This window comes from Rhodococcus sp. X156 (assembly GCF_004006015.1).
GTDB lineage: Bacteria > Actinomycetota > Actinomycetes > Mycobacteriales > Mycobacteriaceae > X156.
In genome coordinates, this window is sequence record NZ_CP034766.1 from 1,847,984 (window position 1) to 1,962,598 (window position 114,615).

Sequence of the window (114,615 nt, forward strand, 5' to 3'; positions counted from 1 at the left end):
CCAACGACACCGGCTCCTTCAACGACCACGGCTCCGTCAACGGCACCGGCCACACCAGCGACGGTCCCGACGATGTGCCGGACGCTGGGCTGCTGGACCTCCCCCGGTCACCGGCGGCGCCCAGCGTCGGTGGCGGCGCGGCCACCCGGCGGCGGATGGAGATGCTGGTGCAGCTGCGCGACCTCGGCGTCCCCGTGCTCACCGGCCCCGCCGCCGGCACCGACAACGTCTTCCAGGCGCTGGCCGACATCCTGGACGAGCTGCCTCCACCCCCGCTGCCGCCCCGCGGTGCCGGCGAGCTGCTGGTGCTGGTGGGCGATCTCGCCCCCAGCCTGCGCACCGCGCACGCCGTGGCGGCCACGCTGCGGCTGGACCCCGCCGGCATCCGGGTGGCCGGGCACCCCGGCGACCCGGTGCTGGCCCACCCCGGCACCCCGGTGATGAGCACCCCGGCCGAGGCGACCGCCCTGCGCGCGGAGCTGACCACCGCCACCACCCCCGCCGTGCTGGTGCTGGGCACCGACGGTGGGCCTGAGCACGGCGAGGACCCCTGGGGCCCGGCGATGCTGCAGGCGCTGCACCCGACCGTGGTGTGGGCGGTGGTGGACGCCACCAGCAAGACCGAGGACACCCGCGCCCGGCTGCGCCCGCTCGGCGTCGACGCGCTCTGCGTGCACTCCTCGCGGCGCAGCACCAGCCCCGCCACCGTGTGGGACCTGGACCTGCCCGTGGCGCTGCTGGACGGGCGCCCTGCCGACGCGACCGCCTGGGCGGGGCTGCTGTTCGCCCTGTTGCGCACCGGTGCTCGTCGGGCAAGCACCTGAGCTGGCCCCTGCCCCGGCTCCGCCGCCGCCCGTTCCTGATCGACCGAGAGGTACCCGATGTTTCGTTGGTCCGTCCTGCTGCTCGCCCTGGTGATGAGCGTGCCCGCGCTGTGGTCGGCGTTCGTCGTGGAGTCGATGAGCCCGACCACCGCCGGAGTCCGCTTCCTGGTCGCCGTGCCGGTGGCGGCGCTGATGGTGGCCGCGCTGCGCGCCGTCACTGCACCTCCACAGCCAGCACCGGCCGGCGCCGCGGGGCGCGGACCGGTGGCCCGCTGAACCCGTTCAGCGCGATGACGCCCGGGAGGTCACGGACCAGGCCACCCTTGCGTGGCTGTACGACGTCTACGTCGCTCGCACGAGCCGAGGGAAGGGCTCCATCGAGAAGCGAAAGAAGTGGATGGCGCTCGGCGCCCAGCAGGGGTCGGAGCCGGTGCTGCCCTGGCCGACTCGTCTAGTCGGTCGCGGGGTCCGGCTTGCTGCCGGCTGGATCGAGAGCCGTGCGCAGCGCAGCCAGGGCGTCGTCGCTGGTGGTCACGGCCTGGGCGTTGGCCTGCTGCAGCTCCCGGTAGACCTCCTCGCGGTGCACCTGCACCGCCCGAGGGGCCTCGATGCCCACCCGCACCGCGTCGCCACGGACCTCCGACACCGTGATGACGATGTCGTCCCCGATCATGATGCTCTCGCCGGCACGGCGAGTGAGGATCAGCACGGTGTTGCTCCAGGCGTTGTGGGTGAGCCGGTCTCGGCGACGCCCACGCTATCGTGCGGACGCCAGCAGCGGGACGCGCAGCGACAGCGACGTGTCGCGCAGCACCAGCTGCACCCCGGTGCCCAGGCGGGGGGCGATGACCACCGGTGCGAGCAGGTTGGCGGTGGCGTCGTCCAGCCGGTCGGTGAGGGTGACGATCACCAGCACCGACACCTCCTCGTCGTCGGCCACGCCGAGGCAGCCGAGGTCAGCGGCGCTGATCGCCGGGGAGTAGTCCGGGAAGAACGTGGCCGGGTCGGCGAGGATGAACCGCAGCGACGGGGTGCGCGCCGAGCGCAGCGCGTACAGCACGCCGCCCTCGTCCACCGGGTCCAGGGTGAACTCGTGGTGGTCGGGAAAGCCCGGGATGGGCTCGGCCAGCCGCACCGTGCGGGGCAGTGCGGCGGCGGGGGCGCCGCTGGCCGTCACCGCCGGCCCGTCCAGCGTCGTCGGGCCGTCCAGCACAGTCACCTCAGTCAACACAGTCACCTCAAGTAGTCCAGCAGGGAGATCTGACGGATCTTGGCCGTGGTAGCCAGGGCTGCCTGGTAGGCGGTGTCCGCAGTGGTCAGCGCGATCACGGTGTCCGCCAGGTCGATGTCCTGCAGCTCGGAGAGCTGGGTCTTCAGCTGGGTGGTCTGCACCAGCGTCGCCGTCTGCACCGACTGGACGCTCTGGTAGCGCGACCCGGCCAGCGCCTGCTGGCCGGTGACGGCCTGACGGGCGCTGTCCAACCTGGACAGCTCCGGGCCCAGCGCGGCGGGGTTGCTGCGCAGCTTGGCCGCGATGTCGGTGAGCACGTCGAAGACGGTGTTGCCCGGGCTGCCGAACGCCGCGGTCCCGGAGCCGCTGACGGTGACTTCGTTGTTGGGTCCCACCGTGCGCTGCACCGTGCCGGCGTCGCCGACGTAGGCCCCGCTGCGGTCGAAGGCCATCGGCCCGGCGGTGGTGCCACCGAAGACGGGGCGGCCCTGGTGGGTGGCGTTGGCCAGCGACAGCAGCGCCGTGCGGGCCTGGTCCACCTGCTGGGCGAGCGCCTCGTTGGACGTGGCGTCGGCGCTGCCGGTGTTGAGGCCCTGCAGCACCAGGGTGCGCACCTGCTGCACCTGGTTGCCCACCGCGCTCAGGGTGGAGTCGACCGTGGTCAGCCACCCGAGCGCGTCGGTGGCGCTGCTCTGGTGCTGCTCGGTGCGGCGCAGCTCGGAGCGCAGGTGCAGGGCGGTGGCGGTGCCCGACGGGGAGTCCGACGGCTTGGTGATCTGGCGGCCTGACGACAGCCGCGCCTGCACGTCCTGCAGCCGCGAGGCGGTGGACTGCAGCCCGGCCAGGGTGGCCCGGGCCGAGGACTGCTCGGTGACTCGCATGGTTACAGGCCCACCCTTCCGGTGCGGCTGATGAGCGTGTCCAGCATCTCGTCCACCGTGCTGAGCACGCGGGAGGCGGCCTGGTAGGCCCGCTGGTAGGTGAGCAGGTTGGCGGTCTCCTCGTCCAGGCTGACCCCGGAGGCCGCCTGGGCGAGGTCGTCGACGCTGGTGGTCAGCGCCTGCTGCACCGCGGCCTGGCGGCTGGTGGCCTGCACCTCGGAGCCGAGGGTGCTCACCAGCTGCCGGTAGCGGGCGTCGGCGCCGGAGGGGGCGGTGCCCAGCGCCGCCATCCGCCCGGCCAGGGAGCCGTCGAGGTTGCCGCCGGGGCTGGCCGAGGCAGCCAGGTCGGCCGGGTCGGTCACCGCCACCCGCAGCGTGGCGGCGGTGGTGCCGGTGAACAGGGCGGTGCCGGCCGCGCCGGCCAGGGTGTATCCGCTGGTCTGCACCGCGTTGACGCTCTCCGCCAGCCCGGCGGCCACGGTGTCCAGGCGGGCGGCGTAGCCGGGCAGCACCGTGGCGAGGGCGTCCGACAGGCTGCCGAGCACGCCGCCGACCCGGCCGGCGGGGGCCTCGCCGGCCACGGTGAGCCCACCGCCGGGGCCGGCCGCCACGGTGGCCGCGGTGCCACCGGAGACCAGCGTGCGCCCGCCGAGCACCACGGTGGCGCTGCCGTCGCGCGTGATGGTGGACTGCGCCCCGGTCAGGTCGGCCAGCGTCATCAGCAGGGAGTCGCGCTGGTCAGCCAGCGCGTTGGTGCTGGAGCCGGTCGCCGTGGCCAGGGTGAGGGCTCGGTTCACCTCGGCCAGCGCGGTGGCCGAGGTGTCGACCTTGCCGGCCGCCTCGGCCAGCTGGGTACCGACACCCTCGGTCAGCCGCTGCAGCGCACCGGCGGTGGCGGTGATCGATGCGGCCAGCCCAGCCGCCTTGACCAGCACCACGTTGCGGGCGTCCAAGTTGCCCGGGTGGTTGGCCACCTCGGTCCAGGACTTCCAGAACCCGTTGAGCTCCTCCGACAGCCCGGTGTCGCTGGGCTCGAGGAACAGGCCCTCCACGCTGGACAGCGTGCCGGCACTGGTCTGCAGGTAGCCGTTCTGGCCGTGCTCCACCCGGGCCCTGGCGTCCACCACGGGGTCGTTGAGCCGGCTGGTGCCGGCGATGGTCACTCCGGTCGCGGCGTGCGGAGTCGAGTACATGCTGGGCACGCCCGCGACCGGGCCCACCGACGCCAGGTCCGCCCGCTGGCGGGTGTACCCCGCGACGCCGGCGTTGTTGATGTTCTGCCCCGTCACGTCCAGGGCGTAGCGCTGCGCCGCGAGGCCCGACATCGCTGTGCTGATGCCGGCGAAGGTGCTGCTCATGCCTGCTGGTCCATCAGCACCGGTGCGCGACCGGTGGCTTCGGCACCGCCGCGGTGGTCGTAGGTGTCCAGGCTGCCGGTGAGCTGCTGCAGCGACTCCCGCACCGTGCTCGCGCCGGCGGTGAGCAGCTCACGGTTGGTCCGGGTGGTGGTGTCCACCTCGTCGGTCAGCGCCCGCAGCGCGCTGCGGTGCTCGGTGAGCACGGTGGCCCACGGCTCCGGCGCCTCGGCGGCGAGCTCGGCCAGGGTGGGCAGCTCGTCGACCTCCAGGTCGGCGGCGATCACCTCGCTCTCGATGGCCCGCAGCACCTCGGTGCAGCGCAGCTGGTCCAGCGCGGACTCCAGCTCCTCGGTGGCCGAGTCCAGCATCCGGGTCTGGCCCGACTGCAGGATCAGCTGCTGCTGGACCAGCTTGAACTGCACGTGCTGCAGGGCCTCCCGCTCGCGCCACAGCACCGTCGACACGGCGGAGTAGCCCGCTGCTTCCTTCGTCTGAACCATGATCAACCCAATCCTCCGACTTGCCTGTCTGATCGGCCGTCGGCAGCGGGACCTGAGCCCGTGGACGTCTCTGCCCTCACCCCATCACACCGCCGACGTCCCCGCCCAGGCGTGCCGCGGCGCCGGGGTGACCTCATGTTGTTGGGGCAGCGGCCGATTGGGCTGCTGTCGCGGACGATGGAGGCAGGCAGCGTGGATGAGATGGACGAGATCGTCCAGGAGTTCCTGGTGGAGAGCGGGGAGAACCTCGACCAGCTCGACCGCGACCTCCTCGCCCTCGAGGTCGAGCCGACCTCGCGCGAGGCCCTGGCGAGCGCGTTCCGCACCATCCACACCATCAAGGGGACCAGCGGCTTCCTGGCCTTCAACCGGCTGGAGCAGCTCACCCACACCGGTGAGTCGCTGCTGTCGCGGCTGCGGGACGGTCAGCAGCGCATGAGCACCGCCACGGCGGACGTGCTGCTGGAGATGGTGGACACCGTTCGCGCCCTGCTGGCCACCATCGAGGCCGACGGCAGCGAGGGCGAGGTGGAGACCGAGGCCGTGTCCGCGCGGCTGCGGGCCCTGCTGGCCGACCCGACCAGCCCGCCGACAGTTCGGGAGGTGATCCCGGCACCCGCCGTGGTGGCCGCAGCTCCTGCCCCGGCCCCCGCTCCCCCACCCCCTGCTCTCCCTGCCGTGCCGGCGCCGGTCGGCGAGCTGGCTGCCCCGGCGCGCCGCTCGGCGGCGGAGGGATCGCTGCGGGTGGACGTGGAGGTGCTGGACACCCTGATGCAGCTGGCCGGCGAGCTGGTGCTGGCCCGCAACCAGCTGCTGCGCGGCGTCGGGGCGCTGCACGACCCCGCCCTCACCCGCACCGCCCAGCGGCTCAGCGCCATCACCACCGAGCTGCAGGAGAGCATCATGCAGACCCGGATGCAGCCCATCGACCACCTGTGGTCGAGGCTGCCCCGCGTGGTGCGCGACCTCGGCGCCCAGTGCGGTCGGCAGGTGCGGCTGCTGATGACCGGCCAGGACACCGAGCTCGACCGCGCGCTGCTCGAGGCCATCAAGGACCCGCTCACCCACCTGGTGCGCAACGCCGTCGACCACGGGATCGAACCACCCGAGACCCGGGTGGCGGCCGGCAAGCCCGCGGAGGGCACCGTGCACCTGCGCTCCTACCACCACAGCGGCCAGGTGGTGGTGGAGGTCGCCGACGACGGCGCCGGCATCGATCCCGCCCGGGTGGCCCAGCGTGCCCTCGAGCGGGGACTGCGCAGCGCCGCGCAGCTCGCCGAGATGTCCGACGGCGACGTGCTGCACCTGGTCTTCCACCCCGGGTTCTCCACCGCCACCACGATCACCACCGTCTCCGGCCGCGGGGTCGGCATGGACGTGGTCAAGACCAACATCGAGTCCATCGGCGGCACCATCGAGCTCGAGTCGACGCCCGGCACCGGGACGGTGTGCCGGCTGCGCGTCCCGCTGACCCTGGCCATCGTGCCCGCGCTCACCGTGGCGTGCGCCACCGAGCGCTTCGCCATCCCCCAGAGCAGCCTGCTGGAGCTGGTGGCGGTGGAGGCCGCAGCCATCGAGGACGTGGCCGGCGCCCCGGTCTACCGCCTCCGTGGTGCGCTGCTCCCGCTGGTCGACCTCGCTCGCGAGCTCGGCCTGCGCCACGACCACGCCCGCGGCGCGCAGGTGGTCGTGGTGGTGCAGGCCGGCAGCCGCCGCTTCGGCCTGCTGGTCGACGGGGTGGTCAACACCGAGGAGATCGTGGTCAAGGCCCTGAGCCCGGTGCTGCGCGGCCTGGCGCCGGGCGGCCCGGCGACGGACGGCACCAGCCTCTACTCCGGGGCGACGATCCTCGGCGACGGCCGGGTTGCGCTGATCCTGGACGTGCAGAACCTCGCCCGCCGCGGGCTCCACCCCGACCTGGCCGAGCGCAACCTCCGGGCCCCTGAGCGGACGGGCAGCGTGGCTGAGCGCGAGCCCCAGCGGCTGCTCGTCGCGACCGTGGGCGAGGGGCGCCAGGTGGCCATCGCCATGGCCGTGGTCACCCGGCTGGAGATGATCGCCGCCGCGCGCGTGGAGCAGGTGGGCACCAGCGAGCTGGTGCAGCACCGGGGCGCCATCCTCCCGCTGGTCCGGCTCAGCCGGTACCTGGACGTGCCGTGCGCACCGCACCGCACCGAGCTGCCGGTGGCGGTGTGCTCCCGGGGCGGGCGCAGCGTGGCCGTGGTGGTGGAGGAGATCCTGGACATCGCCGAGCACGACGGCTCCCCCTACCGCGGCACCGACGACCGCCGCTACCTGGGCACCGTGGTGGTGAAGGGCCAGATCGTGGGCGTGGTGGACGTGGAGCGCGCCATCCGCTCGGTGGACCCGGACTTCGGCGCCGCCGTCCCCGAGGCCGCTCTCCCTGGGCCCGCCATCCCCGAGCCCACTGCCCCCGAGCCCACTGCCCCCGAGCTGGCCGGGGCCGGGGCATGAGCAGCACCCAGCTGGCCACCTTCTGGCTGGGCGAGAGCCTCTACGGGGTGGGCGTGGACCGCGTGCGGGAGGTGCTGCGCCACCAAGCCCTCACCCGGGTGCCCGGAGCGCCGGCAGCCATCGCGGGGCTGCTCAACCTGCGGGGGCAGGTGGTCACCGCCGTGGACCTGCGCACCCGGCTGCAGCTGTCCCCGCGTCCGGCCGAGCTGGCACCGATGCTGGTGGTGGTGCTGGTGGCTGGGGAGTGCGTGGCCCTGCTGGTGGACCGTGTCGGCGCGGTCGTCGAGGTGGACGAGAGCAGCTTCGAGCCGCTGCCGGACACCGTGCGGGGCGTGGGACGCGACCTGGTGCTCGGTGCCCACAAGCTCGACGACCACCTGGTGCTCAGCCTCGACGTGGCGGCCGCGGTCACCGGGTGACGGGCATTTCCGCGCCTTCGCTCATGCGGCCCCGCACGGGGTCGATCAACTCACTGACGCTGCTCCACCAGGTTTCCGAGAGGACTTCATGTCTACGCTGACGATGGGCGCGCCGATCGCGGCGGCTGCCGTGGGAGGTGGCCGGCGCACGCGCAACCCGCTGTACCGCTGGTTCGCCAACCGGTCGGTCACCGTCAAGCTGCTCATCGCGGTCGGCTTCATCACCGTGGTCGCGGTGATCTCCTGCGTCGTGGCCAGCACCGCGCTGCACGACGCGGGCAAGGACGTCACCGGCCTGGCGCAGGTGCAGCGGGACGTCGTCGCCCCGCTGAACGAGCTCTACGAGACGGAGCTGGCGGCGGAGCCGCTGGTGCCCTCGCTCGCCGCCGCACCCACGGGTGCGGCCAAGCAGGAGTGGCTCCGCAAGATCGCTGCCAGCGACGCGGCCGTGGACGGCACGATCGCCCGCCTCACCCCCGTGGTCAGCGCCTACCCCACCTGGGACGCCTACGTGAGCGCCTGGCAGCAGTACAAGAGCGTGCGCGACACCACCCTGCTGCCGGCCGCGCTGGCCGGTGACCTCGCCGGCTACCAGAGCGCGTTCACCGCGCAGGGCCAGCCGGCGCTGGACCAGCTCGTCGCCGCCCGCAAGCCGATGCAGGCGCTGGCCAACCAGTACTTTTTGGACTTCGCCGAGGACTCCCAGGACCGCACCGACCGCGCCATCGTGGTCTTCACCAGCGTGCTGAGCGTCGGCCTGCTGCTGGCGCTCTGGCTGAACTACCTCATCGCCGGGATGGTCCGGCGTCCGCTGCGCCGGGTGCAGCGGGCCCTGGAGGCGATGTCTCGCCGCGACCTCACCGTGGGCTCGAACGTGGAGGCCGACGACGAGATCGGCCGGATGGCCAAGGCCCTGGAGCAGGCACAGGTCAACTTCCGCGAGGTCATCGGCAGCGTGGTGGGCTCGGCCGACCAGGTGTCCACCTCCGCCGAGCGGCTCTCCGCCACCTCCAGCCAGATCGCCGCTGCAGCCGAGGAGACCGCCGTGCAGGCGGGCGTCGTCGCCGCGGCCTCCGAGCAGGTGTCGCGCAACGTGCAGACGGTCGCGGCCGGCTCGGAGGAGATGGAGGCCTCCATCCGCGAGATCGCCCAGAACGCCAACGAGGCCGCCCGGGTCGCCTCCCAGGCCGTCGCCGCCGCGGAGACCACCAACGCCACGGTGGCCAAGCTCGGGGTCTCCTCGCAGGAGATCGGCAACGTGGTCAAGGTGATCACCTCGATCGCGGCGCAGACCAACCTGCTGGCGCTGAACGCCACCATCGAGGCCGCCCGGGCCGGGGAGGCCGGCAAGGGGTTCGCGGTGGTGGCCAACGAGGTCAAGGAGCTGGCGCAGGAGACCTCCCGCGCGACCGAGGACATCGTGCGCCGGGTGGAGGCCATCCAGTCCGACACCGCCGGCGCCGTGCACGCCATCGGTGACATCGCCGCGATCATCGCCTCCATCAACGACTTCCAGCTGACCATCGCCTCAGCGGTGGAGCAGCAGAGCGCGACCACCAACGAGATGAGCCGCAACGTGACCGACGCGGCCGCCGGTACCGGCGAGATCGCCGTGAACATCACCGGGGTGGCCTCGGCCGCCTCGTCCACCACCGCCGCGGTCTCCCAGACGCGCACCGACGTCGACGAGCTGGCCCGGATGGCAGCGGACCTCCGCAGCCAGGTCTCCTCGTTCGTCTACTAGGGCCGCCCCGGATGAGCACCCGTCAGCCCGGCGACACGCACCGGGACACGCCCACCACCAGGGCTGTCACCGTCCTGGTGGTGGACGACTCTGCGCTGGTGCGGCGGCTGGTGTCGCGGGTGCTGGAGGAGGCCGAGGGCATCAGCGTGGTGGGCACCGCCGCCAACGGGGAGCTGGCGCTGCGCAAGATCGCCGAGCTGCGCCCGGACCTGGTCACCCTGGATGTGGAGATGCCCGTGATGGACGGGCTCGCCACGCTGCGGGAGATCCGTCGCCGCCACCCCCGGCTGCCGGTGGTCATGGTGTCCACGCTGACCGGCCACGGCGCCGCGGCCACCGTGGAGGCCCTGGCGCAGGGCGCCAGCGACTACGTGTGCAAGCCCAGCAGCGGCGCCAGCCTCGCCGCGTCGCTGGCCGACGTGCGCGACCAGCTCGTGCCGCGGGTGCGGGCGCTGACCGCGCGGGCACTACCGGTGGGGACGCGTGACCGCCGGACCAGCAGCACCGCTGCGGATGGCCCGGGCACGCCGGCCCTGCTCCGGCCGGCCGCCGAGGTCGACCCGGTGCCGCAGGTGCTGGCGGTGGGCAGCTCCACCGGCGGGCCCGAGGCCCTGACCCGCCTGTTCGGCGCGCTGACCGCGGCTCTCCCGGTCCCGGTGGTGGTGGTGCAGCACATGCCCCCGGTGTTCACCCAGATGCTCGCCGGCCGCCTCGACCGCCTGGGCCCGGCCACCGTGGTGGAGGCGCAGCACGGCCAGCTGCTGCAGCCCGGGGTGGTCTACCTGGCCCCGGGTGGGCGGCACCTGGAGGTGCATCGGCGGGCAGGCGCGGTGCGCACCGTGCTGCACGACCGCGCCCCGGAGAGCTACTCCCGGCCGTCGGTGGACGTGCTGTTCGGCTCGGTGGCCGCGGCCTACCCCGGCTCAGCACTGGCCGTGGTGCTCACCGGCATGGGGCAGGACGGCCGGCGTGGCGCCCGGCTGCTGGTGGAGAGCGGCTCGCAGGTGGTGGCGCAGGACGCGGCGTCGTCGGTGGTGTGGGGCATGCCCCGGGCCGTGGTGGAGGCCGGCCTGGCGCGAGAGGTGCTGGGCCTGGACCAGATCGCCCCGTACCTGCTCGGCCGGCTGTCCCGCCCCGCGGCGCGACGGGTGCCCGCCGCGGCGACGGTCGGGACCAGCCGATGAGCATCGGAGCACCCGAGTTCCAGTTCGTCGCCGCGCTGCTGCTGCGCGAGGCGGCCATCGTGCTGCTGCCCGGCAAGGAGTACCTGGTGGAGGCCCGGCTCAGCCCGTTGGTGCGCGGCGAGGGCCTCACCGGGGTGTCCGAGCTGGTGCGTGCCGCCCAGCACCCCGACGCCCGGCAGCAGCGCTGGGCGATCGTGGAGGCGCTCACCACCAACGAGACGTCGTGGTTGCGCGACCCCGGCGTGTTCGCCGGGCTGCGCACCGAGCTGTTGCCGCGGCTGCTGCTGGAGCGGGAGCGCAGCTCGGTGCTGCGGCTGTGGTCGGCGGCGGCGTCCACCGGGCAGGAGGCCTACAGCCTGGCGATGGTGCTGGACGACATGCACCGCAGCGACGAGATGTCCCCGCAGCAGCGCTTCGAGGTGCTCGGCACCGACCTCTCGCACGCGGTGCTGACGCAGGCCCGGGCCGGTCGGTACTCGCAGCTGGAGATGAGCCGCGGGCTGCCGCCGACCTACCGCGACCGCTACTTCACCCAGGACGGACCCACCTGGCAGGTGCGCGACGTGCTGCGCCGGCAGGTGAGCTTCCGCCAGCGCAACCTGGTGGACGCCTTCACGACCCTGCCCACCTTCGACGTCATCTTCCTGCGCAACGTGCTCATCTACCTCGACCCGGCGCACAAGACGTCGATCCTGCGCCGGGCGACCCGGGTGCTCGCCCCGAACGGCTGGATCGTGCTGGGCACCGCGGAGAGCACCCGCGGCCTCACCGACGACCTCGAGCAGGAACGGTTCGCGGGCCTGTCCGCCTACCGGTCCCGCACCTCCGCTGCTGTGCACCTGACCAGGAAGGGATGACCGTGCGTGCCATCGTGATCGATGACTCCTCGGCGATGCGAATGATCCTGCGACGCATCGTGACCAAGTTCGGATTCGAGGTGAGCGAGGCGGTCGACGGCCGCGACGCCCTGGAGCGCCTCGCCGCGGCCGACCCCGTGCCCGACGTGGCCCTGGTGGACTGGAACATGCCCGAGATGAACGGCCTGGAGCTGATCCAGGCGTTGCGGGCGGACCCGCGCTACGCCGCGATGACCCTGCTCATGGTGACGACCGAGAGCGAGCAGAGCCAGGTGGTGCGGGCGCTGGCCGCCGGCGCCCACGAGTACCTGGTCAAGCCGTTCACCCCCGACGCCCTCGCCGAGAAGCTGCAGCTGCTCGGCCTGGTGCCGGCGCGGGCCTGAGGTGCACGCTCCCCTGGCGGTCCCCGCCACCCCCGTGCCGCTGCCCACCCCCGTGCCGCTGCCCACGCCCGTGCCGCTGCCCACGCCCGCGCAGCTGGGCGAGGTGCTGGCTCGGGTGTGGGCGGCCTACCTCGACGGCGAGCTCACCCTGCTCGACCCGCCGAGCGGTCCTGCCGCGACGGCCCGGATGCTCGCTGCGGTGTCGATCAGCGGGGCCTGGGCGGGCCACGTGCAGGTCTCGATGAGCCCGGGTTGCGCCCACCGGCTGGCTGCCGGGCTGTGGGGCGGTGACCTCGTCGACCCGAGCACCACGGTGCTCGCCGACGCACTGGGCGAGGTCGCCAACATGGTGGGCGGCGCGGTGAAGAGCACGCTGGGCACGGACCTGGTGCTGTCGCTGCCCCAGGTGGTGCTCGACGCCGCCACGCTGATCAGCGTGGACGCCGAGCCCCGCGTGCAGGTGGCGGCCCGCTGGCGCCGCCAGGACCCCGGCCGACCCACCGACGAGGTCATCGAGGTGTCGCTGTGGCAGCGCCGCAGCACCCCCCGGGCGCGGGGAGGCCAGGCATGAGGGTGCTGGTGGCCGACGACTCCACCGTGATGCGGCGCATCGTGGTCCGCACCCTGCGCCAGGCGGGCATCGAGTGCACCGAGGTCCTGGAGGCCGCCAACGGGGCTGAGGCCTACGAGGTGGCCCTCGCCGAGGAGCCGGACCTGGTGCTGTCGGACTGGAACATGCCCGGGATGAGTGGGCTGGACGCGCTGCGGGCGCTGCGGGCGGCCGGCTCGCGGGTTCGCTTCGGGTTCGTCACCTCAGAGTCCTCCGACGAGATGCGTGCCGCCGCCACCGCCGCCGGCGCCGCCTTCCTCATCGTCAAGCCGTTCACGCCGGAGAACTTCCGCGACGCGTTGGAGCCCGCCTGATGACCACCCTGCCCCCGGTGAAGCGCGTCAAGGACATCCTCGACGGACTGCTCGGCCGCGACGTCACCACCCGGCCCGGCACCCCGCTGGACGGGGTCGGCGCCATCGGCGGCGTGCTGGCCACCTACGTCAACGACACCGACGAGGTGTGCGCGGTGGCCGGCTGGGACCTGCCCGCCGCCGCCGGCGTGGGAGCCGCGCTGGGGCTGTACCCGGCAGGCACCGTCCGCGAGGCGGTGCACCAGCAGCACCTGCCCCAGGACCTGTTCGACGCCCTCAGCGAGGTGAGCAACGTGCTCGCCTCGGCGTTCCAGCTGCCGGGCAACCCACACCTGCGGCTGGAGCGCACCTACCGGCCGGTGGCCGCGGCACCGCCCCTCGCGACGTCGCTGCTCTACTCCGGCCTGCAACGGCTCGACCTGGACCTCGACGTGCCCGGCTACGGCCCCGGCCGGCTGTCGGTGGCTGCCGCTGCGTAGCCACCGACCTGTTCCCCAGCTCCACCCGCTCTGGCTCACCCCGCGGCCCACACGGCCGGCACGACCGAATGGACACACCATGCACCTCACCCTCGCACCGTCGGGCCCGGGCGACGTCAAGCGCGACCTGGAGGTGCTCGTCACGGACCTGGCCGGCCAGCTGCTGGCGGTGACGTCGATGACCGCGCCCCAGGCCTGCACGGCGGTGCTGCGCGAGCTGGTGGAGCACTTCGACGTGGACGCCTGCTACCTGCGGCGCAACGACACGGTGCTGGACGCGTCGGTGCTGGTGGCCGAGTGGCCACCGCGCGCCGCCCGGGCGGGCCCGGACCCGATGCAGGTCGTGCCCTTCCGCGACGGCGCCACCGTGCTGGGGATCCGGGCGCACCCGCGGGAGGTGGTGTTCGCGCCGGTGCGGGCGGAGACCTACCGGGTGCTCGGGCAGGCGGTCTCGAGCAACGGCCACACCACGGTGGCGGTGCCGCTGCGCACCGGCAGCGCCACCGTGGGCGTGCTCGGCGTGGTGGTCCGCGGCGAGCGGAGCTGGAGCCCCCGGGAGATTCACGCGCTGCAGGCGGTGGCGGCGTTCCTCACCCACCTGCACGCCCGGGTGAGTGCCGAGGAGCGGCTGCGCTTCCTGGCCGACCACGACGAGCTCACCGGCTTGCCGGCCCAGCACGTCCTGCTGACCGAGCTGCGCCGCCGCCTCGCCGCGCCCGAGCAGCACCCCGTCGGGCTGGTGCACGTGGCGGTGGACCGGCTGAAGGTGGTCAACCACTCCCTCGGCCACGCCGCGGGGGACGAGTTTCTCCGGGTGGTGGCCCGGCGGCTGACCGAGGCCTTCGCCGGCGACCTGGTGGTGCGGCTGGGCGGCGACGAGTTCGTCCTGCTGCTGGGCGAGCCGGCCCGGCTCGGCGAGGCGGAGCAGGCCGCGGTGCGGGCCCAGCGGTCGATCGCCGCACCGGTGGCGCTGAAGATGGAGAACGTGGGCCGGACGGCGAGCATCGGGGTGGCCGTCGCGGTGCCCGGCCGCTGCGGCGCCACCGAGCTGCTGAACCGCGTCGCCCAGGCGTCCACGACGTCGAAGGAGCGGGGCGGCAACACCATCACCTGCTACACCGAGCAGATGCACACCGAGGACGCGGTGCGCACCGACATCGAGATGCGGCTGCGCACGGCCGTGCAGGGGCACGGCCTGCTGCTGCACTACCAGCCGGAGATCGACCTGCGCACCCGCGAGGTGGTGGGGGTGGAGGCGCTGGTGCGCTGGCAGCACCCGGTGCGCGGGCTGCTGCAGCCGGACTCGTTCATCGGCATCGCCGAGTCCACCAACCTCGCCGGCGAGCTGGGGCGTTGGGTGCTGCAGGAGGCCTGCCGCCAGCTGGCCGCCTGGCGCCGCGCACGGCCGGGACTGGCGCTGCAGCTGCGGGTGAACGTCTCCCCCGTCCAGCTGATCACCGCCGACTTCGTGGAGACCGTGGCCGCGGTGCTCGACGAGCACGACCTGGCCGGGCCGCTGCTGTGCCTGGAGATCACCGAGCACGCCGTGATCCACGACCTGGCGACCGTGCTGCAGACGCTGCGCGGGCTCAAGCGGCTGGGCGTGCAGGTGGCCATCGACGACTTCGGAACCGGGCGCAGCTCGCTGGACCAGCTCAAGCAGCTGCCGGTGGACACCCTCAAGATCGACCGCGGCTTCGTGCACAACGTGGACGCCGACCCCAACGACCTGGCCATCGTGAAGTCCATCATCGGGCTGGCCCAGGCGTTCGGGCTGGACGTCGTGGCGGAGGGGGTGGAGAACGAGCCGGCGGCGGAGGTGCTGCGAGCACTGGGGTGCCCCACCGCCCAGGGCTACCTGTTCAGCCGGCCGGTGCCACCGGAGGAGCTGGAGCGGCTGCTCGACACCACCTTCGCTGCCGGGCTGGGCGCTGCCGGGCGGGAAGCCTGCTGAGGCTGCGGGACCACCGGCTGCGGCGGCGTCCGGTCGGGCAGCTGCACCAGCAGGTCACCAGGCCGGGCCACCGTGGGTTGGTGGGTCACGCACACCACGGTCCGCCCGCGCAGGGCCAGGCGCAGGTCCTGCACCAGCGCCGCGGCGGTGGGTGGGTCCAGGTGCGCGGTGGGCTCGTCCAGCAGCACCACCTCCCGGTCGGCCAGCAGCGCCCGGGCCACCGCCAGCCGGCGCCGCTCCCCGCCGGAGAGCGCGGTGCCGCCCGAGCCCACCGGGGTGTCCAGGCCCGCGGGCAGGGAGTCGACCAGGCGGTCCAGCCCCACCTGGGTGAGCGCGGCGCGCATGGCCGGCTCGCGCAGCTGCCCGCGCGGGGCCGCCAGCGCCAGGTTGGCCCGCACCGAGGCGGCGAAGACGTGGGCGTCCTGCGGGCACCAGGCGATGGCTGAGCGGACGTCGGCGCTGTGCACGGCGGCGGTGTCCACCTCCTCCAGCTGGTAGCTCCCGGCCCGCGGGCGCAGCGCCGCCATGAGCACGCTGAGCAGGGTGGACTTGCCTGAGCCCGACGGCCCGGCCACCACCACCCAGCCGTCGCCGGCCGACGCCGACAGGCTCAGCCCGCGCAGCACGTCCGGCCCACCCGGCCACCCCGCCCACAGGTCGGCGGTGCGCAGCGACTCCACCGGCCGCGGCAGCGCCACCGGCGCGGGGGGCTCGGCCGCCACCGGCTCGGCCAGCACTGCCGCCACCCGCGTGCGGGCGTCCTGCCACGCCCGCCGCTGGCGCAGCGCCGCACCGAGGTTCACCAGTGGATCGAGCAGCCCCAGTGGCGCCAGGGCCAGCACCGCCAGCGCGGGCACCGAGATCGCTCCCGTGGCCACCGCCGAGCGACCCACCCCCAGGGCGAGCACGGCGGCCCCGCCGCTGGCCAGCACCGCCACTGCGGTGCTCGCCGCCCGTGCCAGCGCCGCCCGCCGCGCGGCCACACCCTGGTGGCGACCACCGCGGTCGAGCTCGGCCACCGTCGCCGCCACCAACCCGTGCGCCCGCAGGTCGGCCGCGCCCTCCAGCGCGGTGGCCGTCTCCTGCAGGGTGACGGTGCGCAGCTCGTCGGCGCGGCGGGCCGGGCCCCGGTCGGCCACCCGGTGCACCGCCACCACCAGCGCCACCGCGGCGGCCAGCACCACCGCCACCGCCAGGCCCGCCGCCGGGTCCAGCACCGCCAGCACCCCCGCGGTGCCGGTGAGCACCAGGCCGGCCACCCACGGTGGGGTCAGCACCCGCACCGACAGCTCCTGCAGCAGGTCGACGTCGCCGACGACGCGGGCCAGCGCGCGTCCCGGGGTGCGGTCGGCGGCCGGGCCCTGCGCCACCAGCGCCCGCCAGAGCTGCACCCTGGTGCGGGCGGCCAGGCGAAGCGCGGCGTCGTGGGCGGCCAGCCGCTCGGCCCAGCGCAGGACGGCCCGCACGAGGGCGAAGAAGCGCACCCCGACGATCGCCACCAGCAGCACGAACACCGGGGGCTGCTCGGCGGCGCGCACGATGAGCCAGCCCGACACCGCGGTGAGCGTGCTCGCGGCTGCGGCCGAGCCCACGCCCGCGGCCACCGCCCGCACCAGCGCCCGGCGCGGCCACCGGGTCTGCCCGGTGAAGGTGGCACTGGTCGCCGCCACCGCTGCCTGCGGCTCCTGGTGGGCGGGCGGGGTGGCGCTGGGCCGGGGGCCGGGACTGCCGGCCGGCGCGGCGGGGACCCGGACCGCGGCGGGAAGGCCGGGCAGGTCCACGACGTGGTCGGCGAGCGCGGCCAGCGTGGGCTCGTGGGTCACCAGCACCGTCCGCACCTGGTGCCGCACCCGGGCCAGCGCCTGCTGCACCACGGCGGTGGCGGCTGGGTCCAGCGACGCGGTGGGCTCGTCGAGCAGCAGCACCGACGCCCCGCGGTGCACCCGCACCAGGGCTCGGGCCAGCGCCACCCTGGCCAGCTCACCGGGCGAGAGGGTGCGGCAGCGCCGCTGCGCCAGGTCAGGGGCCCCGACCTCGGCCAGCAGCGCCGGCACGTCCTGCTCGTGGGCGCCGTGGCGGACCAGCTCGGCGGCCACGGTCGGTGCGGTGGTCCGCGGGAACTGCGGCACCACCGCCACCTCGCCGGGCACCGTCACCGATCCGGTCACCCGGGCACGGGGGCCGTCGCGGAGCGTGCCGGCCAGCACCGCGAGCACGGTGGACTTGCCCGCCCCGCTCGGTCCACGCAGCGCCAGCACCTCCCCCGGTGCCACCGTGAGACTCAGCCCGTCCACCGCCGGTGCCGCGCGCCCGTGTCGCTGCACCCGCAGATCCTGCACGGCCAGGTCGGGGCCGGGCTGCACCACCGGCCGCGCCCGCTCGCCGGTGAGCACCTCCTCGGCCGCGGCCACGGCTGCCGCGGCGTCCTCGCTGGCGTGGTGCGCAGACCCCAGTGCGCGCAGCGGCGCGAACGCCTCGGGGGCCAGCAGCAGGGCGAACAGCCCGGCCTGCAGCGGCATCTCCCCGTGCACCAGGCGCAGGCCGATGGACACCGCCACCAGCGCCATGGACAGCGTGGCGATCACCTCGAGCACCAGGGCGGACAGGAACGCCACCCGCAGCGTGGCCATCGTCCGGACGCGGTGCGCCTGCCCCAGCCTGCTCAGCGCGGCCAGCTGGTCGGCGGCGCGGCCCAGCCCCACCAGCACCGGCAGCCCCCGCACCAGCTCGGCCACGTGCTCGGCGATGCGGTCCAGCGCCAGCGCGGCCGCCGTGGTGCGCTCGCGGGTGTGCCACCCCACCAGCACCATGAACAGCGGCACCAGCGGCAGCGTGCACGCCACGATCACCCCGGACAGCCAGTCGGTGGCCAGCAGCGCCACCAGCACCACCGGGGGCACCACCACCGTCTGGGCCAGGGCGGGCAGCACCGTGACCAGGGCCGGTGCCAGCTCGTGCAGCCGGGTGCCCGCGAGCAGCGCCGCCGGCCCGGTGCCGCCGGCCGCCTGCACCGCCTCGCCCTCCCCGGCCAGCAGCCGGTCCAGCACCCGTCGGCGCAGGGTGTCCTCGCCCCGGCGGGCGTCGCGCTCCACCGCCACGTCGCCGAGGAACCCGCTGAGCGCGCGCACCCCCACGCCGGCCGCGGCAACCGCGAGCATCGCCGCGGGACCGTCGCCGCCGGCCTGGCTGCCGCGGGCCACGTCGGCCAGCGCGGCAGCCAGGCCGGCGGCGAGCAGCACCATGCCCACCACCTGCCCCAGGGCGGCCAGGCCGGCCCGCAGCAGTGCCGCCCGCACACCGGGGACACCGGCCAGCGGTGCCAGCGGTCCCCTGGCGGGGACGCTCACGCGGGAACCGAGTGCGGGCCCTGGTCGTCCGCGGTCAGCCGACGGCGGAACACCCAGTAGCTCCACGCCTCGTACACCAGCACGAACGGCAGCACGAAGGCCGCGACCCAGGTGATGAACACCAGCGTGTAGTGGCTCACCGAGGTGTCGTAGATGGTGAGGTCAAACGCCTCGGTGAGGGTGGAGGGCACCACCACCGGGTACTGCGCGCCAAAGATCGTGCCCACGCACAGCAGCATGAACAGCGACCACACGGTGAAGGCCCAGCCCTCCCGGTCGGCCCGCACCAGCCACCAGGCGAGCACTGCGGCCAGCACCGCCACCACGGCGGCGGTGGCGGTGGCGGCGTTGCCGAACCGCGCCTGCGCCAGCCCCACCCACACCAGCAGCGGCAGCGCGCCCACCGGCAGCCACGTCTTGGTCAGCCGCCAGGCCCGCGCCCGCACCGGCCCATCGGTCTTCAGCGCCAGGAAGATGGCGCCGTGCACCACGGAGAAGGCGAGCACGGCCACTGCACCCAGCAGTGCCGTCCAGCCCAGCCCGGAGAACGCCCCGCCGGTGCGGGTGCCGTCCTCGGCGATGGGCAGGCCCAGCGTGGTCACCGCCAGCGCCGCGCCGATGCCCAGGCAGGCGACGGTGGAGGACACGGTGACGGTGCGCGTCCACCCCTGGTTCCAGGCCTCGGTGTCGTGGGAGTGGCGCCACTCGAAGCCCACGGCGCGTGCGATCAGGGCCAGCAGCACCACCACGAACGGCAGGTACATCGCCGGCAGCCAGCTGGCGTACCAGCCGGGGAACGCGGCGAAGATCGCCCCGGCCGCCGTGATCAGCCACACCTCGTTGCCGTCCCACACCGGGCCGATGGTGCGCAGCATCAGCGTGCGCTCGGCGTCCCCGCGGGCGAGCACGGGCACCAGCATGGCCACCCCGAAGTCGAAGCCCTCCAGCAGCAGGAACCCCATCCACAGCACCACGATGGCGATGAACCACACCGTCTCCAGGTCCACGATGGCTCTCCTGCCGGGTCAGGGGTGCTGCTCAGCCGCACCAGGTCAGTAGGCGTCCGGGGTCAGTAGGCGTCCGGGGTCAGTAGGCGAACGACAGGACCCCGTCCTCCTCGCGGGCGTCGTCGCGGCGCCGCCCGTCGGGGTCCTGCGGGCGGTCCGGCCCCTGCGGCCCACCGCCGTCGCTGGACGGTGGCTCGCTGGAGGAGGTGCCGCCGGCATCGGTGGGCACACCCTTGCGGACGAACTTCACGACGAGCCAGAGCTCGACCACCGCGAGCGCGCCGTAGAGCAGGGTGAGGGAGATCAGCGAGGTCAGCACCTCGGCGCCGCCGACCCCGGGCGAGACAGCCTGGGCGGTGAAGAACCACACCCGCTGGTCCAGCGGCACGTCTGGGTTGGGCGCCACCACGAACGGCTGGCGGCCCATCTCGGTGAAGACCCAGCCGGCGGAGTTGGCCACGAACGGCGCGAAGATCGTGGCCACCGCCAACCACGTTCCCCCGCTGCTCACCAACCGGTTGTCGGGCAGGCGACCCTTCCTGGTCACCCACAGCGCGAGCGCGGAGACGATCGCGGAGACGAAGCCGAGCCCGATCATCAGGCGGAAGCCCCAGTACGTCACCGCCAGCAGCGGCTGGTAGTCGATCGGCTGACCCGCCCGCTCGCCCAGCACGGCCGGATCGTCGGGATAGCTGGTGCCGTAGGCAGCCTGGTACTCCTGCTTGAGCTGGTTCACCCCGGGCACCGGGTCGCTGAAGTTGCCGTGCGCCAGCAGGCTGAGCACTCCGGGAATGGTCACCGAGTGCACGTCGTCGCACTGGTTGCTGTTGGCCTTGCCCACCGCGAACACGGAGAACGCCGCCGGCTGCTCGGTGTTGCACAGCGCCTCCGCCGAGGACATCTTCATCGGCTGCTGCTGGTACATCAGCTTGCCCTGCCAGTCGCCGGTGAGCGTGACCAGCACGAACGCCACCACCGACACCCAGCCGCCCAGGCGCAGCGACTTCATCCACACGCCGTGCTCGAGGTCGTTGGTGGGCAGCTCCTCCTTGCGCCGGCGGTTCAGGTGGTACCAGGCCACCCCGACGAGCAGCGCCCCGGCCACCGCGAGCGCGCCGGAGATGACGTGGCTGAAGGCGGCCAGCAGGGTGTTGTTGGTCAGCACCGCCCACACGTCGTTGAGCACCGGGGTGCCGTCGGCGTCACGGGTGACGCCCACCGGGTGCTGCATCCAGGAGTTGGCGCCCAGGATGAAGTACGCCGAGGCGATCGAGCCGCCCACCGCCAGCCAGATGGACGCCAGGTGCACCTTCTTGGGGATGCGCCCCCAGCCGAAGATCCACACGCCGAGGAACACCGACTCCAGGAAGAACGCCACCAGCGCCTCCAGCGCCAGCAGCGACCCGAACATGTCGCCCACGAACTTGCTGTACTCGCTCCACGCCAGGCCGAACTGGAACTCCTGCACCAGCCCGGTGGCCACGCCGAGGGCGAAGTTGATCAGGTAGATGCGGCCCCAGAACCGGGTCATCCGCAGCCAGGTCGCACTGCCGGTGCGCACCCAGAGGGTGTTCATGGCGACCACCAGGATGCCGAGACCGAGGGTCAGCGGAACCATGATGAAGTGGTAGACGGTGGTGATGCCGAACTGCCACCGGGCGATGTCGAGAACGTCCACAGCCGGACCTCCACCCGGTCGGTGATTGCGTCTCGTTCCAGTTCTACGCCCCGAACGGCGGGGTTACGACACTCCGAGCAGGCACACCAGCACGCGCGGTCAGGGCGGCTCCACCGTGGGCGCGTGGGGCAGCCGCCACCCCAGCACCACCACCGCGACCCCCACGATCCCGAAAACCACTTCCAGCGGCTGGAACCCGAGCCACGCGAGCACGAAGACCTCAAAGATCACCAGTGCGACGCCAGCAGCGATGGACAGCTCGCGAGCCCAGCGTCCCCCGATCCACTGCCAGGTCCCGATGGCGAGGAACCCGACTCCCACCAGCACCGCCAGCAGCATCCCCGGAAGGCGCCAGCTGGTGAAGGGGCTGCCGGCCAGGTCAGGCAGTCCGGCCCCGAGCATCGACCCGTCCGCCCGGGCGACCAGAGCCAGCCCACCGATCACCCCCAGCAGCCCGGTGAACCACTCCAGGCACACCAGCAACCGGCCCGCGAGGCTCGGGCGGCGTCCTGCCAGGTCCTGCTGCGATCCCTCCGCGACTGGTCCCACGAGGCGATCATGCCGCACCGAGCGGCGCGGGTCCTGTTGGCCGGACGCGGCCGGTGCAGCGCCGTTTCGAATCCCCTTTCCGCAGCCCGACTGACACGCCGAATACGCAGTGGGCCAAGCGATTCCCGTTTTCCTGGTGGTGTGCCATGATTTCGCCCTGAGCTCACTGCCTGCAGTGGACACAGCACGCACTGCATTGGTCATCGGCACCCGACCGTGCGCCGTCTCCCGGCGGCCTTTCCCCCGCGACCTTTCCCCCGCGACCCTTGCCCCACAGAACGGTGACCGATGCCCCTTTCCCTCCGCCGGCTCTCCGCCGCCGCGAGTCTCACCTGCTGCCTGGTCCTGGCCCCGACCACGGTGGCGCTGCACCCGGCCCTGGCGGCCACCCCGGTGCCGGCAGCTGCTCCGGCCCCGCCGGACGCGCTGACCTGGCACACCGACGGGCCCGACGTCGCCGAGGCCCCCGTCGCTGCCTCGCAGGGCTCCGGGCCGGAGCTGGCGGTCTCCGGCTCCACCGCCTACCGGCTCAACCTCAACCCGGACAGCACGGTGGTGCGCTGGGACGCCTGCCGCCCCATCCACTACCGGCTGAACCTGGCGGCCCAGCCGGACGCACTGGGCGACGTGCAGACGGCACTCCAGGAGATCACTGCGGCCAGCGGCCTGATCTTCGTCCACGACGGCCCCAGCACCGAGATCCCGCAGGCGCACGGCGCGCAGGCCGAGTCGCCGCTGCTCATCGCGATGGCCACCGCGGAGGGCCCGTTCGCCTCCGAGCTGCTGGCCGAGGCCTCCCCGCACACCCTGGGCATCGCCGGGTGGGGTGCCGCTCGCACCGGCGCGGACGAGGACGCCCAGCACTGGCAGATCACCTCCGCGTACGTGGTGATCAACGCAGCCAGCGAGCTGCGCCCCGGCTCAGGGGCGGGCCTGTCCGCCTCCCGGGTGCGGGTGCTCATGCACGAGGTGGCCCACGCGGTGGGACTCAGCCACGTCAGCGACCGCCACCAGGTGATGTACCCGGTGACCGCCGGACAGGCCGCGGTGTGGGGGCCCGGCGACCTGGCTGGGCTGGCCCGGGTGGGCACGTCCGCCGGCTGCATCGGCCAGCAGCCTCCCGCCGCCACCGTCCCCGTCGATCCGTGGCAGCTGTTCTGGGACTGGCTGCTCAGCCTGCTGCGGGCCTGGCTGGGAATCTAGCTCCGCTCCAGGCCGAAGGCGCGCAGCATCGCGGTGGTGAAGGCGGGGAGGTCGGCCGAGCCCCGGCTGGTGACCAGCACCCAGCCGTCGGCCGGGCACACCTGCACCTCGCCGTCCACCCACTGCGCGCCGGCGTTGACCAGGTCCGTGGCGATGCTGGGCGTGGAGGTCATGGTCTTGCCCCCCGCCACGTGCGCCTCCACCAGCAGCCACGGCGCGTGTCCGACCGCCGCGACGGGCCTGCCCTCGCCGACCCAGTCCCGGACCAGCTCCACGGCGGAGGACTGCAGCCGCAGAGCATCGGCGCCGACCAGCCCACCGGGCAGCACCAGCCCGTCGTAGTCCCCCAGCACGGCCTGCTCGACGCTGACGTCCACCTCCAGCTCCAGGCCGCGCTCAAGGTCGTCCAGGGCGCGCACGCCGGCTCCGGGCTCCAGCGTGGACAGCAGCCTCGGCACCCCGCCGGCGTCGAGCACCGCCTGGGTGCAGGCGAGCACGTCCTCCTGCTCCGCACCTTCCGGTGCCACCAGGAAAGCGATTGTTCGCGGCATGTTCGGTGCTCCCTTCCGCCGAGTCGCGGAACCGCGAACAGCTGACTGTCTTGTCGTCGAAAGGGCCGATTTCCGCCATTTTCCGGCCGTGTCGATCGCGGTTTCCCCCGCAACTCTCCTAGGCTCGCGCTGTCCGCGCTTGGGGGAGCCATGACAGCAGAAAACAAGACTGACCAGCGGATTGACCGAATTGCTGGCCTTGACGGCATTCGCGCGCTCGCCATCATCGCCGTTCTGGTGTTTCACCTTCGACCCGACTCACTGCCCGGGGGGTACCTCGGAGTCGACGTGTTCTTCGTGGTGAGCGGATTCCTCATCACCACGCTGCTGCACCGAGAGTGGCTGGCCCGTGGCCACCTCGACCTGCGGCGCTTCTGGGTGCGTCGGGCGCGTCGGCTGCTGCCCGCCCTGGTGCTCGTGGTGGTGGTCAGCACCGGTCTGGGTTGGCTCGTCGGTGACGACCTGCTGGTGAACATCGATCGGCAGACGCTCGGCGTGCTCACGTTCAGCAACAACTGGGTGGAGATCTCCGCCGGCAGCAGCTACTTCGCCCACACCTCTCCCCTGCTGTTCATGAACTTCTGGTCGCTGGCCGTGGAGGAGCAGTTCTACCTGCTGTGGCCGCTGGTGTTCCTGGCCCTGGTGACGGCGGTGCGCAACCCGCGGTGGCGGGTGTGGCTGGTGCTGGGGGCGGCGGCCGCCTCAGCACTGGCCATGGCCGCGCTCGTCGCCCGTGGCGCCGCCACGACCCGCGTCTACTACGGGACCGACACCCATCTCTTCGGGCTGATGATCGGCGCCGCCCTCGCGCTGGCCCACACCCAGCAGGGCAGCGTGCTGCACTCCCGGGCCTGGCGACGAGTGTGCGTGCCGGTCGGGGCGGCGGCCCTGCTGGGGCTGGTGGCGCTGGCTCTGGTGCTCGCCCAGGACAGCGCCGTCACCTTCCGTGGCGGCATCGTGGCCGCGTCGGCTCTGACCGCACTGGTGATCGCCGGGGTGCTCGGTGGTGAGGGCGTGCTCCGCCAAGGCCTGCGCCTGCCGGTGCTGGAGTGGGTGGGGCAGCGCTCCTACGGCATCTACCTGTGGCACTGGCCGATGATCCTGGTGGTCACCGCCGCGCTGCCGCCGACGCTCGAGGACTCCCCGCTGAGCTGGCTCGGCCGGCTGGTGGCCCTGGTGCTCACCCTGGTGCTGGCGGCACTGTCCTACCGGTGGCTGGAGCTGCCGGTGCGCCAGCGCGGCTTCCGCGGCGCCGGCCGGAGCTTCGCCGCGGCGCTGCGCCGTCCCGCCGACCCGCTGCCCCGCACCAGCGCGGCGGTGGCCGTGGGGCTGGTCGCGGTGAGCGCCTTCGCGGTGGTCACCGCGCCGGACAAGTCGCAGGTGCAGCGGGACATCGAGGCCAACACCGCGCTCGTCGAGGGCTCGCTGGCCGAGCCTGGGCCACCCGCCGCCGCACCCGCCGCGCCCGGCCCGCCGGGGCTGGTCGCCGACGCGCACACCGCCGTCGGTCCCGCGTTCGCCATGCCCACCGGCCCCGAGATCACCGCCTTCGGCGACTCGCTGGTGGTCACCACCGCCCGCGGGCTCATCGACCGCTTCCCCGGCATCATGATCGACGCCAAGTCCAACCGGCAGTGGCCGGCGGGCGAGGAGGCGGTGCAGGCGCGGCTGGCGGAGGGCACGGTGCGCCGGGCGGTGCTGATCGACTTCGGCACCAACGCCGGCGTGCAGGACCCCGAGCTGGTGCGCCGGGTGCTGGCCTCGCTGGGACCGTCCCGGATGATCGTGCTGGTCAACCTCTTCGGCTCGTGGGAGGAGCACAACCCGATCCTCGCCGAGGTGGCCGCGGGCTTCCCCAACGTGGTGGTGGCTGACTGGCACGCGGCGATCTCAGCCCGGCCGGACCTGCTGCAGGCCGACGGGGTGCACCCGGGCATCGTCGGCAGCCGGCTCTACGCCGACGTGGTCAAGGACGCCTTTCACCGCCTGTCCACCCGGTGACGCCCGAGGACGCCCGAGCCACCGCCGCGCCGCACCCCGTCCAGGTCAGTGGTCGGCACAGCACGGCGTGGGGGTGGGCGACTCGAACGGCACCAGCACGCCCCCGGCGGCGTGCTCCACCACCAGCACCAGCTCCCCGCCGCGCCAGGTGGGACGCACGTGCTCCCGCGTGCGCAGCAGCACGTCGTCGGGGCAGGGAGCGCCCAGCACCTCCACCCGATCCACCGCCGTCTGCGCCACCACCCGGGCCAGCGGGACCGTCCCGGTCAGACCCAGCGAGCCGGGGAACTGCACCAGCCGGCCGCTGGTCCGCCCGACGTGCGCGGCCACCCCCTGCGCCGCCGCCAGGACCGACCCACCGCCGCTGGTGGAGCTGGGGCCGGTGGAGCGGGGGCCGCAGCACACCGCAGCCCGCGGCCAGCGCTGCCGCACCGCCGCCACGCCGCCGCGCCACACCGCCTCCGGGTCGGCCCCCGGCAGCGCCACCGACACGGTCAGGTGCGGCACCGGTCCGCACCGGCTGAGGTGGGTGGCCACCACCGCGGTCCCCGGGGCGTGCTCGAGCAGCCGCCGCACGTGGTCGGCGACCTCGTCGACCTCGCGCAGCGTCTCGCTGAGCACGTCCACGCCCACCACCAGGGCGGGCGCGCTCACGCCGGGATCGCCCACATCGGGTTGGTGTAGAACCACAGGTCCTGCCACGGGTCGGCGTCGCCCACCACGTCCTGGGCCGGGCCGGCGGGATCCACGGCCGCACCCAGGAGCCCGGGTGCGAGCCGGTTGCCGTCCGAGCCGCGCAGGCGGACGTAGAACGCCTCGTCCAGCCGGCCCAGCGGGTAGGAGATCCGGATCTCGCCGGTGCGGCCGCGCACGTCGAAGGTCTGGTCCACCCGGGTGCGCGGCGCGGTGAACACGTCCCGGTCGCCCACCGGGCCGGTGACCGCCCCGCGGATGACGTCGATCTTGGCCAGTCGCGGCAGCAGCTCCGACCAGTTCGGGGTGTCGGCGGGAACCACGGTGATGACCAGCTCGACCTGGCTGCCGCGGCGAGCGGTGAGCATCCCGCCCAGGGGTACTTCCCGGTTGCCGGCCCGCAGCCGCACGTCCAGGGACTCCAGCAGCCGCCCGTGGTCCACCCACACCCGTCCGGCGCGCAGGCCGTCCATCACCGCTGCGTAGGAGAAGTCGGTGGCACCCACGTGGGTGCGGCTGTAGTAGCCGGGCCAGAAGTCGCCGCTGCCCAGGTTGGGTCCCGCGGTGCGGTAGGTGGGCTCGCCGTAGCGGCCCGCCGTGGCGAAGGTGTTCTCCCCGCGCACCGAGGTGTCGGCGTAGACGCTGTGCGAGTCGGAGTTGGCGCTGATCCACCACGGCTTGCCCTCGGCGAGCAGGCTGTCCCACAGCCCGCCCACGGTGGAGGTCATCCAGTCGAACCCACCGAAGGTGCGGTAGCTCTCCAGCGGGTAGCCGGGGAAGCTGCCGGGGCCGGGGCTGCCGTCGTAGTAGCCGCGGCCGCCGCCGGGTCCGTAGGCCTTGGGCATGCCAGCAGCCTGGTGTCCGGGGGCACCTTCCATGCCGATGGCGATCCTCGGCTCGGCGTCGCGCCACCCGCGGATCTCGTGCGGGGAGTCGATGCCCTTGCGGGCCGGGTGGTTGGCCAGCATCAGTGCGTCCTGCACCCGGCGCCGGCTCACCGAGCCGGCCAGGAAGTGCAGGCCCTGGATGGCCCGCTGCTCGTTCAGCGCCGCGGTGGCCAGCGGGGAGCCGTCGTAGTCGACCTCGAACTGCTTGAGCACCGCCACCTCGTTGCGGCCGGGGTGCACGAAGACGGTGCCGTGCTCGGCGGCGGGGATGTTCCACTCCAGGCCCTGGAACACCAGAGTGTCCGGGGTGTCTCTGCGTGCGGCGACGATGTCGGGGTTGACCTTCTCCACGCCGATGCGGGCGTGCACCTCGCTGCCGTGATCGGTGATCACCACCCAGTCGAGGCCGTAGGCGTTGGCGTGGCGCACCTGGTCGATCACCCGGTACTGGCCGTCGGAGGAGAACTGGGTGTGGATGTGGTGGTCGCCGGCCAGCCAGGTGTAGCCACCGCGCGGGACGCGGCCGCTGCCACGCCCGCCCAGCGGGGATGCGGCAGCCGAGCCGATGCCCGTGGAGGCCGTCACCCCGAGCACTGCTGCGCCGGCGCCGAGCAGCCCGGCCGAGCGCAGGAAGCGTCGGCGGTCCACGGCGGCCGGCGGCAGCTCGCTGGTGGGGACGGCGGGGTCCAGCGCCGGCGGCAGCGGCTCGCTGTCGGGGTTGTCGTGGCTGTGGCTGTGCGGGTGGCCGTGCCCGTGAGTCTGGCTGTGCCCGTGCGTGTGGCTGTGGCCGTGTGCTGAGCCGTGCTCGTGTCCCATGCCGATCCTTCGCGCAGTGGTGGCTACCAGGCCCCGTCGGCCCCACAGGCAACATAGGAAACAGCTGCGACCAGCAGGCCTCCGTCCGGTGTCCGCAAGGCCAACGCCGAGTGACGATCACGCGCGTCGTGTCCCTGGTCGGGGTGGCTGCTACGGGGCGACGAGCAGACCGGCGAAGTCGGCGGCCGGCACCGGTGGTGCCCACAGGTAGCCCTGGCCGTGGGTGCAGCCGAGCTGCTGGGCCAGCTCGGCCTGCTCGGTGGTTTCCAGCCCGCTGATCACCACGTGCAGGTCCTGGCCGCGAGCGAGGTCGACGAGCCCGCGCACCACGGCGTCGCCCACCCGGGTGCCCAGCTGGGAGCACACCGCCCGGTCGATCTTGATGCCGTCCACGGGCAGTCGCAGCACGTCCTCGCTGCGCAGCTGCGACCTCTCGCCGACCCCGCCGCCGAAGGCGTCGAGCAGCACCCGGAACCCCTGCTCGTGCAGGGCGGCGAAGTAGCTGGTGCCGCCCACGTGCGCTGCCATCAGGGCCGGCTCGGTCATCTCCAGCGTGACGGCCGAGGGCGGTACCCCGACCGAGGCGACCGCGGCGGTGAGCCGGGAGACGCAGTCCGGGTGGTTGAAGTGCTTGGCGGAGATGTTCGCGCTCAGCCTCAGACCGGGGTAACCACCCCGCCACTGCGCCAGCTCCACCGCGGCACGCCCCAGGACGGCGAGGTCGAGGTCGATGACGAGCTCGGTGTCCTCGGCCAGCCCCAGGAAGTGGCCGGGCACGAGCACCCCGCGGGTGGGGTGCACCCACCGGGCCAGGGTCTCCACCGCCTGCGCCTCGCCCGTGCTCAGCTCCACCACCGGCTGGTAGTAGGGCACCACCTGACCCCGGACCACGGCGTTGGCGAGCTCGTGGGCGTCGGTGAGCACGCCAGACGGGCCCAGCCGGGTGCTGGTTCGCAGCCGCTCCAGCTGCCGCTGGACCACCGCCGCCATGCTCACCAGCTCGTCGAGCTGCTGGCCGGTGACAGTGCGCGGGCGGGTGTCCACCAGGCAGAGCGTGCCCACCACCGTGCCGGTGCTGTCCCACAGCGGGGCCGCGACGTAGGCGCGCATCCCGGGCACCCCGGTGCCGGTGTCCACCAGGTGCCCGGCGACCAGCGGGCGGGCCGTCCTGGCCACCTCGTCGGTGAGCGCCGTCCACCCCGGCGCGCTGCCCAGCTGTGCACCCACGGAGGCGATGGTGTGGCGGGTCTCGGAGTCGACGTGCACCACGTCCACCGAGGCCACGGCGATGGTGGGCCCGCGGCGGGCGTCCAGGACGGTCAGCAGCGCCACCGGGAAGGCGAACCGCGCCGCGACCAGGGTGACCAGCTGGTGCAGGTCGGGATCGTGTGGCGCCGTCTCCAGGTAGCGCAGCGACGCCCTGGTGCGGCTCCGGTCCGGGCCACCGCCCATCGCGCACCACCTGACCTCTCGGTCGAGCTGTGCCGGCCTCTCCTCGACGCTAGCAAAGCCGCGCGTGCAACCCGGAAAGCGTTGTGTGGCAGTGCACTTGCTGCGCTCAGCGGTGGACCGGGTGCTGCTGGAGGGCCGTCGCCAGCGCCACCGCGTCGGGCATCCCGGCGCGGGCGCCCACCGCCGTCACCGCGAGCGCGGCCGCGGTGACGGCGGTGTGCACCGCAGTGGCCAGCGGGTCGCCGGCGGCCAGGCGGGTGGCGAGCACGCCGTTGAAGGTGTCCCCCGCGCCGGTGGTGTCACGGACGTCGGCTGGCCGGGCCGGCAGGTGCGTGCCGGCCACGCCGGGCTCGAGCACGAACACGCCCTCCCCACCCAGGGTGACCACGCAGGCAGCCCCCGAGCGGCCCACGATGGCCCCGGCCGCGAGCTCGGCGGCGTGCACGCGTGGTGGCGGCTCCGCCTCCGCGGCGGTGCGCTCCGGTGCCGGGCTGCCCAGCATCGCCGCCAGCTGCGCACCCTCGGTGGTGTTGGGCGTGAGCACCGGGCCCAGCGCGAGCAGCTCCACCACCTCCGCCGTCACCGGTGCGGGGTTGAGCACGCAGCGCACCCCCGCCGCGACGGCCAGCTCGACGGCGTGGGTGAGCACGGCGGGGCTGATCTCGGTGGACACCAGCACGCAGTCGGCCCCGGTCAGCGCCCGGCGCAGCGCGCCGTCCACGTCTCGGGCGGTCATGAACACGTTGGCCCCGGCGCCCACCGCGATCTGGTTCTCCCCCGCCGCGTCCACCACGATCAGCGCGACCCCGGTGGACTGCTCCGGGATCACCACCACGCCGCTCACGTCGACGCCCTCGGCCGCCAGGTCGGCGGTGGCCGCGGTGCCACTGTCGTCGTCGCCCACCGCACCCACCAGCCGCACCACTGCACCCGCGCGGGCCGCCGCCACGGCCGCGTTGGCGCCCTTGCCGCCACCGTGGCGGTGCATGCGCGGACCCACCACGGTCTCCCCCGGCCCGGGCAGCCGATCAGCCCTCACCACCATGTCCACGTTGATGGCGCCGACCACCACCACCACAGGCCGAGCCTGCTCGTCGAGCCTCGTCATCGCTGTCCGTTCCTGTCGCCACGCCCGCCCGTCAGCGGGGCGCACCCGGTCATGCCCCACCGCGCCACCGCGTCCAGGGCCGCAGGGGTGGGGGTTGTGCGCTGTGCCAGTCTCCGCCCGGTCAGCGGGGGGCGTCGACCAGTCCCCCGACACCCCAGGCGGGCACGGGGCCGCCAGTGAGAGCGGGCACCGCCAGCTCGGCCAGCTCGACGAGCGCCGCACGCACCGCGTCCGCCAGCGACCACACGTCCGGCACCGCCTGCGGGCAGGCGGTGAAGCCGAAGTCGACGTGGCCGTCGTAGGACATCACCGTGATGTTCAGTCCACCGCTGACGTCGCTGATCGGCGTGAGCGGGAAGGTGCCGGTCACCCTGGCGCCGCCGGCGTACAGCGCCAGCTGCGGGCCGGGCACGTTGGAGATGAGCAGGTTGAACGGCAGCGCCACCTCGGCGGCGGCCCGGAACAGCGCGCGCGAGGCCACTCCGTGCAGCACCTGCGGAAGCAGCGCGCTCGCGTCCTCCATCAGCGAGGTGGTGGAGCCGCTGAAGCGCTCCTTGGCCGCGGCCAGCGAGGTGTGCAGCAGGCGCACGCGCTCGGCCGGGTCGGGCTCGTGGGTGGGCAGCGCCGCCAGCATGAAGGAGATCCGGTTGCCCGCGGTGCCACGCTGCTCGGGCGTGCGCACCGACACCGGCATCCCCGCCACCAGCGGCGACTCCGGCAGCGCGTCGTGGTCCACCAACCAGCGGCGCAGGGCGGTGGTGCACATGGCCATCACCACGTCGTTGACGGTGAGACCGAGGGCGTTCTTGACCGCCTTCACCTCGTCCAGGGGCACGGAGAGGAACGCGAACGTGCGCTCAGCGGTGATGCGCCGGTTCAGCGGGGTGGACGGCGGGGCGGGTGCCCGCGGGGGCCGAGGCGGGGTGCTGCGCAGGCCGGTGGCCCGGGACAACCGGGACACCGCTGACTCCAGCGCCCGCGCCCCGGGCACGCTGGCCGCCCCGGGCACGTCCAGCACGTGCGGCACCAGGTGTGGCGCGCTCCGCAGCAGCGACACGGGCAGGGTCGCGGCCCGCCAGAAGCCGCGCCCGGCCAGCTCGGCCGGTCCGGGAGCTGAGCCGCTGACGTGCGGTGCGGCCGGGCCAGGGGGTGCGACCGGGCCGGGGCACGGCGTGAGGTCCAGGATCGCGGCCATGATCTCGGCGCCGGAGACGCCGTCGATCACCGAGTGGTGGATCTTGGTGTAGATCGCCTGCAGGCCACCGGCCAGCCCGGACACCAGGTAGCTCTCCCAGAGCGGGCGGTCCCGGTCCAGCGGGGACTCGGCGAGCGAGGCCACCGCCTCGCCCAGCTGCGCGTCGCGGCCGGGGGCAGGCAGCGCCACCTCCCGGACGTGGTGGTCCAGGTCGAGCGTGCTCACCTCCTCCCAGTAGGGCAGGTCCAGGCCCAGCGGGACCTCCCGCAGCCGCCAGCGCAGCGGCGGGGCCAGGTGCAGCCGGGACCGGAACAGCTCGCGCAGCCCCGCCACGGTGAGCACCCCGCCGGAGACCTCGCTGGGGTCGACGATGAGGAGGTTGCCGATGTGGGTGGTGGTGGTGGCGTTCTCGGCGTTGAGGAACTGCACGTCCAGCGGGCTGAGCTGGCGGACCAGCCGGCCCCGGCTGGGCGTGCCCGGCGGTGCCGCGGTGGTCGCCGCGCCGGGGGCGCGCGCAGGCACCGGCCGGGTCGGGGCGGTCACCGCGGCCAGCAGCTCCAGCAGCGCGGGGATGCGGGCCAGCTCACCCTCGGTGAAGGGCGCCCAGCGCCTCCGGACCAGCAGGCGACGGCCATCCGCCAGCCGCACCACCACGGAGTGACCGCCGGCGGGGACGGCGGTGTCGGGGGTGGCGCCGGCGGGCAGGTAGGTGACCGTGTCGGCGGCCAGCACCCGGCGCATCGCCACCTGCTCGCTGCAGCGCCCGGCGAGGAGGTCGGTGGCGGCGCGCAGCACCGTGGTCTCGGTGTCCACCAGCTCCTCCACCGACGCCGGGCTCATCCCGATGAACCGCGCGCCCTGTGCCTGCACCAGCGCCACCAGCTCGGCCTCCTCGAGACCCTGGGGCGTGCGCAGCACCAGCTCGTCGACCACCCGCCCGGCCTGGTCGAGCTCGGTGGGCTCGCCGGCCACCGGCAGCACCGAGACCCCCAGCAGGTTGCACCCCCGCGCCGAGAGCGAGGTCACCAGCGCGGCCAGGGTGCCCGGCCGGTCCACCAGCTGGGCCCGCAGGCGCCACGTCTGACCGGCCGCGTGCAGCTCATCCCATTCCATGCGGCCAGTGTCGGCGGCAGAGGTTGCCCCTGCGTCACCCTGATATTTCGGGCAGGTTAGAGGGCGCGCAGACAGCGACGAGACCAGTGGAGGGAGCCGGCATGGCCGCACCGGAGGAGCGCCCGCCCCGGTCGGGGGTGCAGACCGTGGAGCTGCTCCTCGACGCGGGCCTGGACGACGGGGTGCGCCAGCTCTGGGACCGGCTGATCGCCGCCGGGCAGCACAGCCAGGGGGTGCGCACGGACAGCTCCAACCGCCCGCACGTCACCCTGGCCGTCGCCCGCCACCTCGACTCCGCGCTGGAGCCGGCGATCACCGCGGCAGTGGCCGCCGCGCTGCCGCTGCCGCTGACGCTGGGCGGGCTGCTGGTGTTTCCGGCGGGGCGGGCGACGACCCTGGCGTGTGCGGTGGTGCCCTCGGCGGCGCTGCTGGCCCTGCACGCCGCGGTGAGCGCGGTGGTGGGGGTGCACCTGCCGCACACCGCTCCCGGCGCGTGGTCCCCGCACGTCACGCTGGCTCGGCGGGTGCGCCCCGAGCAGCTGGGGCCAGCGGTGCAGGTGCTCGGCCGGGCCGAGCTGGCTGGTACCGCCGCGGCGGCCCGCCGCTGGGACGGCACCGCGCGCCGCGAGTGGCTGCTGCAGGAGCCGTGCCGCCCGCCCGCCTGAGGCACGAGCGATCAAGGCGCGCGCCAGGCACACTGGGGCCGCATGAGCTGTCGCGGGCGACGCCCCGGCGCGCCGGCGGGTCGGACCGCGAGGTCACGGACGTGCGGCGCGTCCTCCCAGTGCGGTGACCAGCTCGACCAGCAGTGCTCGCAGGGCCTCGTGGTCGGAGACCGCGCCGGCCAGCACGGCGTCGGCGTGCTGCGCGGCCACCACCTGCTCGTGCACGGCACGACCAGCGTCGGTGAGACGCACCAGCTGACGCCGCTCGTCGGCGGGATCGAGGGTGCGGGTGAGCAGCTGGGCGCGCTCGAGGCGCTCCACCGTGCGGCTGATGGTCTGGTCGGTCACCCGGCAGGCCCGCGCCAGCTCGCGCTGGGACAACGGGCCGGAGCGCAGGCTGTGCAGCGCGATCATGCCGGCGTGGGTGAGCCCGTGCCGGGCCAGCTGGGCCTCCCACGAGTGCTCCACCAGCCGGGCCGCGGTGGAGAGCAGCCGCCCGGTGGGCCAGCCCCGCACGTCCTCAGCCACCTCCGCAGGCACGTCGTCCGGCATCGCCGCTCCCCTTCCGATTGCGATGTTCAGCAGGCTGAACAATAATCCCGAACACGACGACACCCGCACGAGGCGCCGCCCGCGACCGACCCTGGGAGCACACATGCACAGCAAGCCGGCCCGCTCGAGGCGGACCCTACGATGGCTGATCCCCGCACTGCTCCTGCTGGTGTGGATCGTGATCGGCGGCATCGGCGGTCCCTTCGCCGGCAAGCTGGGCGAGGTGCAGCAGAACGACAACACGTCGTTCCTGCCCGCCGAGGCCGAGTCCACCCAGGTGGCGGAGGCCCAGCGGGCCTTCAGCGACAACCAGCTGATTCCCGCCGTGGTCATCGCGGAGAACAACGCGGGCATCACCCCCGAGGACACCGCATACCTCACCCGGGTCACCGCCTCCCTGAGTGGCACCGAGGGCATCGTGCAGCCGCCGTCCCCGCCGATCCTCTCCCCCGACGGCAAGGCCGTCGAGGTGATCGTCGGCGTCGACTCCACCAAGGACCCGGCCGAGACGGTCACCTCCATCCGGGACGCCCTGGCCGTGGACACCCCACCCGGGCTGTCGGTGTACGTCACCGGTCCCGCCGGCCAGGCCGCCGACCTCACCGAGGCCTTCAGCGGCATCGACGGCACCCTGCTGATGGTCGCCGGGGCGGTGGTCATCGTGATCCTGCTGGTGGTCTACCGCAGCCCGCTGCTGCCGCTGATCGTGGTGGTCTCCGCGGTGCTCGCCCTCGCCCTGGCCAGCGCGCTGGTGTACCTGCTCGCCAAGAACGACGTCATCACCCTCAACGGCCAGAGCCAGGGCATCTTGTTCATCCTGGTCTTCGGCGCCGCCACCGACTACGCCCTGCTCCTGGTCGCGCGCTACCGCGAGGAGCTGCAGGGCGAGGGCAACCGGTTCGAGGCGATGGGCCGCGCCATGCGCGGGGTGATCGAGCCGATCCTGGCCTCCGGCGGCACCGTGATCCTCGGTGTGCTGTGCCTGCTGTTCTCCGAGCTCAACTCCAACCGCGGGCTGGGCCCGGTGGCCGCCATCGGCATCGCCACCTCGCTGCTGGCCTCGCTGACCTTCCTGCCCGCCGCCCTGGTGCTCGTCGGGCGCAGCGTCTTCTGGCCGGCCCGACCCAAGCAGGGGCCGCGCCAGGAGTCCGGCGCCTGGTGGCGCCTGGCCGACTACGTCAGCGCCCACCGCGTCACCGTCTCGGTGGCCACCGGGCTGCTCCTGCTGGTCTTCGCCGCGTTCCTGCCCCAGCTGAAGTCCAGCGGGGTGGCGCAGTCCGACGTCTTCCTGAACCAGGCGGAGTCGGTGGAGGGCGAGGACGTGCTCAGCGCCCACTTCCCGGCCGGGTCGGGCTCACCCACCATCATCATCGCCAAGGCCGACCGGGCCGCCGCCGTGATCGACGCGGTGCGCACCGTGCCGGGGGTGAGCCAGCAGGTCGCCGAGGTCGGCGAGTCCGGCCAGCCCGGTGGTCCGGCCAAGGTGGTGGACGGCACCGTGCAGATCCAGGTGACCCTGGCCGACGCGCCCGACTCCGAGGCGGCCACCGCGACGGTGGAGCGCATCCGGGCGGCCGTGCACCCGATCCCGGGCGCCGACGCGCTGGTCGGGGGCACCACCGCCACCCAGCTGGACACCCAGACCACCTCCGAGCGCGACCGCACGGTGATCATCCCGATCGTGCTGCTGGTGGTGTTCCTGGTGCTGGCCGTGCTGCTGCGGGCCATCGTGGCGCCGCTGCTGCTCATCGGCACGGTGGTGCTGTCCTTCGCCGCCACCCTGGGTGTCTCGGCCCTGCTGTTCAACCACGTCTTCGACTTCCCCGGCTCCGACCCGGTGGTGCCGCTGTTCGGATTCGTCTTCCTGGTGGCGCTGGGGGTGGACTACAACATCTTCCTGATGACGCGGGTGCGGGAGGAGTCGCTGCGGGTGGGCACCCGGGACGGCATTCGCCGGGGGCTGGCGGTCACCGGCGGCGTGATCACCTCCGCCGGGATCGTGCTGGCGGCCACCTTCGGCTCGCTGGCGGTGCTGCCCATCCTGTTCCTGGCGCAGCTCGCCTTCATCGTGGCCTTCGGCGTGCTGCTGGACACCCTGATCGTCCGCTCGCTGCTGGTTCCCGCGCTGGCGGAGATCATCGGCCCCAAGGTGTGGTGGCCGTCCAAGCTGGCCAGCTCCCAGCCGCCGGCCGAGCCGGAGCCGGCGCTGGCCGAGCGGTCCCGCGGCTGAGCGAACCCGGGAGCGGCCCAGGTCGCCGAGGTGGCCGCAGGTACGGTCTGCGGCGTGCGCAGCAGCGGTTCCCCAGGTCCCGGCTCCCCCGCCGGGTGGTCCCGCGGCGCACTGCTGAGGCTCGCGCTGCTGGCGGTGCTGCTGCTGGTCGCGGTGGTGGTGGCGCTGACCATCTCGCTGCCCACCACCGACCAGGCCCGCCAGTGGGCGCACGACCTGGGCCCGTCGTTCCCGCTGCTGTTCGTGGTGGTCCACGCGCTCGTCACCGTCACCCCGGTTCCGCGCACGGTGTTCACCCTGGCCGCAGGTGTGCTGTTCGGGCCGTTCTCCGGGGTGGTGGTAGCCGTGCTGGCCACCACCGTCAGCGCGGCGCTGGCCCTGGTGCTGGTGCGCCACCTCGGCCGGGAAGCAGTGGCCGAGCGGCTGCGCCACGGCCGGCTGCACGCGGTGGACCAGCGGCTGGAGCAGCGGGGATGGCTGGCGGTGGCGTCGTTGCGGCTGATTCCGGTGGTGCCGTTCTCGGTGCTGAACTACTGCTGCGGGGTCTCCTCGGTGCGGATGCGCCCGTTCCTGCTGGCCACCCTGGTGGGCGTGGTGCCCGGGACCGTGGCGGCGGTGCTGCTCGGCGACGCCATGACCGGGCGCACCTCCCCGGCGCTGCTGGGGATCTCGTTGGCCTGCGGCGCGATCGGGGTGCTGGGGCTGCTGCTGGACCGGCGGACGCCCCTCGCGGCCGCCTCACCGGATTCGACAAGCCCGCATCGTTGATCTAGCTCGTTCCAGGTTGACGGCTTGACCCGCCGGCGTACTCGTCCTGGACGACAAGCCTGGGGACTGGACCTCTCATAATCAAGGCTGTACGCTTGCCCCCTGCGAGAGGGGCATCCATGTTCGTGCTGACCGTCGACCAGCGGCGCAGCCGCCGCGACGTCGACCGTGTGCCGGAGCTGTTGCGCGATCTCTCCGCCGCGCGCGTGGTGCGCCCCTTCGACCGCACCGCCGGCGACGAGGTGCAGGCCGTGCTGGACGACCCGGAGCAGGTGGTGACCCTGGCGCTGGACCTGGTGCGCCGCGAGCACTGGAGCGTGGGCATCGGCACCGGACCTGTCGAGCTGCCCCTGCCGGCCGTCACCCGCGCTGGCCGTGGGCCCGCCTTCGAGCACGCGCGCACCGCGGTGGAGCGGGCGAAGTCCGCCGTCACCCACCTTGCCGTGGACGGACCGGACGCGTCCGCCGCGGAGGCCGCCGCCACCGTCCTCGACCTGGTGGCCCTGCTGGTGCAGCGCCGCTCCCCCGAGGGCTGGGCCGCCGTGGAGCTGATCAGCACCGGCCACACCCAGAGCAGCGCCGCGGCGGTGCTCGGCGTGAGCAAGCAGGCCGTGTCGCAGCGCCTGCGGGCCACCGCCTGGCAGCAGGAGGAGGCCGGTCGCACCCTGGCGGCGTCGCTGCTGGCCGAGGCCGACCGATGAGCGTGGCGGTGCTCGTCCTGCTCGGCGTGCTGGCGCTGCTGCCCACCGCCGTGACACGGATGCCCGACCAGAGCTGGCTCCCACCGGCGCTGCAGCTGGCCGCGCTGACCGCCGCGGGCGTGCTGGCCCCCCTGGGCAGCACCCTCACCGGTGCGCCCCGTGCCTGCGCGCTGGTGCTGGGAGTCGCTGCCGCCGCGGGCGGCGCGAGCCCGGTGGTGCGCGCCGCCTTCCGCGTCGCCGGTCGGACGAACGAGGTCCCCGCACCTGACCCCAACCCGGCACCCGATCCCAACCCGGCACCGGTGCCGCAGCCCGACCCGGAGCCGGCGCCCACCCACGTGCTCCGCGGTGGCGGCATGATCGGCGTCCTGGAGCGCACCAGCGTGGCCGCCGCGGTGCTCACCGGCTGGCCCGCAGGCATCCCCATCGTGCTGGCGGTCAAGGGACTGGCCCGCTACCCCGAGCTGCGCGACCCCCGCGCCTCCGAGCTGTTCATCATCGGGACGTTCACCAGCGTGCTGTGGGCACTGGCGTGCAGCGGCGTGACGCACCTCTTGGTCACCTGACCGCTACTCCGGCGAACGAGGTCCCGGGGCAACCGGTTCCCCCGCCCTCCGGACAACCTCTAGCATTTGAGCCATGGCTGAAGACACGAAGCACGATGTAGTGATTGTCGGAGCGGGCTTCGCTGGGATCGCGGCCGCCGAGCGCCTCTCCCGCGCCGGGGTGCGGGTGCTGCTGCTCGACAAGAACAACTACCACCAGTTCCAGCCGCTGCTGTACCAGGTGGCGACGGCCCAGATCTCCGTCGCCGACGTGGCCCGACCGCTGCGCGGGATCTTCCGGGGCAACAAGCTGGTCGACGTCAAGACCGCCGAGGTCGCCAGCGTCAACCCCACCGACCGCAGCGTCACCACCGTCGACGGGATGACCTACCGCGGCACCATCCTCGTGCTCGCCGCCGGTGCGGAGGCCAACTTCTTCAACACTCCTGGCGCCAAGGAGCACACCTTCCCGCTGTACTCCGTGGACGACGCCGCTCGGCTGGCGTCCCGGATGCTCGGTGCCCTCGACAGCGCCGACAGCCTGCCCCACATGGTCGACGAGGGCGGCCTCAACGTGGTGGTCGTCGGCGGCGGACCCACCGGGGTGGAGACCGCCGGAGCCATCGCCGAGAGCATCAAGTACGTGGTGTCGGAGTACTTCACCCCGGAGTTCGCCGACATCTGCTCCGTCTACCTGGTGGACATGATCCCCACGGTGCTCGCCCCGTTCACCGACAAGTCGCAGAAGTACACCAAGAAGAAGCTGGCCGAGATCGGCGTGAAGCTCCGGCTGGGCGTGGGGGTGGCCGAGGTGGCCCCCGACCGCGTCACCCTCGCCGACGGCACCGTCATCCCCTGCCGAGTGGTGGTGTGGGCCGGCGGGCTCAAGGCCGGCGAGCTGCTGACCAGCTCCGGGCTGCCGCAGGGCAAGGGCGGGCGCATCGACGTCAACCCCGACCTCACCGCGCCTGGGTTCGACGGTGTCTACGTGCTCGGCGACGCCGCGAACATCACCGACGCCAAGGGCAACCACCTCCCCCAGCTCGGGTCGGTGGCACAGCAGGCCGGCAAGTGGGCCGCCAAGAACATCCTCGCCGACCTCGCCGGCCGTCCGCGCGAGCCGTTCCACTACCTGGACAAGGGCATCATGGCGATGGTCGGCCGGGGCGCGGCCGTGGCCGAGGTCGGGGTCAAGCGGCGCCAGCTGCAGGGCCCCATCGCCTTCGCCGCCTGGCTCGGGGTGCACGCGGTGCTGCTCTCCGGCGCCCGCGAGCGGCTCGGCGCCTTCCTCTCCTGGGGCTGGGACTACTTCACCCACAGCCGCCCGCAGATCGTCGTCTACCGCCCGGACGCCTACGCCAGTGGCTGGAACGAGACCGTGCAGCGCCCTGCGCCGCGCGGTCCCGGCGGCGGCGACGCCGCCACCACCGACGCCCCGTCCGGGGACACCCCCAGCAAGGCCGCGGCCAGCGGCGGGGACAGCCGCAGCGCCCAGGCCTAGCGGCCGCGGCCTGGTGCGCTACTGCACCGGGCCGCCAGGCAGCGGGCGTGGCTCGTCAGGGTCGTCCTCGCCGGCAGCGCCCAGCGAGGCCTGCTCCTGCCGGGTGGCGCGGTGCAGCCCCTCGGCGGCCTTCTCCGCCGCTGCGGCGCCGGTGCGTCGGGCCACCTCGTGCGGCGGCTCCACGTCGGTGCGCGCCACTGCCTCGGCCGCAGCCACGGCAGCCGCGATCTTGGGGTCGGTGGAGGTGTCGAACCAGTCCTTGACCTCCTCGGAGTCATCCTCCGGGCGGGTGCTCACCTCGTCGGCTGGGGCGGGCTCGTAGCGCAGCACCCCCTCGGCGTCGGGAGCACCCAGCATCTTGGCGAAGCCCTGCAGGGAAGAACCGAACTCGCTGGGCACCAACCACACCTTGTTGGCGTCGCCCTGGGCCATCTCCGGCAGCGTCTGCAGGTACTGGTAAGCCAACAGTTCGGGGGTGGGACGCCCGGCCTTGATGGCGGCGAACTCCTTCTCGATGGCCTTCGCCTTGCCCTGGGCGCGCAGGTACTGCGCCGCCCGCTCACCCTGGGCGCGCAGGATGCTGGACTGTCGCTCCGCCTCGGCGGAGAGGATGGCGGACTGCTTGGCACCCTCGGCCATGAGGATCTGGCTCTGCTTCTGGCCCTCGGCGGTCTTGATGGCCGACTCCCGCTGGCCCTCCGCGGTGAGGATGGTCGCCCGCTTCTCCCGGTCGGCCTTCATCTGCTTCTCCATCGACTCCTGGATGGACGGCGGCGGGTCGATGCTCTTGAGCTCCACCCGGGCCACCCGCAGGCCCCAGCGGCCGGTGGCGTCGTCCAGCACGCCCCGCAGCTGACCGTTGATGGAGTCCCGGGAGGTCAGCGTCTCCTCCAGCGTCATGCCGCCGACCACGTTGCGCAGGGTGGTGGTGGTCAGCTGCTCCACGCCGACGATGTAGTTGTTGATCTCGTACACCGCGGCCTGCGGGTTGGTGACCTGGAAGTACACGACCGTGTCGATGGAGACCGTGAGGTTGTCCTGGGTGATCACCGGCTGCGGCGGGAAGCTGACCACCCGCTCGCGCAGGTCGACCTTGGCGCGCACCCGGTCGACGAAGGGCACCAGGAAGGCCAGCTCCCCGCTGATGGTCTTGTGGTAGCGGCCCAGCCGCTCGACCACCGCCGCCTCGGCCTGCGGAACCAGCGCGATCGCCTTGGCGACCACGACCACCACCAGCACCACGATCACGGCGAGGACGATCAGTACTGCGTTCATCCTGTGCTCCTCCTGTGCGACCGAGGGCCGGCCACTCCTAGCTGCTTGCGAGACGGCTCTGGCAGTGCTGCGCCGGGACGACGCCGCGCGGGTCCGCGGAGCCGACGGGCTCGACGCTGGTCACCTCCGCCTGGTTGACGTGCAGGCCCCACCGGCAGGCGGTCTGGCCGAGCACCACGCGCAGCTGACCGTTGATGGAGTCGCGGGACGTCAGCGCCTCCTCCAGGGTGAGCCGACCAATCACGCTGCGCAGCGCGGTGATCAGGACGTGCTGCACGGAGGCCCGGTAGTCCGGGGTCTCGTAGACGGCGGCCTGGGGGTTGGCGACCTGCAGGTGCACCACCACGACCACCTCGACCACCGCGTCGTCCCGGGTGGTCACCGGCTGGGGCGCGGTGGTGACGACCTCCTCGTCCAGCCCCACCACCCCGCGCAGGCGGTCCACGCCCGGCACCAGCAGCGTCCACCGGTCGCGCACCGTGCGGTGGTGCTGACCGAGCCGCTGCACCACCGCGGCCTGGCGGGGCCCCACGTGCACCAGCGACCGGACCGCCAGCACCGCCACGAGTGCCACCAGCACCGACACCACCACAACCATGCTCATCAGGGTTCCTCCGCCACCACAGCCGTCGCTCCGTCAATCTCCAGCACCAGCACCGTCTGGCCCGGCTCCAGCACCTGGGAGCCGTCGGAGGTGCGCGCCGTCCAGGTGTCACCCGCCAGCTTGACCAACCCGCCGTGGGGGTCCACGCGCTCGAGCACCGTAGCGCGACTGCCCACCAGCGCATCCACGTTGGTGGTCAGCGCGGGCCCGCGGCGCACCCGGCGCAGCAGGGAGGGTCGCACCCCGGCCACCAGGCCGACCGACACCACGGCGAAGACGATGCCGTCCACCCACAGCGGGGCGTCGGTGACGGCCGTGACACCCGCCGCGGCCAAGGCGCCGCCGGCGAGCATGAGCAGGAAGAAGTCGCCCGTCGCCACCTCCGCGGCGGCGAGCGCGATCCCGGCGATCAACCAGATCACTGCTGCCACAGAACCATCGTCTCAGACATCGGTTTCGCTCGGTGTGAGGCGGGCCGCGCTCGCGGTCGGGCCGCTCAGCCCTGGGGGGCCTCGGTGACGAAGTCGACCAGGCGCTCCACCGCGCCGATCATCGGGGCCTCCAGGTCCCGGAAGGTGGAGACGGCGGCGTACACCCGCTGCCACCCCTCCCGTGGCGTTCCCCACCCCAGCCGCTCGCAGATGCCCGTCTTCCAGTCCTCGCCGCGCGGGATGGTGGGCCAGGCGGCGATCCCCACCGACGCGGGCTTCACCGCCTCCCACACGTCGATGTAGGGGTGACCGGTGACCAGCACGTGCGGGCCCAGCGAGCTGGTCAGCCGCGACTCCTTGGACCCGGTGACGAGGTGGTCCACCAGCACGCCGACGCGGCGGCCAGGCCCGGGCTGGAACTCCTGCAGCCGGTCGGCCAGGTTGTCGAGCCCCTCGAGGTGCTCCACGACCACCCCTTCCACCCGCAGGTCGTGGCCCCACACCCGCTCCACCAGGGCTGCGTCGTGCACACCCTCCACCCAGATCCGGCTGGGCAGCGCCGTCCTGGCGCGCAGGCCGGTCACCTCGGTGGAGCCGGACGCGCTGCGCCGGGGCTTGGCTGCGGCGGCCACCGGGCGCACCAGCGTGACCGGGCTGCCGTCGACGAGGAAGGCCGCCGGCCGCAGGCCGAACAGCCGGGTACGGCCCTTGGCGTCCTCCAGCCGGACGAAGTCGCCGTCGTAGGTCTTCTCGATGCCCACCACGGCGCCACAGAAGCCGGTGCCGGCGTCCTCCACCACCAGTCCCCGGTCGGCGGCGAGCTGGGGCACGGCGGGCTTGTGGCGGCGCTGGTGGCCGGCGTAGATGTCCCCGGCGTAGGGGTCGCGAGCGTGGGGTTCGCGCGGGCCGGCGGCACGAGAGGATCGGGTCACGGGCCATCAGGCTAGGTGGTCGTGGGTCGGCGGCGCCCGGCGCCACGCCGACCTATGCTGGGCGACTGTGTCGAACGCAAGTGCCACCCTCACCGTCTGGGCCTCTGCCTGGCTGGCGGGCGCTGCCGCCCCGGACGACGCCCTCGACGCGCTGACCGCGTGGGCACCCGTGCAGCGCGTGCACGCCGCCGATCCGGAGACCGCCGCGCAGACCGGGCTGCCCGGGCCGGGCGCCGGAACCGTGGGCGCTGCAGCGCTGTTCACCACCCTGCGGCGCAGCACCGCAGGCGGCCGGGCGGGGTCCGGCGCCGAGGTGCGGCTGGTGCTGCCGGTGGCCGGGGACGTGCGCGGCCTGCCTGCCGGGACCAGCTTCGCCCGCGCCGCGCTGGCCGCTGGGGAGGGGGTGCTGGTGCCCGACGCCGGGCTCGGCCTGGTGCCGGCCGCGGAGGGCGAGGAGGCGCTGCGCTGGGTGGTGCACTCCCTGCCCGTGGACGTCCCCCCGGCCGAGCACGTCGGGCTGGCCGAGGCCGAGCACGCGCTGCGCAGCGCGGTCCGCGACAGCGCGCGGGCCCTGGACGAGCTGCAGGTCGCCCGGGAGGACGCCACCGTGCGCCAGCGCATCGCCGCAGCGCTGCGCGCGACCCCCCAGCCGGAGTGGCCCCGTGGCGTCCCGCCCCGAGCGCTGCGGGTGCTCGACCAGGCTCAGCACGTGGGCGCGATCCTCGAGGCGGCTGCGCAGGACACGCCCGGCGGCGCGTGGTCGGCCGCGGCCGCCGACGCCCGCGAGCAGCTGTTGCGTCCACTGTGGACCGACGTGCGCACCGCCCAGCTGGCTGCCGTGGCCGAGTCGGTGCGGGTGCTGGCCGCCCACCCCTCCCAGCGCTAGCCGTCCTGGGGGCGCTGGCTCTCGGCGCGCTGGCTGGCCACCCGCTTGGCCGGTTCACAGCACCGCACCGCACATGGTGCGCCGTTGCGGGTGCAGCCGGCCGCACCCACGTCGCTGAGCCGCTGCGGGGACACCCCGTCGGTGTGCTCGCGCACCAGCTCCACCACCATCCGCGCGAAGCGAAGGTCCTCGCCCACGGTGGCCGCCCGCTCCAGCGCCATGCCCAGCTCGGCAGCCAGGTCCACCGCCTCGGTGTCCAGGTCCCAGACCACCTCCAGGTGGTCGGCGACGAAGCCGATGGGGCTGACCACCACCGCGGGCACCCCACGGGTGTGCAGGTCACGCAGGTGGTCGAGGATGTCGGGCTCCAGCCACGGCACCTGGGGCGGGCCGGACCGGGACTGCCACACCACGTCGTGCTCGGCCACCCCGGCCTCGGCCGCAGCCAGCCGAGCCGCCTCGACCACCTGGCGGGAGTAGCGGCGGCCACCCTCCTCGGGCGGGCCCGAGGCCAGGTCGGCCGAGTCGGGCACCGAGTGCGCGGTGAAGACCACGCGAGCCTGCGCGCGGTGCTCGGCGGGCAGTCGCTGCACGGCCGCGCGCACCGCGTCGGCCTCGGCGGCGACGAACAGCGGGTGGTCGAAGAACTGCCGGAGCCGGGTGAGCTGGGGGGCGCCGGCGCCCACCGCGTCGCGGGCGCGGGCGATGTCCTCCTGGTACTGGCGGCACCCGGAGTACCCGCCCCAGGCCGAGGTGGCGAGCACCAGCGCGTTGCGCACCCCGGCGGCTGCCATCTCCGCGACGGTGTCCTCGGCCATGGGGTGCCAGTTGCGGTTGCCGAAGTACACCGGCAGGTTCAGGCCCTGCTCGGCCAGCTCGGCCTCCACCTCACCGATCAGCTTGCGGTTGAGCGCGTTGATGGGCGAGACCCCGCCGAAGTGCCGGTAGTGCTCGGCCACCTCCGCCAGCCGCTCCGGCGGGATCCCCCTGCCCCGAGTGACGTTCTCCAGGAACGGGATGACGTCCTCGGGGCCCTCCGGACCGCCGAAGGACAGCACCAACAGCGCGTCGTAGCTCTGGGATTCGCTCACGCTGCCATTGTGGCCGCCCGGTGCGGAGCGCGCTCAGACACCCATCGCGTGGAAGCCGCCGTCGGCCATGATCATCGAGCCGGTGGTGGTGGGGAACCAGTCCGAGAGCACGCCGCACACGGTCTTGGCCACCGGGAGCACGTCGTTCTTGTCCCATCCCAGCGGGGCGCGCTCCTCCCACGGCTGCTGGAACTGCTCGAAGCCGGGGATGGAGCGAGCCGCCATCGTGGCCAGCGGACCGGCCGCCACCAGGTTCACCCGGATGCCCTTGGGGCCGAGCTCGCGGGCCAGGTAGCGGCTGGTGGACTCCAGCGCCGCCTTGGCCACACCCATCCAGTCGTAGCCGGGCCAGGCCTGCCGGGCGTCGAAGTCCATGCCCACCACGGAGCCACCCGGGCCCATCAGCGGCAGGCAGGCCACCGCCAGGGACTTCAGCGAGTAGGCGGAGATCTGCACGGCGGTGGCCACGTCCTCCCACGGCGCGTCCAGGAACCCCCCGCCCAGGCAGGACGGCGGTGCGAAGCCCACCGAGTGCACCACGCCGTCCAGGCCGTCCACGTGCTCCCCGACGCGGGCAGCCAGGGAGTCCAGCTGCTCGGTGTTGGCCACGTCCAGCTCCACCACCGGCGCCGGCTCGGGCAGGCGCTTGGCGATGCGCTCCACCAGGCTCATCCGGCCGAACCCGGTGAGCACCACGGTCGCGCCCTGCTCCTGCGCCACCCGGGCGGTGTGGAACGCGATGGAGGCATCGGTGATCACTCCGGTGATCAGCAGCCGCTTGCCCTCGAGCAGTCCGCTCACGTCGGTTTCCTCCTGTGCTTGGTGAACTTGGGGTGTCTGGGGAAGTGCTCTAGTGGCCCATGCCGATGCCGCCGTCGACCGGGATGACCGCGCCGGTGACGTAGCCGGCCTCGTCGGAGGCGAGCCACCGCACGGCGCTGGCCACCTCCTCGGGGCGGGCCTGCCGGCCCAGCGGGATGGCGTCGGTGATGGCCTTGCGGCGTGCCTCGGTGAGGTCAGCGGTCATGTCGGTGTCCACGTAGCCCGGTGCCACCACGTTGGCGGTGATCGACCGGGAGCCCAGCTCGCGGGCGATGGACCGGGACAGGCCCACCAGGCCGGACTTGGAGGCGGCGTAGTTCACCTGGCCGGGGGCACCGGACAGCCCCACCACCGAGGAGATGAAGATCATCCGGCCCCAGCGCGCCTTGAGCATGCCCCGCGCGGCCCGCTTGGCCACCCGGTAGGCAGCGGTGAGGTTGGCGTCCACCACGGAGGTGAACTGGTCCTCGGTCATCCGCAGCAGCAGCGTGTCCTCGGTGATGCCGGCGTTGGAGACCAGCACCTCGACCGGACCCTGGGCGGCCTCCACCTCGGCGAAGGCTGCGTCCACCGCCTCGGCGTCGGTGACGTCGCAGCGCACGCCCAGCAGCCCCTCGGGAGCGCCGGAGCCGCGGTGGGTGACGGCCACGCGGTGGCCCTCGGCGGCCAGGGTGCGGGCGATGGCGAGGCCGATGCCCCGGTTGCCGCCGGTGACGAGCACGGAGCGGGAGGGGGTCGGGGAGTCCGGTGCGGGCATGCCGGGAATCTATCGGCTACTCACGGGTAGACCGGCATTCCGCAGGGTGTGGCGGCTCCCGACCGGTCAGGCCAGCGCGAGCAGGCCCACCGCGAACGCCCCGTAGAAGGCCGCGGCACCGGCCAGCCGCCCGGCGGTGAGCCGACCGGTGCGGGTGAGCACCAGCAGGTAGCCCACCGACGCCATGGTGCACACCCCGGCCAGGACGAGCGGGGCGTCGAGCTGCCAGGAGGTGAACAGCAGACCCAGCCCGGACGGGACGGTCACCTGGATCATCATCGAGCCGGACAGGTTGGCCAGCGCCAGCTGGGGCTTGCCCTGGCGGCACCAGACGACCGCGTTCATGATCTCGGGCAGCTCGGTGGCCAGGGGCGCCAGCAGCAGGGCGCTGACGGTGGCCGGCACACCCAGGGCGGGCCCGGCCCACTCCAGCTCGTGCACGAAGAGCTGGGAGGCACCGAAGACCAGGGCCAGCGTCACCACCGTCTGGGTGAGCACGGCGGCCGTGCTCGGGCTGGCCCGGCGCGGCTGCAGCTTGAGCGGGGCGAGGCCGGTGGTGCTGGCCGCGGCGCCCCGGCTGCTGCGCACCTCGCGGGAGACGTACACCGCGTAGGCGGCGAAGAACAGCAGGCCCAGCCAGGGCTTGTAGGCGAAGACCACCAGCCCCAGCCCCAGCTTGACCGCGTAGATGGCCAGGAACCAGCCCTGGTCGCGGGCCAGGCGCGGAGTGGTGGCGGCCAGGTCGGTAGCGGGAGCCCGGTCGTCACGCGCTGCCAGCCGGGCCGGCCCGGGTCCGGCGCCCACCAGCACCGGCAGGTGGGCACCGCGGGCCCGGGCCAGCAGCACCACCCCGGCGACTGCGTAGGCCACGGTGCCCACCACCAGGGGCCCGCCGATGGCCGCCCCCATCCCGATGTCGGCGCCGTGCTCGTCGCTGCCCAGCAGCACCGCCACCAGCGTGACCACGCTCTCCGGAAGGGCGGTGCCCACGGCCGCCAGCACGGTGCCGACGGCGAGCCCACCCATCCGCAGGCGCGCGCCGAGCCACTCCACGGCGTTCACGAACCACTCGGAGGCGAGGTAGATCACCAGGATGCAGCCCACCAGCGACAGCACGTGCGTCATCGCTGTCCCTTCGCCGCCGGTGGGAGCGCGGCCGTCAGCGGCCGTCGTCCCGGTTACCGCAGCGAAGTTAGCCGTGTTCGGGCCCAGGAAAAACGCGACCACGAGAACAACCGAGTGGGGCGCGGCCAAGTCCGGAGTAAGGCGCGCCTAACTCTGCTGGCCGGAGCCGGAGACGGAGTGCTCGGCACGAATGGTGTCCAGGTGCTGGCAGCCGACGTAGGGGCACCCGGCGCCGGGCTCCTCCGCACCGGTGGGGTGCGGTCGGTGCTGGGCCACGCACAGCGCCAGCACCGCCTGGATCCCCAGCTCCACCCGCCGCGGCTCACCGCCGGTGTGCACCGCCACCACCAGCGGTCCGCCGAAGGGCTTCTGCTCGACCACCTCGACCTCGGTGTCCAGGCCGACGCCCAGCCCGGCGAACCACCGCAGCAGCTCCGGGTCGTGGTCGATGAACCGCGCCACGAAGCCGCGGGAGCCCGGGGACAGCGTCGCCACCGGGCTGGTGGGCGGCTGGTGCAGCACACCGTCGGGGGTGGGGATGGGATCGCCGTGCGGGTCCCGCCACGGTCGGCCCAGCGCGTGGTCCATCCGCTCCACCATCCGGGGCGACACCGCGTGCTCGAGCACCTCGGCCTCGTCGTGCACCTCGTCCCAGGAGTAGCCCAGCCGCTCCACCAGGTAGGTCTCCACCAGCCGGTGCCTGCGCACCATCTCCACCGCACGGGTGCGCCCGGCCGCGGTGAGCTCGATGCCGCCGTAGGGCTCGTGGCTGACCAGGCCCTGCGCGGTGAGCTTGCGGATCATCTCCGACACCGACGACGTGGAGACGCCCAGCCGGGCCGCGAGGTTGGCGTTGGAGCGCTCGTCGGGGTCCCACTCCCCCAGGTTGAACAGAACCTTGAGGTAGTCCTCGATCACCGTTCGGCTCCGGGAGTCCACCACGCGTCCGAGGATACCGGGCCGCGGCTAGGGCAGCCGCTGGGTGAGCACCAGGCCCGTGCCCGCCGAGAGCAGCGCCAGCACCGTGCCCAGGATCAGCCACGGCCGGCTGGCGTCACCCAGCAGCGTCTCGTAGCCGATCTGCTTCTCCAGGGTGTCGTAGACGGCGTTGAGGTCGGCCAGGCTGGAGGCGGTGTAGAAGTCCCCGCCAGCCAGCCGGGCGATCTGGCGCATCGAGGCGTCGTCCACCGGCACCGGCTGGCGGCGACCCTCGATGTCCACGGTGCCGTAGCGGGTGCCGAAGGAGATGGTGGACACCGGGATCTTCTTCTTCGCCGCCTCCCCCGCCGCGGTGAACGAGCCACGGGGATCGTCGGTGAACTCCGGGACGGTCTGCGCGCCGTCGGAGAGCAGCACGATGCGGGCCGGGGGCGGCTCGGCGCCCGGAACCACCGCAGCCATGGTGTCGATGGCCTGCAACGAGGTGAAGATCGCCTCGCCGGTGGCGGTCCGCTCGGCCAGCTTCAGGTTGTCGATGGCCGCCTTGGGCGCCGACCGGTCGACGGTGGGCGAGACCAGCACGGTGGCGGTGCCGGCGAACGCGACCACACCCAGGTTCACCCCAGGGGTGAGGCCGTCCACGAACTGCTTGGCCGCGGTCTGCGCCGCCTTCAGCCGGGAGGGCTCGACGTCGGTGGACTCCATGGACAGCGACACGTCCACGGCCAGGATGACGGTGGCCCGGTTGCGGGGCACCTTCTGCTCGGAGGTGGGCCCGGCCAGGGCGATGGTGAGGCAGGTCAGCGCCACCAGGAACAGGGCCGTGGGGACGTGCCTGGCCAGGCCCTGCCGACGGGGCGCCACCTTCTCCAGCAGGGCCAGGTTGGTGAAGCGCATGGTGTTGCGCCGCCGCATCCGCTGCACCACCAGGTAGCCGGCGAGCAGCACCACCACCGCGAGCAGCAGCAGGAACCACAGCGGGGAGGTGAAGCCGGTGAGGCTCATCGCAGCCCACCCGACCAGCCGCGCTTGCGTCCGATGACGAAGCGCACGATGTCGGCGATCCAGTCGGAGTCGGTGCGCAGCGTCAGCCGCGGTGCGCCACACCGACGCAGCGCGCGCGCCACCTCCTGGCGGTGGGCCTCGGCGGCGGCGGCGAAGTCCGTGCGCAGCCGGGGCGTGGTGCTCACCTCGCGCACCCGGCCGGACTCCGGGTCGCTGAGCACCACCCGGCCCACGTCGGGCAGCTCCAGGTCGCGGGGATCGAGCACCTCCACGGCCAGCAGGTCGTGCCGGGCGGCCAGCCCGCGCAGCGAGCGCTCCCAGGTGACGTCACCGAGGAAGTCGCTGACCACCACCGCCAGGCCGCGGCGCTTGGGTGGGCGGCGCAGCAGCTCCAGCGCCGCCCCCAGGTCGCCGCGGGTGCCGTCCGGGGCGCGCGGGGTGGTGGCGAGGGAGCGCAGCATGCTCTGCGCCGCGACCGAGCCACCGCGGGGCGGGATGCGGGTGGTGTGTGCACCGGTGGCCACGATCGCCCCGATGCGGTTGCCGCCACCGCTGGTGAGGTGGGCGATCGCGGACACCGCCGCCACCGCCAGGTCGCGCTTCTCGCAGGCGGCGGTGCCGAAGTCCAGGCTGGGCGACAGGTCGCACACCACCCAGGTCTCCAGCTCGCGGTCGGCCACGGTCTGGCGGATGTGCGGCTCGGTGGTGCGGGCGGTCACCGACCAGTCCATCCGCCGCACGTCGTCGCCAGGCTGGTAGGTGCGGGCCTCGCCGGGCTCGCTGCCGGGACCGGGCACCAGCCCCAGGTGGTTGCCCTGCAGCAGCCCGTCCAGCCGGTGGCGCACCGTCAGCTCCAGGGTGCGCAGCGCCGCCGCCAGCTTGGGGTCCTCCAGGTGGCCGGACTCCAGCGAGGGTGGTGCCCAGGCAGGCCGGTCGGCGGGGCGGGGGGCCACCGGGGCAGCAGCGCCGTCCCCGGACAGGGACGCTGCGCGGCGCAGGACGCTCACCGCTGCTGGGGGCCGATCGGCTGGAAGGGCTGCGGCACCGGTCCCTGCGGGCCACCAGGGGGCGGGCCGCCCGGCGTGACCAGCGGCACCGGCTGCGAGCTCACCTGCGGCAGGCTCACCGACTGCAGCACCCGGTTGATGACGTGCTCCACCGGGATCTCGTCCGCCAGCGCGTCGTAGGACAGCACCAGGCGGTGGCGGAGCACGTCGGGCAGCACGTCCACCACGTCCTGGGGCAGCACGTAGTCGCGGCCGCGCACCAGGGCCAGCGCACGGGCAGCCGCGATGGCACCCAGGGTGGCGCGGGGTGATGCGCCGTAGCCGATCCAGCCCGCGACGTCGGTCAGCCCGAGGTCGGCCGGGGTGCGTGTGGCGGCCACGACGCGGACCACGTAGTCGACCAGGGCGTGGTGCACGAACACCTGGGCAGCGACGTCCTGCAGCCGCACCAGCTCGTCCGGGGTGAGCACCTGCTGCGGCTCGGGGGCGCGCACGCCCATCCGGTAGACGACCTCGCGCTCCTCCTCGATGGAGGGGTACTCCACCAGGATCTTGAACAGGAACCGGTCGCGCTGGGCCTCCGGGAGCGGGTAGACACCCTCGTTCTCGATCGGGTTCTGGGTGGCCAGCACCAGGAAGGGCTTGGGCATGGGGAAGGTCTTGCCGCCGATGGTGACCTGGTGCTCGGCCATCACCTCCAGCAGTGCCGACTGCACCTTGGCGGGGGCCCGGTTGATCTCGTCGGCGAGCACGAAGTTGGCCACCACCGGCCCGGGCTCCACGTCGAACTCCTCGCGGCCCTGCCGGTAGATGCGCGTGCCGATGAGGTCGGCGGGCACCAGGTCGGGGGTGAACTGGATGCGGGAGAAGTGGCCGCCCACCACCGTGCAGAGGGTCTCCACCGCGAGGGTCTTGGCCACCCCGGGCACACCCTCCAGCAGCAGGTGGCCCTTGGCGAGCAGGCCCACCAGCATCCGCTCGACCATCCGGTCCTGGCCGACGATGACTCGCTTGACCTCGAAGACGGTGCGCTCCAGCAGCTGGGCGTCACGCTGCATGCTGCTCGCCGTCGGCACGCCGCCCTGCGGCACCGCACCGCGGGGCCCGGCGTTGCCTGCCGGGGCTTGCTGTCCGTGATCCTGAGCCCCTGAGCTCACCGCTGCTCCTCCGTCTTCGGCGCACACCTGTGTGGTGCACAGCAAACAGTCTGCACCGTGTGGGGACTGTGAGCACCCGACCCGCCCGTGCATCCGGGCCGCCCGTTCATCCGAACGGCTCAGAGCATCCGAACCGCGTAGGGCATGATGCCGCCGTAGCGCACCGGGGAGATCTTCACGTACGACCCGGACTGCGGGGCCTCGATCATCTTGCCGTCGCCCAGGTACAGCGCGACGTGGTGGATGTCGTAGGGGCCCCAGAAGATCATGTCGCCCGGCCGCATCTGCGAGATCGGGACCTTGGTGCCTGACTCGTACTGGTAGCCGGTGTAGTGCCGCAGCGAGATGCCCACCCCGGCGAAGGCGTAGACCATCAGGCCGGAGCAGTCGAAGCCCACCTTGGCGTAGTCGCCGAAGCTGTCGGCGACGCCGCCGTCCCGGATGCCGACCGTGGCGCCGTAGGCGTTGCCACCCCCCCAGGAGTAGGGCACGCCCAGCTGCGACATCGCCCGGTTGATCACCGTCTGCACCGATCCGGTGCTGGAGCCACCGTTGCCGCGCGGCGGCGTGCGCACGGGCGCCGGCGCCGGCTTGGGCGGCGCCACGTAGACGGGTGCGGCCACCGGTGCCGGCGCGACGTACACCGGAGCGGCGACCGGCGCTGGAGCGGGCACGGCCTGCGGGGTGCTGGGGCGGGGGGCGCTGGGACGGGGGGCGGCGGCCTGGACGGTGGCCGTCTGGGCTGCGGCTGTCTGGGCTGCGGCCGCCTGGGCTGCTGCCCGCTGCCGGGCCGCAGAGGCGTCCGCCGCCTGCTGCGCGTTCACGGCGTCGGCGGCGGCCTGGGCCTGCGCGGCGGCCTCGGCGGCGGCCCGCTGGCGCGCGGCCTCCTCGGCCGCACGCTGGGCGGCGGCGGCCTCCTCGGCGCGGCGCTGGGTGTCCCACTGCTCGAAGGCCTGGCGCTGGCCCTGCAGGCCGGACACCGCGGTGCGGGCCTGGTCCAGCGCGTACTGGGCCTGGTCGCGGTTGGCCTGCAGCTGGGCGGTCTGCGCGGCTTGGGCCTGCTGCGCGCTCATCGCGTTCTGGGTGGCCTGGTCGGCCGCGCCCTTGGCCGCGTCGGCCTGGGCCCGGGCGCTGTCCGCCTGGGTCTTGGCGGCGCGGGCCGCCGACTCGGCGTTGGCGCTCTGCGCTCGAGCGCGCTGCAGGGTCTCCATGACGCCGAGCTGGCTGGTGGTCACGGCGTTGAGCAGCTGTGCCCTGGCCAGCACGTCCTCCGGGCTCTCCGAGCCCAGGTAGGCGCTGAAGGAGCCGACCGTGCTGCCCTGCTGGTAGCTGCCGGCGGCGAGCTGGTCGACCTGGCGGCGTGCGCTCTCGATGGAGTCCTGGGAGAGCAGCACCTGGTGCTGGGCGTTGACCACCGCCTGGTCGGCGGCGTCGGCGCCGGCGCGGGCCTCCTCGAGGTCCACCCTCGCCTTGTTCGCCAGCTCGCGCTGGACCCCCACGTTGACGGCGAGCTGGTCCAGCTCGGCCTGTGCGGTGGTCAGGTTCTTGATCAGCTGGCCGACCTGGGCGGCCTGGCCGTCGGCGGCACTGGTGGCCTCGGTGAGCTGGGTGTCGCTGGGGTTGGGTGGGGGCGGTGGCACGGCCATCGCGGCCGGCGGGAGCGAGGCCGTCAGCACGGTGACCACGGCGGCGCCGAGCACCACCCGGATCATGCGTCTCGGCGCGGGTCCCCGCGCGTGACTGTCTAGGCCAGACACCAAACTTCTCCCTCATGCCACACATGCGCACTGCTGAGCACCCTGGACGCCCGACCGCTGCCGTCGCCGATCAAAATCACTGCGCGTCACAGAATTCAGTGAACATGTGACAAGTCGTCACACTGTGACACTTTTTCCCCAGCAGCGCCAGGGGTTACTCAGTTCACATCCTCAACAATCGTCACACCAACCACAGACCTGAGCCACTCAAGCCCACACGCACGGCTGCGCCGCCCCCGGAGAGGGGCGGCGCAGCTGTGCGTGCGTCGGGCGGGCCAGCGCGGGCTAGTTCACCTGGCGATCACCGTCGGCCCAGAACTGCTTGCGCAGCTTGAACTTCTGGATCTTGCCGGTGGCGGTGCGCGGGATCTCCTCGCGGAACTCGATCGAGGTGGGCGCCTTGTAGCCGGCCAGCTTGGACTTGCAGTGCGCGATGAGGTCGGCCTCGGTGACCTGCGCTCCGTCGACGAGCACCACCAGGGCCTTGATGGTCTCGCCCCACTTCTCGCTGGGCACCCCGATGACCGCGGCCTCGGCCACTGACGGGTGGCTGAACAGCGTGTCCTCCACCTCGATGGAGGACACGTTCTCCCCGCCGGTGATGATCACGTCCTTCTTGCGGTCGGAGATGATCACCTCGCCGCCGTCCGGGTCGATCGTCCCGCCGTCTCCGGTGTGGAACCACCCGTCGGCCAGTGCCTTGGCCGACTCCTCCGGGTTCTCCCAGTACCCGGCCAGCACCGTGTTGGAGCGCACCAGCACCTCGCCGGAGTCGGAGATGCTGAACCGGGTGCCCAGCGTCGGCGAGCCGGCTCGGCTGAGCCGCTTGGCCCGGTCGGCCACCAGCAGGTGCAGGTCCTCCGGCCGGGTGCGGTTGAAGGTGGTCAGCGGCGAGGTCTCGGTGAGGCCGTAGATCTGCAGGAACTCCCAGCCCAGCTCGTCGATGATCCGCTCGATGGTGCGGCTGGGCGGCGGGGCGCCGGCGCAGACCACGCGGACGCGGTCGCGACCGGGGATCTCGCCGTCCCAGTCCGCCGCGGCGTCGAGCACCGCGCTGTAGACGGCGGGGGCGGCGCACATCAGGGTGACGCCGTGCTCCTGCACGCGGCGCAGGATCTCCCCGCCGTCGATCTTGCGGATCACCACCTGCGGCACTCCCATGCCGGCCATGGTGAAGGGCATCCCCCAGCCGTTGCAGTGGAACATCGGCAGCGTGTGCAGGAAGGTGTCGCGCTCCCAGGTGCGGGTGTGCAGGCCGAACGTCGTGGAGTTCACCCAGATGTTGCGGTGGGTGATCTGCACGCCCTTGGGGCGCGCCGTGGTGCCGGAGGTGTAGTTGATGGTGGCGGTGGCGTCCTCGTCGGGAGCCGACCACGGCCGCGGCTGCACGTCGAAGCGCATCAGCTCGTCCTCGGTCTGCGCGCCCAGGACGAAGGTGTGGCGCACCGGCAGGTCCATCAGCGGCTCGGCGATCTCCGGGTCCAGCAGCAGCACGTCCGCCCCGCTGTTGTCCACGATGTAGGCGATCTCGTCGCGGCTGAGCCGAAAGTTGATGGGCACGCAGACGCGGCCACTGGCGGTGACGGCGTACAGCAGCTCGAGCAGGCGGGCGGAGTTGTGGCTCACCACCGCCACCCGGTCGCCCTCGGCCACGCCGAGGGCGTCCAGTCCGGCCTGCCAGGCGCGGACCCGCCGAGCCAGCTCGCCGTAGGTGGTGGTGGGCACCGGGTCGGCCGGCTGGTTGGGCTCGTCGATGACGGCCGTGCGGTTGGCCCAGACCACCTCGGCGCGCTCGAGAAAGTCCTGTGTGGTCAAGGGAACGCGCATGGGGGCGACCTCCAGGTCGGGGAATGAGGAACCGGCCTCATCGTAGTGACCTGCACCACCGGGGACCGCTCGGTCCCCACCGCGCTGACGGCACGTTGGCGAGGCCGTTGCCGGTAACCCGGGCCGACCAGGCACGATCACCTCCCATGAGCAGATTGCGACGTCGGGTGCTGGGCACCGCCAGCCAGCTGGCCACCGCGGACCACGCCCTGATCGGTCGCAGCGCCCGGCTGCGTCCCTCGCCGATGGACCGCACCCTGCTCGGGCTGAGCCGCTCGGCCAACCACAGCGTGCTGTGGTGCGGCCTTGCCGCGGGCATGCTCGTCGCCGGCGGTCGCCCCCGCCGCGGGGCGGTGCGGGGGCTGCTGGCGGTGGCCGGCGCCAGCGCCGTGGCCAACGGGATGCTCAAGCCGGTGTTCCCCCGCCGGCGACCGCCCGCCCAGACCGTGCCCGCGCTGCGTCGGTTGGTGCACCCCCCGACGTCCTCGTCGTTCCCCTCCGGCCACTCCGCCTCCGCCGCAGCCTTCGTCACCGCGGTGGCCCTGGAGTCGCCGGCGTCCGGTGCGCTGCTGGCGCCGCTGGCCGGTGCGGTCGCCTACTCCCGGGTGCACGTCGGTGTGCACTGGCCCTCGGACGTGCTGGTGGGTGCTGGCGTCGGTGCAGCGGTGGCGCTGGCGACCCGACGCTGGTGGGCGGTGCGGCCGGAGGAGCCGGCGGTGCTGGGCGCCCGGGTGCAGGCCCCCGCCCTGGCCGACGGCGAGGGGCTGCTGGTGCTGACCAACCCCGCCTCCGGCAACGGCGACGACCCGGCCACCGAGCTGGTCGAGCTGCTCCCCCGGGTGCGGCTGCTGGAGACCGACCCCGACCGCGACGCCGGTGAGCAGCTGCAGGAGGCGGTGGACGCCGGCGGGGTGCGCGCGCTGGCGGTCTCCGGCGGGGACGGCACCGTGCAGGCGGTGGCCGGCGTGGCGGTGGCCAACGGCCTGCCCATGGCGGTGCTGCCCGGTGGCACCCTCAACCACTTCGCTCGCGACGTCGACGCGGTGGACGTGGCGGCGACGGCCTCGGCGATCGCTGCGGGCCGCGCGGAGCGGGTGGACAGCGCCGAGGTGTGCGTGGACGCCGGCCCCGGTCGGCTCTTCGTGAACACCGCCAGCATCGGCGGCTACCCGGACGCGGTGCAGCTGCGCGAGCAGCTCGAGCACCGGATCGGCAAGTGGCCCGCCGCGGCAGTGGCCATGGTGCGGGTGCTGCAGCGGGCCGCGCCGCTGGAGGTGGAGCTGGACGGGCGGCGTGCCGCGCTGTGGATGCTCTTCGTGGGCAACGGCCGCTACGCCCCCACCGACCAGGTGCCCATGTCGCGGCCCACCCTCAGCTCCGCCACCCTGGACGTGCGCTACCTGCGGGCCGACACCTACGCCTCCCGGACCCGGCTGCTGCTGGCGGCGGCCACCGGGACGCTGGCGGGCAGCCCCACCTACGTCCACAGCAACGTCGAGCAGCTCCGCGTCCAGGTGCTGGGCCCGCCGACGTCGCTGGCCACCGACGGCGAGGTGGCCGGGCACGGACGCACGTTCACCTTCCGCAGCCGGCCGCAGTCGCTGGTGCTCTACCGCGCCTGAGCGGGCTCGCCCGGGTGCAGCCCGGCGCGCAGTGCGGCCAGGCACTCGTCCACGGCGGCGGTGGTGGACGGGGTGACACCGTCCAGCGACGCGAAGCCGTGCACCAGCGGCTCGAAGCGCCGCACCGTCACCGGCACTCCGTCGCGACGCAGCAGCTCGCCGTAGGCCTCGCCGTCGTCGCGCAACGGGTCGTGCCCGGCGGTGGCCACGAAGGCCGGCGGCAGCCCGGCGAAGCTCTCCGCGGTGGCCGGCGCCGAGCGCACCGAGACCTCGCCCGCCGCCCCGGCGTACTGGGCGGCGAAGTACGCGATGGCCTTGCGGTTGAGCAGCGGCGCCTCGGCGTTCTCGATCATGCTGGGCCAGTCCTGGTGCCCGCTGGTGACCGGGTAGAGCAGCAGCTGGAACGCCAGCGCGGGCCCGCCGCTGTCACGGGCCAGGTGGGTGAGCACCGCCGCCAGGTTGCCGCCGGCGCTGTCCCCGGCCACGGCCAGCCGCTCGGGGTCCCCGCCGAGCTCGGCGGCGTGCGCGGCCGCCCACTGCAGGGCCGTCCAGCAGTCCTCCACCGCAGCGGGGAAGGGGTGCTCAGGGGCCAGGCGGTAGTCCACCGACACCACCACGGCCCCGCAGTCGCGCACGATCCGGCGGGCCAGCGCGTCGTGGGTGCGCACGCTGCCCAGCACGAAGCCCCCGCCGTGCAGGAACAGCACCACCGGCAGCGGGTGCTCCGACGCTGGCCGGTAGACCCGCACCGGCACGCCGTCGGCGTCGGCGTCCTCGACGTGGTCCACCTCGATGCTCACCGGCACCATGGCGCTGACCTGCTCCATCATCTCCCGCAGGCGCCTCGGGTCGGCGCCGTCGCCACCGATCTCGGGCAGGGTCAGGGCGGCGAAGATCTCGGCCAGCTGGGGGTCCATCGACATGCCGGGCGACGTTACCCCGCAACAAACAGGACGCGCGTACTGTGAAGGTTGACGCCGGGCGGAAGGGCGCCAAGTAGGCCAGAATCCGGGTGGGCAACAATCAGGGCAGGACTGTCGCGGCGCAGATCGACGCGCCCAGCGGCAGCGAGGAAGAACTCATCGACGAGTGGAGCAGAACGTGAGCAGCAGCAAGGACTCCTTTGGGGCGCGAGGAACACTGGAGGTCGGTGACGACTCCTACGAGATCTACCGGCTCTCCGCGGTGCCCGGCACGGAGAAGCTGCCCTACAGCCTGAAGATCCTGGCCGAGAACCTCCTGCGCACGGAGGACGGCAGCAACATCACCGAGGACCACGTCACGGCGCTCGCCGAGTGGGACCCGTCGGCGGAGCCGAACACCGAGATCCAGTTCACCCCGGCCCGCGTGATCATGCAGGACTTCACCGGCGTGCCGTGCATCGTCGACCTGGCCACCATGCGCGAGGCCTTCACCGACCTGGGCGGCGACCCGGACAAGGTGAACCCGCTGGCGCCGGCCGAGCTGGTCATCGACCACTCCGTCATCACCGACGTCTTCGGCACCCCCGACGCCTTCGAGCGCAACGTGGACTTCGAGTACCAGCGCAACGGCGAGCGCTACCAGTTCCTGCGCTGGGGCCAGGGTGCGTTCAACGACTTCAAGGTGGTCCCCCCGGGCACCGGCATCGTGCACCAGGTCAACATCGAGCACCTCGCCCGCGTGGTGTTCGACCGTGACGGCGTCGCCTACCCCGACACCTGCGTGGGCACCGACTCCCACACCACCATGGTCAACGGCCTCGGCGTGCTCGGCTGGGGCGTCGGCGGCATCGAGGCCGAGGCGGCCATGCTCGGCCAGCCCGTCTCCATGCTCATCCCCCGCGTCGTCGGCTTCAAGCTCACCGGCGAGATCCCGGCCGGCGCCACCGCCACCGACGTGGTGCTCACCATCACCCAGCAGCTGCGCAAGCACGGCGTGGTCGGCAAGTTCGTGGAGTTCTACGGCGAGGGTGTCGGCGCGGTGCCGCTGGCCAACCGCGCCACCATCGGCAACATGAGCCCGGAGTTCGGCTCCACCGCCGCGATCTTCCCGATCGACGACGAGACCATCCGCTACCTCAAGCTCACCGGCCGCAGCGCCAAGCAGCTGGCCCTGGTGGAGGCCTACGCCAAGGAGCAGGGCCTCTGGCACGACCCGTCCCGCGAGCCGACCTTCTCCGAGTACCTCGAGCTGGACCTGTCCACCGTGGTGCCCTCCATCGCCGGCCCGAAGCGTCCGCAGGACCGCATCGCGCTGTCGGAGAGCAAGGAGAGCTTCCGCGGCACCATCACCGACTACGTCGTCCCGGACAACTGCGAGGACGAGCTGGAGTCCTTCCCGGGCAGCGACGCCCCCGGCTCGCGCGTCGGCGACGCCCAGCCCAACGGCCAGGAGCCGGTCGACGCCCCGGAGTCTGACGAGCGTCCGCACAAGCGGGTGCCGGTCACCATGTCCAACGGCACCGAGACCGAGCTGGACCACGGCGCCGTGGTGATCGCCTCGATCACCTCCTGCACCAACACCTCCAACCCCTCGGTGATGCTGGGCGCGGCGCTGCTGGCCCGCAACGCGGTGGACAAGGGCCTGCGCACCAAGCCGTGGGTCAAGACCTCCATGGCCCCCGGTTCCAAGGTCGTCACCGACTACTACGAGAAGGCCGAGCTCTGGCCCTACCTCAACGAGCTGGGCTACAACCTGGTCGGCTACGGCTGCACCACCTGCATCGGCAACTCGGGCCCGCTGCCCGAGGAGGTCTCCAAGGCGGTCAACGACCACGACCTCTCCGTGGTGAGCGTGCTGTCGGGCAACCGCAACTTCGAGGGTCGCATCAACCCCGACGTGAAGATGAACTACCTGGCCTCCCCGCCGCTGGTCATCGCCTACGCCCTGGCCGGCACCATGGACTTCGACTTCGACGCCGAGCCGCTGGGCCAGGACAGCCAGGGCAACGACGTCTTCCTCAAGGACATCTGGCCCTCCTCGCAGGAGATCCAGGAGGTCATGGACGCCTCCATCACCGAGGAGATGTTCACCAAGGACTACGCCGACGTCTTCGCCGGTGACCACCGCTGGACGTCGCTGCCCACCCCGGAGGGCCAGACCTTCGAGTGGGACGCCGAGTCCACCTACGTCCGCAAGCCCCCATACTTCGACGGCATGCAGATGGACCCGGAGCCGGTCAGCGACATCACCGGCGCGCGCGTGCTGGCCCTGCTGGGCGACTCGGTCACCACCGACCACATCTCCCCCGCCGGTGCCATCAAGCCGGGCACCCCGGCGGCGCAGTACCTGGACGAGCACGGCATCGAGCGCAAGGACTACAACTCCTTCGGCTCCCGCCGCGGCAACCACGAGGTGATGATTCGCGGCACCTTCGCCAACATCCGGCTGCGCAACCAGCTGCTGGACGACGTCAGCGGCGGCTACACCCGCGACTTCACCGCCGACGGCGAGCAGGCGTTCATCTACGACGCCGCGCAGCACTACGCCGAGCAGGGCACTCCCCTGGTGGTGCTGGCGGGCAAGGAGTACGGCTCCGGCTCCTCCCGCGACTGGGCGGCCAAGGGCACCGCGCTGCTGGGCGTCAAGGCCGTCATCGTGGAGAGCTTCGAGCGCATCCACCGCTCTAACCTGATTGGCATGGGCGTCGTCCCGCTGCAGTTCCCCGAGGGCGAGAACGCCGAGTCGCTGGGCCTGGACGGCACGGAGACCTTCGACATCAGCGGCATCACTGAGCTGAACGAGGGTCGCACCCCGCGCACCGTCAAGGTGACCGCCACCAAGACCGACGGCGGCACCGTGGAGTTCGACGCGGTCGTGCGCATCGACACCCCGGGCGAGGCCGAGTACTACCGCAACGGCGGCATCCTGCAGTACGTGCTGCGGTCCATGGCCCGCAGCTGAGCACCACCCGGGCTGCCACCAGCTGAGCCCGACCCCCGCACCACCAGCACCGCCCGCCGGGTCCACGCCCGGCGGGCGGTGCTGTGCGTCGGGGGGGCTGCCGCCCCGGCGGACTCCGCACCCTGGCCTACGCTTTCCGTTGTCCGCCAAGCAGTTGCGTGCGGGCACCCGTCTGTCTTCCGTACTCGAAGGAGCGCCCGTGACCTACCCCCAGCAGCACGCACCCCAGCCCGGTGGCACGCCCTACCCCGCCCCCGGGACGCCCCAGGCGCCCCGTCGGCGCACCGGCCTGCTCGCGGGCATCGCTGCGGCAGTGGTGGTGGTGATCGCGCTGGTGGTCGTGCTGGTGGTCACCCTCGGTGGCGACGACGAGAGCTCCGCCAGCGCGGCTGCCGCACCGAGCGCCACGGCGAGCCCCTCCGCGAGCCCCCGTGCCGTCGGCGACGCCTTCATGGACGGGGTGGCCACCCAGGACATCCCCAAGGTCCGCAGCGTGGCGTGCGAGAAGAACCGCGACGAGCTGGCCGGCGAGCAGGGCGCCAAGCTGCCCGCCGAGTACAAGATCGACAAGTTCGCGACCAGCTTCGTCAGCGAGAAGGAGACCAGCGCGACCGAGCACGAGCTGAGCTACACGGCGGAGATCGCGCTGACCTACCAGGGTGAGCAGCGCTCCAGCACCGTGCCCTTCACGCTCTCCGTGGTCAAGGAAGCCGACGCCTGGAAGGTGTGCGCCCTGAAGTCCTGACCCCGGGGCTCACAGGACGCGCCCAGGCACCTGCCCTAGCCTGGCTGCGGACGTGCCGCCCCCGGCCGTCCGTTCGCCCACCAGGAGAGGACTCCATGAGCCACCCACAGGACCGCGGAGACAGCGGCCCCGGAGCAGTTCCCCACCAGGCCCCGCCGGGGCCCGCCGGTCCGCGCAAGGGGGTGGTGGCCGGGATCCTCGGCGGCGTCGTGGTGCTCATCGCGGTGGCTGCGCTGCTGTTCGTCACCCTCACCAGCTCCGACGGAGCCGAGGCCTCACCGCGGGAGGTGGCCGACACCTTCATGCGGGGCGTGCAGACGCAGAACCTCGACCTGGTTCGGGACATGTCCTGCGCGGAGAACGCCGACACCCTCGCCGGTGAGGACGGCGCCAAGCTGCCCGAGGACTACACGCTAGGCAAGTTCGACGCGAAGTTCGTCGACGACGTGGAGAAGAGCGACACCGAGCGCGAGATCGGCTACTCCGCCGACGTGTCGATGAGCCACCAGGGCGAGCAGCGGTCGGACACCATGACCTTCTCGCTCACCGTGGTCAAGCAGGGCGACGCCTGGAAGGTCTGCGGCCTGCAGTCCTGACCCCCTGTTTCCTGGCAGCGGCCGGTGCACCCGCCACGGGTGCACCGGCCGTGTCGGTCTCCTGGTCGCGCCGGTTGCCAGGTCGCGCCGGGTCTCAGCTCACGCCGGTTCTCAGGTCGCGCGGGCCAGGAGCAGGGCGAAGCGCTGGTCGGGGTCGGTCCACGTGCCCGCCACCTCCAGACCCACCGCCGCCAGCTCGGCCTGGACGCCCTCGAGGCGGAACTTGGCCGAGACCTCGGTGCGCAGCTGCTCCCCCGCGGCGAAGCTCACGTCCAGGTCCAGCTCGGCCACGTGCACCCGCATGGCGCGGGTGGCCTGCAGCCGCATCTCGATCCACTCCTGCTCGGCGTCCCACACCGCCACGTGCTCGAAGGCGTCCACGTCGAAGTTCGCACCGAGCTCGCGGTTGAGCACGTGCAGCACGTTGCGGTTGAACTCTGCCGTCACCCCCGCCGCGTCGTCGTAGGCCGGCACCAGCACCTGGGGGTCGGTCACCAGCCCCACCCCGAGCAGCAGGTGCTCCCCGTCGACCAGGGCGGCACGCACCGCGGCCAGGAAGGCGGTGCGCTCGGCCGGCACCAGGTTGCCCAGCGTCCCGCCGAGGAAGGCGATCATCCGCCGGTTGCCGCGCGGCAGCGCCTCCAGGTCGGCGGTGAAGTCCCCCACCACCCCCTGCACCTGCACGCCGGGGTACTCCGCGGCCACCTCGGCCGTCGCGGCCGCCAGCGCCGAGCGGGAGACGTCCTGGGGCACGTAGCGGCGCAGCGTGCCCTGCTCCTGCATGGCGTCCAGCAGCAGCCGGGTCTTCTCCGACGAGCCCGACCCCAGCTCCACCAGCGTGTCGGCCCCGGTGGCGGCAGCGACCGCCCCGGCGTGCTCGGCGAGCAGGGCGCGCTCGGTGCGGGTGGGGTAGTACTCCGGCAGCGCGGTGATCTCCTCGAACAGCTCGCTGCCGCGGTCGTCGTAGAACCACTTGGGCGGCAGCCACTTGGGCTCCGCGGTGAGCCCCACGAGGGCGTCGCGGCGCAGGGCCTGCTCCGCGGCATCGGGTGAGAGGTGCACGTCCAGGTGCGGAGCCGTCATGGGTCCTCCAGGGTGGTCACGTTGCGGGCATCAGGGGTGTCACGGTGACCGAGCCGGCCTTGGCACGCACCAGGGAGCGGTCCGGAACCGACTGCCACGCCGGGTCGTCGTCCCAGGGCTCGGAGGCCAGCACCACGGCGTCGTCGGCCACCCGGTAGGACAGCGCGTGCTCCCAGGTGGTGGCCACCAGCTGCTCGCCGTCACCCAGCAGCAGGTTCAGCCGGGAGCCCGGCGCTGCCGCGGCCACCTCCAGCACCAGCCCGGCCACCGCGTCGGCGGCGTCGGCGTGCGCCAGCCGGTGGCGCAGCGCCGCCCACAGCAGCGCCGAGTCGGTGGGGGCGTCCAGGGTGAGCAGGTCGGTGATCGGCAGCGTCTGCGCCAGCGGGGCCACGCTGTGCGGCCAGCCCCGCACCACGCCGTTGTGGCTGAACGCCCAGTGCCCGTCGGTGAACGGGGCGGCCGCGGTGGCCACCACCGGCATGCCCACGGTGGCGGAGCGGACGGCGGCGAGCACCGCCGTGGAGCGCACGGCGGACAGCGTCTGCACGCCGGCCCTGTCGGTCCACATCGGGGCGGCGCTGCGGTAGCGGGCCGCACCTGCCTCTGCCCACCAGGCGGCGCCGTAGCCGTCGGCGTTGAGGGTGCCGCCGCCGCGCATGTCCCGCGGGGCGAAGGACTGCGTCTGCAGGGAGTGCGGTCCGTGGGTGAGCAGCTCTCCCACCGCGCAGGCCGGTCCCAGGTACCCGAGGTGTCGGCACATCGCCGGGGTCAGCCGAGCTCGTCGGCGGTGAGGTCGCGCGCGCAGCGGAAGCCGGCGAAGATCTGCCGGCGGATCGGGTGGTCCCAGTTGCGGAACGTGCTGCGGGCCACCACCTCGTCGGTCCCGAAGGAGCCACCGCGCAGGATGCGGTAGTCACCGCCGAAGAACACCTGCGAGTACTCGGCGTAGGGGAACACGGCGAAGCCCGGGTAGGGGTCGAAGCCGGAGCTGCACCACTCCCACACGTCGCCGATGAGCTGCTGCACGCCCAGCGGGGAGGCGCCCGCCGGGTAGGCGCCGACCGGGGCCGGCTGCAGGTGCCGCTGACCGAGGTTGGCGTGCTCGGCGGTGGGCGCGGCGTCGCCCCAGGGGTAGCGGCGGGTGCGCCCGGTGGCCGGGTCGAAGCGGGCCGCCTTCTCCCACTCCGCCTCCGTGGGCAGCCGCTTGCCCGCCCAGCTGGCGTAGGCCTGTGCCTCGAAGAAGCACACGTGCACCACCGGCTCCTGGGCCGGGACCGGCTCGTGCACGCCGAAGCGCCGGCGCCACCAGCTGCCGTCGGCACCGCGCTCCCAGAACTGCGGGGCGGTGAGCCCGGCCTGCACCCGGTGCTCCCAGCCGCGTGCGCTCCACAGCTCGGGGCGGTCGTAGCCGCCGTCGGCGAGGAACTGCTGGTACTGGCCGTTGGTGACCGGGGTGGTGTCGATGGCGAAGGCGGGCAGGTGCACCGGGTGCGGGGTGCGCTCGTTGTCCAGCGCCCACGGCTCGGTGGCAGTGCCCATGGTGAAGGTGCCGGCGGGCACCACCGCCTCCCCGGGGGGCAGGGCAGCGGCGGCAGCAGGCGGAGGTGGGGCGCTGAGCACCGGGGCACCCAGGCGCAGCTGGTGGGTGGCCAGCATGGTCTCGGCGTGCTGCTGCTCGTGCTGGGCGACCATCCCGAAGGCGAAGCCGCCCTCGCGCAGCGGGTGCCCGCCGAACGTGGTGCGGTCGAGCACGTCGAGCACCTTGGCGCGCACAGTGCCCACGTAGCCGCGGGCCTCGGCCGGGGTGAGCAGCGGCAGCGACGGGCGGCTGGCCCGGGAGTGCTTGAACGCGTCGTAGAGCTCGTCGATGTCCTGGCGCACCGGCTCGCGCCCACCGACGTCACGCACCAGCCAGAGCTCCTCCTGGTTGCCGATGTGCGCCAGGTCCCACACCAGCGGGCTCATCAGCGGGGAGTGCTGGGCGGTGAGGTCGCCCTCGTCCCCCGCCGTGAGGCCGGTTGTGCGGTCACGGCTGCGCTGCAGGGTGCTGGCCACGTGGGCACGCAGCGCCTCGTCGGACAAGGCGCCCGTGGGGTGTGCGGTGGTCATCGTCGGACCTGCTCCAGACAGTCGGCGGGTGCTCGCTCGGCCGCCGCGGCGACCTGGCGGGCCAGGGACGGGTCGGAGACGTGCTGTGCGCCCAGCTCCAGCAGCGCGGTCGCCGCCCGGCGCAGCTCGGTGTCGGACCGGCCGTGCTGGGCCGCGTCGCGCCAGCGGCCGGCGGTTGCCGCGGCCAGGTCGCGCGCGGTGTCCACGGTGGCGGCGTCGCCGAGCAGACCGTCGATCAGCGCCACCGGAACCTGCCAGGCGTCACCCGGCTGCGCGTCGAGGTAGCGCACCTCGAAGTGGCCCTTGGCCCGCACCGGGGGAAACAGCGTGCTCAGGTGCAGGTCGAGGTCGACGGTGGTGGGCACCCGCCCGATGCTGGTCCGCCCGTCCACCCAGTCGGCGAAGGTGACCCCCGGCGGCGCTGTCCAGCGCTGCTGGGTCGCGTCCTGCACGCACAGCAGCGGCACGTCCAGGGCCCACCGGGCGTAGGCCGTCACCGGGTCGGTGGTGTCGGTGGGCGGACCCACCGTGCGCTGGGGGTCCAGCTCCAGCCAGGTGCGCATCCGCTGAGAGGCCCAGTCGCCGTCCGGGGCCCCGCACAGCCGGGGCGAGCAGGCGAACGCGGCCACCAGGGCTGGGCCCACCTCGTGCAGCATGGCCCAGCGCGCGGCCATCTCCGCGCCCTCGCCGGCGTCCACGCTGACCTGCACCGCCGCGGTGCTGCACATCATCAGCCGCCCGAACGGCCCGACGCGGTCGAAGAGCTCCTCCATGGCGCAGTAGCGCGGGGAGAACAGCTGGCGCTCCGGGAGGCGGTGCTCCTGCGCTGCGCCGGGCTGCAGCACGATCGCTGCCGAGCCGAGCAGGCCGCGGAGGTGCTCGACGTCGGAGCGGAGGGCTGAGCAGAGGGACCGAGCGTCGGGGTAGGGAGCTGAGGAGAGCTCGACCTGTCCCCCGGGCTCGACGGTGACGATGCTGCCGCCGGGCAGTGGCCGGGCGGGTGAACCGGGGCGGAGGCTGCTCGGCGCGTGGTCACCGAGCGCAGTGGCGACGGTGGCGACCGCGGGGGCCGCCTCCGGATGGTCGGCGTGGGCGAGCAGCCACTCGAGCTCGGCGCCGAGCAACGTGGGCGGGCCCTGCTTGAAGCAGACCACGCCGACGTGCGCCTCAGCGTCGGTGCGTCCGCGCAGCACGGGCGCGGACTCGGTCGCCACCTCAGTCACGAGCACACCTCCTGCGTCGGTACCGACGCACACCGACGCTACACAGCCCGTCCGACAGTCGCGAGGCTGTGTGCCCCTGGCGGGGCCGTGCAACGAGCAGTACGTACGGCTTGGGTGCCTATGCTCAGTGTCGTGCCCAAGGTCAGCTCCGATCACCTCCAGGCCCGCCGGCGCCAGATCCTGGACGGCGCGCGGCTGTGCTTCGCCCGCTACGGCTACGAGGGAGCGACCGTGCGGCGGATGGAGGACGCGACGGGGCTTTCCCGCGGCGCGATCTTCCACCACTTCCGCGACAAGGACGCGCTCTTCCTGGCCCTGGCGCTGGAGGAGGCCGAGCGGATGGCCGACGTGGTGGCCGAGCAGGGCCTGGTGCAGGTGATGCGGGACCTGCTGGCCCACCCCGAGCAGCGGGACTGGCTGGGCACCCGGCTGGAGGTGGCCCGCCGGATGCGCACCGACGCGGAGTTCCGCGCGGGGTGGGCCGAGCGCTCGGCGGAGATCACCGCCGCCACCCGGGCCCGCCTGGACCGCCAGCGAGCCACCGGCAAGGTGCGCGGCGACGTGGACTCCACGGTGCTGGTGGCCTACCTCGAGCTGGTGCTGGACGGGTTGGTGGCGCACCTGGCCATGGGCCTGCCCGCGGAGAACCTGGAGCCGGTGCTGGACCTGGTCGAGGAGTCGGTGCGCCGGGCGCAGTGAGCTACCCGCCGATCTCGGTGCCGCTGGTGGTGGAGAACTTTCCCTCGTACAGCGCGGCGTAGCGCCCGCCCCTCGCCAGCAGCACCTCGTGGCTGCCGTGCTCCACGATCCGCCCGTCCTCCACCACCGCGATGGTGTCGGCGTTGCGGATGGTGCTCAGCCGGTGGGCGATGACGATGGCGGTGCGCCCGTGCAGCGCCTCGGTGAGAGCCGCCTGCACGGCGTGCTCGGACTCGGAGTCCAGGTGTGCGGTGGCCTCGTCCAGCACCACCACCCGCGGCTGGGCCAGCAGCAGCCGGGCGATGGTCAGCCGCTGGCGCTCGCCGCCGGAGAACCGGTACCCGCGCTCGCCCACCACGGTGCCCAGCCCGTCGGGCAGCGCCCGCACCAGCGGCTCCAGCCGGGCCCGGCGCACGGCGTGCCACAGCTGCTCGTCGGTGGCCTCGGGGTCGGCGTAGCGCAGGTTGGCGGCCAGCGTGTCGTGGAACAGGTGGCCGTCCTGGGTGACCACGCCGATGGCGCCGCGCAGGGAGGCGAAGGTGGTGTCGCGGACGTCCTGGTCGCCGATGAGCACCGCGCCGGAGTCCACGTCGTAGAGCCGGGCGATGAGCGAGGCAATGGTGGACTTGCCGGCACCGGAGGAGCCCACCAGGGCCACCAGCTGCCCGGCCTCGGCGCGGAGGGAGATGCCGTGCAGCACCTCCTGGCCCCCGCGGGCGTCGAGCACCGCCACGTCCTCCAGCGAGGCCAGCGACACCGCGCTGGCCGGGGGGTAGGAGAAGCGCACGTCGCGCAGCTCCACCGACAGCGGTCCGCTGGGCAGCGCGCGGGCGTTCGGCGACTCGGTGATGGTCAGCGGCAGGTCCAGCACCTCGAAGACCCGCTCGAAGCTGACCAGCGCCGACATCACGTCCACCTGGGCGTTGGCCAGCGCGGTCAGCGGCCCGTAGAGGCGGGTGAGCAGCAGGGCCAGGCTGACCACCGCACCGGCGTTGATCGCGCCGGTGTAGGCCAGGTAGCCGCCGAGGCCGTAGACCAGCGCCTGCGCCAGCGCGGAGACCAGCGTGAGCGAGGTGAGGAAGACCCGGCTGACCATGGCCGTGCGCACCCCGATGTCGCGCACGCGCGCGGCCCGGTCGCCGAACTCGGCGGCCTCGCGGTCCGGGCGGCCGAAGAGCTTGACCAACGTGGCGCCGGGAGCGGAGAAGCGCTCCGTCATCTGGTTGGTCATGCCGGCGTTGAGGTCGGCTGCCTCCCGCTGCAGCCCAGCCATCTTCGACCCCATCCGCCGGGCGGGGACGACGAACACCGGCAGCAGCAGCAGGGCCAGCAGCGTCACCTGCCAGGACAAGGTGAGCATGACGGCCACCGTGAGCACCAGTTGCACCACGTTGGTGACCAGGCCGGACAGGGTGGAGGTGAAGGCCCGCTGGGCGCCGATCACGTCGTTGTTCAGCCGGGAGACCAGCGCCCCGGTGCGAGTGCGGGTGAAGAACGCCACCGGCATCCGCTGCACGTGGGTGAACACCGCTCGGCGCAGGTCCAGGATGAGGCCCTCACCGATGCGGGAGGCCTGCCAGCGCTCGGCCAGGCTCAGCCCCGCGTCGACCACGGCCAGCACCGCGATCACGATGGCGATCACCACGATGGTGGTCAGGCCCTCGCGCCCGACGATGACGTTGACCACCCGCCCGGCCAGCAGCGGCGTGAGCACGGCGATGATTGCCGAGGCCACCGTCACCACCAGCAGCCAGGACATGGCCCGCCGGTGCGGCTTGGCGAAGTCCCACACCCGCCGGACCGTGGCCCGCTCCACCTTCTTGCGGGGTTCGGCGGCCTGCATCGCGCCGCGCATCAAGCTCCAGCTGTTCTCCACAACCAGCCAGTGTGCCCGCTCGGCCCGACAGGTCTCCTCGCGCCTGTGCGGGCCGTGCCCGCCGGTCTCAGGTGGTCACGCGGCGCGCGGCGCGCCCTCGCCCGCGCAGTGCGACCTCAGCCTCGTTGAGCACCTGGTGCACAAAGCCGTAGGAGCGGCCCGAGCTCTCCGCGATGGTGCGGATGCTGGCGCCCTCCTCGTAGCGGCTCTTGAAGTCGCTCGCCAGCTGAGCCCGGTGCTCGCCCGCGATCCGCACACCCTTGGCCATCTCCATCACGTGCCTCCGTCTGGTGCTGTGTCACCTCTGTGTGGGCCGCTGTCGGCGGCTCTGGAGGTTGTTCGCACCACATCCCGGCACCGGTTCGATCTTCTTCCCGGCGGGACAAGTTCGAGCCGCGGCAGCGCAAGCAGGCCAGAGTCGTGCCCGACGGGCCGCGCAGGCCGAGGCGCGCGTCAGGCGAGCTGCACGAGCTCCAGGTACTCCTGTGACCAGTGGTCCTCGGAGCCGTCCGGCAGCAGGATGACCCGCTCCGGCTCCAGCGCCTCCACGGCACCAGGGTCGTGGGTGACCAGCACCACGGCACCGGTGTAGCTGCGCAGGGCGTCGAGCACCTGCTCGCGGGAGACCGGGTCGAGGTTGTTGGTGGGCTCGTCCAGCAGCAGCACGTTGGCCGCCGAGGACACCAGCCCGGCCAGCGCCAGGCGGGTCTTCTCACCACCGGAGAGCGTGCCGGCCGGCTGCTCCAGCTGGTCGCCGCTGAACAGGAAGGCGCCGAGCAGGCTGCGCAGCGAGGTCGCGTCGGTGTCCGGCGCGGCGTGGCGGATGTTCTCCCACACCGTGGCGTCGTGGTCGAGCGTCTCGTGCTCCTGGGCGAAGTAGCCCAGCTTGAGGCCGTGGCCCGGCTCGATCTCGCCGGCGTCGGGAGTCTCCGTGCCGGCCAGCATGCGCAGCAGGGTGGTCTTGCCGGCGCCGTTGAAGCCCAGCACCACCACTCGGCTGCCCTTGTCGATGGCCAGGTCCACGCCGGTGAAGATCTCCAGCGAGCCGTAGACCTTGGTCAGGTTCTTGGCCATCAGGGGCGTCTTGCCGCACGGGGCGGGCTCGGGGAAGCGGATCTTGGCCACCTTGTCGCTCACCCGCACGTCGTCCAGACCCGCGAGGAGCTTGTCGGCGCGCTTGGCCATGTTCTGCGCGGCGACGGCCTTGGTGGCCTTGGCCCCCATCTTGGCGGCCTGCACGCGCAGCGCGCCGGCCTTCTTCTCGGCGTTGGCCCGCTCGCGGCGGCGGCGCTGCTCGTCGGTGGCGCGCGCGTCGAGGTAGCGCTTCCACGTCATGTTGTAGATGTCGACCTCGCTGCGCACCGCGTCCAGGAACCAGACCCGGTTGACGACGTCGGCGAGCAGCTCCACGTCGTGGCTGATCACCACGAGCCCACCCTCGTGCTGCTGCAGGAAGCCGCGCAGCCAGGTGATGGAGTCGGCGTCGAGGTGGTTGGTGGGCTCGTCCAGCAGCAGTGTGGTGCCCGAGCGCCCGCCGCTGCCGTCGGAGGCGGCGAAGAGGATGCGGGCCAGCTCGACCCGGCGGCGCTGACCACCGGAGAGGGTGCTCAGCGGCTGGACGAGGATGCGGTCGGCCAGTCCGAGGTTGGCGCAGATCCGCGCGGCCTCGCTCTCCGCGGCATAGCCCCCGCGGGAGGAGAAGCTGTCCTCCAGCACGCCGTAGCGACGCACGGCAGCGTCGAGCTGCTTGCCGTCCACCAGCTCGGCCATGGTGGCCTGCTGCTTCTCCAGGTCGCGCAGCAGCTGGTCCAGCCCGCGGGCGGAGAGCACCCGGTCCTTGGCGGTGATCGACAGGTCACCCTCGCGGGGGTCCTGGGGCAGGTAGCCCATCTCCCCGGACCGGACCACGGTGCCCGCGTAGGGCTCGCCCTCGCCGGCCAGCACTCGCATGGTGGTGGTCTTGCCCGCACCGTTGCGGCCGACCAGGCCGATGCGGTCGCCGGGCTGGATGCGCAACCCCGAACCAGGCACGGACAGCAGTGTCCGCGCACCAGCGCGAATCTCAAGATCGGTTGCGGTGATCAACTAAGGCTCCCAGTGAACAGACGACAGCCTTCAAGTCTACGGGCGCGACGGCTCCTCCCCCGCCTACGCGGCGTCGTTGTGGTGGTTCCCACTGCAATCGGTAGCGTCAGGCAGCATGACCACTGCCTCTCTCCCGCCCCAGGACCTCGCCGGGCGCACCGCGCTCATCACCGGGGCCAGCCGGGGCATCGGCCTCGGCATCGCCGCCGAGCTGCTCTCCCGTGGCGCCAACGTCACCATCACCGCGCGCAAGGCCGACCAGCTCGAGGTGGCCGGCAAGCAGCTGGTGGAGGGCGGCAGCCCCGCGGTGGACCTGGGCCCGCGCGTGCTCACCGTGGCCGGCAACGCCGGCAGCGCCGACTCCCGGGCGGAGGCGGTGGCCCGCACCGTGGAGACCTTCGGGTCGCTGGACATCCTGGTGAACAACACTGGCATCAACCCCGTGTTCGGCGCGCTGATGGACGCCGACCTCGACGGCGTCCGCAAGATCTTCGACGTCAACGTGGTGGCCGCGCTCGGCTTCGTGCAGGAGGCGTACAAGGCGTGGATGGGTGAGCACGGCGGCAACGTGGTCAACATCGCCAGCGTCGCCGGTATTCGCTCCTCCGGGGTGATCTCCGCCTACGGCGCCTCCAAGGCGGCCCTGATCCGCCTCACCGAGGAGCTGGCCTGGCAGCTGGGCCCGTCCATCCGCGTCAACGCCGTCGCCCCGGCCGTGGTCAAGACCAAGTTCGCCGAGGCGCTCTACGCCGCCGGCGAGGAGGAAGCAGCGTCCGGCTACCCGATGAAGCGACTGGGTGAGCCCGAGGACGTGGCCAAGCTGGTCGGCTTCCTGGTCTCCGACGCTGCGTCCTGGATCACCGGCGACACCATCCGCGTGGACGGCGGCTCGCTGGCCACCGGCTGATCGTGACGCCCCCCACCGAGGCCGGCACCGCGGCGATCAGTGCTGACGTGCTGGTGCTCGGCCTCGGTCCGGCGGGGCGGGCGGTGGCCAGCGCGTGTGCCGCGGCCGGCCTGGACGTCGCCGCGGTGGACCCGCACCCGGACGCACCCTGGTCGAGCACCTACGGCGCGTGGGCCGACGAGCTGGTCTCCCCGGTGCCCCGGGTGGCGACCATCGCCCGGCCCACCGCGTGGAGCACCCGGGCGCACCACCTGCACCGGGCGTACACGGTGCTCGACAGCCCCGGCCTGCAGCAGTCGTTGCACCTGACCGGCGTCCGGGTGCACCAGGGAGCCGCACGCCCGGACGCGCGGGCGCTCACCGACGGCACCGCCCTGCACGCCCGGGTGGTGCTGGACGCCCGTGGCGCTCCGGCAGCCGGACGCACGCAGCAGACCGCCTACGGGGTGGTGGTGGACGCCGCCCTCGCCGAGGCCGCCACCGGCGGGCTGGACGCGCTGTTCATGGACTGGCGCACCGACCACGGCGCGGACCTCGGCACGCACCCCACCTTCCTGTACGCGGTGCCAGTCGGCGGCGGGCGGGTGCTGCTGGAGGAGACCTCGCTGGCGGCGCGGCCCGGCCTGGGCATGGACGAGCTGGCCCGGCGGCTGCGGGCGCGGCTGGCCGCCCGCGGGGTGCGGCTCACCGGCGCCGAGCCGGTGGAGCGGGTGCGGTTCGCGCTGGACACCCCGCTGCCCGTCCGCGAGTGGGCCGGGCGTCCGCCGGGCGTGGTGCGCCTGGGTGCCGCCGCTCCCCTGGTGCACCCGGCCAGCGGCTACAGCGTGGCTGCCGCGCTGCGGCTGGGCCCGGTGCTGGCCCAGGCCCTGGCCGCGGGGGCAGAGGCACCCCAGCTGCAGCAGCTGGTGTGGCCGGCGCGGGCCCGGGCCGTGCACGCGCTGCGGCTGCGGGGGCTGCGCACGCTGCTGTCGCTGGCACCGCCGCAGGTGCCGGAGTTCTTCGCGGCCTTCCTGGACCTGCCGCCTCACCACCAGCAGGCGTACCTGTCGGGGCGAGAGGACCTGGCGGGCACCGCCGCCGCCATGCGGGCCACCCTTGCTGCCCTGTCCCCGCCCATGCGCAAGGCCCTGCTGCGCGGGGCGCTCCTCGGATGAGGGCGCCCCGCAGCGACAGGGCCTTGCCGTGAGACGGTGCCGAGGCTGCTAGACGGTGAAGCCCAGGGCGCGCAGCTGCTCCCGGCCGTCCTCGTTGATCTTGTCCGGGCCCCACGGCGGCATCCAGACCCAGTTGATCTTCAGGTCGGAGCACATGCCGCCCTCGGTGAGCGCGGTGCGGGCCTGCGCCTCGATCACGTCGGTCAGCGGGCAGGCCGCCGAGGTCAGCGTCATGTCCACGGTGGCCACCCGGTCGGCGTCGACACGAATGTCGTACACCAGCCCGAGGTCCACCACGTTGATGCCGAGCTCGGGGTCGACCACGTCGCGCATGGCCTCCTCCAGGTCCTCCAGGGAGGGCAGGTCGGCACTGGGCTCGGCCGCACTGGAATCCGCTGCGGCCGGAGCGGCCGCAGCATCCAGGTCGGCCGCGGTGCGGCCGGCCCGGGGGTCGGTCGCGCCGGCCGCCTCGGCCACGGTGCCGGCCTCAGAAACGGTGTTGGTCTGCACCGCGGTGTCGGTCTCGCTCATCGGGTCACTCCTTCGTTCGAGCTCGCGTCCTCGGGCGCGGACTTGGCGTCCACCACCTGGGACACGGCGTCCTTGAAAGCCATCCAGCCCAGCAGCGCGCACTTCACCCGCGCCGGGTACTTCGACACTCCGGCGAAGGCCACGCCGTCGCCCAGCACGTCCTCGTCACCCGCCACGGTGCCACGGCTGCCCACCATCTCGCTGAACGCGCGGAGGGTGGACATGGCCTCGTCCACCCGCGTGCCGGTCACCAGGTCGGTGAGCACGGAGGTGGAGGCCTGGCTGATGGAGCAGCCCTCGCCGTCGTAGGAGATGTCCGCCACCACCTGCCCGTCCTCCGACAACGCCACCCGCAGGGTGATCTCGTCCCCGCAGGTGGGGTTCACGTGGTGAACCTCGGCGCCGTAGGGCTCCCGCAGACCGCGGCCGTGCGGGTGCTTGTAGTGGTCCAGGATGACCTGCTGGTACATCTGCTCCATCTGCACCGGGCTCAGCTCCCCACGCCGAAGAACGACTGCGCGCGGCGCACGGCGGCCACCAGCGCGTCCACCTCGGCCTCGGTGTTGTACAGCGCGAACGACGCCCGCACGGTGGCGGTGACGCCGAGGTGCTTGTGCAGCGGCCACGCGCAGTGGTGTCCCACCCGCACGGCGACGCCCTCGTCGTCCAGGATCTGGCCGACGTCGTGGGCGTGCACGCCGTCCACCACGAACGACACCGCCCCGCCCCGCTGGTCGGTGGTGGTGGGCCCGACGACGCGGACTCCCGCCAGCTCACCCAGCCCAGCCAGCGCCGCCTCGGTGAGCCGGCGCTCGTGGGCAGCCACGGCGTCCATGCCCAGGGCGCTGAGGTAGTCCACCGCGGCACCCAGCCCGATGGCCTGCGAGGTCATCGGCACCCCGGCCTCGAACCGCTGCGGGGCAGGCGCGTAGGTGGAGCCGGTCATCTCCACGGTCTCGATCATCGATCCCCCGGTGATGAACGGGGGCATCTGCTCCAGCAGCGACGCCCGGCCGTAGAGCACGCCGACGCCGGAGGGGCCGAGCATCTTGTGGCCGGAGAACGCGGCGTAGTCCACGTCCAGGGCGTGCAGGTCGACCGGGCCGTGCGGCACCGACTGGCAGGCGTCGAGCACGGTGAGCGCACCCACCGCGCGAGCGCGGGCGACCAGCTCGGCCACCGGCGGCACCGTGCCCAGCACGTTGGACTGGTGGGTGAAGGCGACGACCTTGGTGCGCTCGGTGAGCTGCAGCGAGTCCAGGTCCAGGCGGCCCTCCGGCGTCACCTCGTACCAGCGCAGGGTGGCGCCGGTGCGTCGGCACAGCTCCTGCCAGGGCACCAGGTTGGCGTGGTGCTCCATCCGGGTGACGACCACCTCGTCGCCCGGACCCACGGTGCGACCGGTGAACCGGTCGTCGCCGAGGGTGTGGGCGACCAGGTTGAGCGACTCGGTGGCGTTCTTGGTGAACACCAGCTCGCCCGGGCGCGCCCCGACGAAGTCGGCAAGGCGGGCCCGGGCGGACTCGTAGGCGTCAGTGGCCTCCTCGGCCAGCTGGTGCGCACCGCGGTGCACCGCCGAGTTGCAGGTGAGCAGGAACTCCCGCTCGGCGTCGAGCACCTGCAGCGGGCGGTGCGCGGTGGCCCCGGAGTCCAGGTACACCAGCGGCTTACCGTCCCGGACGGTGCGGGCCAGGATCGGGAAGTCCTCCCGGATCCGGGCCACGTCGAGCGCGGGCGCGGCGTCGTTGCCGTGCGCCGCGACCGCCGTCATGCTCAGACCGTCACATCCTGCTGGTTCGCCGTCAGCACCGCAGCCGCCTCGGCCTTGTCGGCGTTGGTGAACCGCACGTAGCCGTTGGTCTCCAGCTCGTCGGCCAGCTCGGGACCGCCGGACTCCACCACGCGGCCACCGGAGAACACGTGCACGTAGTCGGGCGTGATGTGCTTGAGGATGCGGGTGTAGTGCGTGATGAGCAGCACGCCGCCGTCGTTGTCGGCCTTGTAGCGGTTGACGCCGTCGCTGACGATGCGCAGCGCGTCCACGTCAAGGCCGGAGTCGGTCTCGTCCAGGATCGCGATCTTCGGCTTGAGCAGCGCCAGCTGCAGGATCTCGTGGCGCTTCTTCTCACCACCGGAGAAGCCCTCGTTGACGGAGCGCTCGGCGAACTCGGGCTGGATGTCCAGGTCGGCCATCGCGCTCTTGACCTCCTTGACCCAGTGGCGCAGCTTGGGGGCCTCGCCGCGGGTGGAGGTGACCGAGGTGCGCAGGAAGTTGGACATGGACACGCCGGGCACCTCGACGGGGTACTGCATGGCCAGGAACAGCCCGGCGCGGGCGCGCTCGTCCACGCTCATCGCCAGCACGTCCTCACCGTCGAGGGTGATGGAGCCGGAGGTCACCTCGTACTTGGGGTGGCCGGCGATGGCGTAGGACAGGGTCGACTTGCCGGAGCCGTTGGGCCCCATGATGGCGTGCGTCTCGCCGGAGCGGACGGTGAGGTTGACCCCGCGCAGGATCTGCTTGGTCGGCTCTGCGGCGTCACCGGTGTTCACGCTGACGTGCAGGTCGCGGATCTCCAGGGTGGACATCAGGTTGTGGTCTCCAGTTCAGGAAGGTCGGTGCGAGTGGGAGGGACGGACGCGCCGCCGGGGGCTGAGCGGGAGGCTCAGATGCCCACGGCGGAGAGCTCCGTCTCGATGGCGGCCTCGAGGCGCTCGCGCACCTCGGCGACGGTGATCTTGGCCAGCACCTCGTGGAAGAACCCACGAACCACGAGCCGACGCGCCTGCTCCTCGGTGATGCCCCGCGAGCGCAGGTAGAACAGCTGCTCGTCGTCGAAGCGGCCGGTGGCGCTGGCGTGCCCGGCGCTGACGATCTCGCCGGTCTCGATCTCCAGGTTGGGCACCGAGTCGGCGCGCGCGCCGTCGGTGAGCAGCAGGTTGCGGTTGAGCTCGAAGGTCTCGGTGCCCTCGGCAGCGGCGCGGATGAGCACGTCGCCGATCCAGACGGTGTGCGCGTCGCCGGCACCGCCGCTGTCCACGCCCTGCAGCGCGCCCTTGTACATCACGTCGGAGCGGCAGTGCGGCTGCGAGTGGTCCACGAAGAGCCGCTGCTCCAGGTGCTGGCCGGCGTCGGCGAAGTACACGCCGAGCATCTGCGCGTCACCGCCGGGCGCGGAGTACAGCACCGTGGGGGTGAGCCGGACCACGGAGCCGCCCAGGCTGATGGCGGTGTGCCGCAGCACCGAGTCGCGACCGAGCTTGGCGTGGTGCGACGCCACGTGCACGGCGTCGTCGGCCCAGTCCTGGACGGTGACCACGGTCAGGTGGGCGGAGTCGCCGACCACCAGCTCGAGGTTCTCCGCCAGGGTGCCGGAGCCGCGCTGGTCGACGACCACCACGGCGCGGGCGAAAGGCTCCAGCCGGATCTGGGTGTGCTCGTAGGCCACCTGGTCGACGCCGGGGCCGGTCACGGTGACCATGACGGGCTCGGCGACCTCGGTCTCCTTGGCCACGGTGACGACGGTGGCCTCGGTGAAGGAGCTCCACGCCTGGGCCGCGACACGGTCGGCGGGAGTGCCGGCCGCACCGATGCGCGGGTCGCTGCGGTCGGCCTTCTCCACGGTCACACCGTCCGGGGCGGTGATCTCCACGGTGGTGCGACCGGTGGCCGGGGCCGACCCGTCGTGCAGTCCGCGGAGGCGCTTGAGCGGGGTGAACCGCCACGCCTCGTCGCGGTGGGTGGGGACCTCGAAGGCCTCGACGTCGTAGGACGTGAAGGCGGCGCCACGGCTGACCGCCGGGACGACCGGGGTCTGGGTGGGACGCTCTGGTGCTGTGTTGGGCGCGCTCATGCTCAGCCCACGGCCCCTTCCATCTGTAGCTCGATCAGTCGGTTCAGCTCGAGGGCGTACTCCATGGGCAGCTCCCGGGCGATCGGCTCGACGAAGCCACGCACGATCATCGCCATCGCCTCGTCCTCCGTGAGCCCACGGCTCATCAGGTAGAAGAGCTGGTCGTCGCTGACCTTGGAGACGGTGGCCTCGTGGCCCATGGACACGTCGTCCTCGCGGATGTCCACGTACGGGTAGGTGTCGCTGCGGCTGATCTGGTCGACCAGCAGCGCGTCACACTTCACCGTGGACTTGGAGCCGTGCGCTCCCTTGTTGATCTGCACCAGCCCGCGGTAGGAGCTGCGGCCACCGCCCCGGGCCACCGACTTGCTGACGATGGTGGAGGTGGTGTTGGGCGCCAGGTGCAGCATCTTGGCCCCGGCGTCGGTGTGCTGGCCCTCGCCGGCGAACGCCACGGAGAGCACCTCACCGTGAGCGTGCTCGCCCATCATCCACACGGCCGGGTACTTCATGGTGACCTTGGAGCCGATGTTGCCGTCAATCCACTCCATGGTGGCGCCGGCCTCGGCCTTGGCGCGCTTGGTCACCAGGTTGTAGACGTTGTTCGACCAGTTCTGGATGGTCGTGTAGCGGCAGCGGCCGCCCTTCTTCACGATGATCTCCACGACCGCGGAGTGCAGGGAGTCCGAGCTGTAGATCGGCGCGGTGCAGCCCTCGACGTAATGCACGTAGGCGTCCTCGTCGACGATGATCAGCGTCCGCTCGAACTGGCCCATGTTCTCGGTGTTGATCCGGAAGTAGGCCTGCAGCGGGATCTCCACGTGCACGCCCTTGGGCACGTAGATGAACGACCCGCCGGACCACACCGCGGCGTTCAGCGCGGAGAACTTGTTGTCCCCGGCCGGGATCACCGAGCCGAAGTACTCCTCGAACAGCTCCGGGTGCTCGCGCAGCCCGGTGTCGGTGTCCATGAAGATGACGCCCTGCTCCTCCAGGTCCTCGCGGATGGAGTGGTAGACGACCTCGGACTCGTACTGCGCCGCCACGCCGGAGACCAGGCGCTGCTTCTCCGCCTCGGGGATGCCGAGCCTGTCGTAGGTCGCCTTGATGTCGGCGGGCAGGTCGTCCCAGGTGGCCGCCTGCTTCTCGCTGGAGCGCACGAAGTACTTGATGTTGTCGAAGTCGATGCCCGACAGGTCCGCACCCCAGCTGGGCATGGGCTTGCGGTTGAAGATGTCGAGGGCCTTGAGGCGCTTCTCGAGCATCCAGCTGGTCTCGCTCTTCTTCTCCGAGATGTCGCGCACGACGGCCTCGGACAGGCCGCGCTTGGCGACGGAGCCCGCTTCGTCGGAGTCCGCCCAGCCGAACGCGTAGTGGCCCAGGGAGGCGATCGTCTCGTCCTGGGTCATGGTCGGCGCGGCGACGGGCGTGGCGGCCGTCGGGTCGACCTCGTTCTGGGTGACTGTCATGCGTGCTCCTTTCGGAGAGCGGTGCGGTTCGGCGCGGGCTGCGCGCCGGTTGGTACGTGGGTGGTGCACACCGGGTCGCCGTTGGCGATGGTGGCCAGGCGCTGCACGTGGGTGCCGAGCAGGTCCGCGAACACGGAACGCTCGGCCTCGCACAGCTCTGGGAACTCTGCAGCGACCTCTGCCACCGGGCAGTGGTGCTGGCACAGCTGGACGCCGTTGCCGACCTCGCGGGTCGATGCGGCGTAGCCCGCGTCAGTCAGTGCCTGGGCCAGGCTATCGGCCGTGGCTGCGGCACTCTGGTTCGGCTGGACCCGACTGGTGATGGCGGCGACGCGGCGGCGGGCGAACTCCCGGACCGCTGAGTCTCCCCCGAGCTCGCGCAGCTGGCGCAGCGCGGACGCCGCCAGCTCCGACAAGCCCTCCGAGCGGCCGAAGCGCGCCCGGCCGGTCGCGGTGAGCAGGTACTGCCGGGCGGGCCTGCCCCGACCCCGGCGCACCAGGGCGGGTGCACTGATGCTGGTGGCCTCGTCGCTGGCCACCAGCGCGTCCAGGTGTCGCCGGATCCCCGCGGGGCTAACCCCGAGGGTCTGCGCCACGTCGGACGCCGTGACCGGACCCTTCTCCAGCAGCTCGCGGGCCACGCACTCCCGGGTCTGCTGCTCCTGGGCACGGTGGGGCACACCCAGGGACTTGGCCTGCTCGGTCCGTCCAGGCAGCGCCGCGGCGGCCCGCGGACGGGTCACCGGACTCTCCTGCGCAGATAGGACCTTTTTCACAACACTAGTGTGACGCAATTGCCGTGGCGCTGTCCACTCGTGGGCCGTGGCGGTGTGCCGTGTCACCACGCGTGACCCGACTAGGGTGTCGCTGTGACACCGGCGGGACGAACACGGCGTGGTGACGGTCCCAGGGTGGCGTCGTCCGCCTCCGCAGCGGCACCGCCCGCGGAGGCGGGACGTCCACCGGAGCACCGGCGCTCGGTGCTGAGCACCGGCATCGCCCGCCTGCACGACGTGGAGCCACCGGCCGCCGCGCTCTCCCGGGCCGAGCTGGCCCAGCTGCGCGCCGCCCGCCGCCTCGGCGCCACCGGCACCGTCCTGATGGCCCTGGGCTCGCTGGGCGCCGGCGCCAACCCGGTGCTGCAGAACCCGCTGCAGGGGGTGCGGCTGCTGGGCCTGCCCGCCCGGATGCCCGCCACCGCGCTGGCCATCACCATCACCGGGATGATCCTGGTGGTGCTGGCGTGGCTGGTGATCGGTCGCTTCGCCAGGGGCGGCGCCCCGCGCCGGATGTCCCGCTCCCAGCTCGACCGCACCCTGCTGCTGTGGGCGCTGCCGCTCACCGTGGCGCCGCCGATGTTCAGCAAGGACGTCTACTCCTACCTGGCGCAGAGCGAGATCGCCGCCCGCGGGCTGGACCCGTACGTGCTCGGGCCGGCGCAGGCACTGGGGGTGAGCAACGTCCTCACCCGCACGGTCCCCACCATCTGGCGGGACACCCCCGCCCCCTACGGGCCGTTCTTCCTGTGGATCGGGCGCGGCATCTCCTCGATCTCCCGGGACTCCATCCTCACCGGCATCTTCCTGCACCGGTTGCTGGCCCTGGTCGGGGTCGCGCTGATCGTGTGGGCCCTGCCCCGGCTGGCCCGGCGCTGCGGGGTGGCCCCGGTGTCCGCGCTGTGGCTGGGTGCGCTCAACCCGCTGGTGCTGTTCCACCTGGTCTCCGGCATCCACAACGAGGCGCTGATGATCGGCCTGATGCTGGCCGGGGTCGAGCTGGCGCTGCGCGGGGTGGAGACCGCCGGGCCGCTGCGCGGGCGGGCCCTGCTGCTCCTCCTCGCCGGCTCCGCCCTGGTGGTGCTCTCCGCCGCGGTCAAGGTGCCCTCGTTGCTGGCGCTGGGCTTTGTGGGGATGGCGCTGGCCCGGCGGTGGGGGGCGAGCCTGCGTGCGGTGGTGGCGGCCGGGGCCCTGCTGCTCGGGGTGACGGCGGCGGTGTTCCTGCTCATCGGCGGGCTCAGCGGGCTGGGCTTCGGCTGGACCAAGACGCTGGGCACCGCCAACGCCGTGCGCTCCTGGATGTCGATGTCCACGCTGTCGGGCATGCTCACCGGCCTGGTCGGCAAGCTGCTGGGCCTGGGCGACCACACGTCAGCGATCCTCACCTACACCCGGCTCATCGGCTCGGCGCTGGCGACCTACGTGGGGGCCCGGATGCTCTTCGCGGTGCTGCGCGGGCGCCTGCACGCCGTGGGCGGGCTGGGCATCACCCTGGGAGCAGTGGTGCTGCTGTTCCCGGTGGTGCACCCCTGGTACCTGCTCTGGGCGGCGATCCCGCTCGCGGCGTGGGCGTCGGCGCCGGCCTACCGCCGGGTGGCGGTGGCGGTGTCCGCGGCCGTGGCGGTGCTGCTGATGCCCAACGGCGCGGAGTATCCGCCGTTCGTCATCGTGGAGGCCGCGGCGGCTGCCGTGGTCGTCGCCCTGGTCGCGATGTTCCTCACCCGCAAGGTGCTGCCGTGGCGGGAGTTCCTTCGGCCTGCCGCTCTGCCCGGTCGACCGGCCGCATACGCTGGCACCCCGTGACCTCTGCTTCCTCCGCGCCACCCGCTGCCGCCGTGCAGCTGCGCGACGTGGTCAAGTCCTTCGGTCCCACCACCGCGGTAGCCGGGCTCAGCCTCGAGGTGCAGCCCGCCCAGGTGCTGGCGCTGCTCGGCCCCAACGGCGCCGGCAAGACCACCACCGTCGAGATGTGCGAGGGCTTCTCCGCCCCCGACTCCGGCACCGTGCGCGTGCTCGGCCTCGACCCGGTGGGCCAGAGCGACGAGCTGCGTCCGCGGATCGGGGTGATGCTGCAGGGCGGTGGCGCCTACCCGGGTGCGAAGGCCGGGGAGATGCTCCGCCTCATCGCGGCCTACTCCGACCGCCCGCACGACCCGGACTGGCTGCTGCGCACGCTCGGGCTCACCGACGCGGTGCGCACGCCCTACCGGCGGCTCTCCGGCGGGCAGCAGCAGCGCCTGGCGCTGGCCTGCGCGCTGGTCAACCGCCCGGAGCTGGTGTTCCTGGACGAGCCGACTGCCGGTCTGGACGCCCAGGCCCGGCTGCTGGTCTGGGACCTGGTGGACGGGCTGCGCCGCGACGGGGTGAGCGTGGTGCTCACCACCCACCTCATCGACGAGGCCGAGGAGCTGGCCGACCACGTGGCGATCGTGGACGCCGGACGGATGGTCGCCGAGGGCACGCCCGCCGAGCTGACCACCGTCGGGGCCGAGCAGCAGCTGCGCTTCTCCGCGCCCAGCCGCCTGGACGTCGAGCTGTTGGCGCTGGCGCTGCCGGAGGGCTACATCACCTCGGAGCCACAGCCGGGGCGCTACCTGGTGGAGGGCGAGATCACCCCGCAGGTGCTGGCCACGGTCACCTCCTGGTGCGCGCGGATGGACGTGCTCGCCACCGACCTGCAGGTGGCACGACGCAGCCTGGAGGACGTGTTCCTCGAGCTGACCGGACGGGAGCTCAGACGATGACAGCGCAAGCCGATGCCCGCGGGCAGGCCGAGCCGCGCTTCCCCGCCGGGACCTTCGCACCGGACCCGCGCCCGGCCACCCCGGGGCGGATGCTGCTGGCCCAGGGCCGGCTGGAGCTGCTGCTGCTGCTGCGCAACGGCGAGCAGCTCCTGCTCACGATGCTCATCCCGATCACGCTGCTGGTGGGTCTGAGCCTGCTGCCGATCGTGGACCTGCCCGAGCCCCGGGTGGACTCGGTGGTGCCGGGTGTGATGGCTCTCGCCGTGATGTCCACCGCGTTCACCGGGCAGGCCATCGCGGTCGGCTTCGACCGCCGCTACGGCGCCCTCAAGCGGCTGGGCGCCACCCCGCTGCCGCGCTGGGGGATCCTCGGCGGCAAGGTGGCCGCGGTGCTCGTGGTGGTGGCGCTGCAGGCGCTGCTCCTCGGGGTGATCGGCCTGGCCATCGGCTGGCGGCCCAGCGTCGCTGGACTTGCCCTCGGCGTGATCGCCCTGGCAGTGGGGACTTTCGCCTTCGGCGCGCTGGGCCTGCTGATCGGCGGCTGGCTCAAGGCCGAGATCGTGCTGGCGCTGGCCAACATCATCTGGTTCGTGCTGCTGGGCCTCGGCGGCATCGTGGTTCCGTTGGACCGGCTGCCCGACGCCCTCGCCGAGATCGCCCGGCTGCTGCCCTCCGGGGCGCTCACCGAGGTGCTGCGCGAGGCGACCATGCACACGTCGGTGAACCTGACCGGGCTGCTGGCGCTGCTCGTGTGGGGTGTGGTGGGAGCGCTCGCCGCGACCCGCACCTTCCGCTTCACCTGACTCCCCCTACCATCGTTCACGTGCACCTCCCCGGCCTCTCGGCACTCCCCCAGCTGTCCGTTCCCGCCCAGCGCAGGTTCACCTTCGTGGCCGCGCTGACCCAGGCCGGGATCGCGGTCACCGGGGCGGTCGTGCGGGTCACCGGGTCGGGCCTGGGCTGCCCCACCTGGCCGCAGTGCTTCCCCGGCAGCATGGTGCCGACCGGCGCCCACGACGTCCCCGCCTACGAGCAGGCCATCGAGTTCGGCAACCGCCTGCTCACCTACGTGGTGACCGCGGCGGCGGTGGCGGTGCTGCTGGTGGTGCTGCGCGCAGGACGGCGCACGTCGCTCAAGCGCTACGCGTGGTCGCTGCCCCTGGGCACCGTGGTGCAGGCCGTGCTCGGCGGCATCACCGTGCTCACCGGGCTGGAGTGGTGGACCGTCGCCCTGCACCTGCTGGTCTCCACCGTGCTGGTCTGGCTGGCGGTGCAGCTGCACGTCGGGGTGGGCCAGCCGGACACCGGGCAGCCGCACCTGACGGTGCCGCCGCCGCTGCGGACGCTGCTCGCCGTGGCCACCGCCGTGCTCGCCGCCCTGATGGTCGCCGGGACCATGGTCACCGGCGCAGGACCGCACGCCGGCAACTCCGAGACCCCCCGCCTGGACCTCGACATCCCGGCACTGGCCCAGCTGCACGCCGAGCTGCTGGTCGGCTACCTGGGCCTGCTCGTCGGTGCCTACTTCGCCTTCAAGGCGGTGGCCGCACCCCGCGCTGTCCTGCGGCAGTGGTGGATCCTCGCCGCGGTGGTGCTCGCTCAGGGCGGGATCGGGGTGGTGCAGTACTTCACCGGCGTCCCCGAGGCGCTGGTGGCCGCCCACGTCGCTGGTGCGTGTGCCACCACCTGGGCCATGGCCGCGCTCTGGGCCAGGACCCGCGTGCGGACGCCGCTCACCGAGGACCTGGCCGACCGCTCGCCCCAGCTGAGCCCGGCCGCTGCCCACTAGGCCGCAGCGGCGGCCGGGGCGGCCTGCTCGCTAGCAGCCACCGCCACCCCCGTCGCCACCGCCACCGCCGTCACCGCCTCCGCCGTCGAAGGAGGAACCGCCGTGGGAGAAGGAACCGCCACCGTCGAAGCCGGACGTGGGGGACTCGCTGGTGGTCCGGCCCTGCGGGCCCGGGCGGTGCCGTCGCGCGACCAGGGTGGCGATGGCAACCACGACGAGCATGAGGCCCATGAAGACGAACGGGTTGTTCAGCGGCAGGTGGATCGCCCTGCGCACACCGTCGGGGACGAAGGCGAAGCGCACGTGCTCGTCGATCACCACGAGCGCAGGGATGCTCAGCAGCACGGCCAGCTGCAGGCCGGGGCCGGGACGACGACGACGCGCAGGCACGGGGGGCACAGCAGGACCCTAGTGCGGAGAAGGTGCGCGCGTGCGCCGTTCACGCACGCGCGCCGGGTGGGCTAGGCCAGGCGGGCCGAGCGCCGCACCCAGTCCGCCGGATCCCGGTCGACCACGCAGTACTCCCGACCGGCCGGGTCGCGCAGCACCGTCCAGTCCTCGGTGCGCCGCACCACCTCGGCGCCCAGACCCTCGTGCCTGCGCACCTCGGCGTCCCGGTCGGCCGCAGCGACGTCCAGGTGCGCCCGGGTGGGACCGCTCTCCTCGTCCAGCCGCTGCAGGAGCAGGTGCATCGGCAGCTCGTCGGGCGAGACGAGCCGCTCGAACACCATCGAGGTGATCCTCGGTTGCACCGGCCAGCCGGTCAGCTCGCGCCAGAACGCCGCCTCGGCGTCGTAGCGGTCCCGGGCGACGTCGATGCAGATCTGGTCGACCGCGGACGCGCCCTCCGGCCAGGGTGCCGGTGCCGCGCGGCGCGACTCCCCGGCGTGCGCCACCAAGCAGAACGGCAGGCCGCCGGGCGAGGTGAGCACCACCAGCCCGTCCCTGGGTCGGCTGGTGACCGTCGCCCCCAGCGCGGTGGCCTCGGCCACCGCCTGGTCGAGGCCGGCGACGTAGAGGTCGAGGTGCACCCGGGGCGCGTCGTCGACCTCCTGCAGCCACAGGTGTGGATCTGCGTCCACCGGCTCCAGCGGCACCAGCTCGCCGTGCTCTCCCCGGGGCGTGGCGGACACCGCGTGCCCGCTCACCGAGCTCCAGAACCGCGCGAGCTGCTCGCCCTGGGACGCTGGGGTGTCCAGGAAGGCGTTGATCCACCGCACCGGCACGTTCATCGCGTCGAGGCGGAGCTACTTGTCGCGAGCCAGGTACCCGGCCATCCTCTTGGCCAGGCCCTTGGGGGTCTTCACCGCGCCGGCGAGCTCACGGTCCCACTCGGCCTGCGTGGCGGTGGAGCGGGCCACCAGCTGCTCGGCGGTCTCCATGTCCGGAACCACCACGTCGCCCAGCGTGCCGTCGGCACCGACCAGCGTCACCCGCACGGCGCTGCGGCCGACGTACTGCACCACCGCGGTGGCACCGTCGCCGTGCTCGGCGGCGAACTTGTCCACCGTGCTCACCGCGCCCTTGGGGGCGTCGGGGTCGACTGGTTTCAGCTCGTTCGGCTCGCTGTCGCTCATGCGAGCACCTTAACGGGTCAGCCGGGGAGCCCATCGGGTAGGACTTACCCCGTGCGCGCCATCCAGATCACCGCCACCGGCGGACCCGAGGTCCTCGTCCCCACCACCGTCGCCGAGCCCGTGCCGGGGCCGGGCGAGCTGCTGGTCAGCGTGGCCGCGGCGGGGGTCAACTACATCGACACCTACTACCGGACCGGCCAGTATCCGGTGGAGCTGCCGTCCGTGCCCGGCCTGGAGGGCGCCGGCGTGGTGCAGGCCCTCGGCGCGGACGTCACCGACTTCGCGGTGGGTGACCGGGTGGCCTGGTGCTCCGCACCGGGCAGCTACGCCGAGCAGGTGGTGGTGCCCGCCAGCGCCGCCGTGGCGGTACCGGCCGGCGTGCCGGACGACCAGGCGGCCTCGGCGCTGCTGCAGGGCATGACGGCGCACTACCTGCTCACCTCCACCTACCCGGCCCAGCCCGGCGACACGGTCCTGCTGCACGCCGGCGCGGGCGGGGTGGGGCTGATGCTGACCCAGCTGGCGGTGGCCGCGGGCGTCACCGTCATCACCACGGTGTCCACCGACGCCAAGGCCGAGCTCTCCCGCACGGCCGGCGCCGCGCACGTGCTGCGCTACGGCGACGACCTGGCTGCGCAGGTGCGCGAGCTGACGGCGGGCGAGGGGGTGGCGGCGGTCTACGACGGCGTGGGCGCGGCCACCTTCGACGCCAGCCTGGCCGCGCTGCGGGTGCGCGGGACCTTGGCGCTGTTCGGGGCTGCCAGCGGGCCGGTGCCACCGGTGGACCCCCAGCGGCTCAACGCGGCGGGGTCGCTCTACCTCACCCGCCCCACGCTGGCGCACTACACGCGCAACCGCCCGGAGCTCACCTGGCGGGCCGACGCCGTGTTCGGGGCCGTCGTTGACGGCAGCCTGCGGGTGCGCGTGGGAGCCACCTACCCGCTGTCCGAGGCCGCCCAGGCGCACCGCGACCTGCAGGCGCGGTCCACCACGGGTTCGCTCGTCCTGCTGCCGGAGCCGAGCGGGAGGAACAGCTAGAGCAGGGTGGGCAGGTTCAGCACGGAGTCGACCGCGATGCCGATGAACAGCAGCGACAGGTACGTGTTGGACAGGTGGAAGAGCTTCATCGGGTTGGTCTGCCGACCGGCCTTGGTGGCCGCGTACAACCGGTGGGCCATCACCAGGAACCAGGCGCCGGTGAGCACGGCCACGGCGGCGTAGAGCCATCCGGTGGCCGGCAGCAGCAACAGGCTGACCGCCACCATCACCCAGCTGAAGAGCACGATCTTGCGCGTGACCTCCTGCGCGGTGGCCACCACCGGCAGCATCGGCACGCCGGCCGCGCGGTAGTCCTCCTTGTAGCGCATCGCCAGCGCCCAGGTGTGCGGCGGCGTCCAGAAGAAGATGATTCCGAACATGACCGCTGCCGGCCACTCCACCGTGCCGGTCACCGCGGCCCACCCGATGACCACCGGCATGCACCCGGCGGCGCCGCCCCACACCACGTTCTGGGTGGTGCGGCGCTTGAGCACCAGGGTGTAGACGAGGACGTAGAAGAGGATGGTCGCCACGGCGAGGACACCGGCGAACAAGTTGGTGGTGGCCCACAGCCAGAAGAAGGACAGCACGCCCAGCGCGAGCCCGAAGACCAGCGCGTGCCGGGTGGGCACGGTCTCCCGGGCGAGGGCGCGTCGAGCTGTGCGCTTCATCACCTTGTCGATGTCGGCGTCAGCCACGCAGTTGAGCGTGTTGGCGCTGGCCGCGGCGAGCATCCCACCGAACAGGGTGGTGAGCACCAGCAGCGGCAGGGGCAGCGGCAGCGGGTCGACACCGCGCTGCGCCAGCAGCATCGCCGGGATGGTGGTGACCAGCAGCAGCTCGATCACGCGGGGCTTGGTCAGCCCGACGTAGGCGCCCACCTTGGCGCGAAGGCGCTGACCAGCACCGTGACCCGGCCCCGGCGTCGCCTGCGCTCGGCTGGTCCGTTCCGCTGTCCGCACCGCTTCTCCTCAAATAAGATTCGGCCGTCAGTACAGAACTGTGACCCTCTACCGCGAGCAATGGTAGACGGCCTGCGGGCCACCACCCGCCCCGCACCGAGGAGTGTGGCGAGAACGTCAGCCCCGGGGTGACGGGGCATCGGCAGCCGGTGGCGCCCAAGATCATCGCCGACATCGTCATTGTGGTGCAGCCGCACTAGGCTTGGCCGCAGACAACGGGCAACCGGAGGCAGGACCCCGACGCCACCCTGTGCGCCGCACGGCGTTGACGTCGGGTCTCACCGCTGGTCCCACCCAGCAACAGTGTCAGGAGCCCCACGACGTGCCGGTGACCGCCGAGATCAGTGCCCTCACTCGACCCAACTACCCCGACGGCTGGTCGGAGCTGGACACCCGCGCCGTGGACACCGCGCGGGTGCTGGCCGCCGACGCCGTGCAGCACAAGGGCAACGGCCACCCCGGCACCGCGATGAGCCTGGCGCCGCTGGCCTACACCCTCTTCCAGCGGGTGATGCGCCACGACCCCACGGACGCCGACTGGATCGGTCGCGACCGCTTCGTGCTCTCCGCCGGGCACTCCAGCCTGACGCTGTACATCCAGCTGTACCTGGCCGGCTACGGGTTGGAGCTGCAGGACCTCAAGGAGCTGCGCACCTGGGGCTCGGCCACCCCCGGCCACCCCGAGCACCGGCACACCCCGGGCATCGAGATCACCACCGGCCCGCTGGGCCAGGGGCTGGCCTCGGCCGTGGGCATGGCGATGGCGGCCCGCCGCGAGCGCGGCCTGTTCGACCCGGAGCCGGAGCTGGGCCAGAGCCCGTTCGACCACCACGTGTACGTGATCGCCTCCGACGGTGACATCGAGGAGGGCATCACCTCCGAGGCGTCCTCGCTCGCCGGCACCCAGCAGCTCGGCAACCTCGTGGTGATCTACGACGACAACAAGATCTCCATCGAGGACAACACCGACATCGCGCTGAGCGAGGACACCGCCAAGCGCTACGAGGCCTACGGCTGGCACGTTCAGGTGGTGGAGGGCGGCGAGGACGTCGTGGCCATCGAGCGGGCGCTGCTTGCAGCCCGGGACGAGACGAGCCGTCCCTCGATCATCGTGCTGCGCACCATCATCGGCTACCCCGCCCCGAAGAAGATGAACACCGGTGCCGCGCACGGTGCCGCCCTCGGCGACGAGGAGGTCGCCGCCGTCAAGAAGGAGCTGGGCTTCGACCCGGAGAAGTCCTTCGAGGTGAGCGACGAGGTCATCAAGCACACCCGGCAGGCCAAGGACCGCGGCACCGCGGCGCACGAGGACTGGGAGCCCACCTTCCAGGCCTGGGCCGAGCGCGAGCCCGAGCGCAAGCAGCTGCTGGACCGGCTCCTGGGCCGCACGCTGCCCGACGGCTACGCCGACAACCTCCCCACCTGGTCCACCGACGACAAGGCCGTGGCCACCCGCAAGGCGTCGGAGGCCGTGCTCAACGCCCTCGGCCCGGTGCTGCCCGAGCTGTGGGGCGGCTCGGCCGACCTGGCCGGCAGCAACAACACCACCATCAAGGGCTCGGACTCCTTCGGCCCCACGTCGATCTCCACCGACACCTGGACCGCCCAGCCCTACGGGCGCACCCTGCACTTCGGGGTCCGCGAGCACGCCATGGCGGCGGCGCTCAACGGCATCGCGCTGCACGGGCCCACCCGCCCCTACGGCGGCACCTTCCTGGTGTTCAGCGACTACGAGCGTCCCGCGCTGCGGCTGGCCGCGCTGATGAAGTCGGCCGTGATCCACGTCTGGACGCACGACTCCATCGGCCTCGGCGAGGACGGCCCCACCCACCAGCCGATCGAGCACCTGGCCACGCTGCGGGCCATCCCCGGCTTCAGCGTGGTGCGCCCTGGCGACGCCAACGAGACCGCCGCCGCCTGGAAGGCCGTGCTGGAGCGCCCCGAGGGCCCCGCCGGTCTGGCGCTCACCCGGCAGAACATCCCGATCCTGGCGGGCACCAGCACCGAGGGCGTCGCCCGCGGCGGCTACGTGCTGCAGGACGCCGAGGCGGGCCCGCTGCAGGTGATCCTCATCGGCACCGGCTCCGAGCTGCAGATCGCGGTGGCCACCCGGGAGACCCTGGAGGCACAGGGCATCGGTGCGCGCGTGGTCTCCATGCCCTGCGTGGAGTGGTTCGAGGAGCAGGACGCCGACTACCGGGAGTCCGTGCTCCCCGCCGCGGTCAAGGCCCGCGTGGCGGTGGAGGCGGCCTCGCCGCTGACCTGGTACCGCTACGTCGGGGACGCCGGCGAGATCGTCGGCCTCGACCACTTCGGTGCGTCCGCCGACTACGAGACGCTCTACCGAGAGTTCGGCATCACCGATGAGGCGGTGACGGCTGCCGCGCAGCGGTCCCTCGCCCGAGTGGAGGCATGACAACCATGACAGACGTGAACACCGCAGGCACCAGCCCTGCGACCGAGCAGAACCCGAACCTGGCCGCGCTGTCGGCGGCCGGGGTGAGCGTGTGGCTGGACGACCTCTCCCGGGAGCGGCTGCGCACCGGGAACCTGGCGCAGCTGGTGCAGACCCGCAGCATCGTGGGCGTCACCACCAACCCGACGATCTTCGCCGGGGCGCTGTCCAAGGGCGACGCCTACGACGCCCAGCTGCGTGAGCTGGCCGCCCAGGGCGCTGACCTCGACACCACCGTGCGGGTGCTGACCACCGACGACGTCCGGGAGGCCTGCGACGTCCTGCGCCCGGCGTGGGAGGCCAGCAGCGGCCGCGACGGCCGGGTCTCCATCGAGGTCGACCCCCGCCTGGCGCACGAGACCGACAAGACCGTCGAACAGGCGGTCGAGCTGTGGAAGATCGTCGACCGGCCGAACGCGATGATCAAGATCCCCGCCACCGAGGAGGGGCTGTCGGCCATCACCCAGACCCTGGCCCAGGGAATCAGCGTCAACGTGACCCTGATCTTCTCCGTCGAGCGGCACCGTGCGGTGATCGACGCCTTCCTCGACGGGCTGGAGCAGGCCAGGACGGCCGGGCACGACCTCGCCACCATCGAGAGCGTGGCGTCGTTCTTCGTCTCCCGCGTGGACAGCGAGGTGGACAAGCGCCTGGAGGCCATCGGCACGCCGGAGGCGATGGAGCTGCGCGGCAAGGCTGCCCTGGCCAACGCCCGCCTGGCCTACGGCGCCTTCGAGGAGGTCTTCCAGGTCGGCTCCCGCTGGGCCGAGCTGGCCAAGGAGGGCGCACACCCGCAGCGCCCGCTGTGGGCCTCCACCGGAGTGAAGAACCCCGACTACTCCGACACCATGTACGTCAGCGAGCTCGTGGCGCCGAACACGGTGAACACCATGCCGGAGAAGACCCTGGAGGCCTTCGCCGACCACGGCGTGGTCACCGGCGACACCGTCAGCGACACCTCGGTGGCCGCCCAGGAGGTGTTCGACAGCCTGGAGCGCGTGGGCATCGACATCACCGAGGTCTTCCTCGCGCTGGAGAACGAGGGCGTGGAGAAGTTCATGGGCTCCTGGTCCGAGCTGTCCGAGACCGTGCAGGGCCAGCTGGACAGCGCCGCGAAGGCCTGAGCACGGCTGGTCCACCCGCCCCGAGCAACGAACGTCGAGCGACACCGAGGAGTACCTAGTGGCCCCTTCCGCCGGGTGGACCAACCCGCTGGCCGAGGGCTGGGTCAACCCGCTGCGTGACAGCAGGGACAAGCGGCTGCCGAGGATCGCCGGGCCTTGTGGCCTGGTGATCTTCGGCGTCACCGGTGACCTGGCCCGCAAGAAGCTGATGCCGGCCGTGTACGACCTGGCCAACCGAGGCCTGCTGCCGCCCGGCTTCGCGCTCGTCGGGTTCGCCCGGCGGGAGTGGGCCGACGAGGACTTCGGCAAGGTGGTGCACGACGCGGTGCGCGAGTACGCCCGCACGCCGTTCCGCGAGGACGTCTGGAACGCCCTCGCCGAGGGGTTCCGCTTCGTGCAGGGCAGCTTCGACGACGACGCGGCGTTCGACAGCCTGGCCGCCACCCTCGCCGAGCTCGACCGGGTGCGGGGCACCGGCGGCAACCACGCCTTCTACCTGTCGGTGCCGCCGGCGGCGTTCCCCACCGTCTGCGAGCAGCTGTCCCGCTCGGGCCTGGCCAAGCAGACCGACGGGGAGTGGCGGCGGGTGGTGATCGAGAAGCCCTTCGGCCACGACCTGCAGAGCGCCCGCGAGCTCAACGCGGTGGTCAACGAGGTGTTCCCCGAGGACTCGGTGTTCCGCATCGACCACTACCTCGGCAAGGAGACGGTGCAGAACATCCTGGCGCTGCGCTTCGCCAACCAGCTGTTCGACCCGATCTGGAACGCCCACTACGTCGACCACGTGCAGATCACCATGGCCGAGGACATCGGGCTCGGCGGCCGGGCCGGCTACTACGACGGCATCGGCGCCGCCCGCGACGTCATCCAGAACCACCTCCTGCAGCTGCTGGCGTTCATCGCCATGGAGGAGCCGATCAGCTTCGACCCGCACGAGCTGCAGGCCGAGAAGATCAAGGTGCTCTCCGCCACCCGGCTGGTGCAGCCGCTGGACGACACCACCGCCCGCGGGCAGTACACCGGCGGCTGGCAGGGCGGCCAGCAGGTGGTGGGGCTGCTGGAGGAGGAGGGCTTCGCCAAGGACTCCACCACCGAGACGTTCGCGGCGATCACCGTGGACGTGGACACCCGCCGCTGGGCGGGGGTGCCGTTCTACCTGCGCACCGGCAAGCGGCTGGGCCGGCGGGTCACCGAGATCGCGGTGGTGTTCAAGCGGGCGCCACACCTGCCCTTCGACAGCACCATGACCGAGGAGCTGGGCCAGAACGCACTGGTCATCCGGGTGCAGCCCGACGAGGGCATCACCATGCGCTTCGGCTCCAAGGTCCCCGGCAGCGGGATGGAGGTGCGCGACGTGAGCATGGACTTCAGCTACGGCCAGGCCTTCACCGAGTCCTCCCCCGAGGCCTACGAGCGGCTCATCCTGGACGTGCTGCTGGGCGAGCCGTCGCTGTTCCCGGTGAACGCCGAGGTGGAGCTGTCCTGGAAGATCCTCGACCCGGTCATCCGGCACTGGGCCGCGGAGGGGCGCCCCGAGCCCTACGTCTCGGGCACCTGGGGACCGGAGTCGGCGCACGAGATGATGGCCCGCAGCGGCCGCAGCTGGAGACGACCATGATCATCGACCTCCCGGCCACCACCACCGGCAAGGTGAACCGGCAGATCGTCGACCTCCGCAAGAGCGGCGGCGCGGTCACCCTCGGGCGGGTGCTCACCCTGGTGATCTCCACCGACGACAACGTGCAGACCGAGGCCATCATCGACGCGGCCAACGACGCCAGCCGGGAGCACCCCTGCCGGGTGATCGTGCTGGCTCGCGGTGCCCGCAAGGCCGCCACCCGCCTGGACGCACAGATCCGGGTGGGCGGTGACGCCGGCGCCTCGGAGGTGGTGGTGCTGCGGCTCTACGGCCCGCTCGCTGACCACGCCGCCAGCGCCGCGGTGCCATTCCTCCTGCCGGACACCCCGGTGATGGCCTGGTGGCCCGGCGAGCCGCCGGCCAACCCCGCCGCCGACCCGGTGGGCCAGCTCGCCACCCGGCGGATCACCGACGCGTCCTCGTCCAAGAACCCCGGTCGCGCCCTGCTGCAGCGCGCGGCGAGCTACGCCCCCGGCGACACCGACCTGTCGTGGAGCCGGCTGACCACCTGGCGGGCCCTGCTGGCCAGCGCGCTGGACCAGCCGCCCTACGACCCGGTGCGCTCGGCGACGGTCACCGGTGGACCCGACTCCCCCTCCTCGGACCTGCTGGCCGGGTGGCTCGCGGCGTTCCTGGACGTGCCGGTCAAGCGGGTGCGCAAGGGCGAGGGCCTGGGCTCGGTGGTGCTGGACCGGGTGTCCGGCCCGGTGGCGCTGGTGCGCCCGGCCGGCACCGCGGGGGTGCTCACCCAGCCCGGTCAGCCCGACCGGTCGGTGGCGCTGGGGCGCCGCCAGATCAAGGAGTGCCTGTCCGAGGAGATGCGGCGGCTGGACTCCGACGAGATCTACGCCCGCGCGCTGCAGGGGCTGACCATGGTGAAGCGATCCCGGTCGGCGACCTCCCGGTTCGCGGTGGACGACGGCTCGGCCAGCCACGAGGAGATGGTGTGAGCACGCCGCAGGTGGTGGTGCACAGCAACGCGGACGTGCTGGCTGCGGCCCTGGCGGCTCGGCTGGTGACCACGCTGGTGGACGCGCAGACGGCCAAGGGCAGCGCCTCGGTGGTGCTCACCGGCGGCGGGGTGGGCATCGCCCTGCTGGAGCAGCTGCGCAGCTCCCCCGCCTGCTACGCGGTGGACTGGTCCAGGGTGGACGTGTACTTCGGCGACGAGCGCTTCCTGCCCACCGGCGACCCGGAGCGCAACGAGACGCAGGCGCGGCTCGCCCTGCTGGACCACGTCGGGGTCGATCCCGAGCGGGTGTTCGCCATGCCGGCCTCCGACGGACCCGACGGCGACGACCCGGAGGCGGCCGCGCGGCGGTACGCAGCGGTGCTCGCCGGGCAGGCCCAGCCGGAGGACCACGGCTCGGTACCCCGCTTCGACGTGCTGATGCTGGGCATGGGCGGCGAGGGCCACGTGGCGTCGATCTTTCCCGAGTCACCCGCGGTGCACGAGACCGAGCGCAGCGTGGTGGGGGTGCGCGGCTGCCCCAAGCCGCCGCCCACCCGCATCTCCCTGACCCTGCCCGCCATCCGGCAGGCCGCCCAGGTGTGGCTGTGCGTGGCCGGGGAGGCCAAGGCAGCCGCGGTGCAGCTGGCGCTGGAGGGCGCGGGCGAGGTGGCTCTGCCCGCCGCGGGGGCCACCGGCCAGCGACGCACCCTGTGGGCGCTGGACCGCTCCGCCGCGGCGCGCCTGCCCCGGGAGCTGCTGCCGCCGCTGAGCTAGCCGCGGACCGACACGACGCCGCCCGGCGGTCCCTCGCGGGACGGCCGGGCGGCGTCGTGAGATCAGCTGTGCTGGTCGATCAGTGGGCGGCGCTCAGACGTCGAGCTTGATCGCCAGGCCGATGCCGACGATGCAGACCACCCAGATCAGGCCGATGAAGATGGTGATCCGGTCGAGGTTCTTCTCCACCACGTTCGAGCCGGACAGGTTCGACTGCACGCCACCACCGAAGAGGGTGGACAGTCCGCCGCCCTTGCCGCGGTGCAGCAGGATGAGCAGGATCAGCGCCATGCTGGCGATGATGAGCACAATCTGCAGGAACAGCTTCATGTAAGTCCTAGCTCTTTGGTCGCTCGGTGGTCGGTCTCGGTCGTGCGCGCGCCCAGCCTAACGCCCTGGTCGCCGCCCCCTCTCGGGTGGCGGCGACCAGGACGTGTCCGGCTCAGGGCAGCGGTCCCCCGGCGGCGATCGCGCACAGGGTGGCGAACTCCTCGCCCTTGAGGCTCGCGCCGCCGACGAGGGCACCGTCGACGTCGTTCTCGGCGACGATCTCGCCGACGTTCTTGGAGGTCACCGAGCCGCCGTAGAGCACGCGGACCGCAGCCCCGGCGGCGGCGCCGCCGAGCTCCACGAGCTCCTTGCGCAGCGCACCGCACACCTCCTGGGCGTCGGCCGGAGTGGCCACCCGCCCGGTGCCGATGGCCCACACCGGCTCGTAGGCGACCACCACGGACGCCACCTGCTCCGGGGTGCAGCCCGCGAGCGAACCACGCAGCTGGTCGACCGAGTAGCTCACCTGGTCACCAGCCTCGCGGACCTCCAGGCCCTCCCCCACGCACACGATGGGCGTGAGGCCGTGCCGGAAGGCCGCAGCGACCTTGGCCGAGACCACGGCGTCGGTCTCCGCGTGCATGCTGCGGCGCTCGGAGTGTCCGACCACCACGTAGGTGCAGCCCAGCTTGGCCAGCATGGAGCCGCTGATCTCACCGGTGTAGGCACCCGAGTCGTGCGCCGAGACGTCCTGGGCCCCGTAGGTCAGCCGCAGCTTGTCCCCGTCGATCAGGGTCTGCACGCTGCGGATGTCGGTGAAGGGCGGCACGACCGCCACGTCCACCTTGTCGAAGTACTTGTCCGGCAGGGCGAACGCGATCTTCTGCACCAGGGCGATGGCCTCGAGGTGGTTGAGGTTCATCTTCCAGTTGCCCGCGATCAGCGGGGTGCGAGAGCTCTTTGCCGTCGTCATCACGCCTCCAGCACTGCGAGGCCGGGGAGCTCTTTGCCCTCGAGGTACTCCAGCGACGCCCCACCACCGGTGGAGATGTGCGAGAAGCCGTCCTCGGGCAGGTCCAGCAGGCGCACCGCCGCGGCGGAGTCACCGCCACCGACCACGCTGAACGCGCCGTCGCGGGTGGCGGAGATGATGGCCTCGGCCACGCCTCGGGTACCACCGGCGAAGTTGGACATCTCGAACACGCCCATCGGGCCGTTCCAGAAGATCGTCCTCGCCTGCAGCAGACCACCGGTGAAGCGCTCCACCGTGGCCGGGCCGATGTCCAGACCCATGTGGCCCACCGGGATCTCGGTGGCGGGCACGGTCTGCACCGGCACGGTGCCGGAGAAGGCCTCCGCGACGACCAGGTCGACAGGCAGGTGGATCTTCTCGCCGAACCGCTCGAGCAGGTCGCGGCAGGTCTCGATCATCTCCGGCTGCAGCAGCGAGTCGCCGACCATGTGTCCCTGCGCGGCCAGGAAGGTGAAGCACATCCCGCCGCCGATGAACAGCGCGTCGACCTTCGGTGCGAGGGCCTCGATGACCGACAGCTTGTCGCTCACCTTGGACCCACCCAGCACCACCGCGTACGGCTTGGGCGAGTCGCCGGTGAGGGTGGCGAGCACCTTCACCTCCGCCTCGACCAGCAGCCCGGCGTGGTGCGGCAGGCGCTGGGCCACGTCGTAGACCGACGCCTGCTTGCGGTGGACCACACCGAACCCGTCGGAGACGAACGCACCGTTGGTGCCGGTGAGCGACACCAGCGCGTCCGCCAGCTCGCCGCGCTCCTCGTCGGACTTCGACGTCTCGCGCGGGTCGAACCGGATGTTCTCCAGCAGCAGCACGTCGCCGTCGGCCAGGTCGGCCGCGAGGCGCCGGGCCGAGGGGCCCACCACGTCGTCGGCCAGGGCCACCGGGCGGCCGAGCGCGTCGCCGAGCCGAGCCGCGACCGGGCCCAGCGACAGCGCGGGGTCGGGCTCGCCCTTGGGGCGACCCAGGTGCGCGGTGACGATCACCCGGGCGCCGGCCTCAGCCAGCGTGGTCAGCGTCGGGGCCGAGGCCTCGATGCGGCCGGCATCGGTGATGGTGCCGTCCTCGAGCGGAACGTTGAGGTCCGAGCGCACCAGGACGGTGCGTCCTGCGACGCCCGCGTCCAGGAGGTCCTGCAGAGTCTGCACAGCCCGGCTCAGAGCTTGGAGCCGACGAGACCGGTGAGGTCAACCAGGCGGTTGGAGTAGCCCCACTCGTTGTCGTACCAGCCGACGATCTTGACCTGGTTGTCGATCACCTTGGTGAGGCCGGAGTCGAAGATGCACGACGCCGGGTCGGTGACGATGTCGGAGGACACGATGGGCGCCTCGGTGTAGACCAGGATGCCCTTGAGCTCGCCGTCGGCGGCCGCGCGGAACGCCTCGTTGACCTGCTCCACCGTGACCGGCTTGGAGACGGTGACGGTGAGGTCGGTGGCGGAGCCGGTCGGCACGGGCACGCGCAGCGCGTAGCCGTCGAGCTTGCCCTTCAGCTGGGGCAGCACCAGGCTGATCGCCTTGGCGGCACCGGTGGAGGTGGGCACCACGTTGAGGGCGGCGGCGCGGGCGCGGCGCGGGTCCTTGTGCGGGCCGTCCTGCAGGTTCTGGTCGGCGGTGTAGGCGTGGATGGTGGTCATCAGGCCACGCTCGATGCCGAACGCCTCGTCCAGGACCTTGGCCATCGGGCCGAGGCAGTTGGTGGTGCAGGAGGCGTTGGAGATGATGTCCTGGCTGCCGTCGTAGTCGCCGTCGTTGACGCCCATGACCACGGTCAGGTCCTCACCCTTGGCGGGCGCGGAGACGATGACCTTCTTGGCACCGGCGTCGAGGTGGCCGCGTGCCTTGTCGGCGTCGGTGAAGATGCCGGTGGACTCGATGACCACGTCGACGTTCAGCTCGCCCCAGGGCAGGGCCGAGGGGCCCTCCTTGATGGCGAGGGCCTTGATGCGCTGCTCGCCCACGACGATGTAGTCACCGTCGACGGAGACCTCCTGCGGCAGGCGGCCCAGGATGGAGTCGTACTTGAGCAGGTGCGCGAGGCTCTCCGGCGGAGTCAGGTCGTTCACCGCCACGATCTCGATGTCGGTGGAGCCGGCCGCGCGCTGCGCCTCCACCGCCCGGAAGAAGTTCCGACCAATACGACCGAAGCCGTTCACGCCTACCCGGACCGTCACAGTGCACTCCTCATCATCGGATGTCGCTGGAAACTCGGTGTTGCCAAAGCTCAGTACCGCGAGAAATTCGGTGCCACCAAGAGCAGCGGCGGTGAATCGTTGCTGGTCGCAAGTCCATTCCCACGAGCGGTGAAAATGGCCGTCTGACGGCGTCGATCACCCGTGCGGACCTGCTTGCGGCCTACCTTACCGGCCTGTGCGCGTGGGTTCTAACCCTCGTCCAGCATGTCTGCGGTGACCACGGACTCGGTGTCAGGAACACCGGTCTCCCTGGCTCGGCGGTCGGCCATGGACAGCAGCCGGCGAATACGTCCGGCCACCGCGTCCTTGGTCATCGGCGGGTCGGCCAGCTGCCCCAGCTCCTCCAGCGAGGCCTGCCGGTGCTGCACCCGCAGCGTGCCCGCCGCCGCGAGGTGCTCGGGCACGTCGTCACCCAGGATCTGCAGCGCGCGGTCCACCCGGGCCGCCGCCGCCACCGCCGCGCGGGCGGAGCGGCGCAGGTTCGCGTCGTCGAAGTTGGCCAGCCGGTTGGCGGTGGCCCGGACCTCGCGCCGCATCCGGCGCTCCTCCCAGGTCAGCCGCACGTCCTGGGCACCCATCTTGGTGAGCAGCGCACCGATGGCCTCCCCGTCGCGCACCACCACCCGGTCGGCACCGCGGACCTCACGCGCCTTGGCGGTGATGCCCAGCCGGCGGGCGGCCCCCACCAGCGCCATGGCCGCCTCAGGTCCCGGGCAGCCCACCTCCATGGCGGAGGAGCGGCCGGGCTCGGTGAGCGAGCCGTGGGCGAGGAACGCGCCCCGCCACGCGGCCTCGGCGTCGCAGAGCCCGCCGGCCACCACGGGCGCGGGCAGGCCGCGCACCGGACGGCCGCGGGGGTCGAGCAGCCCGGTCTGGCGGGCCAGGGCCTCACCGTCCTTGACCACCCGCACCATGTACCGGGTGCCCTTGCGCAGCCCGCCCGGGCTGAGCACGTGCACGTCGGAGGGGTAGCCGTACACCTCGTGGATGGCCTTGCGCAGCCGCCGGGCCACCGAGCCCGCGTCCACCTCGGCCTCCACCACGACCCGCCCGGCCACGATGTGCAGACCGCCCGAGAAGCGCAGGAGCGAAGCCACCTCGGCTCGGCGACAGCAGGTCTTGGTCGTCTCCAACCTGCTCAGCTCGTCCTTTACCGCTGCGGTCATCGCCACGCTGGCGCGTCCTCTCCATCGATGGGGTCTGGGGTGACCGGGTGTGGGCTGCTCGGCCCTGGGGTGACCCGGTCTGCGGCGACGGTTCCCGCCGCCTCCGCCTCGGCGGAGCCGCCCTGGGCGAGGATGTCGGCCAGCACCTGGCCGAGCAGCGCCGGGTCGTGCGTCTCGGTGTCCTCCTTGGCCACGTCCGCGACCACCAGCCGTGCACCCAGCCGCTGGGCAACCCGGCTGACCTGCTCGGTCTCCTTGCCCGGGTGCACCGAGCGGCGGTCCACGACCACCGCGTCGAGGCGAAGCCCGGGAGCGTGCTGCGAGAGTACGTGCAGGTGTCGCTCGGTGCTGAACCCCGCCGTCTCCCCGGGCTGGGGGGCGAGGTTCAGCACCGCCACCCGCAGCGCCCTGGTGTTCAGCATCGCGGCCAGCAGCTCGGGCACCAGCACGTGCGGGATCACGCTGGAGAACCAGGACCCGGGGCCGAGCACCACCAGGTCGGCGGCGAGCACCGCGGCCACCGCCTCCGAGCACGCCGTCGGCTTGGGCGGCAGCAGCCGCACCCGGCGGACCTGCCCGGCGGTGGTGGCCACCGCGACCTGGCCGCGGATGGCGGTGGAGACGCGGGGGTCGTCCTGCAGCCCGGCCACGTCGGCCTCGATCTCCAGCGGGACCCGGCTCATCGGCAGCACCCGGCCCTGCAGGCCGAGCAGCGAGCCCACCGTGTCCAGCGCGGCCACCGGGTCGCCCAGCACCTCGGCCAGACCGGTGATGAGCAGGTTGCCCACCGGGTGCCCGGCGAGCGCGCCGTGCCCGCCGAAGCGGTGCTGCACCGCGGTCGACCACAGCCGGCCGTGCTCGCTGTCCGCCGCCAGGGCGGCCAGCGCCATCCGCAGGTCGCCTGGCGGCAGGGCGCCGAGCTCGCGGCGCAGCCGCCCCGAGGAGCCGCCGTCGTCGGCCACGGTGACCACCGCGGTGACGTTCTCGCCCAGGTGGCGCGCGGCGCGGAGGGTGGCGTGCAGACCGTGTCCTCCGCCCAGCGCCACCACCGTCGGCGCGGGGGTGCTCACTCCCGTCCCAGGTCTCGGTGCACGACCTGCACGGTCAGGTTGTCGATCTCGCTGAGCCGCTGGGCCAGCTGCTCGCTGATGGCCACGCTGCGGTGCTTGCCGCCGGTGCAGCCCACGGCGAGGGTGAGGTAGCGCTTGCCCTCGCGCCGGTAGCCGGCGCTCATCAGCCGCAGCAGGTCGTGGTAGCGGTCCAGGAACTCCGCCGCACCCTCCTGGCCGAGCACGTAGTCGCGCACCGACGGGTCCTGCCCGGTGTTGTTGCGCAGCTCCGGCAGCCAGTGCGGGTTGGGCAGGAACCGCACGTCCACCACCAGGTCGGCGTCCATCGGCAGCCCGTACTTGTAGCCGAAGGACAGCACCATCACCTTGGTCTGCGTGGTCGCCTCGGTGCCGAAGGCGTCGTCGATCTTCTGGCGCAGGTCGTGCACCGACAGCGAGGTGGTGTCGATGACCAGGTCGGCCTCGGCGCGCAGCGGCGCGAGCAGCTCGCGCTCCTTGGCGATGCCGTCGGCCAGGCGGCCGTCGCCCTGCAGCGGGTGGCTGCGGCGGACCTGCTCGAAGCGCCGGATGAGCAGCGCGTCGGAGGCCTCCAGGAACAGCACCCGTGGGCGCAGCGTCTTGGCGTCGAGCTGGCGGATCACGTCGGCCAGGTCGGTGGTGAACCCACGGCTGCGCACGTCCATCACCACGGCGATCTTGGTGAGCCCCGCCCGGGACTGGGCCCCGAGGTCGACGACGGTGGAGATGAGCTCGGGTGGCAGGTTGTCCACCACGAACCAGCCCAGGTCCTCCAGCACCTTGGCCGCGGTGCTGCGCCCCGCCCCGGACAGGCCGGTGACGATGGCCACCTCGACACCGGTGGGTTCTGCACCCCCCGGGTCTGGGCTGGCCGTCTCGGTCGCGACCTCCGGCTCGGTGCTCACGCGCGGTCCCCCTGCTCTGCAGTCACTGGTGCATCATCCTCTCCGCGCAGCGCGGTGAGAACCGCACGCGCCGTGGTCGCCCCCACACCGGGGACCTCGACGATCTGCTCGAGGCTGGCCTTGCGCAGGCGCGCAACGGATCCGAAGTGCGAGACCAGGGCGTTGCGACGACTTTCCCCCAGACCCGGCACCGAGTCCAGTGCCGAGGCCGTCATCCGCTTGCTGCGCTTGCTGCGGTGGAAGGTGATGGCGAAGCGGTGCGCCTCGTCGCGGATGCGCTGCAGCAGGTACAGCTCCTCGCTGCTGCGCGGCAGGATCACCGGGTCCTCCTCCCCCGGCACCCACACCTCCTCCAGGCGCTTGGCCAGCCCGACCACCGCCACGTCACGCACCCCGAGCTCGTCGAGCACCGCGGCCGCGGCCGCCACCTGGGGCGCACCGCCGTCCACCACGTAGAGGTTGGGCGGGTAGGCGAAGCGCCGCGGACGGCCGGTGCTGGAGTCCAGCGGGGCCGCCTCCACCGGGGCAGCTGCGGGCTCGGTGCTGGCCGGGGCCGCGGCGTCGGTGGGCAGCGCCGGCTCGGGCGAGGCCCCCGACTCCGGCGGGGTGGTGCTGGTGTGGTGGCGCAGGAACCGGCGCCGGGTGACCTCGGCGATGCTGGCCACGTCGTCGGAGTGCCCGCCGCCGGCGGCCTCCTTGATGGCGTAGTGCCGGTAGTCGGACTTGCGGGGCAGGCCGTCCTCGAACACCACCAGCGACGCCACCACGTCGGTGCCCTGCACGTGGCTGACGTCCACGCACTCGATGCGCAGCGGCGCGGAGTCCAGCCCGAGGGAGCGCTGCAGTCCCTGCAGCGCCGCCGAGCGGGAGGTGAGGTCACCGGCGCGGCGCAGCTTGTGCTGGGCGAACGCCTCCTGGGCGTTGCGCGCCACCGTGGCGGCCAGGTCGCGCTTGTCCCCGCGCTGCGGCACCCGCAGGCGCACCTTGGAGCCGCGCAGCCCGCTGAGCCACTGCTCCAGCGCCTCGGAGTCCTCGGGCAGCTGGGGCAGCAGCACCTCGCGGGGCACCTGCTCGGCCGGGCTCGCGGTGCCGTCGGCCAGCGCGGCCTGCTCGCCGTAGAACTGGGTGAGGAACTGCTCCACCAGGTACGCGGTGGCGGCGGCGCTCAGCCCGTCGCCCGCCGGGTTGTGGTCGACGGAGTCGTCGTCGCCCGCCAGGTCGCCGGTGAGCTCCACCACCCAGCCGCGCTGGCCCCGCACCCGGCCGCCGCGCACGTGGAACACCTGCACCGCAGCCTCGAGGTCGTCCCCGGCGAAGGCCACCACGTCGGCGTCCGTGCCGTCGCCCAGCACCACCGCCTGCTTCTCCATGGCCCGCCGCAGCGCCCCCACGTCGTCGCGCAGCCGGGCCGCGCGCTCGAAGTCGAGCTCGTCCGACGCCGCCTGCATCTGCTTCTCCAGCTGGCGCACCAGCTTGTCGGTGCGCCCGGCGAGGAAGTCGCAGAAGTCCTCCACGATCTCCCGGTGCTCCTCGGCGCTGACCGCGCCGGTGCACGGGGCGGAGCACTTGTCGATGTAGCCCAGCAGACAGGGCCGGTCGATCTGCTTGTGGCGGTTGAACACCCCGGTGGAGCAGGTGCGAGCCGGGAACACCCGCAGCAGCAGGTCCAGGGTCTCGCGGATGGCCCAGGCGTGGGCGTACGGACCGAAGTAGCGCACCCCCTTCTTCTTGGGGCCGCGGTAGACGAACAGCCGCGGGTACTTCTCGTTCAGCGTCACCGCGAGCACCGGGTAGGTCTTGTCGTCGCGGTAGCGGACGTTGAACCGCGGGTCGAACTCCTTGATCCAGTTGTACTCCAGCTGCAGCGCCTCGACCTCGGTGCCGACCACGGTCCACTCCACGCTGGCGGCGGTGGTGACCATCTGCCGGGTGCGCGGGTGCAGGCCGGACAGGTCGGCGAAGTAGGAGCTGAGCCGGCTGCGCAGGCTCTTGGCCTTGCCGACGTAGATGACGCGGCCGTGTGGGTCGCGGAACTTGTAGACCCCCGGCTGGTCCGGGATGGTGCCCGGAGCTGGACGGTAGGTGGACGGGTCAGGCACGGCTCAAGGCTAGGCCAGCACCACGTCAGGTCCGCTGACGGTCACCGCGACCGGCACCAGCGGCGTGCGGGCCGGGCCCTGCCGCACCGCGCCGTCGGCGGCGCTGAAGCGGCTGCCGTGCGCCGGGCACACCACCACCCCGTCCGATGGCGGGCTGACGATGCTGCCGGCGTGCGGGCACGCGGCCTGGTAGGCCTTGACGGTGCCGGCGGTGGGCTGGGTGAGCAGCACCTTGCCGTCCGGGCCGTTGACCACCGCGCCGCCGCCCACGGGGACCTCGGCCAGGGCGGCCAGCGCCGTCCCTGGCTCCGCGCTGACCGGCGGGGTGCCGCCACCCACCTTGCCGGCGGAGCAGGCAGCCAGCGCGCCGGGGGCGAGCAGGCCCAGGCCCAGGCCGCACAGCACGGTGCGGCGGGTGGTGCGCGGGGTCGAGCGGGTGTTCTGGTGGTCGGTGTCCTGGTGGTGCACGCTCATCGGTCTCGCTGGCTCCGGGTGGTGTCGCCGTAGGTGCGGTACATCTCGCGCAGCCGGTCCATCGCCGTCACCGCACGCTCCCCGTCGGTGGACTGCAGCGCCAGGATGGTGGCGTACTCGTCGTCGGGCAGCTCGATGCGGGCGAAGGACGAGCCCGGCGGGAAGCTGACGTCCTCCACCACCTCCCACGGGTACAGCTTCTCGCCGAGCACGTTGCGCACGGCGATGCCCGCGGCGCCCGCGCGCAGCCGGGGTCGGGCCAGCAGCAGCACGGCGCCGGCCATCAGCAGGCCGAACACCGCCATGGCCACCTGGTCGGCGGGACGGAAGTACACGCCGGTCCGGTCGCCGTGCAGCAGCAGGGCGATGGTCACCCAGAAGATGGCGATGGCCGCGGCGGCCACCACGGCCACCCGGCTGGTGCGTCGGGGGCGGGCCACCAGCACGACGAGCTCGTCGGGGGCAGGGGCGGCGCTGCGGTCGGCGGAGGGGGTGTCGGTCATGGCACTCATGCTTCTGTCTTGGTGCGTGCTTCTGCTTGCGTGCGCAGCTGGCGCAGGGTGAGCGCGGCGTCCAGGGCCGCCGCGGTGGCCTGTCCGCCCTTGTCCTCGGCGGAGTCGGGGAAGCCGGCCCGGTCGGTCGCCTGGTCCATGGTCTCGGTGGTGAGGACGCCGTTGCCGACCGGCGTGCCCTCGTCCAGGGCCACCCGGGTGAGCCCGGAGGTCACCGCGTCGCAGACGTACTCGAAGTGCGGGGTGCCGCCCCGCACCACCAGCCCGAGCGCCACCACCGCGTCGTGGGTGCGGGCCAGCTGCTGGGCGACGACGGGCAGCTCCACCGCACCGGCCACGCGGACGGTGGTGGGGCTGCGAACGCCGGCCTGCTCGGCCACCCGCAGCGCGCAGCCGACCAGCTGGTCGGTGATCTCGGCGTGCCAGCGGGTGGCCACCACGGCCAGGGTGAGCCCAGCCGCGTCGGCCGGGACCAGCTCCGGGTTTCCCTCGCCGCTCACGAGCGCCCGCTCGCCGGGACGTGCGGCAGGTCGAGACCGGCGGGCACGGTGTCGCCGAGCTCGCCGTCGGGCACGTCGTCCAGGCCCTCCAGGTCGTGGCCCATCCGATCGCGCTTGGTGCGCAGGTAGCGCAGGTTCTCCGGGTTGGCCCGCACCGGCATGGCCACCCGCTCGGTGATGCGCAGCCCGTAGCCGTCCAGACCCACCCGCTTGGCGGGGTTGTTGGTGAGCAGCCGCATGGACTGCACGCCCAGGTTCACCAGGATCTGGGCGCCGATGCCGTAGTCGCGGGCGTCGGCGGGCAGACCCAGCAGCAGGTTCGCGTCCACGGTGTCGGAGCCGGCGTCCTGCAGCTCGTAGGCCTGCAGCTTGTGCATCAGACCGATGCCGCGGCCCTCGTGGCCACGCATGTAGAGCACCACGCCGCGGTTCTCCGCGGCCACCGCGGCGAGCGCGGCGTCCAGCTGGGTGCCGCAGTCGCAGCGCAGCGAGCCGAACACGTCGCCGGTGAGGCACTCCGAGTGCACCCGCACCAGCAGGTCCTCGCCGTCGCCGATGGAGCCCCGGACCAGGGCCACGTGCTCCACGCCGTCGTAGAGGCTGCGAAAGCCCACCGCCACGAAGTCGCCGTAGACGGTGGGGATGCGGGCCTCGGCCACCCGCTCCACCTGCTGCTCGTTGCGTCGGCGCCAGGTGATCAGGTCGGCGATGGAGATCAGGGCCAGGTCGTGGGCGTCGGCGAACTCGCGCAGCTCGTCGGTGCGCGCCATCTCGCCGGGCTCCCGCTTGCTGACCACCTCGCAGATGACACCCGCGGGCTGCAGCCCCGCCAGCCGGGCCAGGTCGACCGCGGCCTCGGTGTGCCCGGGGCGGCGCAGCACGCCGCCCTCCTTGGCCCGCAGCGGCACCACGTGCCCGGGCCGGGTGAGCGAGTGGGCTCCCGCCGCCGGGTCGGCCAGCGTGCGGATGGTGGTGGAGCGGTCGGTGGCGGAGATGCCCGTGCCGATGCCCTCGCGGGCGTCCACGGTGACCGTGTAGGCGGTGCCGTGCTTGTCCTGGTTGGTGGAGTACATCGGCGGCAGCCCGAGGCGGTCGCAGTCCTCACCGAGCAGCGGCACGCACACGTAGCCCGAGGTGTGCTCGACCATGAAGGCCACCAGCTCGGGGGTGGACTTCTCCGCGGCGAAGATCAGGTCGCCCTCGTTCTCGCGGTCCTCGTCGTCCACGACGACGACCGCCTTGCCCGCCGCGATGTCCGCGACGGCGCGCTCGATGCTGTCGAACCTGCTCACGTGCCTGCCTCCGTCTGTGTCACCGCATGATCCCACGCCTGGCCACCGGCACCGCCGGCCAGGTGCAGTCGCTCGACGTACTTGGCGATGACGTCAACCTCCAGGTTGACCACAGTGCCGGGCTGAGCCCGGCCCAGCGTGGTCAGCTCCAGCGTGGTGGGGATGAGCGAGACGGTGAACGAGCTGTCGTCCAGCGCGGCCACGGTGAGCGAGACTCCGTCGACGGTGATCGAGCCCTTCTCCACCACGTAGCGGGCGATGCTCTGCGGCAGGGAGATCCGCACCAGCTCCCAGTGCTCGGAGGGGGTGCGCTGCAGCACCTCGCCGGTGCCGTCCACGTGGCCCTGCACCAGGTGCCCGCCCAGGCGGCTGCTCAGCGAGGCGGCCCGCTCCAGGTTGACCACGCTGTCGGCGGTCAGCCCGCCCAGGCTGCTGCGCTGCAGGGTCTCGTGCATCACGTCCGCGGTGAAGGCGCCCTCGCCGAGCACGTCCACCACGGTCAGGCACACGCCGTTGACCGCGATGGAGTCGCCGTGCTTGGCGTCGGAGGTGACCACCGGTCCCTGCACGGTGAACCGGGCGGCGTCCGCGAGGTCCTCCTTGGCCACCACGTGGCCGAGCTCCTCGACAATTCCGGTGAACACGTCAGTCCGCCTCTCCTCGGCCACCCATCGGCCCCGCACTCACTCGTGGGACCGCACTCACTCGCACGTCGTTGCCCAGCAGCTGGACGTCTTCGGTCACCATCTGCAACGCATCGGTCATGGTGCGTACTCCAGCATCCCCCAGGGCCGCCACCCCCGACCCCAGCAGGGTGGGCGCGATGTAAGCAACGACACGGTCGACCAGCCCCGCGGCGACGAACGCCCCGGCCAGGGTGGCGCCGCCCTCGAGCAGCACGTCGTCGAGCCCGTCCAGCGCGGCCAGCACCTCGCGGGGGTCGTGGGTGCGCACCAGCAGGGTCTCCGCGCTGTCGTCGAGCACCTTGGCGTCGCGGGGCAGCTCCCGGGTACCGACCACCACCCGCAGCGGCTGGTGCGCAGCCAGGCTGCCGTCCGGGCGCCGAGCGGTGAGCCACGGGTCGTCGGCCAGCACGGTGCCGGTGCCCACCACGATGGCGTCCAGGTGGGCCCGCTCGGCGTGCACCTGGGCGCGGGCCTGCTCGCCGGTCACCCAGCGGCTGGTGCCGTCGGCGGCGGCGGTGCGCCCGTCCAGGGTGGCGGCCAGCTTGTAGGTGACGTGCGGGCGTCCGGTGCGCTGCCGGTGCAGCCAGGCCCGCAGAGCACCGCGGGTGACCACCTGGTGCGGCGCGTGCACCGCGGTGACGCCGTGCCCGGCGAGGTGCGCAGCTCCCCCGGCGGCCGCGGGGTTGGGGTCGGCGACGGCGTAGTGCACGGCGGCGATGCCGGCCTCGACCAGCGCGGCGGTGCACGGCGGGGTGCGGCCGTGGTGGTTGCACGGCTCCAGGGTGACCACGGCGGTGCCGCCCCTGGCCGCCGCGCCGGCCTGGCGCAGCGCCTGTACTTCCGCGTGCGGACCGCCGGCGGGGGCGGTGCCACCCGCGCCCACCACGATGCCGCCGGCGTTGAGGATGACGCAGCCCACCGGCGGGTTGGGGGCGGTGGTGCCGCGGACGCGCTCACCCTGCGCGGCGGCCAGCTCCATGGCGGCGTCCACCGACACCGGGTGGGTGCCGCGCGGGTCCTGCTCCTCGCGCTGGTCCCGCTCCTCGCGCTGGCCCTCGTGCTTGCTCACCGGCGGCGCTCAGCCCAGCAGGTGGGCGGAGGACCCGGCCGCGCTCGTGCGCAGCGCCGCCACGGCCGCGGCGGGGTCCTCGGCGCCGTAGACCGCGGAGCCGGCCACGAAGCAGTCCACGCCGGCCTCGGCGGCAGCGTGCACGGTGTCGGCGTTGATGCCGCCGTCGATCTCCACCAGCAGGGTGAGGTGCCCGGTGTCCACCAGGTTGCGCACCGTGCGGGCCTTGCCGAGCACCTCGGGCATGAACGACTGGCCGCCGAAGCCGGGCTCCACGCTCATCACCAGCAGGGTGTCGAACTCGCGCAGCACCTCGAGGTAGTCCTCGATGGGCGTGCCGGGCTTGACGCTGAGCCCGGCCTTGGCACCGGCGGCGCGGATGTCCCGGGCCACCGCCACCGGGTCGGCGGTGGCCTCGGCGTGGATGGTGACGTTGTGCGCACCGGCCTCGGCGTACCCGGGTGCCCAGCGACCGGGGTCGTCGATCATCAGGTGACAGTCCAGCGGGATGTCGGTGGCCTTGAGCAGGCTCTCCACCACCGGCAGGCCCAGGGTGAGGTTGGGCACGAAGTGCGCGTCCATCACGTCCACGTGCAGCCAGTCGGCCCCGTGCACGGCCGCGGCCTCCTCGGCGAGACGGGCGAAGTCGGCGGACAGGATGGACGGGGCGATCATCGGCGCAGCCACGGTGCAGCAGTCTAGGCGCCGCGCCGGGGTCACCCGTGTCCCCGTGCGCCTGTCCCCGTGCGCCCCTGCGCCTCTGTCCCGTGCCGCCTGTGCCCCTGTGTCCCGTGCCCCTGTGTCTCGGGCCGCGGCGGCCCGCCCGGCTCAGCTGCGGGTGAGGGCGGCCAGGAACATCGCGTCGGTGCCCTGGCGGTGCGGCCACAGCTGGGCGTGCGGGCCGTCCCCGAGGCGGTCCACGCCGGGCAGCAGCTCGCGGACGTCCAGCTGGGTGGCACCGCTGCGGCGCACCGCGTCGGCCACCACCGAGGTGGTCTCGGACAGGTGCGGCGAGCAGGTGGCGTAGAGCACCACGCCGCCCGGGCGGACCAGGCGCAGCGCTGAGGCCAGCAGCTGGCGCTGCAGCGCGGCCAGCTCGGGCACGTCGCTGGACTGGCGGCGCCAGCGCGCCTCGGGACGGCGGCGCAGGGCACCCAGGCCGGTGCAGGGGGCGTCCACCAGGACGCGGTCGTAGCCGGGCGTCAGGCCGGGGTCGCGGCCGTCCACCACGTGCACGTCCACCGGCAGGTCGCGGGTGGTCTTGCGCACCAGCTCGGCGCGGTGCGGGGTGGGCTCCACCGCGTCCACCCGAGCGCCGTCGATGGCCGCGATGGACGCCAACAGCGCGGCCTTGCCGCCGGGGCCGGCGCACAGGTCCAGCCAGCGCCCGCCGTCCGGGCCGTCCAGCGGGGCCAGGGTGAGCGCACGGGCCACCAGCTGGCTGCCCTCGTCCTGCACCCCGGCCAGGCCCTCGCGAACCGCCTCGAGGTCGCCGGGGTCGCCACCGGCGTCGAGGTACACCGCGTAGGGCGAGTAGCGGCCCGGCTCGCCGCCGGTGACCGCGGCCAGCTCCTCGGCGCTCATCTCCCCCGGACGCGCCACCAGGTGCACGGTGGGACGGGTGTCGTCGGCGGCCAGCGCCTCGGGCAGCTCGGCGGCCTCGGCGCCCAGGGAGTCGGCGAAGGCCTGGGCGATCCAGCGCGGGTGGGCGTGGGTGAACGCCAGCCGGCCCACCGGGTCCTCGGCGGCGTCCGGCGCCAGCTGCGCCACCCAGCCCGCCTCGTCCTGCTTGCTCACCTTGCGCAGCACCGCGTTGACGAAGCCGGCCCGGGCAGTGCCCTTCTCGGCGCGGGCCAGGTCCACGGCGGTGGACACCGCGGCGTGCATGGGCACCCGGGTGCGCAGCAGCTGGTAGGCGCCCAGTCGGAGGATGTCCAGCAGCACGCCGTCCACCTCCTCCAACGGGCGGTCCACGCACTCGCCGAGGACCGCGTCCAGCAGCCCCTGCGCGCGGCAGGTGCCGTAGGCCAGCTCGGTGGCCAGCGCGGCGTCGCGGCCGCTGATCTTGCGGTCGCGCAGCATCTTCGGCAGCACCAGGTTGGCGTAGGCGTCGCGCTCGCGCACCGCGGTGAGCACCTCGCGCACGGCGCCGCGCACGGGATCGACGTCCACCGGTCCCGCGGCGGGCCTGGGCCGGCGGCTGCCGCCGGTGCGCTTGGCCGGGCGGCGTGACTCAGTCATCGTGCGGTGGTCCTGTCCGTGGGGGTGTGCTGGGTGGTCTCGGGCTGGGTGGTCTCGTGGTGCGGGCTGTCGAGGCGGGCGGTGTCGTCCAGGCGGGCGCCGCGGGCCCAGTCGCCGGCGTTCATCATCTTCTTGCCCGGCGGCTGCACCTGGCTGAGCCGGACCGGCTGCGTGGCGGTTCCCACGAGCACACCGTCCTTGCCCACCTGCAGCTGTCCGGGCGGCAGGGCCGGCTCGTCCACCGGGAGCACCGGACCGAGCTTCAGCCGGACCTCGCCCATGGTGGTCCACGCGCCGGGCGCCGGGGTCACCGAGCGCACCACGCGGTCCACCGCCAGCGCGGGCAGCGTCCAGTCCACCCGCGCGTCGGCCGCAGTCACCTTGGGCGCCAGGGACACCCCGTCGGTGGGCTGCTCCACCGCCGTCAGGATGCCGTCCTCGATCCCGTCCATGGTGGAACTCATCAGGGCTGCGCCGGAGTCGGCCAGCCGCGCCAGCAGCGCTCCCGCGGTGTCGTTGGGGCGGATGGTCTCGGTGACGATGCCGAACACCGGGCCGGTGTCCAGGCCCTCCTCGATGCGGAAGGTGCTGGCGCCGGTGACCGCGTCACCCGCACGGATCGCCGACTGCACGGGCGCGGCCCCGCGCCAGGCGGGCAGCAGCGAGAAGTGCAGGTTCACCCAGCCGTGCCGGGGGATGGCCAGGGCCGCCGGGCGCAGCAGGGCGCCGTAGGCGACCACCGGGCAGCAGTCCGGCTCCAGCGCCCGCAGCTGGTCCAGGAAGTCCGGGTCCGACGGCGACGTCGGGGTGAGGACCGGGACACCGTGGGCGTCGGCGAGCTGGCCGATCGGCGAGCGCACCACCTTGCGGCCGCGGCCGGCGGCGGCGTCGGGCCGGGTGATCACCGCGACCACCTCGTGGCGGGCGGAGTCGAGCAGGCGCTGCAGGGTGGGCACGGCGGGCTCGGGGGTGCCGGCGAAGACCAGCCGCACGTCAGCGCACCCCGCCGTGCAGGCCGAGCGGGTTGAGCTTGACGGTGGGCTGCTGCTCGCCGAACCACGGGGCGCTGCGGATCTCCCGCATGGCGGCCTTGCGGGCCTCGGCGTCCAGCCGGTCCAGGAAGAGCACGCCGTCGAGGTGGTCCACCTCGTGCTGGATGGCCCGGGCGAGCAGGCCGCTGCCCTCGATCTCCACCGGGTCGCCGTGCATGTTCCACCCGCGGGCCACCACCTGCAGGGCACGGCGGCAGTCGTAGCGCAGGCCGGGGATGGACAGGCAACCCTCGGGGCCGTCCTGCTCCTCCTCCCCCACCACGTCGAAGGTGGGGTTGACCAGGTGCCCGGCGAAGCCGTCACAGTCGTAGGTGAACACGCGCAGCCCCACGCCCAGCTGCGGAGCGGCGATGCCCGCGCCGCCGTGCTCGGTCATGGTGTCGGTGAGGTCCTGCACCAGGGCGCGCAGCTCGGCGTCGAAGTCCACCACCTCGTCCGCGCGGGTGCGCAGCACCGGGTCACCGAAGAGTCGGACAGGCACGACGGACACGCAGGAGCTCCTCAGCGACGGGGTTGGTAGGTCAATTCTAGGGGGCGGTGGCTGCCCGGCTCAGCCGATGCGGTGCGGGTCCACCTGCACCCGCACCGACTCGGCGTCCTTGCGGGCGCTGCGTGCGGCCTGCGCCGCCGACAGCGCCGCGGACAGCGCCTTGCCCTGCTCGCGGGGCACCCGCAGCAGCATCCGCTCCCCGCCGTCGTCGATGTCCACCGGGCCGAGCAGCTGGGTTCCCTCGGGCTGCTCCACCGCCTCCACCAGGGCGGCCACCGCCTTCGGGGGCCCCTCCACCGCGGCCAGGTGCACCGCCGGTGGGAAGCCCACCTCCGCGCGGGAGTGCAGCTCGGTGGCGGCGTGGCCCACCGGGTCCCAGCGGACCAGGGCCTGCACGGTGGGCAGCTCCGACTCCGCGCCCACCACCACCTGCCCGCCCTGGCCGATCGGGCGCACCAGGGCGGCGGCGGCCATCCAGCGGCGCAGGGTCTCCTCCGCGGCGCGCAGGTCGGCCCGGCCCAGCAGCGCCCAGCCGTCCAGCAGCAGGGCGGCGCCGTAGCCACCCGGCACCACCGGCTCCGCGCCCGGCGTGGCCACCACGACCGCGGGGCCACGGGGCACCTCGGTGAGCACCGACGACCCGCCGGAGGTGCGCACCGGCACCCCGGGGAACGCCCGACCGAGCTCCTCGGCGGTGCGCCCGGCGCCCACCACCCGCGCCCGCAGCGCCCGCGACCCGCAGGCCGCGCAGCGGAACGCGGCGTCAGCCACCCCGCACCAGCGGCACACCGGGGTGGCCGCGCCGTCCGGGCCGGCGGCGGCCGGCAGCGACAGCGGTCCTGCGCAGCGCCGGCACCGGGCGGGCTCGCGGCAGCGGGCACAGCCCAGCGAGGGCACGTAGCCGCGGCGGGGCACCTGCACCAGCACCGGGGCGTCGGCGGCCAGGGCGGCGCGGGCGGCGGCGAAGGCCACCGCGGGCAGCCGGGAGGCGCGGGCGCCGGGGTCGCGCTCGAGCTGGACGTCGGTGTCGGCCACGGCGGTGATGCGGGGGCTGCGCTCGCGGAGCACCTCGCGGGGGGCGAGCAGGTCGTGCGCCCAGCCGGTCTCCACCAGCAGCTGTCCCTCGGCGGTGCGGGAGAAGCCACCCAGCAGCACCCCGGCGTGGTCGGCGTGGGCCCGCAGCAGCGCCACCTCGCGGGCGTGCGGGTACGGCGCGCGCAGCTCGGCGTGGGTGTCGTCGCCGTCGTCCCACACCACCACCAGCCCGAGGTTGCGCAGCGGGGCGAACACCGCCGCGCGGGTGCCCACCACCACCCGTGCGGTGCCCCGCAGGGCGGCGAGCCAGCGCCGGTAGCGCGCCGACGGCCCCAGCGCGGCGGTCAGCTCCACCACGGTGTCGGCGTCCAGGGCGCCCACGCACGCGGCGTGCACCCGGTCCACGTCGCCCTGGTCGGGCACGATCACCAGCGCCGTGCGGCCGGCGCTCACCGTCCAGGCCACCGCCTCGGCGATGCGGGCGGGCCAGTCCTCGCCGGGCAGCGCCTGCCACACCGCACGCGGGGAGCGCTCCTGGCCCAGCGCCACCAGGTAGCGCTCGCCGTGGGTGTAGGCGGCCCACGCGGGCGCCTCCGGCGGCGCCGGAGGGCAGCCCTGCACGGGCGGGGCGGCGTCGGTCTCCACCCGGGCGTGGCGGGCCGGGACGGCCAGGCGCAGCACGTCGGAGCGGGTGCCGGCGTAGCGGCCGGCCACGGTGCGGGCCAGCGCGGCGATCTCGGGGGTGAGCACCTGCTCCGGGGAGACCACCTTCTCCAGCCAGCCCAGCTTGCCGGTGTGCGCCGACGACGCGGCGCGCTCCAGGACGAAGCCGTCCACCAGGCGGCCGGCGAAGCGGACGCGCACGCGCACCCCGGGCTGGGCGTCGTCGGACTGGGCTGCGTCGACGAGGTAGTCGAAGTCACGGTCGAGGTGAGCCAGCGGCACCATCAGCGCCACGCGGGCGACGGGCAGCTCGGGGGCGGCCGTGTGCTCGCTCTTCACCCGCACAGGTCTACCCACCATGTCCGACAGTGCACCCGGCGGGGCAGCTCACGTCAGGGCCGGGGCGGCCTGCTTGGTAGCGGTTGCAGACGCCGGTGGCGGCTCTGGGTGGTGCTTGCAGATCACCCAAGAGCCGCCACGGGAGCGTCGGTAGGAGCGTGTCGGTCAGAATCCCGCCAGTGCGCGCAGGGCGTCGGCGCGGTCGGTGCGCTCCCAGGGCAGGTCCACGTCGGTGCGGCCGAAGTGCCCGTAGGCCGCGGTGGGCGCGTAGATGGGACGCATCAGGTCCAGGTCACGGATGATCGCGCCCGGGCGCAGGTCGAACACCTCGGAGATGGCCTGCTGGATCTTGGCCGGGTCGCCGTTCTCGGTGCCGAAGGTCTCCACGAACAGGCCCACCGGCTTCGCCTTGCCGATGGCGTAGGCCACCTGCACCTCGATGCGCTGGGCCA

General features: G+C 73.2%; 105 protein-coding genes and 2 pseudogenes (2 of these 107 only partly in view). 38 read left to right on the plus strand and 69 right to left on the minus strand.

Going from position 1 to position 114,615, the window contains the following annotated elements; genetic code table 11:
- Together ELX43_RS08730 and ELX43_RS08735 are read left to right on the plus strand one after the other, a co-directional pair.
- Positions 1–824: the 3' portion of a hypothetical protein gene (locus tag ELX43_RS08730; RefSeq protein ID WP_127783038.1), read on the plus strand. The gene continues 472 nt to the left of window position 1, outside the view; the window shows 824 of its 1,296 coding nt (coding positions 473–1,296); the start codon falls outside the window, past its left edge; it ends in the stop codon at positions 822–824.
- A 57-nt stretch (positions 825–881) separates the two neighbouring features.
- A complete protein-coding gene (locus ELX43_RS08735; RefSeq protein WP_127783039.1) occupies positions 882–1,100 on the plus strand; it encodes a hypothetical protein in 219 nt (72 codons plus the stop codon).
- Positions 1,101–1,338: 238 nt separating this feature from the next.
- On the opposite strand, the pseudogene csrA reads toward ELX43_RS08735, so the two are convergent.
- The 5 genes and pseudogenes from csrA to ELX43_RS08765 all read right to left on the minus strand — a co-directional run.
- Positions 1,339–1,533 (minus strand): annotated as a pseudogene (gene csrA / locus ELX43_RS18225) (carbon storage regulator CsrA); the annotation flags it as partial.
- A gap of 48 nt (positions 1,534–1,581) precedes the next feature.
- Positions 1,582–2,043, minus strand: coding sequence for a flagellar assembly protein FliW (locus ELX43_RS08750; RefSeq protein ID WP_241249888.1), 462 nt, complete (start codon positions 2,041–2,043; stop codon positions 1,582–1,584).
- 14 nt (positions 2,044–2,057) lie between these two features.
- Positions 2,058–2,936 (minus strand): flagellar hook-associated protein FlgL, encoded by an 879-nt coding sequence (gene flgL, locus ELX43_RS08755; protein WP_127783042.1) that lies wholly within the window; start codon positions 2,934–2,936, stop codon positions 2,058–2,060.
- A 2-nt stretch (positions 2,937–2,938) separates the two neighbouring features.
- The gene (flgK, locus tag ELX43_RS08760) at positions 2,939–4,294 is read right to left on the minus strand and encodes a flagellar hook-associated protein FlgK (RefSeq protein WP_127783043.1); all 1,356 of its coding nucleotides are present in this window, start codon (positions 4,292–4,294) and stop codon (positions 2,939–2,941) included.
- Positions 4,291–4,794 (minus strand): flagellar protein FlgN, encoded by a 504-nt coding sequence (locus ELX43_RS08765; protein ID WP_127783044.1) that lies wholly within the window; start codon positions 4,792–4,794, stop codon positions 4,291–4,293. The genes flgK and ELX43_RS08765 overlap by 4 nt, the downstream gene beginning before the upstream one ends.
- Positions 4,795–4,995: 201 nt before the next feature.
- Between ELX43_RS08765 and ELX43_RS08770 the strand changes: the two genes are divergently transcribed.
- The 10 genes from ELX43_RS08770 (at position 4,996) to ELX43_RS08815 (ending at position 15,213) form a co-directional block, all read left to right on the plus strand.
- Positions 4,996–7,269, plus strand: a complete 2,274-nt coding sequence (locus ELX43_RS08770) for a chemotaxis protein CheW (RefSeq protein ID WP_206518155.1) — start codon at positions 4,996–4,998, stop codon at positions 7,267–7,269.
- Positions 7,266–7,688 carry a chemotaxis protein CheW gene (locus ELX43_RS08775; RefSeq protein WP_127783046.1) on the plus strand — a complete coding sequence of 141 codons (423 nt, stop codon included), beginning with the start codon at positions 7,266–7,268 and terminating at the stop codon, positions 7,686–7,688. The genes ELX43_RS08770 and ELX43_RS08775 overlap by 4 nt, the downstream gene beginning before the upstream one ends.
- Positions 7,689–7,776: 88 nt before the next feature.
- Entirely contained in the window at positions 7,777–9,432 is a 1,656-nt protein-coding gene (locus ELX43_RS08780) for a methyl-accepting chemotaxis protein (RefSeq protein WP_127783047.1), read from the plus strand.
- Positions 9,433–9,443: 11 nt separating this feature from the next.
- Complete coding sequence (locus ELX43_RS08785; protein WP_127783048.1) at positions 9,444–10,616, plus strand: chemotaxis response regulator protein-glutamate methylesterase; 1,173 nt, start codon at positions 9,444–9,446, stop codon at positions 10,614–10,616.
- Positions 10,613–11,473, plus strand: a complete 861-nt coding sequence (locus ELX43_RS08790; RefSeq protein WP_127783049.1) for a protein-glutamate O-methyltransferase CheR — start codon at positions 10,613–10,615, stop codon at positions 11,471–11,473. The genes ELX43_RS08785 and ELX43_RS08790 overlap by 4 nt, the downstream gene beginning before the upstream one ends.
- Entirely contained in the window at positions 11,470–11,856 is a 387-nt protein-coding gene (locus tag ELX43_RS08795; RefSeq protein ID WP_127783050.1) for a response regulator, read from the plus strand. The genes ELX43_RS08790 and ELX43_RS08795 overlap by 4 nt, the downstream gene beginning before the upstream one ends.
- A 1-nt stretch (position 11,857) precedes the next feature.
- On the plus strand, positions 11,858–12,427 hold the full coding sequence (locus ELX43_RS08800; RefSeq protein ID WP_127783051.1) for a chemotaxis protein CheX: 570 nt from the start codon (positions 11,858–11,860) through the stop codon (positions 12,425–12,427).
- The gene (locus ELX43_RS08805) at positions 12,424–12,780 is read left to right on the plus strand and encodes a response regulator (protein WP_127783052.1); all 357 of its coding nucleotides are present in this window, start codon (positions 12,424–12,426) and stop codon (positions 12,778–12,780) included. The genes ELX43_RS08800 and ELX43_RS08805 overlap by 4 nt, the downstream gene beginning before the upstream one ends.
- Positions 12,780–13,259 (plus strand): hypothetical protein, encoded by a 480-nt coding sequence (locus tag ELX43_RS08810; protein WP_127783053.1) that lies wholly within the window; start codon positions 12,780–12,782, stop codon positions 13,257–13,259. Before ELX43_RS08805 ends, ELX43_RS08810 begins: the two co-directional genes overlap by 1 nt.
- 79 nt (positions 13,260–13,338) lie before the next feature.
- Positions 13,339–15,213, plus strand: coding sequence for a bifunctional diguanylate cyclase/phosphodiesterase (locus ELX43_RS08815; RefSeq protein WP_127783054.1), 1,875 nt, complete (start codon positions 13,339–13,341; stop codon positions 15,211–15,213).
- Here the strand turns inward: ELX43_RS08815 and cydC are convergent.
- From cydC to ELX43_RS08835, 4 genes are all read right to left on the minus strand, one after another.
- Entirely contained in the window at positions 15,114–18,560 is a 3,447-nt protein-coding gene (gene cydC / locus ELX43_RS08820) for a thiol reductant ABC exporter subunit CydC (protein WP_127783055.1), read from the minus strand. The two genes, ELX43_RS08815 and cydC, sit on opposite strands and share 100 nt — an antisense overlap.
- Complete coding sequence (gene cydB, locus ELX43_RS08825) at positions 18,557–19,567, minus strand: cytochrome d ubiquinol oxidase subunit II (protein ID WP_127783056.1); 1,011 nt, start codon at positions 19,565–19,567, stop codon at positions 18,557–18,559. The genes cydC and cydB overlap by 4 nt, the downstream gene beginning before the upstream one ends.
- Before the next feature lie 79 nt (positions 19,568–19,646).
- Positions 19,647–21,245, minus strand: a complete 1,599-nt coding sequence (locus ELX43_RS08830; RefSeq protein ID WP_127783057.1) for a cytochrome ubiquinol oxidase subunit I — start codon at positions 21,243–21,245, stop codon at positions 19,647–19,649.
- Positions 21,246–21,344: 99 nt separating this feature from the next.
- On the minus strand, positions 21,345–21,794 hold the full coding sequence (locus tag ELX43_RS08835; protein WP_127783058.1) for a hypothetical protein: 450 nt from the start codon (positions 21,792–21,794) through the stop codon (positions 21,345–21,347).
- A gap of 288 nt (positions 21,795–22,082) precedes the next feature.
- On the opposite strand from ELX43_RS08835, the gene ELX43_RS08840 reads away from it, so the two are divergent.
- A complete protein-coding gene (locus ELX43_RS08840; protein ID WP_127783059.1) occupies positions 22,083–22,997 on the plus strand; it encodes a matrixin family metalloprotease in 915 nt (304 codons plus the stop codon).
- Here the strand turns inward: ELX43_RS08840 and ELX43_RS08845 are convergent.
- Complete coding sequence (locus ELX43_RS08845) at positions 22,994–23,548, minus strand: DJ-1/PfpI family protein (protein ID WP_127783060.1); 555 nt, start codon at positions 23,546–23,548, stop codon at positions 22,994–22,996. The genes ELX43_RS08840 and ELX43_RS08845 overlap by 4 nt on opposite strands.
- 150 nt (positions 23,549–23,698) lie before the next feature.
- Between ELX43_RS08845 and ELX43_RS08850 the strand changes: the two genes are divergently transcribed.
- Complete coding sequence (locus tag ELX43_RS08850; protein ID WP_127783061.1) at positions 23,699–25,549, plus strand: acyltransferase family protein; 1,851 nt, start codon at positions 23,699–23,701, stop codon at positions 25,547–25,549.
- A gap of 45 nt (positions 25,550–25,594) precedes the next feature.
- On the opposite strand, the gene ELX43_RS08855 is transcribed toward ELX43_RS08850, so the two are convergent.
- The 5 genes from ELX43_RS08855 to ELX43_RS08875 all read right to left on the minus strand — a co-directional run bounded on the left by ELX43_RS08855 (position 25,595) and on the right by ELX43_RS08875 (position 32,813).
- Positions 25,595–26,203, minus strand: coding sequence for a hypothetical protein (locus ELX43_RS08855; protein ID WP_127783062.1), 609 nt, complete (start codon positions 26,201–26,203; stop codon positions 25,595–25,597).
- Positions 26,200–27,945 (minus strand): PHP domain-containing protein, encoded by a 1,746-nt coding sequence (locus ELX43_RS08860; RefSeq protein WP_127783063.1) that lies wholly within the window; start codon positions 27,943–27,945, stop codon positions 26,200–26,202. Before ELX43_RS08860 ends, ELX43_RS08855 begins: the two co-directional genes overlap by 4 nt.
- A gap of 150 nt (positions 27,946–28,095) precedes the next feature.
- Positions 28,096–29,397, minus strand: coding sequence for an EAL domain-containing protein (locus ELX43_RS08865; protein WP_127783064.1), 1,302 nt, complete (start codon positions 29,395–29,397; stop codon positions 28,096–28,098).
- Positions 29,398–29,503: 106 nt separating this feature from the next.
- On the minus strand, positions 29,504–30,505 hold the full coding sequence (locus ELX43_RS08870; RefSeq protein WP_127783065.1) for a PfkB family carbohydrate kinase: 1,002 nt from the start codon (positions 30,503–30,505) through the stop codon (positions 29,504–29,506).
- Between the two features lie 121 nt (positions 30,506–30,626).
- Entirely contained in the window at positions 30,627–32,813 is a 2,187-nt protein-coding gene (locus tag ELX43_RS08875; protein ID WP_127783066.1) for a wax ester/triacylglycerol synthase family O-acyltransferase, read from the minus strand.
- A 101-nt stretch (positions 32,814–32,914) separates the two neighbouring features.
- Between ELX43_RS08875 and ELX43_RS08880 the strand changes: the two genes are divergently transcribed.
- Positions 32,915–33,478 carry a 2'-5' RNA ligase family protein gene (locus ELX43_RS08880; protein ID WP_127783067.1) on the plus strand — a complete coding sequence of 188 codons (564 nt, stop codon included), beginning with the start codon at positions 32,915–32,917 and terminating at the stop codon, positions 33,476–33,478.
- A 93-nt stretch (positions 33,479–33,571) separates the two neighbouring features.
- On the opposite strand, the gene ELX43_RS08885 is transcribed toward ELX43_RS08880, so the two are convergent.
- Positions 33,572–34,030 carry a MarR family transcriptional regulator gene (locus ELX43_RS08885; RefSeq protein WP_127783068.1) on the minus strand — a complete coding sequence of 153 codons (459 nt, stop codon included), beginning with the start codon at positions 34,028–34,030 and terminating at the stop codon, positions 33,572–33,574.
- 103 nt (positions 34,031–34,133) lie between these two features.
- Here ELX43_RS08885 and ELX43_RS08890 point away from each other — a divergent pair, with 103 nt between their 5' ends.
- The 5 genes from ELX43_RS08890 (at position 34,134) to ELX43_RS08910 (ending at position 39,775) form a co-directional block, all read left to right on the plus strand.
- Positions 34,134–36,260, plus strand: a complete 2,127-nt coding sequence (locus ELX43_RS08890; RefSeq protein WP_127783069.1) for an efflux RND transporter permease subunit — start codon at positions 34,134–34,136, stop codon at positions 36,258–36,260.
- A 54-nt stretch (positions 36,261–36,314) separates the two neighbouring features.
- Positions 36,315–37,028 (plus strand): TVP38/TMEM64 family protein, encoded by a 714-nt coding sequence (locus tag ELX43_RS08895; protein WP_346773843.1) that lies wholly within the window; start codon positions 36,315–36,317, stop codon positions 37,026–37,028.
- Positions 37,029–37,147: 119 nt separating this feature from the next.
- Positions 37,148–37,729, plus strand: coding sequence for a hypothetical protein (locus ELX43_RS08900; RefSeq protein ID WP_127783070.1), 582 nt, complete (start codon positions 37,148–37,150; stop codon positions 37,727–37,729).
- On the plus strand, positions 37,726–38,295 hold the full coding sequence (locus tag ELX43_RS08905) for a hypothetical protein (protein ID WP_127783071.1): 570 nt from the start codon (positions 37,726–37,728) through the stop codon (positions 38,293–38,295). Before ELX43_RS08900 ends, ELX43_RS08905 begins: the two co-directional genes overlap by 4 nt.
- A gap of 73 nt (positions 38,296–38,368) precedes the next feature.
- Positions 38,369–39,775, plus strand: coding sequence for an NAD(P)/FAD-dependent oxidoreductase (locus ELX43_RS08910; RefSeq protein ID WP_127783072.1), 1,407 nt, complete (start codon positions 38,369–38,371; stop codon positions 39,773–39,775).
- Between the two features lie 18 nt (positions 39,776–39,793).
- Here the strand turns inward: ELX43_RS08910 and ELX43_RS08915 are convergent, their stop codons facing one another.
- The 4 genes from ELX43_RS08915 to ELX43_RS08930 form a co-directional block, all read right to left on the minus strand.
- A complete protein-coding gene (locus ELX43_RS08915) occupies positions 39,794–41,050 on the minus strand; it encodes an SPFH domain-containing protein (RefSeq protein ID WP_127783073.1) in 1,257 nt (418 codons plus the stop codon).
- A gap of 37 nt (positions 41,051–41,087) precedes the next feature.
- Positions 41,088–41,654, minus strand: a complete 567-nt coding sequence (locus ELX43_RS08920) for an SPFH domain-containing protein (protein WP_127783074.1) — start codon at positions 41,652–41,654, stop codon at positions 41,088–41,090.
- Complete coding sequence (locus ELX43_RS08925; protein ID WP_127783075.1) at positions 41,654–42,085, minus strand: NfeD family protein; 432 nt, start codon at positions 42,083–42,085, stop codon at positions 41,654–41,656. The genes ELX43_RS08920 and ELX43_RS08925 overlap by 1 nt, the downstream gene beginning before the upstream one ends.
- Before the next feature lie 65 nt (positions 42,086–42,150).
- Positions 42,151–43,017 carry a DUF3097 domain-containing protein gene (locus tag ELX43_RS08930; RefSeq protein WP_127783076.1) on the minus strand — a complete coding sequence of 289 codons (867 nt, stop codon included), beginning with the start codon at positions 43,015–43,017 and terminating at the stop codon, positions 42,151–42,153.
- Between the two features lie 67 nt (positions 43,018–43,084).
- On the opposite strand from ELX43_RS08930, the gene ELX43_RS08935 reads away from it, so the two are divergent.
- On the plus strand, positions 43,085–43,903 hold the full coding sequence (locus tag ELX43_RS08935) for a hypothetical protein (RefSeq protein ID WP_127783077.1): 819 nt from the start codon (positions 43,085–43,087) through the stop codon (positions 43,901–43,903).
- Here the strand turns inward: ELX43_RS08935 and ELX43_RS08940 are convergent.
- The 10 genes from ELX43_RS08940 to ELX43_RS08985 form a co-directional block, all read right to left on the minus strand.
- Complete coding sequence (locus ELX43_RS08940) at positions 43,900–44,994, minus strand: ferrochelatase (RefSeq protein ID WP_127783078.1); 1,095 nt, start codon at positions 44,992–44,994, stop codon at positions 43,900–43,902. The genes ELX43_RS08935 and ELX43_RS08940 overlap by 4 nt on opposite strands.
- Positions 44,995–45,027: 33 nt before the next feature.
- Entirely contained in the window at positions 45,028–45,795 is a 768-nt protein-coding gene (gene fabI, locus ELX43_RS08945) for an enoyl-ACP reductase FabI (protein ID WP_127783079.1), read from the minus strand.
- 49 nt (positions 45,796–45,844) lie between these two features.
- A complete protein-coding gene (locus ELX43_RS08950) occupies positions 45,845–46,573 on the minus strand; it encodes a beta-ketoacyl-ACP reductase (RefSeq protein ID WP_127783080.1) in 729 nt (242 codons plus the stop codon).
- Between the two features lie 66 nt (positions 46,574–46,639).
- Positions 46,640–47,698 (minus strand): sodium:calcium antiporter, encoded by a 1,059-nt coding sequence (locus tag ELX43_RS08955; RefSeq protein ID WP_127783081.1) that lies wholly within the window; start codon positions 47,696–47,698, stop codon positions 46,640–46,642.
- A 147-nt stretch (positions 47,699–47,845) separates the two neighbouring features.
- Positions 47,846–48,640 (minus strand): metal-dependent transcriptional regulator, encoded by a 795-nt coding sequence (locus ELX43_RS08960; RefSeq protein WP_127783082.1) that lies wholly within the window; start codon positions 48,638–48,640, stop codon positions 47,846–47,848.
- Positions 48,641–48,664: 24 nt separating this feature from the next.
- Positions 48,665–49,642: a VWA domain-containing protein gene (locus ELX43_RS08965; protein ID WP_127783083.1), complete on the minus strand. Its 978-nt coding sequence runs from the start codon at positions 49,640–49,642 to the stop codon at positions 48,665–48,667.
- Positions 49,639–50,595, minus strand: a complete 957-nt coding sequence (locus ELX43_RS08970; RefSeq protein WP_206518225.1) for a DUF58 domain-containing protein — start codon at positions 50,593–50,595, stop codon at positions 49,639–49,641. Before ELX43_RS08970 ends, ELX43_RS08965 begins: the two co-directional genes overlap by 4 nt.
- A 50-nt stretch (positions 50,596–50,645) precedes the next feature.
- Positions 50,646–51,707 (minus strand): MoxR family ATPase, encoded by a 1,062-nt coding sequence (locus ELX43_RS08975; RefSeq protein ID WP_127784779.1) that lies wholly within the window; start codon positions 51,705–51,707, stop codon positions 50,646–50,648.
- Positions 51,708–51,925: 218 nt separating this feature from the next.
- Positions 51,926–53,518 (minus strand): NlpC/P60 family protein, encoded by a 1,593-nt coding sequence (locus ELX43_RS08980; RefSeq protein ID WP_127783084.1) that lies wholly within the window; start codon positions 53,516–53,518, stop codon positions 51,926–51,928.
- 330 nt (positions 53,519–53,848) lie between these two features.
- On the minus strand, positions 53,849–55,390 hold the full coding sequence (locus ELX43_RS08985) for an AMP-binding protein (RefSeq protein ID WP_127783085.1): 1,542 nt from the start codon (positions 55,388–55,390) through the stop codon (positions 53,849–53,851).
- 146 nt (positions 55,391–55,536) lie between these two features.
- On the opposite strand from ELX43_RS08985, the gene ELX43_RS08990 reads away from it, so the two are divergent.
- Positions 55,537–57,012: a bifunctional phosphatase PAP2/diacylglycerol kinase family protein gene (locus ELX43_RS08990; protein WP_127783086.1), complete on the plus strand. Its 1,476-nt coding sequence runs from the start codon at positions 55,537–55,539 to the stop codon at positions 57,010–57,012.
- On the opposite strand, the gene ELX43_RS08995 is transcribed toward ELX43_RS08990, so the two are convergent.
- A complete protein-coding gene (locus ELX43_RS08995; RefSeq protein WP_127783087.1) occupies positions 57,000–57,935 on the minus strand; it encodes an alpha/beta hydrolase in 936 nt (311 codons plus the stop codon). The two genes, ELX43_RS08990 and ELX43_RS08995, sit on opposite strands and share 13 nt — an antisense overlap.
- 178 nt (positions 57,936–58,113) lie before the next feature.
- On the opposite strand from ELX43_RS08995, the gene acnA reads away from it, so the two are divergent.
- From acnA to ELX43_RS09010, 3 genes are all read left to right on the plus strand, one after another.
- Positions 58,114–60,897, plus strand: a complete 2,784-nt coding sequence (gene acnA / locus ELX43_RS09000) for an aconitate hydratase AcnA (RefSeq protein ID WP_206517979.1) — start codon at positions 58,114–58,116, stop codon at positions 60,895–60,897.
- A 199-nt stretch (positions 60,898–61,096) separates the two neighbouring features.
- Positions 61,097–61,642, plus strand: coding sequence for a hypothetical protein (locus ELX43_RS09005; protein ID WP_127783089.1), 546 nt, complete (start codon positions 61,097–61,099; stop codon positions 61,640–61,642).
- Positions 61,643–61,737: 95 nt separating this feature from the next.
- Entirely contained in the window at positions 61,738–62,238 is a 501-nt protein-coding gene (locus ELX43_RS09010) for a DUF4878 domain-containing protein (protein ID WP_127783090.1), read from the plus strand.
- Positions 62,239–62,349: 111 nt separating this feature from the next.
- On the opposite strand, the gene egtD is transcribed toward ELX43_RS09010, so the two are convergent.
- From egtD to egtA, 4 genes are read right to left on the minus strand one after another with little or no spacing between them, the layout of a single operon-like run.
- Positions 62,350–63,321 (minus strand): L-histidine N(alpha)-methyltransferase, encoded by a 972-nt coding sequence (egtD, locus tag ELX43_RS09015; protein ID WP_127783091.1) that lies wholly within the window; start codon positions 63,319–63,321, stop codon positions 62,350–62,352.
- A 16-nt stretch (positions 63,322–63,337) separates the two neighbouring features.
- Entirely contained in the window at positions 63,338–64,081 is a 744-nt protein-coding gene (gene egtC / locus ELX43_RS09020; RefSeq protein WP_127783092.1) for an ergothioneine biosynthesis protein EgtC, read from the minus strand.
- An 8-nt stretch (positions 64,082–64,089) separates the two neighbouring features.
- The gene (gene egtB, locus ELX43_RS09025; protein WP_127783093.1) at positions 64,090–65,430 is read right to left on the minus strand and encodes an ergothioneine biosynthesis protein EgtB; all 1,341 of its coding nucleotides are present in this window, start codon (positions 65,428–65,430) and stop codon (positions 64,090–64,092) included.
- The gene (egtA, locus tag ELX43_RS09030) at positions 65,427–66,653 is read right to left on the minus strand and encodes an ergothioneine biosynthesis glutamate--cysteine ligase EgtA (RefSeq protein WP_206517980.1); all 1,227 of its coding nucleotides are present in this window, start codon (positions 66,651–66,653) and stop codon (positions 65,427–65,429) included. Before egtA ends, egtB begins: the two co-directional genes overlap by 4 nt.
- A gap of 132 nt (positions 66,654–66,785) precedes the next feature.
- On the opposite strand from egtA, the gene ELX43_RS09035 reads away from it, so the two are divergent.
- The gene (locus ELX43_RS09035; RefSeq protein ID WP_127783094.1) at positions 66,786–67,352 is read left to right on the plus strand and encodes a TetR/AcrR family transcriptional regulator; all 567 of its coding nucleotides are present in this window, start codon (positions 66,786–66,788) and stop codon (positions 67,350–67,352) included.
- 1 nt (position 67,353) lies between these two features.
- On the opposite strand, the gene ELX43_RS09040 is transcribed toward ELX43_RS09035, so the two are convergent.
- From ELX43_RS09040 to ELX43_RS09050, 3 genes and pseudogenes are all read right to left on the minus strand, one after another.
- A complete protein-coding gene (locus ELX43_RS09040) occupies positions 67,354–69,207 on the minus strand; it encodes an ABC transporter ATP-binding protein (RefSeq protein ID WP_241248870.1) in 1,854 nt (617 codons plus the stop codon).
- 88 nt (positions 69,208–69,295) lie between these two features.
- A pseudogene (locus tag ELX43_RS09045) lies at positions 69,296–69,508 on the minus strand (helix-turn-helix domain-containing protein); the annotation flags it as partial.
- A 173-nt stretch (positions 69,509–69,681) separates the two neighbouring features.
- The gene (locus tag ELX43_RS09050; RefSeq protein WP_127783097.1) at positions 69,682–71,313 is read right to left on the minus strand and encodes an ABC-F family ATP-binding cassette domain-containing protein; all 1,632 of its coding nucleotides are present in this window, start codon (positions 71,311–71,313) and stop codon (positions 69,682–69,684) included.
- 115 nt (positions 71,314–71,428) lie between these two features.
- Here ELX43_RS09050 and ELX43_RS09055 point away from each other — a divergent pair, with 115 nt between their 5' ends.
- Complete coding sequence (locus ELX43_RS09055) at positions 71,429–72,220, plus strand: SDR family oxidoreductase (RefSeq protein WP_127783098.1); 792 nt, start codon at positions 71,429–71,431, stop codon at positions 72,218–72,220.
- A gap of 2 nt (positions 72,221–72,222) precedes the next feature.
- Positions 72,223–73,374, plus strand: coding sequence for a lycopene cyclase family protein (locus ELX43_RS09060; protein WP_164860624.1), 1,152 nt, complete (start codon positions 72,223–72,225; stop codon positions 73,372–73,374).
- A gap of 48 nt (positions 73,375–73,422) precedes the next feature.
- On the opposite strand, the gene ELX43_RS09065 is transcribed toward ELX43_RS09060, so the two are convergent.
- From ELX43_RS09065 to ELX43_RS09095, 7 genes are all read right to left on the minus strand, one after another.
- The gene (locus ELX43_RS09065; RefSeq protein WP_127783100.1) at positions 73,423–73,905 is read right to left on the minus strand and encodes a metal-sulfur cluster assembly factor; all 483 of its coding nucleotides are present in this window, start codon (positions 73,903–73,905) and stop codon (positions 73,423–73,425) included.
- The gene (sufU, locus tag ELX43_RS09070) at positions 73,902–74,390 is read right to left on the minus strand and encodes a Fe-S cluster assembly sulfur transfer protein SufU (RefSeq protein WP_127783101.1); all 489 of its coding nucleotides are present in this window, start codon (positions 74,388–74,390) and stop codon (positions 73,902–73,904) included. Before sufU ends, ELX43_RS09065 begins: the two co-directional genes overlap by 4 nt.
- A 5-nt stretch (positions 74,391–74,395) precedes the next feature.
- A complete protein-coding gene (locus ELX43_RS09075; protein ID WP_127783102.1) occupies positions 74,396–75,676 on the minus strand; it encodes a cysteine desulfurase in 1,281 nt (426 codons plus the stop codon).
- Between the two features lie 2 nt (positions 75,677–75,678).
- Positions 75,679–76,494 (minus strand): Fe-S cluster assembly ATPase SufC, encoded by an 816-nt coding sequence (gene sufC, locus ELX43_RS09080; protein ID WP_127783103.1) that lies wholly within the window; start codon positions 76,492–76,494, stop codon positions 75,679–75,681.
- 77 nt (positions 76,495–76,571) lie between these two features.
- A complete protein-coding gene (gene sufD / locus ELX43_RS09085; protein WP_127783104.1) occupies positions 76,572–77,759 on the minus strand; it encodes a Fe-S cluster assembly protein SufD in 1,188 nt (395 codons plus the stop codon).
- A 2-nt stretch (positions 77,760–77,761) separates the two neighbouring features.
- Positions 77,762–79,228 carry a Fe-S cluster assembly protein SufB gene (sufB, locus tag ELX43_RS09090; protein ID WP_127783105.1) on the minus strand — a complete coding sequence of 489 codons (1,467 nt, stop codon included), beginning with the start codon at positions 79,226–79,228 and terminating at the stop codon, positions 77,762–77,764.
- Positions 79,225–79,971, minus strand: a complete 747-nt coding sequence (locus ELX43_RS09095) for a transcriptional regulator (RefSeq protein ID WP_241248871.1) — start codon at positions 79,969–79,971, stop codon at positions 79,225–79,227. The genes sufB and ELX43_RS09095 overlap by 4 nt, the downstream gene beginning before the upstream one ends.
- Positions 79,972–80,223: 252 nt before the next feature.
- On the opposite strand from ELX43_RS09095, the gene mptB reads away from it, so the two are divergent.
- Genes mptB through ELX43_RS09115 form a run of 4 tightly spaced genes read left to right on the plus strand, consistent with a single transcriptional unit; the run spans position 80,224 to position 84,537 of the window.
- Positions 80,224–81,807 carry a polyprenol phosphomannose-dependent alpha 1,6 mannosyltransferase MptB gene (gene mptB / locus ELX43_RS09100; RefSeq protein ID WP_241249890.1) on the plus strand — a complete coding sequence of 528 codons (1,584 nt, stop codon included), beginning with the start codon at positions 80,224–80,226 and terminating at the stop codon, positions 81,805–81,807.
- Positions 81,804–82,748, plus strand: a complete 945-nt coding sequence (locus ELX43_RS09105; RefSeq protein WP_241248872.1) for an ABC transporter ATP-binding protein — start codon at positions 81,804–81,806, stop codon at positions 82,746–82,748. Before mptB ends, ELX43_RS09105 begins: the two co-directional genes overlap by 4 nt.
- Positions 82,745–83,551 (plus strand): ABC transporter permease, encoded by an 807-nt coding sequence (locus ELX43_RS09110; protein WP_127783106.1) that lies wholly within the window; start codon positions 82,745–82,747, stop codon positions 83,549–83,551. Before ELX43_RS09105 ends, ELX43_RS09110 begins: the two co-directional genes overlap by 4 nt.
- Positions 83,552–83,604: 53 nt before the next feature.
- Entirely contained in the window at positions 83,605–84,537 is a 933-nt protein-coding gene (locus ELX43_RS09115) for a COX15/CtaA family protein (RefSeq protein WP_241249891.1), read from the plus strand.
- A gap of 30 nt (positions 84,538–84,567) precedes the next feature.
- On the opposite strand, the gene ELX43_RS09120 is transcribed toward ELX43_RS09115, so the two are convergent.
- The 3 genes from ELX43_RS09120 to ELX43_RS09130 form a co-directional block, all read right to left on the minus strand.
- Positions 84,568–84,936 (minus strand): hypothetical protein, encoded by a 369-nt coding sequence (locus ELX43_RS09120; RefSeq protein ID WP_127783107.1) that lies wholly within the window; start codon positions 84,934–84,936, stop codon positions 84,568–84,570.
- Between the two features lie 62 nt (positions 84,937–84,998).
- Positions 84,999–85,769 (minus strand): VOC family protein, encoded by a 771-nt coding sequence (locus ELX43_RS09125; RefSeq protein ID WP_127783108.1) that lies wholly within the window; start codon positions 85,767–85,769, stop codon positions 84,999–85,001.
- A 15-nt stretch (positions 85,770–85,784) separates the two neighbouring features.
- A complete protein-coding gene (locus ELX43_RS09130) occupies positions 85,785–86,114 on the minus strand; it encodes a hypothetical protein (protein WP_127783109.1) in 330 nt (109 codons plus the stop codon).
- A 51-nt stretch (positions 86,115–86,165) separates the two neighbouring features.
- On the opposite strand from ELX43_RS09130, the gene ELX43_RS09135 reads away from it, so the two are divergent.
- Entirely contained in the window at positions 86,166–87,152 is a 987-nt protein-coding gene (locus ELX43_RS09135) for a quinone oxidoreductase (protein WP_127783110.1), read from the plus strand.
- Here the strand turns inward: ELX43_RS09135 and ELX43_RS09140 are convergent.
- Positions 87,149–88,114, minus strand: coding sequence for a heme o synthase (locus ELX43_RS09140; RefSeq protein ID WP_127783111.1), 966 nt, complete (start codon positions 88,112–88,114; stop codon positions 87,149–87,151). The two genes, ELX43_RS09135 and ELX43_RS09140, sit on opposite strands and share 4 nt — an antisense overlap.
- 322 nt (positions 88,115–88,436) lie before the next feature.
- On the opposite strand from ELX43_RS09140, the gene tkt reads away from it, so the two are divergent.
- The 5 genes from tkt to pgl are packed head-to-tail and all read left to right on the plus strand — an operon-like array spanning position 88,437 to position 95,058.
- Positions 88,437–90,530 carry a transketolase gene (tkt, locus tag ELX43_RS09145; protein WP_127783112.1) on the plus strand — a complete coding sequence of 698 codons (2,094 nt, stop codon included), beginning with the start codon at positions 88,437–88,439 and terminating at the stop codon, positions 90,528–90,530.
- Positions 90,527–91,693: a transaldolase gene (gene tal, locus ELX43_RS09150; protein WP_241248873.1), complete on the plus strand. Its 1,167-nt coding sequence runs from the start codon at positions 90,527–90,529 to the stop codon at positions 91,691–91,693. Before tkt ends, tal begins: the two co-directional genes overlap by 4 nt.
- 58 nt (positions 91,694–91,751) lie before the next feature.
- A complete protein-coding gene (gene zwf / locus ELX43_RS09155) occupies positions 91,752–93,311 on the plus strand; it encodes a glucose-6-phosphate dehydrogenase (protein WP_241248874.1) in 1,560 nt (519 codons plus the stop codon).
- Positions 93,308–94,282 (plus strand): glucose-6-phosphate dehydrogenase assembly protein OpcA, encoded by a 975-nt coding sequence (gene opcA / locus ELX43_RS09160; RefSeq protein WP_127783113.1) that lies wholly within the window; start codon positions 93,308–93,310, stop codon positions 94,280–94,282. The genes zwf and opcA overlap by 4 nt, the downstream gene beginning before the upstream one ends.
- On the plus strand, positions 94,279–95,058 hold the full coding sequence (gene pgl / locus ELX43_RS09165) for a 6-phosphogluconolactonase (RefSeq protein WP_127783114.1): 780 nt from the start codon (positions 94,279–94,281) through the stop codon (positions 95,056–95,058). The genes opcA and pgl overlap by 4 nt, the downstream gene beginning before the upstream one ends.
- Positions 95,059–95,151: 93 nt before the next feature.
- Here the strand turns inward: pgl and secG are convergent, their stop codons facing one another.
- The 20 genes from secG to metK all read right to left on the minus strand — a co-directional run.
- Positions 95,152–95,388, minus strand: coding sequence for a preprotein translocase subunit SecG (gene secG / locus ELX43_RS09170; protein WP_127783115.1), 237 nt, complete (start codon positions 95,386–95,388; stop codon positions 95,152–95,154).
- A 112-nt stretch (positions 95,389–95,500) separates the two neighbouring features.
- A complete protein-coding gene (gene tpiA, locus ELX43_RS09175) occupies positions 95,501–96,301 on the minus strand; it encodes a triose-phosphate isomerase (protein ID WP_127783116.1) in 801 nt (266 codons plus the stop codon).
- Positions 96,301–97,506 (minus strand): phosphoglycerate kinase, encoded by a 1,206-nt coding sequence (locus ELX43_RS09180; RefSeq protein WP_277601694.1) that lies wholly within the window; start codon positions 97,504–97,506, stop codon positions 96,301–96,303. Before ELX43_RS09180 ends, tpiA begins: the two co-directional genes overlap by 1 nt.
- Positions 97,507–97,514: 8 nt before the next feature.
- Positions 97,515–98,531 carry a type I glyceraldehyde-3-phosphate dehydrogenase gene (gene gap, locus ELX43_RS09185; RefSeq protein ID WP_127783118.1) on the minus strand — a complete coding sequence of 339 codons (1,017 nt, stop codon included), beginning with the start codon at positions 98,529–98,531 and terminating at the stop codon, positions 97,515–97,517.
- A 209-nt stretch (positions 98,532–98,740) separates the two neighbouring features.
- Entirely contained in the window at positions 98,741–99,724 is a 984-nt protein-coding gene (whiA, locus tag ELX43_RS09190) for a DNA-binding protein WhiA (protein WP_127783119.1), read from the minus strand.
- On the minus strand, positions 99,715–100,788 hold the full coding sequence (gene yvcK, locus ELX43_RS09195; protein ID WP_127783120.1) for a uridine diphosphate-N-acetylglucosamine-binding protein YvcK: 1,074 nt from the start codon (positions 100,786–100,788) through the stop codon (positions 99,715–99,717). The genes whiA and yvcK overlap by 10 nt, the downstream gene beginning before the upstream one ends.
- Entirely contained in the window at positions 100,785–101,636 is an 852-nt protein-coding gene (gene rapZ / locus ELX43_RS09200) for an RNase adapter RapZ (protein WP_241249893.1), read from the minus strand. Before rapZ ends, yvcK begins: the two co-directional genes overlap by 4 nt.
- A gap of 71 nt (positions 101,637–101,707) precedes the next feature.
- Complete coding sequence (gene uvrC, locus ELX43_RS09205) at positions 101,708–103,810, minus strand: excinuclease ABC subunit UvrC (RefSeq protein WP_127783122.1); 2,103 nt, start codon at positions 103,808–103,810, stop codon at positions 101,708–101,710.
- A gap of 9 nt (positions 103,811–103,819) precedes the next feature.
- A complete protein-coding gene (locus ELX43_RS09210) occupies positions 103,820–104,284 on the minus strand; it encodes a Rieske (2Fe-2S) protein (protein ID WP_127783123.1) in 465 nt (154 codons plus the stop codon).
- Positions 104,281–104,787 carry a PH domain-containing protein gene (locus ELX43_RS09215; RefSeq protein WP_127783124.1) on the minus strand — a complete coding sequence of 169 codons (507 nt, stop codon included), beginning with the start codon at positions 104,785–104,787 and terminating at the stop codon, positions 104,281–104,283. Before ELX43_RS09215 ends, ELX43_RS09210 begins: the two co-directional genes overlap by 4 nt.
- Positions 104,788–104,792: 5 nt before the next feature.
- A complete protein-coding gene (gene ribH / locus ELX43_RS09220; protein ID WP_127783125.1) occupies positions 104,793–105,296 on the minus strand; it encodes a 6,7-dimethyl-8-ribityllumazine synthase in 504 nt (167 codons plus the stop codon).
- A complete protein-coding gene (locus tag ELX43_RS09225) occupies positions 105,293–106,588 on the minus strand; it encodes a bifunctional 3,4-dihydroxy-2-butanone-4-phosphate synthase/GTP cyclohydrolase II (protein ID WP_127783126.1) in 1,296 nt (431 codons plus the stop codon). Before ELX43_RS09225 ends, ribH begins: the two co-directional genes overlap by 4 nt.
- Positions 106,585–107,232, minus strand: a complete 648-nt coding sequence (locus ELX43_RS09230) for a riboflavin synthase (protein WP_127783127.1) — start codon at positions 107,230–107,232, stop codon at positions 106,585–106,587. The genes ELX43_RS09225 and ELX43_RS09230 overlap by 4 nt, the downstream gene beginning before the upstream one ends.
- 1 nt (position 107,233) lies before the next feature.
- On the minus strand, positions 107,234–108,253 hold the full coding sequence (gene ribD, locus ELX43_RS09235) for a bifunctional diaminohydroxyphosphoribosylaminopyrimidine deaminase/5-amino-6-(5-phosphoribosylamino)uracil reductase RibD (protein ID WP_127784787.1): 1,020 nt from the start codon (positions 108,251–108,253) through the stop codon (positions 107,234–107,236).
- A gap of 99 nt (positions 108,254–108,352) precedes the next feature.
- Complete coding sequence (rpe, locus tag ELX43_RS09240) at positions 108,353–109,030, minus strand: ribulose-phosphate 3-epimerase (protein ID WP_127783128.1); 678 nt, start codon at positions 109,028–109,030, stop codon at positions 108,353–108,355.
- Positions 109,031–109,171: 141 nt separating this feature from the next.
- Positions 109,172–110,584 (minus strand): transcription antitermination factor NusB, encoded by a 1,413-nt coding sequence (locus tag ELX43_RS09245; RefSeq protein WP_127783129.1) that lies wholly within the window; start codon positions 110,582–110,584, stop codon positions 109,172–109,174.
- Positions 110,581–111,576: a methionyl-tRNA formyltransferase gene (fmt, locus tag ELX43_RS09250; RefSeq protein WP_127783130.1), complete on the minus strand. Its 996-nt coding sequence runs from the start codon at positions 111,574–111,576 to the stop codon at positions 110,581–110,583. The genes ELX43_RS09245 and fmt overlap by 4 nt, the downstream gene beginning before the upstream one ends.
- Before the next feature lies 1 nt (position 111,577).
- The gene (def, locus tag ELX43_RS09255) at positions 111,578–112,126 is read right to left on the minus strand and encodes a peptide deformylase (protein ID WP_127783131.1); all 549 of its coding nucleotides are present in this window, start codon (positions 112,124–112,126) and stop codon (positions 111,578–111,580) included.
- A gap of 60 nt (positions 112,127–112,186) precedes the next feature.
- Positions 112,187–114,184, minus strand: a complete 1,998-nt coding sequence (locus ELX43_RS09260) for a primosomal protein N' (RefSeq protein ID WP_127783132.1) — start codon at positions 114,182–114,184, stop codon at positions 112,187–112,189.
- Between the two features lie 144 nt (positions 114,185–114,328).
- On the minus strand, positions 114,329–114,615 hold the 3' portion of the coding sequence (metK, locus tag ELX43_RS09265; protein WP_127783133.1) for a methionine adenosyltransferase. It continues 928 nt past the right edge of the window; 287 of the gene's 1,215 nt are visible here — the last part of the coding sequence; its start codon lies off the right edge, out of view — the gene reads right to left on this strand; the stop codon is at positions 114,329–114,331.

Coding starts and splice junctions, on each gene's coding strand:
- ELX43_RS08735 (WP_127783039.1), top strand. CDS start 882: ATGTTTCGTTGGTCCGTCCTGCTGCTCGCCCTGGTGATGAGCGTGCCC.
- flgL (WP_127783042.1), bottom strand. CDS start 2,936: ATGCGAGTCACCGAGCAGTCCTCGGCCCGGGCCACCCTGGCCGGGCTG.
- flgK (WP_127783043.1), bottom strand. CDS start 4,294: ATGAGCAGCACCTTCGCCGGCATCAGCACAGCGATGTCGGGCCTCGCG.
- ELX43_RS08765 (WP_127783044.1), bottom strand. CDS start 4,794: ATGGTTCAGACGAAGGAAGCAGCGGGCTACTCCGCCGTGTCGACGGTG.
- ELX43_RS08770 (WP_206518155.1), top strand. CDS start 4,996: ATGGACGAGATCGTCCAGGAGTTCCTGGTGGAGAGCGGGGAGAACCTC.
- ELX43_RS08775 (WP_127783046.1), top strand. CDS start 7,266: ATGAGCAGCACCCAGCTGGCCACCTTCTGGCTGGGCGAGAGCCTCTAC.
- ELX43_RS08780 (WP_127783047.1), top strand. CDS start 7,777: ATGTCTACGCTGACGATGGGCGCGCCGATCGCGGCGGCTGCCGTGGGA.
- ELX43_RS08785 (WP_127783048.1), top strand. CDS start 9,444: ATGAGCACCCGTCAGCCCGGCGACACGCACCGGGACACGCCCACCACC.
- ELX43_RS08790 (WP_127783049.1), top strand. CDS start 10,613: ATGAGCATCGGAGCACCCGAGTTCCAGTTCGTCGCCGCGCTGCTGCTG.
- ELX43_RS08795 (WP_127783050.1), top strand. CDS start 11,470: ATGACCGTGCGTGCCATCGTGATCGATGACTCCTCGGCGATGCGAATG.
- ELX43_RS08805 (WP_127783052.1), top strand. CDS start 12,424: ATGAGGGTGCTGGTGGCCGACGACTCCACCGTGATGCGGCGCATCGTG.
- ELX43_RS08810 (WP_127783053.1), top strand. CDS start 12,780: ATGACCACCCTGCCCCCGGTGAAGCGCGTCAAGGACATCCTCGACGGA.
- ELX43_RS08815 (WP_127783054.1), top strand. CDS start 13,339: ATGCACCTCACCCTCGCACCGTCGGGCCCGGGCGACGTCAAGCGCGAC.
- ELX43_RS08840 (WP_127783059.1), top strand. CDS start 22,083: ATGCCCCTTTCCCTCCGCCGGCTCTCCGCCGCCGCGAGTCTCACCTGC.
- ELX43_RS08845 (WP_127783060.1), bottom strand. CDS start 23,548: ATGCCGCGAACAATCGCTTTCCTGGTGGCACCGGAAGGTGCGGAGCAG.
- ELX43_RS08850 (WP_127783061.1), top strand. CDS start 23,699: ATGACAGCAGAAAACAAGACTGACCAGCGGATTGACCGAATTGCTGGC.
- ELX43_RS08860 (WP_127783063.1), bottom strand. CDS start 27,945: ATGGGACACGAGCACGGCTCAGCACACGGCCACAGCCACACGCACGGG.
- ELX43_RS08865 (WP_127783064.1), bottom strand. CDS start 29,397: ATGGGCGGTGGCCCGGACCGGAGCCGCACCAGGGCGTCGCTGCGCTAC.
- ELX43_RS08870 (WP_127783065.1), bottom strand. CDS start 30,505: ATGACGAGGCTCGACGAGCAGGCTCGGCCTGTGGTGGTGGTGGTCGGC.
- ELX43_RS08875 (WP_127783066.1), bottom strand. CDS start 32,813: ATGGAATGGGATGAGCTGCACGCGGCCGGTCAGACGTGGCGCCTGCGG.
- ELX43_RS08880 (WP_127783067.1), top strand. CDS start 32,915: ATGGCCGCACCGGAGGAGCGCCCGCCCCGGTCGGGGGTGCAGACCGTG.
- ELX43_RS08885 (WP_127783068.1), bottom strand. CDS start 34,030: ATGCCGGACGACGTGCCTGCGGAGGTGGCTGAGGACGTGCGGGGCTGG.
- ELX43_RS08890 (WP_127783069.1), top strand. CDS start 34,134: ATGCACAGCAAGCCGGCCCGCTCGAGGCGGACCCTACGATGGCTGATC.
- ELX43_RS08900 (WP_127783070.1), top strand. CDS start 37,148: ATGTTCGTGCTGACCGTCGACCAGCGGCGCAGCCGCCGCGACGTCGAC.
- ELX43_RS08905 (WP_127783071.1), top strand. CDS start 37,726: ATGAGCGTGGCGGTGCTCGTCCTGCTCGGCGTGCTGGCGCTGCTGCCC.
- ELX43_RS08910 (WP_127783072.1), top strand. CDS start 38,369: ATGGCTGAAGACACGAAGCACGATGTAGTGATTGTCGGAGCGGGCTTC.
- ELX43_RS08915 (WP_127783073.1), bottom strand. CDS start 41,050: ATGAACGCAGTACTGATCGTCCTCGCCGTGATCGTGGTGCTGGTGGTG.
- ELX43_RS08920 (WP_127783074.1), bottom strand. CDS start 41,654: ATGAGCATGGTTGTGGTGGTGTCGGTGCTGGTGGCACTCGTGGCGGTG.
- ELX43_RS08950 (WP_127783080.1), bottom strand. CDS start 46,573: ATGCCCGCACCGGACTCCCCGACCCCCTCCCGCTCCGTGCTCGTCACC.
- ELX43_RS08955 (WP_127783081.1), bottom strand. CDS start 47,698: ATGACGCACGTGCTGTCGCTGGTGGGCTGCATCCTGGTGATCTACCTC.
- ELX43_RS08965 (WP_127783083.1), bottom strand. CDS start 49,642: ATGAGCCTCACCGGCTTCACCTCCCCGCTGTGGTTCCTGCTGCTGCTC.
- ELX43_RS08975 (WP_127784779.1), bottom strand. CDS start 51,707: ATGCAGCGTGACGCCCAGCTGCTGGAGCGCACCGTCTTCGAGGTCAAG.
- ELX43_RS08980 (WP_127783084.1), bottom strand. CDS start 53,518: ATGATCCGGGTGGTGCTCGGCGCCGCCGTGGTCACCGTGCTGACGGCC.
- ELX43_RS08985 (WP_127783085.1), bottom strand. CDS start 55,390: ATGCGCGTTCCCTTGACCACACAGGACTTTCTCGAGCGCGCCGAGGTG.
- ELX43_RS08990 (WP_127783086.1), top strand. CDS start 55,537: ATGAGCAGATTGCGACGTCGGGTGCTGGGCACCGCCAGCCAGCTGGCC.
- ELX43_RS08995 (WP_127783087.1), bottom strand. CDS start 57,935: ATGTCGATGGACCCCCAGCTGGCCGAGATCTTCGCCGCCCTGACCCTG.
- ELX43_RS09010 (WP_127783090.1), top strand. CDS start 61,738: ATGAGCCACCCACAGGACCGCGGAGACAGCGGCCCCGGAGCAGTTCCC.
- egtD (WP_127783091.1), bottom strand. CDS start 63,321: ATGACGGCTCCGCACCTGGACGTGCACCTCTCACCCGATGCCGCGGAG.
- egtC (WP_127783092.1), bottom strand. CDS start 64,081: ATGTGCCGACACCTCGGGTACCTGGGACCGGCCTGCGCGGTGGGAGAG.
- egtB (WP_127783093.1), bottom strand. CDS start 65,430: ATGACCACCGCACACCCCACGGGCGCCTTGTCCGACGAGGCGCTGCGT.
- ELX43_RS09040 (WP_241248870.1), bottom strand. CDS start 69,207: ATGCGCGGCGCGATGCAGGCCGCCGAACCCCGCAAGAAGGTGGAGCGG.
- ELX43_RS09055 (WP_127783098.1), top strand. CDS start 71,429: ATGACCACTGCCTCTCTCCCGCCCCAGGACCTCGCCGGGCGCACCGCG.
- ELX43_RS09065 (WP_127783100.1), bottom strand. CDS start 73,905: ATGAGCGAGACCGACACCGCGGTGCAGACCAACACCGTTTCTGAGGCC.
- ELX43_RS09075 (WP_127783102.1), bottom strand. CDS start 75,676: ATGACGGCGGTCGCGGCGCACGGCAACGACGCCGCGCCCGCGCTCGAC.
- sufC (WP_127783103.1), bottom strand. CDS start 76,494: ATGTCCACCCTGGAGATCCGCGACCTGCACGTCAGCGTGAACACCGGT.
- sufD (WP_127783104.1), bottom strand. CDS start 77,759: ATGAGCGCGCCCAACACAGCACCAGAGCGTCCCACCCAGACCCCGGTC.
- sufB (WP_127783105.1), bottom strand. CDS start 79,228: ATGACAGTCACCCAGAACGAGGTCGACCCGACGGCCGCCACGCCCGTC.
- ELX43_RS09110 (WP_127783106.1), top strand. CDS start 82,745: ATGACAGCGCAAGCCGATGCCCGCGGGCAGGCCGAGCCGCGCTTCCCC.
- ELX43_RS09125 (WP_127783108.1), bottom strand. CDS start 85,769: ATGAACGTGCCGGTGCGGTGGATCAACGCCTTCCTGGACACCCCAGCG.
- ELX43_RS09130 (WP_127783109.1), bottom strand. CDS start 86,114: ATGAGCGACAGCGAGCCGAACGAGCTGAAACCAGTCGACCCCGACGCC.
- tal (WP_241248873.1), top strand. CDS start 90,527: ATGACAACCATGACAGACGTGAACACCGCAGGCACCAGCCCTGCGACC.
- opcA (WP_127783113.1), top strand. CDS start 93,308: ATGATCATCGACCTCCCGGCCACCACCACCGGCAAGGTGAACCGGCAG.
- secG (WP_127783115.1), bottom strand. CDS start 95,388: ATGAAGCTGTTCCTGCAGATTGTGCTCATCATCGCCAGCATGGCGCTG.
- tpiA (WP_127783116.1), bottom strand. CDS start 96,301: ATGACGACGGCAAAGAGCTCTCGCACCCCGCTGATCGCGGGCAACTGG.
- ELX43_RS09210 (WP_127783123.1), bottom strand. CDS start 104,284: ATGAGCGTGCACCACCAGGACACCGACCACCAGAACACCCGCTCGACC.
- ELX43_RS09215 (WP_127783124.1), bottom strand. CDS start 104,787: ATGACCGACACCCCCTCCGCCGACCGCAGCGCCGCCCCTGCCCCCGAC.
- ribD (WP_127784787.1), bottom strand. CDS start 108,253: ATGGAGCTGGCCGCCGCGCAGGGTGAGCGCGTCCGCGGCACCACCGCC.
- ELX43_RS09245 (WP_127783129.1), bottom strand. CDS start 110,584: ATGACTGAGTCACGCCGCCCGGCCAAGCGCACCGGCGGCAGCCGCCGG.
- ELX43_RS09260 (WP_127783132.1), bottom strand. CDS start 114,184: ATGGTGGGTAGACCTGTGCGGGTGAAGAGCGAGCACACGGCCGCCCCC.